This window comes from Candidatus Palauibacter sp. (assembly GCF_965222475.1).
Classification (GTDB): Bacteria; Gemmatimonadota; Gemmatimonadetes; order Palauibacterales; family Palauibacteraceae; genus Palauibacter.
In genome coordinates this window covers 1-114169 of the sequence record NZ_CBDCUB010000007.1, presented here as the reverse complement: position 1 = coordinate 114169, position 114169 = coordinate 1, and the positions used below count along the sequence as shown (strand labels likewise).

Genomic DNA, 114169 nt, shown 5'->3' with positions numbered 1-114169 from the left:
ACGCCGCTATCAGGACAGCAAGCACTACGTGACAGCACTCTCCATTCTGCGCGAGGCACAGCGCGACGAAGCCCAGCTTGCCGATTGCTCGGTGTTCGCTGGCCTCCACACGTATCAGAAGCTGCTCGACGAAAAAAGCTATTTCGATTACTCGTCGATTCTGGATGAGGCGGTCGCGCTGCTGACCAAAGAGGATTCACTGCGTGAGCGTCTCGCAGATCGCATCAAGTATGTGATCGTCGACGAGTACCAGGATGTCAATCCCATCCAAGAAGCCATCGTTTCGTCGTTGCACGAGCTGGGCGCGCGCATCTGCGTGGTTGGCGACGATGACCAGACGATCTACCAGTGGCGCGGCAGCGACGTCGACAACATCCTGACCTTCGAGGAGCGCTATCCGGCCGTTGACCAGATCTCGATCGAGGAGAACTTCCGCTCCAGCGAAGGCGTCGTAGAGACAGCCCGACCGTTCATCGAGCAGAACACCGAACGTCTACGGAAGGCGATGAAAAACACGGGCGTGCAGCCCTACGAGACCGGCGACATCATCGCCCTCTCGTTCGCGACGCCCGCCGAGGAGGCCCAATACATTGCCGCGACCGCGCGAGCGCTGCGGGGTGTCGCGTTTCTCGAGGGTGAAGAGAAGCGAGGCCTGTCGTGGTCGGACATGGCCGTGCTGCTCCGGAGCGTTAAGGCAAACGCCGAGCCGATCACGGCGGCACTCCAAGCGGCGGGCGTCCCCTTCGTGGTCACCGGCATGACAAACCTGTTCGGGACTGCCGAGGCAGAAGCCGCACGGCAGCTATTCTACTTCATCGGCGACAACGGCGTTGACGCGGCGGGCGTCGAGCAAGCCTGGATCAGCGCGGACCTCGGCTTCGAAGCCGAGGCTCTAAGCACCGCAGTAGAAGGGGCAGCGACCGCGAAGGCGGCGCTAACGGATCCCGATCAGAAACGATGGGGGCAATACTCGATCCAGCGGGTGTTTCTGAACTTCTTGGAGCAAGCGGGACTCCGCGAGGAAGTTGTCCCTAACGGGCGAGGTGAAGTCGTCTTCTACAACCTCGGCAAGTTCAGCCAGGTCATCTCCGATTTCGAGGCGATTCACTACCAGTCGAAGCCAAGCGAGAAGTACGGTTCCTTCGCGAGCTTCCTCCAGTACCGGGCCGAGGACGCCTACGCGGAGGGTTGGCAGGACAACCAGTACGCAAACCCGGACGCCGTGCGGATCATGACCATCCACCAGGCAAAGGGGATGCAGTGGCCCGTCGTCTTGGTGCCAGCCCTACTCAGGAATCGGTTCCCGGCCAAGAAGCCGGGTGGCCGAACTGCTTGGCACCTGATCCCGCGTGAAGGAATCAAGGGACAAGCGCGCTACGAAGGTACGATCGAGGATGAACGTCGTCTCTTCTACGTCGCAATGACACGAAGCCAGAAGTTCCTACACCTCACGTGGGCACCCGTGTCGAGCAATCAGCTGTATAGGAGGCGTTCGCAGTTCTGGGACGACATTCTCGTTTCGAAACACGTGAAGCGGCGGCCGCCCGACTACTCCACGCGAGAGCGACTCAGTCCACGGGCCAGAGCGGGCGTGGCGAACGTTGTGTTCTCGTTTTCCGACCTCAAGTACTTCTTCGAGTGCCCGTACCAGTTCAAGCTGCGGATTCTCTACGGTTTCAACGCCCCTCTGCACGAGGCCTTGGGCTACGGCAAATCGCTGCACGATGCGCTAGCCGAGGTACATGCCCGCGCCATCCGCGGCGACGTTGCCGAGGCCGCGGAAGTCCCGCGCCTTGTCGATACACACCTACACGCGCCCTATGCCTATCCGGCGCTCCGACGGGAGCTCGAGGCATCGGCCGAGCGTGTGCTGCGCGACTACCTAGCCGACAACGCAGCGCTCTTCGACAAGATCGAGTTCTCCGAGAAGCAGGTCGAGGTCAATCTTGGCGACGGCGTGAGCATCAATGGCCGCATCGACCTCGTGCGGCGGATCGACACCGACGAGATCACCGTCGTCGATCACAAGTCGAGCGACCGTGCCCAAGCCGAGGACGTGACGGAAGCGCAGCTCCATGTCTACGCACTTGGTTATCAGAACCTCACGGGCCGCAGGCCCGACTATGTCGAGACTTACGAACTGGATGAGCGTAAGCGCAAGCGGCGGTCGGTGGACGACGAGTTTATCGACGACGTGAAGCATGAGACTCGAGCGGCAGCCCGCGCGCTCCGAGCGAGTGCCCTGCTGCCTACACCCGCCGCAGAGAAATGCCGTTCGTGCGACTACCTGCGTATGTGCACGGCGGGCCGTGAAGCCGTGCGAGTCAAATGACGAGATCCGGTAGTCGCTCGGGAAGCGCCAGCCTGCTAAGACCTCACATCCGGCGGCTTGCCGACGTGAAGCAAATGAGATTCGCTGACAGGTCACGCCCCGTCCGAGAAGCTGACCCACACTACCGAGATGCTACGAGGAGATTCCCATGACCGCATATTCGAGTTACGTGACGGACTTCCCCTCCCGATGTGGTGAGATCCTTGAAGAGTTTCGGTCGCCGGCCTTGGAACAGGGAAGGGACGTGACGCTTCTTCTGTCGATCAGTACGGCGGCTCTCACCGTTCCGCACGAGAGACTCAAACCAAGGGCTCGTCCCCGGCATCCGTTGCGCGATCGGGAACGTTATCCGAAGACGGCTGAGAAGTACGAGGAACTCCTACGCGAACCGTTCCTGTCGTCTCCGCTCTGGAGGAGCCGAGGGGTGTCGACATGGAAAACAGGCAGGATCCAAGACGTCCAGTCGGGCGGACCCGACACGTGGCGAGAACTCCGGGATGCTCGGTCGATGCCACCGGAGGAGCGGGTAGGCACGGTCCTCAGAATTCTCCGAAACGCGTTGGCCCATGGCAACGTATTCACCGAGGGCAAGGTGATTCACAACATCGTGCTTCTCGCTAAGGAGTGGGATTCCCAAGCCTTCAGTCTCATTTCTGTTTCCCCACGCGACTTCCGGAAGTTCACGATGAATTACATCTGTTTCGTAAGAGGTCTGGACTTGGATGAGGTACCGGTCGGAGGAGCGCCTGCGAATACGGGGTTGGCAAGATAGCGAGCCCAGCGCTCCACTACGTCCCCGTCCCACGCGTGAAGCGAGTGCCCCCGGCGCCATGACCGAGCGCTCGACGTGCTGGACGGCGGCCTCCACCTTCGCCTTGTCGATTGTCCGGGAATGCGGGCCGTTATGAGTCGTCGGGCGATGTTCGACGGTTCCGCATCACACATCCTTTCCACCCGCTCCGCGGCCACGAACTCGAGATCCACAACCTGGTGACCGTGGGGGGTGTTCCGCTTGTCTGCTACATCACGGACGCCTCAACGCTCGTCAGCATACCGGTTTCCTGGACATCGCCGCGGAGCGTTGACGACTTCGAGCGCGTCTCCGGTGGCCGCAGCCCGTGGCGGATCGACGATCTGGTGGCGCTCCGCGGCATCATCGATGCCCACTTGGAGTCGTCCGCGACTCATGATCGGGAATAAGGGCGCGTTGTGATCGGGAACTCGGGCGCTGCCAGGGCGGGCGGCAGTGCCCTCACTCTCAGATATTCCGTTGTAGAGAAAGATGTTCAGGATGCCGATCGGGAGGGCATGCACTTGACATTGGTAAGATTCAGCGTACTATTATCTGATTACTCCTTTATCCCGGAACCGACCCATGAGCACCGATCGGGATCACAGCGAGAAGCGGGATCGACTCAAGAAGACACGCACTCTCAATCGGTCTCCGGAGAAGGTCCGGGATCCGATGTTCACCACCGGCGACTTCTTCGATCCCGAGGATCTGCTGCAGGTCCGCTACGAGATGGTCCGGCTGGTCCGGCTTGGGGGCGCCACCCTGGCACAGGCGGCCGAGCGGTTCGGGGTGTCGCGTCCGACCTGCTTCCGGATGGCGAAGGCGTTCCGCGAGGGCGGGCTGATGGGGCTGATCCCGGCGCGGCGCGGACCGCGCGGGCCTCACAAGATCACCCCGGAGATCCTGCGGTTCGTACGGATCTGCCGGGAGCGGCACGGGCGGATCGGAGCGAAGCGGCTCGTGCCGCTCATCGAGGCCGAGTTCGGGGTCCGGCTGCATCCGCGCGGTCTGGAAAAGGCGCTTGCGCGCGCCGAAAAAAAAACTCTGGAGACCGGACCGTGATGCCGGGCGACGCCTGGCGGAGCTACGAGGACTGGCGTCGGCTCTGGCTGTCGGGCGGGGACAGCCACGGGATCGGAGCGCTCCGCTTCCACGGCCTGCGCGACGCTCTTGCGCTGGCCGGATGCGGGGACGCCTCCGTGAAGCCCCGACCGCCGACACGCGCATCGCGTGGGGTTGCGGAGCCTGTGATCGGGGATGCCGCGCTCGACGAGGCCGCCCGCCAGGTCCGGCATCTGCTCGGGCCGCGTTGACATTCGGGAGGAGGCGGGCCGCATGCTCATCTCCGAGGTGATCACGCGCAAGATCGAGGCGCATCATCTGGCGCGCGAGGCGTGCCTGTATGTCCGCCAGTCCTCCCTGCGCCAGGTGATGGAGAACACCGAGAGCGCGAGGCGCCAGTACGGACTGCGTCACAGGGCCATGGCCCTGGGCTGGCCGGCCGAGAGCGTTCGCGTGATCGACGAGGATCAGGGGAAGTCGGCTGCCTCGAGCGCGAACCGGAGCGGTTTCCGCGATCTCATGGCCCGGATCGCCGCCGGTGAGGTGGGGATCGTGCTTGGGCTCGAGGTCTCGCGTCCGGCCCGCGACAACGCCGACTGGCATCAGCTGCTGCGGATCGCGGGGATCGCCCGTACGCCGATCCTCGACGAGAGCGGGGTCTACGATCCGAACGACGGCAACGACCGGCTCCTTTTCGGCTTCAAGGGCACGATGTCGGAGTTCGAGTTGCAGGGAATCGGGGCACGGCTTGTCGGTGGCCGGAAGAGCGCGGCGGCACGCGGTGTCCTGAAGATGGCCTTGCCGATCGGCCTCGCCTACAACGACGGCGATGAGGTCGTCTTCGATCCCGACCAGTCCGTTGCCGATGCGATCCGCGGGGTGTTCGACCGTTTCCGCCGCATGGGATCGGCGATGGCGGTCGTCAAGTGGATGCACCGGGAGAACATCGTGCTCCCGTCACGTCCGAGGAGAGGACCGAACCGTGGCCGGCTCCGCTGGGCGCTTCCGAGCTTCTCGCAAGTCCGCCAAATCCTGCGCAACCCACGCTACGCGGCGCGTTCGTCTACGGCCGCACACGCCGCGAGCCGCGGGCGGACGGCACGGTGAGATATCGCAACGTCCCGCGTGAGGAGTGGGAGGTCCTGATCCGCAACGCCCATGCGGGGTTCATCGACTGGGACGAGCGGCGCTCCCGCAGTCCCGGGTGATCCGCGGCCACTGCGGACGCCGCATGGGTCCGCTCTACACGAGCGCTCGGTCGACCCGCAACGAGCCGGCCCGCTATTTCTACGTGTGCAAGCACCAGTTGGTCCGCTATGGGCGCAAGGTCTGCCAGACGATCCGTGCCGACCTGGTCGACGCCGCCATATCCCGCTTCGTGGTCGACGCGATGAACCGGGAGACCATCGACCTCGCCATCGCGGTCCGGGAGCAGGTTCGCACCGAGTTCGCCGAGGCCGACCGGCAACGTGCCCATCGCATCGAGGCGATCCGTTACGAGGCCGACCTCGCACGGCGCAGGTACTTCGAAGTCGATCCTGCGAACCGGCTTGTGGCGGCCACGCTCGAAGCTGACTGGAACGGGCGGCTGCGGGAACTCGACGAAGCCTGCCGGGAACGCGAAGCGCGTGCCCTCGCTCGGCACGCGGAGCTCTCCAACCCGCGGGTCGAACGCATCCGCGCGCTGACGCGCGACTTCGAGCGGGTGTGGACCGCATCGGCGACCACCCACACCGATCGCAAGAGGCTTCTCGGGCTCCTCATCGAAGACGCGATCCTCTCCCGCGACGGCCACGAGGTCAAGGTGGAACTCCGCATGCGCGGCGGCAAAGCACTCACCCTCGACACCGTGCATCTGCCGCGGCCCATGGCGCAGGTCCGCAAGACCCCCCCGGACACAGTCGCCGCTCTCGCCCGGCTGCTCGAGACCCACACCGACGAGGCCACCGCGCTGGAACTCAACCGGGCCGGACACAGAAACTGGAAGGGCGAGTCCCATACGGCCAAGCGCGTGTGTCACACCCGCCGCAGGTACGGGTTGCCGAGCTTTCTCGAACGGGAGAGGACGCGGCTTCGGGCAAAGGGATTCGCGTCGGCTCCGGAACTGGCTGTCCGGATCGGTGTCACCCCCGGAACCGTGCGCACGATCGGAAGAGCCCCCGACGACGACCGGATCGAGCGGGCCGTCATCGCGACCGATGGCCGACGCTACTGCATGTACAGGGTCCCCGACCCCGGGAGCAACCGGCACTCCGATCAGCTCGGAGAACGCAACCCGAGTCCCGCAGAACCAGCCACCGCTTCAAACGCGCAACAAGGTGCATCGTGAAACAAGAGACTTGTCCCGCGGTGCCCGGGGCCGCGCCGGCAGCACGGTGGTGCCGTGGTGGGTGGCCAGTTCCCGGTACGTCGGGTTCAGATCCGGCTCGTAGCGGCTGGCCTTGCGCACCGCGGACTTCTCGTTGTCCGGGATCACGAGCTCGGGCACGCCTCCCCAGAACTCGAACATCCGGACGTGGGACATCGTCCAGTCCGGCAGCGCGCGGCTCCGGGTCACGTCCACGAACGTGTGGTTCGAGGCGCCGGGGACGCCGACGAAGACCATGGCGTCGCATACCTCGCCGGTGCTCTGGTCCACGACCTCGAACTTCGGCCCCGCGTAGTCGACGAACGCCTTCTCGCCCGCCCGGTAGACCTGCCGCATGACCACGTCGAGTTGCTCCCGCCACGCCTTGTAGCGCTCGCAGAACCAGCTGTACTGGTAGCCGTTCGGATGAACTGTGCGGTACTCCAGCCACAACAGCTGCAGCGTCACGCCCTTGTGGCGCTGAAGCTCCCGGTGGACGTGTCCCCAGTCCGGCTCGGGCCGGGGAACCCGCGACGGCGGCGGGGCCGGGAACAGCGCCGCCTCCAGCGCGGCGTCGTCCAGTCCCTCCGGAAACGGCCACGACAAGCCCGCCGCCGCCGCCCGGCGCACGTAGTCGCTCACCGTGCTGTTGGCGATGCCGAGCGACGCGGCGATCTCGCGGTGGCTGCGCCCGAGCTCGTGCTTCAGGCGCATCAGTTCTCGAATCTTCCGCATGGACAACCTTCTCTGCGACACCCTCTCCCTCCTCGTCTCGGGGGACCTCGGCGAGGATGGAAGAAGGCGTCGCTACAGCGGGCTATCCAGCGCTCCTACTCGCTCACTCCAGGGTGATCGGCATGCTCTGGAATCCGTGATCGGCTTGCCGGAATCACCGAATCGGCATGCTCTGGAATCCGTGATCGGCATGAAATGGAATCACTGATCGGCTTACGCCGGAATCAGCAACGCTGGTGTGCGAGGCGTGGCGGGTGCCTCGATCGAGCGTGTACGCGCTGCGCTCGGCCCCCGGCAGCGACCGCAAGCCGGGCAAGCGCGGACCGAAGACGGAGTGGAGCGACGAAGCTCTCGTCGTGGAGATCCGGACGGTGCTGTCGGAGAGTCCGTTCGTGGGCGAGGGGCACCGGAAGGTGAGGGCACGCTTGGCGGCCAAGGGGATCGTCGCGGGCAAGAACCGGGTGCTGCGGCTGATGCGGGAGAACGGGCTGCTGACGCCGGTGAGGCGGGGCCGCCCGCGGGGCGACCGGAGCCACGGCGGCCGGATCCGCACCGAGCGTCCCGACGAGCTGTGGGGCACCGACGCGGCGCGGTTCTGGACGCGGAGGGAGGGCTGGTGCTGGTTCTTCGGCGTGGTGGACCACTGCGTGACCGATGTCGTGGGCTGGCACGCGGCGAAGAAGGGGGACCGCTGGGCGGCGCCGGAGCCGGTGCGGCAGGGTGTCCACGCCCAGATGGGGGGGTTCGCCAAGGCGACCGCCGCGGGCCTCGGCGTCAGGCACGACCGGGGCTCGCAGTACCGGGAGAGGGCGTTCCAGGCGGAGATCAAGTGGCTGGGCATCCGCTCCATGCCGGCGTATCTGGGAGAGCCCGAGTGCAACGGCGTCGCGGAACGGTTCATCCGCACGCTGAAGGAGGAGTGCCTTGTACCTGAACGACTTCGAGGTGCGCGATGAGGTCCGGGAGGTGATCGGGGCCTTCATCGAGCGCCACAACCGCGGCTGGCTCCTCCAGCGGCACGGATACCTGACCCCGGCCCGTGCCCGCGAGAAGCTCACCCGCCGGGCGGCCTGATGGTTAGCCGCCCCTCTGTCCAGAAAACCGAGACCACTACAGGACAGGCTTGTGACTTGTCATTCGCCACGCGCCTTCGTACGATAAGATGGCAGTCAAAGAACTTCGGGTCACGCGCAACCATGCCATGCACAATCGTCTAAGGAGCGCACATGAGACCAGTCGATGATCACATACGAGCCCGGCTAACTGAAGGCTTGGACAACATTGGTAGTGATCTGACCGCTGATGTTGTTGCAGTCGTTAGTCCAATCGTGCCTGGATTGGAGATTCGCCTTCGCGATGCGATCGGCCAACTTGCCTCATCTCGGAAATCCGTGGTAATACTCTTGGACACACTCGGCGGGGTCGTTGAAATCGTCGAGCGAATGGTTACTACCGTACGTTTTCGTTATGATGACGTGACCGTGATTGTACCCGACCGAGCTATGTCCGCTGGTACAATCTTCGCCTTGAGTGCTGACCGAATAATGATGGATCACTTATCTTGCCTGGGGCCAATTGATCCACAAATCGAACGTGATGACAAGCTGGTCCCAGCTTTGTCATATCTAAACCAATTCGAGCGCCTCAATGCGAAAGCTGCACAAGGCCAACTTACGACGGCCGAGTACGCACTGCTTGATAAACTTGATCTCGGCGAACTGTACCAGTTCGAGCAAGCCCGTGAGCTGTCGGTCGAACTTCTGATCAAATGGCTGTCTAGGTATAAGTTCAAGGATTGGACAGTCACGGAAACGCAAGAAACTGCTGTTACAGAAAACATGAAGAAGGACCGTGCGGAGAAGATCGCCGCATTGCTGAATGATCCCGAACGCTGGCATTCCCATGGTCGGGCAATTGATATGAGAACATTGCAAGAAGAAGTTGGGTTGAGGATCGATGATCTCGAGGAGAATCCAGATTTACACAACCACGTTAGAGATTACTTTGCTCTCTTGAGAGATTACATGCATAGGGAAAAACTGTTTTCGTTCGTCCATACCAAGGAGTATTTTTAACATGGTGCAACCATCGTCGACTTCCGAAGAAGAAGTACTTGCGCGAAACAATCGGATCGACCGTGAGGTTGTGATGGCCTACAGAAGGCTTGAGGGCGAGCTCAAGCGTATCGGGGTTCAGAGCAAACCACGGTATAGTCTTGGGCCTCCCTTGGGACGAAGCCCGACCGCATGTGACAACTGGAGCTGTCCCGCTTTCACGGACGGTTGATTTCTGTGGTTGATCACCTCCAGTGCTGTTCCCTTCAGTCTCTCTCAGACGCGGGAGAGAGGTTCGGGGCGCGCGCCTCCGGTGCGCCTCAGGCCGCATGGTTCCTCTCGTAGTCGGCCGGCGACTCGTAGCCGAGGGCCGAGTGCAGCCGGCGGGTGTTGTAGAAGCCCTCGATGAAGCCGAAGACCTCTCGCCGGGCCTCGGCCGCCGTGCGGAACGAGCGCCGCCAGATGAGTTCGCACTCCAGCGTGGCGAAGAACGACTCGCACATGGCGTTGTCGTAGGCGTCGCCCACCGAGCCCATGGACCTCGCGATGCCCGACTCGCGGCAGCGCTCTCCGAAGGCGAGGGAGGTGTACTGCGAGCCTTGGACGCTCTCATGTTTGTCAAGCGGACGATGGGGCGGTGAGGACGCGGTAGATCTCGCGGGCCACGTAGCGCTTCAGGCAGCGCATCACCTCGCGCTTGGAGAGGCCCTCCCCGGTGCGCCGCTCGACGTAGGTTCGGGTTCGTTGGTCGGTGCGCATCCGGCACACGACGATCATGTGGAGGGCGGAGTTGGCCTGGCGGTTCCCGCCGCGATTGAGGCGGTGGCGTCGCGTCTTACCGCTCGATGCGGGCAGCGGACAGGCACCGCACAGCATGGCGAAGCTCGCTTCGGAGCGCAGCCGGCCGGGATTCTCGCCCGCGGCGACCAGGAGCTCGCCCGCACTGGCGGTTCCCACACCTTCGAGCTTGAGCAGATCGGGTGCGAGTTCCTCGACGAGCGGAGCGATGAAGCGGTCGAGTTCGGCGATCTCGTCGTTGAGGTCCAGGATCCGGCGGGCGAGGGACTTCAGCGAGAGCTTGGTCGCGACCGCCGGATCCCGGTATCCGGCGGCGTCCGGCCTCCAGGCTGCGCAGATGCGCAAGCGCCGCATGCGGGTGAGGTTGCGGACCCGGTCACGCACCTCGTCCGGCGCGGCGACGATCGTGTTGTGGAGCTGCCGCAGGGCCGCCCGGCGGCACTTGACCGCGGTCTTGCGAGTCGTGCGCAGCACCCGCGGGGCCTCCACCGCGCCGCCGCGGTCCTTGGCCACTTGGACCCGGCATCCCGTGCGAGCCGCCTCGGCCGCCGCGACCGCATCGAGCGCGTCGTCCTTTCCCCTGGCTCTTCGCGCGGCCCGGTCGGGACCGGTCACCTCGAGCACGGGCACTCCGGACAGCGCCAAGTGCCGGGCGATGCCGGCGCCGTAGCTGCCGGTGGATTCGACCCCCACGCGCAGCAGCTCGCCGTGAGACCGGAACCAGGCAAGCATCGCCCGGTAGCCGGCTCGTGTCGTGGAGAACGATTCGGTGCCGAGCACCGAACCTTCTCGATTCACGATCGCGGCGGTATGCAGATCCTGGTGGGTGTCGACGCCCCCGATGATCCCGGTGTCCTCAGCTGGCGTACTCGCCATGTCGGCCCCCTCTGTCCATGATGGGTGAACGGGTTGGCACCGAACTCGGCCGATGTCGGACACGACAGTGAAGGGACGCCTTGGCCAGGCTCTCATCAGGTCACGATGTCGGTCGAGGCCGGAGCTTCAACCGGTCGCCCTTGGGATGGCCGACGAGTCCAGGGAATGACATCTCGGTCGGTCGGAATGCGGGTCAAGCCATCCAAGGGCGGCCGGGCCTGTAAACCTGGATGCTTCCATCGATACTTCAAATCACCGAAGGGAACCGGCCCTCACAAACTCACTATCCGAATGATGAACGACGCGCCCTTCGGGACGGCGCCGCGCGAGGGCCATCGCCAGTGCGGCCTCGACGAGTTCGGTCCGCATGCGCGTCGCCATGGCCCAGCCGACGACGCGGCGGCTCCAGACATCGAGCACGACGGCCAGATACAGCCAGCCCGCCCACGCGGGCACGTACGTGATGTCGGCCACCCACAGCCGGTCGGGCCCCGAGGCGGAGAAGTCACGCCTCACCAGGTCCGGCGCGGGCCGGGCCTCGGCGTCCCTCTTCGTCGTCGCCGTCTTCCAGCGTCTCCCGGTCGCGCCCTCGATCCTCATCGTCCTCATCAGCCGCCCCACGCGCTTCTGGCCCACCCGCTCTCCCTCGGCCCCGAGCGCCGCGTGGATCCGCGGACGACCGTACGTCTCGCCGCTCCCGGTCCAGATCGCCCCGGTCCGCGCCTCGAGATCCGCGTCCCGCCGCGCACGGGCCGAGGGCGGACGCTTGAGCCAGTCGTAGTACCCGCTGGAGGAGAGACCCGGCACCCGGCACATCGCCGCCAGAGGAAACTCGGCCCGGTGCGCCTTCATGAACGCGTACCCCCGTTGGGGATCGATCCGCTCTCCCTCGCGAACCAGGCCGCGGCTTTTTTTAGGATGTCACGCTCCATCCGGAGCCGCTTGTTCTCCCGCTTCAGGCGCGACATCTCCCCGCGCGCCTCCGTCGTCAGCCCGTCGCTCCGCTCTCCCTCGTCCAACTCCGCCCGTCCGACCCAGTTGCGGATCGTCTGCTCCGAGGGCTCGAACTCCCGAGCCAGCGACCCCGGGCTACGACCGGCCCGCGCAAGCTCGACCAGCCGCTCCCGGTACTCCCGCGGATACCGCCCCGCTCTTGCCGCCACGACACACCTCCTTGGTTGACCCAAATGGAAAGGTGTCCGTGAAAGCGGGGGCGGTCTCAATCGGTGAACGCAACAGTCCTGGCGAAGACCTCACATGGTTTCAGCCAGTCGAGGGTTTGTCGAGGGCGGCCGTTGAGCTGTCGGGCGACGGCATTGAGGTCATCCTGTGAGTGGGCGGAGAGATCGGTACCCTTGGGGAAGTATTGGCGGAGCAGGCCGTTGGTGTTCTCGCTGGTCCCGCGCTGCCAGGGGCTGCGCGGATCGCAGAAATAGACGGACACGCCGCTCTCGATGCTGAAGCGGACGTGCTCGGCCATCTCCTTGCCCTGGTCCCACGTGAGCGAGCGCTTGAGCTGGTCGGGCAGCGTGACCATCTGTTCGACCAGCGCGCGCCGCACATGCGGGGCCGTCCGCCCGCCGGGAAGGTGCAGGAGGAGCACGTAGCGGCTGCGGCGCTCGACGAGGACCCCGAGGGCGGAGCGTCCCAGCTTGCCCAGGATCAGGTCCCCTTCCCAGTGGCCCGGCACGGCCCGGTCCGCGGCCTCGGCGGGCCGCTCGGAGATGGAGACCATGCCCTTCAGCCGCCCCTCTCCGGGTCTGTGCCTTGGTGATCGTCGTCGCGTCCGGCCGGTGCGCAGGTACGCCGTGAGTTCCTTTCTGAGCGCGCCTCGCGTCTGCACGTACAGCGACTGATAGATCGTCTCGTGAGACACGCGCATCTCGGGATCCGAGGGGTGATCGAGCCGAAGGCGATGGGCAATCTGCCGCGGAGACCAGCGCTCGGCGAGCAGGCGCTCCACCTTCCGCCGCAACCGGGGGCACCGGGCGAGCTTCGCCACCTTCGGGCGCCGGGCCTTCCCGGACGCCCGTCGCTCCGCCCTCCAGGCCCGGTATCGTTCTCTCGAGCCGTTGGCCGCTACTTCGCGCGAGATCGTCGATGGCGCTCTGCCCAGGCGCCCGGCGATCAGCCGGTACGAGTCTCCCGCCTTCAAGCCGCGCGAGATCTCCTCCCGCTCGGCGACGGTAAGGTGGTGCGGTGAACGATTTCGACCCCGGGGGGCCAGTCCGCCGGTACGTATCAACAGCCGTTGGACCGACTTGGTCGAACACCCGACCGCCGCGGCGACCTCGGCGTGTGTTTGCCCGTTCTTGATCCGGTCCCCGATCTCGACCCGGTCCGCTTCGCTCAGCCTCCCGTACTTCTCCCGTTGGCGCATCGCATACCTCCCGGCAATTCAACAAACCACTGCCAAGATGTTGCGTTGACCGCTTGAGACCGCCGGGGCAACTCCATTTGCGGACATCGTGTCACGTAGGAACCCGTGTAAGCCAATCGTTGTGCTCGCCGTGAGCGTGGTTCAAAACCGCCCAGTTGATCGTGGCTCCGACAGGCAACCGACTGCCCTCACGCAAGTATTCGCCGGCGGCCGAGAGCCGATACGTTGGCCCCTGACCGTCGCCGCCCGAGCCATCCCGGCCGAGGCTGAGGTTAGGGGGCTTGACAGCGCTGTCAGGAATCCCAATTATTCAAGCGGAGCCGGAAGTGGTGCCCGGAGGGGGTCGTCAGATCCTTGGTGCCGCGACTGGCTCCCGTTTTTTTGGGGAGTGGGGGGAGCTATTCTTTGTAGAAGAAGTGTTCCTTTCCCATCGTGCGGATCCCCCAGGATTTTCCGCCGCTGTCGTCTTCCCAATCGAAGGTCTTCTGTCGGATGATCTCCGCATATCGCTTGATCGTCGTAAGGTAGGGGTCACCGCGTGGATCCTGTCGGTCAAGCCCGCGCTCGTAGTAGATCCTGAGAATATAGGCACAGAAGTCTGCTAGCTTGATGCCCGGTGTGATCTCCGAGTCTACAAAGAGTACTCCGGGCACGATCCGCGTCATCGCCCGGCCCTCTGACGAACGGAAGAGGAAGTTGGAGAAACACTTATCCAGCCTGACGTTCTCGGAGGCATCGCGTCCGTCAAAGACCAAGGTTGCCATGCGCCCGATCTCCTTCCTCTCGATCAGGGCGTCGACCCTCTCTAGGATCCATCGGTGTTGGGTCTGGAGGTAGTCATCTCCGCGGTAGATTGGCCTGTCCGGGCGCTCCATCACCATAGCGAAGATCGTAACATCAAGATTCCGGATGAGGTCCATCACGGAGTCTGCGTACACGCGTTTTGCGGGCCACTCCAACAACGCCTTCCGGCTGAGGAAGGCGACGGCCTTCCCTTCGCGCTCGTCACTTCGGAGCCTCATCGTACTGCCAATACTAGTGTAGTGTCGCTAAAGCGCGATGTACAAGCGGTGGTAGGCATGCTATTTTTCCACGCATGCCTAAGATACGAAGGATCCGGTTGCGACCCGGGGACCGCAAGGAGCTCGAGAGCTGGGTTCGGGCCCGCACGACCCCGCAGCGGCGCGTCGAGCGCGCCAGGATCGTCCTCGGCTCGGCCGATGGCCTCTCGGCCCGGGCTCTGCGCCGGGAGGTGGGCGTCTCGCTGCCGACCGTCAAGCGCTGGCTGGACCGGTACGAGGCCGAGGGTCTCGCCGGACTGGAGGACCGGCCGCGCCGGGGCCGTCCGCGAACGAGCGTCACCGCGGAGGTGGAGGCGGAGGTCGTGCGCCGGACGCTGGAGGAGGAACCTCCCCGGGGGACGCACTGGAGCACGCGGCTGATGGCGGAGGCGGCCGGGCTCCACCACAGCCAGGTGGCGCGGATCTGGCGGGCGCACGGGCTGAAGCCCCACCTCACGCGCACCTTCAAGCTCTCGACCGACCCGGAGTTCGTGGAGAAGCTCCGCGACGTGGTGGGGCTGTACGTGGACCCGCCGGAGCGGGCGGCCGTGTTCGCCTTCGACGAGAAGAGCCAAATCCAGGCGCTGGACCGCACGCAGCCGGGGCTTCCGTGGAAGAAGGGCCGGTGCGGCACGATGACGCACGACTACAAGCGCCACGGGACGAGGGCCCTGTTCGCGGCGCTGGACGTGGCGACCGGGGAGGTGATCCACAAGTGCGTGCCCCGCCACCGGCACCGGGAGTTCCTCCGCTTCATGGCCGAGGTGGAGAAGCGGACCGATCCGGAGCTGGACCTTCACGTCATCCTCGACAACTACTCGACGCACAAGCACGGGAGGGTGGAGGCGTGGCTGGAGAAGCACCCCCGGGTGAAGTTCCACTTCATCCCCACGTCGTCCTCGTGGCTCAACCTCGTCGAGCGCTTCTTCTCGGAGCTGACGCAGCGCCAGCTCAAGCGGCTCGCCGTGACCGGCGTGAAGCAGCTGACCGACACGATCGCGGCCTACATCGACGACCGGAACCGGGACCCGGCGCCGTTCAAGTGGACCGCCGCCGTGGAGGACATCCTGGCGAAAGTGAGCCGTGCGAACTCCACTTTAGCGGCACTACACTAGCCCGGAAGTCTTCACTGAAGCGATGGAGGGCTCCTGCGATGTGCCTCACATCCTCTCGTTTCAGGCATACGCCAACATCCACCGGTCGTGGGTGATTGTCGTTCGGATGTGGATGGCCGGATTCATCGATGTAGACGAACAATGGGAGCCTCTCTTCTGAAAGCAAATGGACATGTGAGTCTAGGAAAAGATTCCGGTGGCCGTCAAGATCGAGTTTCGATGCGGATCCGCGCGCCGGCACTTCCGGACCGTCGCGTGCGCCATGAACGGGTCAAAACGAGAGTTGGAAGCGCCCCAGCGTCCCATCGCCGTCCGCGCCAGCGACAGCTCGGCTCCCTTGCGTATTCCGACGAAGTCGACCACCCATTCCGAGCGAAGCCGTCCACCTGTTCCGGGCCAAGCCGTCCACCGATTCCGAGCGAAGCCGTCCGGTTTGGAGCGGTGATCCCGAGGGGGTGCTGGACACGGGTGGATCAGGTCTGGTCGTGAGGGGTGTGGACCTCCTTGGTCGAGTCGTAGAACCGCCTCATGGAACCGCCCTTGAGGGTGATCCGGTGGGCGTTGTTGAGGACCCTGTCGAGGATGGCGTCCCCGAAGGTGGGGTCGCCGACGACATCGTGCCAGTGCTCGACGGGGAGCTGGGAGGCGAGGATGGTTCCGCGGCGGGCGTAGCGGTCGTCGAGGACCTCGAGCAGATCGAGGCGGCCCTGACCTGACAGGGAAGCGAGCCCCCAGTCATCGAGGACGAGTAGCCAGGTCTTGGCGAGCCGCTGGACGAGCTTGGGGTAGGAACCGTCGGCGCGGGCAAGGGTGAGTTGGTCGAGCAGGCGGGAGACGCGGTAGTAGCGCGTCGAGATGCCGTTGCGGCAGGCTTGGTGGCCGAGGGCGCAGGCGAGATACGACTTTCCCGACCCCGTTGCGCCGGTGACGAGCACGGTCTGTCCATCCTTGATCCACTGCCCCGAGGCGAGGCGGAGGATGAGGGAACGGTCGAGACCCCGGTTGGTTTTGAAGTTGAGGTCCTCGATGGTGGCGTCGAGATGGAGCTTGGCGATTCCCTTGAGGCGCCGGTAGCGGCGTTGTTCCCGTTCGGTCTTCTCGCGCTCGAGGAGCAGGGAGAGGCGGTCGTCGAAGGCGAGTTCGCCGATGTCGGGCATGGCGAGTTGCTCCTCGAAGGCCTGGGCCATGCCGGCCAGGCGCAGTTCGTGGAGCAGGTCGAGGGTGGGTTGTCGAAGCATGATGGTCACGACTCCTTTCCGTTGTGGGAGTTGGCGTAGTAGTCCGGTCCGCGGACGTGAGCGTGATCGGCGGGCAGGGACAGCGCCTGCCGGTCGCCGTCATCGGCCTGGTCGAGGCCGGCGGACAGGATGGTCTTCACGGACTTGTAGCTGTGGGCGCCGATGTCCAGCGCGCGGCGGCAGGCGGCTTCCAGGCGTTCGGCGGGGTAGGCGCGGGCGAGCCGCATGAGGCCGAGGCAGCTTCGGTAGCCCTGCTCCGGGTGGGGCCGGGTCTCGAGGAGCTTCCTCGCGAAGGCGGCGGTCTCGGGTCCGGTCTTTCGCGCCCAGCGGACGAGGCGCGACGGGGTCCACTGGAGGTGGGCGCGGTGAGCTGCGGGCATATGGCCCGGATCGGTGGTATATCCGCCCTTCCCGCGGCCGCGGATGTGGGCCGCCACGCGCCGGTGCTTGTGAAAGATCTCGACCGTGGTCGTGCCGAGCCGGACCTCGACCTCTCGGCGTGCGAGCGCGTGGGGGACGCTGTAGAAGCGGCCATCGACCTGGATGTGATAGTCGATGTTCACGCGGGCCTTGCGCCACTCGGCGTACTCGTAGCGATCGGCCGGGAGCGGCTTGAGCGCCGGACGGTCCAGATCCTCGAAGAGGCTGCGGCGGCTGCCCTCGGTCTTCTGGAACGGCCGCTCGTTGAGCGCCGCCAGCAGGGGCGCGATCGCCTCGCGGACCTCCGAAAGCGAGAAGAACCGGTGGTTGCGCAACGGTGCCGGAACCCACCGCCCCACGTTCTGGACCGCCGCCTCCACCTTCGCCTTGTCCCGCGGCGATCTCGGGCGGGCGGGCAGCACCGCCGTCCCGTAATGGACCGCCAGGTCGTGGTATGTCCGGTTGACGTCGGGTTCGTAGCGGCTCGCCCGCCGCACCGCCGCCTTCTCGTTGTCCGGGATGACGAGCTCCGGTACTCCGCCCCAGAACTCGAACATCCGTACGTGCGACGCCGTCCAGTCCGGCAGCGACCGGGTCAGCGTCACATCGACGAACGTATGGTTCGACGCCGCCAGCACCCCGACGAACACCTTCGCGTCCCGGACCTCGCCGGTGCGCCGGTCCGTCACCTCGACCGTCGATCCCGCGTAGTCCACGAACGCCTTCTCGCCCGCCCGGTACACCTGGCGCAGCACCACGTCGAGGCGTCCGCGCCACTGCCGGTAGCGGTCGCGGAAACGGCTGTACCGATACCCGTCCGGGTGGGCCTCGCGGTACTCCAGCCACAGAAGCTGAAGCGTCACGCCCTTGTGCCGCGCCAGCTCCCGGTGCACCCACGCCCAGTCCGGCTCCGGCCGCCGAACCCGCGATGGCGGCGTCGGCGGATACAGCGCCGCTTCCAGCCTCCGGTCGTCCAACTCGTCCGGCAGCGGCCACGAGACTCCCGCCTCCCGCGCCCGCCGGACGTAGCTGCCGACCGTGCTGTGGGAGATCCGGAGAATGGCGGCGATCTCCCCGTGGCTCCGGCCGAGTCCGTACTTCAGCCGGAGAACATCTCGAATCTTGCGCATGGACAACCTCTTCCGGGGCACCGTCTTCCTCCTCGCTCAAGGATCTCTCGCGAGGTTGGAAGAACGGCTCCCCACATCAGGTCATCCAGCACCCCTTCCTACCGCTCGGCTCCTCCGCGCTCGCGTCCCGGACTCGCCGAAATGACGGCCCTTCCAGGTGGACGACATGCGTCGGAACAGGTGGACGGCATGAATCGGAATCAGTGGACAGCTTGCGTCGGAATGGGTGGACGGGATGCGTCGGAATCAGCAGTGGCGGCGTACATCGGCGGCCGAGTCTGTGCCAGGGTGGCGCACGATGCCAGGGCCGCCACGATTCTGATCGCCATCGTGATCGTACTCGGGGTGGTGAGGGCCCTGATGCCGGTGGAGATGGCGGCGGGACCGCGCCCCGATGACGTGTCGATGATGGAGGCGACCGCGGGCGCCCTCCACCCGGCATGGTTCAACTGGCTCAACCCGCTGATCGGGGCCGTGGGCGTCTGGTTCGGATCGAGAAAGTTGCGCGCGTAGCAGTCCATTCCCGGGCTGCCGGAGTCGCGCCGCGCTTTCGGCCCGAATGCGTGCATGCGCGCCGTCAAACCCTTCGGGTCAAGGACACGAGCCGCTTGGAGATCTCCTGTCGAGGGAGGAACACCGTCCGGTCGCCCATGGAACAATGCGACGGTACACGCCAAGCTCACGAGCCTGCTGTACAGCCGGACGCGCCGGCCCGCCTTGGCGGAGTGCGAGCCGAACGACGTAAGGAGGCTCAGCGCTGTGAGAGCCACACGGACGAAGCGCCCGGATGTTCGACTGTGGTTGGGGCAGAGCTGTTAGGGACTATTCGGTCTCCGGCGGAACCAGCGGCTCCAGGAGCGTAGTCAGGGCCGGAAGGTCATCGCGGACCGTAGCCCATACGAGCTGAAGGTCGATGTCGAAGTAGACATGCACGAGCCGATTGCGCATGCCGACGATCTCCGCCCAGGGGATGCCCGGTTGCGTGCGTCTCGTGTCTTCGCTCACGTGCGCGGCGGCCTCGCCGACGATCTCCACAGACTTTAGAACCGAGAGCTGGGTGCGCCGGTCCGACACGAAATCGTCGTAGGACATGCCCTCTGTAAAGGACAACGCGTCGCGCGCGGCGAGCAGCATGTCCAACAGGTACGCCGAGTCGTCACGGGGCATAAACGACCCGCGCGGATTCCAGGATCGCCTTCCGGCGAATGTAGTTTCGGCTCTCGTCGATCGCGGCGCGGTTCACCAGATCGACTCTGCGGGCGAGCAACTCGGCTAGTTCCCGCTCCATCCCGGCGATCCTGAACAGACCCGGTGTTCGCTCCGTCCTGAAGCGGACCAGTACGTCGATGTCGCTGTCCGGCCCGAAGTCATTGCGCAGCACCGACCCGAACAGCGCCAGTTCCTCCACCTGCCAACGGTCGCAGAACGCCTTGATGACGTTCATGGGGACGCCTATCCGCGCCGCCAGCCGTTCCCGGTCTTCGTCGGTTCCTGTCGCAGGTTGCACTGAAGCCTCCGCTACGCCCAATGCACGATCTTGACCGCCGAACGCCCGTGTTCGCCGAGGTCGACACCAAAGATCGGTCGTTTCGGGCGAAGCATCAAGCGGGCGGCCACGATGGCGGACGGGAGTCGCACCGGGGCGGTCGCGACGCGGGACGGGCGGCTACCGCCGGGTGTCCCTCCGCGTGAGCGGGCTCAGGTAGTCCCGGTTTCCGAGCCCCAGCTTCCTGAGCGCGATCCGTACCGGTCGATCTCGGCCATCGTGTGGTAGCGGAGGCCGTTTTCCCGCATCCACTCGAAGCCTTCCGGCCCCGGCCAACTGCCCCGCAGTCCCACCTGGATGAAGTTCCTGCCGAGGATGTGGCCGTCATCGACGAGGCGGCGCACGGGCTGGGCGTGCGAGATCAGGTGGCCGTGCCGGGCGTCCCCCGCATCGTAGTGCGCGTCGAAGTGGATGACGCCGATGTTCTCCTTGCCGTACACATCCACGAGTCCCGCCACGTTGGCGAACTCGATCGAGTGGTCTCCCCCGATGATCACGGGGATGGCGCCCGTCTCCGCGATCTCGCGCACCATGCGGCGGATCGGCGGCATGCTGCGCTCCACGCTCAGGTTGTCGATGGGCGCGTTGCCGAAATCGACCGCCGTGAGTTCGCTGCGCCACTGCACCATCGTCTCCATGCTGCCCACGCTGCGCCGCATGGCGCGGAGCGCGGTCGGTCACTCGCCCGCCCCGCGGAACCCCACCCCCATGTCGACCGGGCCCCCCAGAAAGGCGACTTCGACCTCGCCCGCGACGAGGTCCTCGGCCGTGCGCGCGATCGGCAGCCCGAAGAACGTCAGGACGGATCCGACCTGGATGGATCCGGGTTCCCGAGGAGGATCCCCGGAGATGTCGCGGTCGCGCCACACCCCGAGGTTGGGGTCGCTCGCGTCGAGCCGGATGATGGCCGAGTCGGCCGGGAGAGGCTCCCGTTCGGAGGCGGCGTCGGCTGGCGCTTCCGAAGCGGCGACCTCGGCCTGTTCCGGCGGTGGAAGCTCGCAGGCGGTCAGCAACAGGATGCACAGGAGGAGGGCGGCGGAAGACGGGCGGGATGTCATGGCTTCGATCACGTCCGGCTCAGGTGGCGATGAGCGGGTGTCGTCTGGAGGGGAAGCCTAATGGGGCGCCGTGGCAGGGGGCAAACGGGTAGGCGATGATTTTCTGCAACTCGCCAGCCGGTGGGTTTCACCGACACCTTAGCCATGAATTCAGGTTCCTCGCTGTTTCAAGTGGGTAGTTTGAAGTCGAGTTTGCCGCACACGAGATAGGCGACGGTGATGAAGTTCGGTGGTCCGGTAGCCGCGGGCCTTGGCCTTGGCGGCCTGGACGAGCGAGTTGATGCCCTCGATCATGCCGTTGCCGATCCTCGAGCGGAACCAGAGGAGGATGCCGTCCCAGTGCTTCTCGATCGTCTTCGCCGCGTCGATGACGGGCTGGAGACCGCTTTTGCCGACCCAGAAACACCATCTCTCGAGGTAGACCTCGGCCAGCCGGGGCGGGAGGGTCCAGAACGCCTCGAAGGCGAGCTTGAACCGGTAGGCGAGGGCCGTCTTCAGGCTCCGCCGCGACGGATCGAGCAGTTCGCCGATCCACTCGCGCTGGGAGGCGGTGAGCTTGCCGCGCCTCTTGAGCCACAGGTAGCGGGTGCGGTTCAGCTCGGGGCGCTCCTTGCGCTCGGCGCGCCTCACCTCATCCACCGCCCGGTTCATGAGCCGCTGGACGTGGAAGCGGTCGAAGGTGACGCCGGCCTCCGGGAACGCCTCCCGCGCCCCCTTCATGTAGGCCGCGGACATGTCCATGCAGAGGTCCCGGATCTGCCCGGCGCGCCCCCCGTGCGCCTCGAGATCCTCCCGGAACAGGCTCACGACCGAGGCGTCGCGCCCCGGCGTCGCGTACAGAAGCCGCGAACGGTCCAGGTCGGCGAACAGCGTGATGTAGTCGTGGCCCCGCCGGCACGCCGTCTCGTCCACCGCCACCGCGCGCACCGACGAGAAGTCCGCCTCCGCCCGGGCCTCTCCCACGCGGCGCTTCAGAAGCCGCCACAGCCGCGTGTCGTGCTCGCCCACCAGGCGGGCCACCGCCCTGACCGGCATCTCCCGCGCCAGCGCCACCGCCAGCGCCTCGAACCACAGCGTGAAGCCCGAGCCCGGCTCCGCCCACGGCACCCTCGCCTGCTTCACCCCGCACGCCGGACACCTCACCCTCGGCACCCGGGCGTGCAGGTAGGCGCGGTGCTGGAAGAAGTCCAGGTGCCGCCAGCGCTTCCCGCTCGCGTCGTGCGCCTTGCAGCCCCCCCGCCCGCACGAGGGGCAGTCGAACGTCCCGCCCGCCTCGAAGTCCAGGTGCAGGTCCAGGCGGCGCTCCGCCGCGTCGAACTCCGTCCGCTCCACCCGCCACGGCCACTCCAGCCCCAGCGCCCGCTCGAACAGTCCACGCTCCGCCATGCCGCCGTCCCGCCCGGCCGCTCCGAGTCCCCCCAACCGCCCCGGCCGGCCCCCGGAGACCACCGGGCACATCGCGGACCGGCAAGGGCACCGCCGGCCGACGCCGCCGGCACCGCCACTCTACCGCCCCTCATCCACCCCCAACAGCGAAGAGCCCTATTGCATCGTAACGACGGAGGTATCTGCGGTGTCAAAACGACGCGCCAACCGCAAGATCCCGGATGTTGCGGCGGAGCTCAATGTGCAGACCTGTGATCCCTTCCAGTTCATAAGGCGGCTCGATTTCAGCACCAGTTGGGTCCCGTAGGTAGCCGCTAACTCACCCGATGTCGGTACAACAGGCTCCGCTGCCTATTCGGACGAAGTCTCCACCGATTCCGAGGCTAGTGTAGTGCCGCTAAAGTGGAGTTCGCACGGTTCACTTTCGCCAGGATGTCCTCCACGGCGGCGGTCCACTTGAACGGCGCCGGGTCCCGGTTCCGGTCGTCGATGTAGGCCGTGATCGTGTCGGTCAGCTGCTTCACGCTGGTCACGGCGAGCCGCTTGAGCTGGCGCTGCGTCAGCTCCGAGAAGAAGCGCTCGACGAGGTTGAGCCACGAGGACGACGTGGGGATGAAGTGGAACTTCACCCGGGGGTGCTTCTCCAGCCACGCCTCCACCCTCCCGTGCTTGTGCGTCGAGTAGTTGTCGAGGATGACGTGAAGGTCCAGCTCCGGATCGACCCGCGTCTCCACCTCGGCCATGAAGCGGAGGAACTCCCGGTGCCGGTGGCGGGGCATGCACTTGTGGATCACCTCCCCGGTCGCCACGTCCAGCGCCGCGAACAGGGTCGTCGTCCCGTGGCGCTTGTAGTCGTGCGTCATCGTGCCGCACCGGCCCTTCTTCCACGGAAGCCCCGGCTGCGTGCGGTCCAGCGCCTGGATTTGGCTCTTCTCGTCGAAGGCGAACACGACCGCCCGCTCCGGCGGGTCCACGTACAGCCCCACCACGTCGCGGAGCTTCTCCACGAACTCCGGGTCGGTCGAGAGCTTGAAGGTGCGCGTGAGGTGGGGCTTCAGCCCGTGCGCGCGCCACACCCGCCCCACCTGGCTGTGGTGCACCCCGGCCGCCTCCGCCATCAGGCGCGTGCTCCAGTGCGTCCCCCGCGGAGGCTTCTCCTCCAGCGTCCGGCGCACGATCTCAGCCTCCACCTCCGGCGTGATGCTCGTTCGCGGACGCCCCGCGCGGGGCCGGTCCTCCAGTCCCGCCGGACCGTCCGCCTCATACCGGTCCAGCCAGCGCTTCACCGTCGGCAGCGAGACGCCCACCTCCCGGCGTAGAGCCCGGGCCGACAGGCCGTCGGCCGAGCCGAGGATGATCCGGGCGCGCTCGACGCGCCGCTGCGGGGTCGTGCGGGCCCGAACCCAGCTCTCGAGCTCCTTGCGGTCCCCGGGTCGCAATCGGATCCTTCGTATCTTGGGCATGCATGAAAGATAGCACCCCCTCAACGTTATGTACATCGCTCTTTAGCGGCACTACACTAGGCCGTCGACCGGTTCCGTGGAAAACTGGGTGATACCGGGCGATGCCGTCCGTGGGGACGGTCGATCCTGAAGCGGCAGTGGACACGGATCGATCAGTCGTCGTGGCGGTTGACCTCCTTGGGTGAGTCGTAGAGCATTTTCAGGGAACCGCCCTGAGGGTGATCCTGTGTGCGTTGTTGAGTTATGCTGAATGACACATAACTGAATATATGTTGCGGATCGGATTATGGTGCGGAGAGTCCGGATCGGCTGCTTGGACCACGACAAGTCTCTGTATCTCCGCAACATAATATTCCGATTTTCTTTCGTCGGGCTCTTATGGTCATCCCTCCAGCCACAAGGAGGCATGACCATGTTCGAGGAACTCTTCACGCGACGCGGCACCATCGCGTCCTACCGCGCCGGGCCCCTGTTGGACGAACGGCTCCGCTACCTCAGGCATTGCACACAAGCGGGCGTCGGACGGGCAACATTGCGCCAGATTGCGGCGCATCAGCTCCACCTCGTTCATTTCCTGGGCCTGCGGAAAGCCGAGCGCGTCGGCATGCCCCGGATCGAGGCGGCAGCCGCGCAGTGGTTGAGGCGCAGTCAGGGCCGACCAACCGGCCCCGTGCGACCGAAGACACGTAGGGTCTTTGTCGGTCGCGCGTTACGATGGCTGCGCTTCGTGGATCTGCTCGCAGAACCCTGCAAGATGCGACACACCCTAGCTGGAAAGGTTGCGGTCTTCGCGGCGTGGATGCGTAAGGATCGCGGGTGGTCCGAGGAGACGATCCGCTCTTGCTGCAATACGGTTGACCGCTTCTTCGAGTGGCTCGACGAATGGGACGTTGCTCTGGCTTCGGTGGGGACCGCCGACATCGACCGAGCTGTCGCGCGGTGGCACGCCCGCGGCTGCAACCGGCTCACCATCCGAAATTACGCGCAGCAGCTTCGCAACTTCTTCCGGTTCGCGGAACATCGGGGTTGGTGCGCACCGGGGCTGGCCGACGGGATCATGCCATTGCGCTTCCATCCCCGTGAGACAGTCCCGAAGGGGCTGAACCGGGACGAGGTGCTGCGGCTGCTGAAGACCTCCGAGGGCAACCGGCCGGTCGATGTTCGTGACCGTGCCATCCCGATGGTGCTGATCGCCTACGGGTTGCGCTCCGGAGAGGTCACCGGCCTACGGCTCAACGATGTGGATTGGACCGAGGAGACGCTGCGGGTACGTCGCCCCAAACCGGGGCGGACGCATCACTACCCGCTCTCGCGCGGCGTCGGCCAAGCGATCGTGCGCTACCTCACCGACGTTCGTCCCCCGCGGCCTGAGAAGGCGCCCTTCCTCACGCTCGCAGCTCCGATCCGTCCGCTGGGTCGCAATGCTGTATCGATGGTCGTCGGGAGACGGCTCGATCGTATCGGCCTCACCGGCAAGCGGCGCGGCGCTCATGCCCTGCGCCACGCTGTCGCGCAGCACCTGCTGGACCACGGCTTCTCGATGAAAGAGGTCGGCGACTACCTCGGCCATCGCAGCGTCTCGTGCACTGCGATATACGCCAAGGTGCGGCTCGGCACGCTCCGCAAGGTAGCCGACATCGACCTGGGAGGGCTGGTATGACTCTCGGGGATGCGGTCAACGACTATATCGCCTGGCGCCGGACACATGGCGCCAAGTTCCACTCCGGTGGACGCCTGCTGCACCGGTTCTGCGACCATGTCGGCAGGAACATCGGTTGCGGCGCCGTCGGCGAAGCGGACGTTCTCGGCTTTCTGGCCGGGAAAGGGCCGCTCACTTCGTATCGGGCCGTCAAGTACAGCGCCCTGGCCGGCTTCTACCGCTACGCGATCAGCCGCGGCCATGCGGTCCGGTCGCCGCTTCCGGTACGCGATAGTGAGCCGAGGCAGCCGCGGTCGCTACCTCCTTACGTATACTCCCGTAACGAGTTGCAGCACATGTTCGCCACCATCGATGTCAGCCGGCGGCGTGCGCTTCAGCTCGATGGCGATACCCTGCGGGCGCTGCTGCTTCTTCTCTACGGCGCGGGGCTGCGCTTCGGCGAGGCGCAGCGCCTGACCCTCGACGATGTCGACCCGGGAGAGGCGCTCCTCACCGTACGCGACACCAAGTTCTACAAGACCCGCCTCGTTCCGGTCTGCCCGCAACTCGCTGATGCGCTGAAAGTCCATGCTGCCAAGCGCGCGCAACGGCCTTTCCCGAAGGGTACGGCCTCGACCTTCCTCGCCAACCGCAATGGGACGCCCCTGATCGCAGTTACCGCCCGCCGCGCGTTCGCCCAGCTGCTCCGGGAGGCCGGAATCGGGCGGAGCCACGACGGACAACGAGCTCCGTGCCTTCACTCACTGCGCCACGCCGCAGCCGTTCACCGGCTGGAGGCCTGGTACCGGCGGGGTGCCGATGTCCAACGATTGCTGCCGGCGCTATCCACTTGGCTCGGACACAAGGATCTCGACGGTACCCGGACATATCTGTCCATGACCACCGAACTGCTGCATGAGGCTTCGGTCCGCTTCGATACCTATGTCAATGGAGGAGACCATGAGTAACCCCCGCACCCTCGGCCCCTGGCTCCGCCGCTTCCTGGCCGAATACATCGTCACCGAGCGCAACCTCGCCCGCAACACCCAGAAGAGCTACCGCGATACCTTCGCCCTCCTGTTGCCCTTCGCCGGCACGAAGATCCGTAAGCCGGTCGAGCGGCTCACCGTGCAGGACCTCACAGCCGGGCGCATCCGGCAGTTCCTTGACCATCTGGAGGATGAGCGCGGCTGCTCCGTGCAGACCCGCAACCAGCGCCTGTCGGCGATCCGCGCCTTCGCCCGCGTCGCCAGCCGCGACCCCGGACATCTCGAGTGGAGCGCAAGTATCCGCGCCATTGCCTCCAAGAAGGCAACGCCGCGGCCGATCGGCTGGCTCACCAAGACCGAGATGAACAAGCTGCTCGACGTTCCGAACCGCCGGACACCGAGGGGCCGCGTCGAACACGCCTTCCTCCTGTTCCTCTACAACACCGGAGCGCGCGTCTCCGAAGGCACACAACTCGTGGCGGGCGATCTCCAAGTCGGACGACGTGATGGCGGGCACGCGCTCGTCAACATCCACGGTAAGGGTGGGAAACACCGGCAGTGTCCGCTGTGGCCGCGGACCGAAAAAGCGCTCGCCGAGTTGGTGCGAGGACGGGCTACCGGCGATGCCGTCTTCCTCAGCCAACAGCGAAGACCCTATACGCGGTCCGGAGCCTATCGGCTCGTCCAGCGCTGTGCCGCCCGCGTGCCGTCGCTCGCCGGAAGGAGGATCACACCTCACACGATCCGTCACACCAGCGTCTGCCACCTGCTCCAGGCCGGAATCGATCTGAACACGATCCGTGCCTGGCTCGGTCATGCCAGCCTCGATACCACCAACGTCTACGCCGAGATCGATCTGGAGATGAAGGCAAAGGCCATGGCGCTCTGCGATGCCGCGCAGTCCGGACCGGATCGACCGTGGAAGGAGAGAAAGGGGCTGATGGCCTTCCTCGTCGCGCTCTGATGGCAGGAGATTATGTTGCGGAGATACGGACACTTTGGCGTGTCTGAGCAGCCGATCGGACTCTCCGCACCATAATCCGATCCGCAACATATGTTGAGGAGGCGGTCGAGGATGACGTCGCCGAGGCTGGGATCTCCGACGACAATGCTCGACGGGGACTTGCCGGCGAGGAGAGTGCCGCGCCGGGCGCAGCGGTCGTCGAGGACTTGCGAGCAGGTCGTGACGCCCCTGTCGCGAGAGTGAAGCGAGGCCCCAGTCGTCGAGGATGAGGAGCCGGTTCTGGCGAGCCGCCGGGCGAGCTTGAGTCAGGAGATATCTCCGCGGGCGGCGAGTTCATCCACAGCCGGGAGAGGCGGTAGTAGCGGGTGGAGATGCCGTTGCGGCAGGCTTGGTGGCCGAGCGCGCAGGCGAGGGTAGGACTTGGCGGATCCGGTGGCGCCGGTGAAGAGGACGACCTTATAGCGCACCCGGTTTTTCTGGACACTCGTTTAGCAGGGATCAACGTTACGGGGTCCGGAGAGAGGGGGTGCGAGGATGTCGGAGAAGCCGACGGAGGCCGAGGGCCCGCCGAAGCGCTGGAGTGCGCGGCGGAAGTCGGAGGTGGTGCTGCGGCTGCTTCGGGGCGAGGACATCGGCGAGTTGAGCCGGGAGATCCGGGTACCGCCGCCGGAGCTGGAGCGCTGGCGGCGGAAGTTCCTGGAGGGGGCCTGTGAGGGACTGAAGAACGCGCCGGACGGGGAGCCGATGCGAACCCGTGCGAAGCTGGGGGAGATGACGATGCGGGTGGAGCTTCAGGCGGAGCTCCTCGAAAAAAGGGGGGTACGGGGAGGAGCTGAGGAAGCTCTTGCGGCGCGCGGGCGGGTGAGTCCCTTGACGGGCCGGTCGTATCCCTTGACGCTGGTGCGCGAGGCGTGGCGGGTGCCTCAATCGAGCGTGTACGCGCTGCACGCGGTTCCCGGCGAGGAGTGCCGCCGGGCTCGGCCTCCGGCACGACTGGGGCTCGCAGTACCGTTCGAGGGCGTTCCAGGCGGAGATCAAGTGGCTCGGCATCCGCTCCACGCCGGCGTACGTGGGCGAGCCCGAGTGCAACGGCGTCGTGGAGCGGTTCATCCGCACGCTGAAGGAGGAGTGCCTGTGCTTGAACGACTTCGAGACGCTCGAGAAGGCGCGGGAGGTGATCGGGGTCGTGCATCGAGCGCTACAACTCGCGGCTGGCTCCTCCAGCGGCACGCGTATCTGACCCCGGCCCGTGCCCGCGAGAAGCTCACCCGCCGGGCGGCCTGGTGGTTAAGCCGCCCCTCTGTCCAGAAAACCGGGACCACTACACGCGTAACGAAGTCGGATTCTAGCCCCCGGCAAATCTACGGGCCTCCGAAGAGAGTGCGCGGAGCCCGCTGTCTGTGTCATACGTTCGGCAATTCCACCTCGTGCGCCTGTTCTTCGAGCCAATCCAGCAGCGTGTCGAGATGGTACGAATCGCCATCCGAGGCGGCCTTGGGGTTATCGTCCCAAAACCGTTGGAGCAAAACGTCCACTTCTGGCCAATGGCGGGGTGCCCGAAGAGCCGCGATCGCGAAGTCGATTGGCTCCGGTTCGGGTGGCCCGCCATGCGGCCCGAAGTCAACCTGGTTCCTTATGTCGATCAACTCGCCTCGTCGTTTGAGTTTAGACCAGTAATTCGATTCCAGAACCAAGGCTTCCGCCTCCGCCTTCGTGACCCGCTTCCCTCGTCTTCGAGTACGTTCCCGCTTCTGACCACCCACGAACCCCCCGGCGGCGGCAGCGCACAACCCCAAGACCCAGTACACGGTGGCCGGGATCGATCCGAACACTCCGCCGAGAAAAGACCGCACGGCAGGGGACACGAACGACACCGCGAGGAGAATGATGCCCGCCAGTACGCTTACGAGAACTGGAGCACCCAAGTTGAGCCACCAGTTCCACTTGCTCCCGTCGTCCGACATCGATTCCAACTCCTCGGATGTTGTCTGCAACCGCGAGGTTCGGACCCTCGCAACCGTCGGGTCAAGCCGAGAAGCTATCACGATGTCAAGCCCCCTCCGCCTCGGGTGCGCGGGGAGTCCTACCTCTCGTCCGGTCTCCTGGGTTCGGGGTCCGAAGACGGCGTGACCTTGAAGTGACCCCTAAAGGTTGGACACCGGATCTCCGGGTCTATCGTGCTGCTCAGCCCGCCTCGGTAGAAGTCCTCGTTGATCTCTTCTCGCTGATGTGTCTCGTGTCCGCCGGCAGCGAGGGACGGGCTCCCACAGGCCGCTCCTCAGCTCAAGTACCACGGCCCACGCGTCTTCGGACATGGTCAACACTTCGGCGACGTCACTCACCCTCGGCCCGGCCTCTTCCCCGTACCTCGCAACTTCGCCACCTGACTAAGAAGGTCGAACCAGAACGGAGCGCCAAGCGATACTGCTGCGGCTGTGAAGAGCCACCCAAGGAGATGGCTAAACCAAGTCCACATGCCCCAATTCTGCACCTCGTCATGCAAACCGAACGGATCTTCACCCTCCCACCCCAGCGGAAACGACTGGAGAATCGCGTCCGCGACCTGCACGGAGTCCGCGCTCACGGTGCCGGAAGCCACAGCAACCGCCTCCTGGGCGATCGCATACCGAAGCGCGTCATCCCGCCAGACGTCCTGCACGACGTGCACGGTGCTCGCGTTGGCCGACACGGCCACAAAGGCGCCGATCGCGAAGATGATCAGTTGCGTTTGCCGACGATACCAACCCGACACGCGGTTCATCCCCTCGTCGAACCACCCGGCGACTTGGCGACGAAGGTCGTCCACCGTCTCCGCGCCCACGTTGGCCATCGCCCGGAGAGGTGCCTTGAGCGCCGAGTCGTCTCCGAGCCGATCAAGCAGCTTTGCCGCCTCGTCCTCCATAGCGACCACGGGATTGCCGTCCTCATCCTGCGCGAGCAGGTCCACGAGCGCCGAGGCGAAGGTGTCGGCTCCGATGTACGACGGCTGCTTCTTGCCCTTCGCCAGCGTGTTAACCAGCGGGTGTCCGTAGAGCCGCTCCGCGTAGTCGCCGCCGATCAACGTTCCGATCCCCTTCCGGAGGTTCTTCGCCCGCAGCGAGAGCAGGGTGGAAACCCACTCCTTGACGACCGAGGCGACGAGGCTCAGCACGCTGTAGAGCAGCACGAGGGTGAGGGCGACATCGACTACTGGATGATCGAGCACTGCGCCTCCTTTTCCCTTCCTAGTTCCACGTCCGGTCCCCCGGCCTCCGCCGCCCCGCCTGCGATGGCGAAGCTCAGACCGGCGGGCGTGGTCTGCGTGACCCACACGTCTAATCGATCATTCGGCGCACGGATCTGTCCAAACGCCGCCGTCGGCTGCTGGACGATGGGCTGCATGTCTGAAGAGCGGCCATCGAGATCCAGAGCCAGACCGATCCGGAGTGGAGGTTGCGCACAATGGTCTTGAGTCATGGGCCAGCTAGCCGTCGGCCGGGCTACGGATCACATTGACAATCTCGGCCGCAATCTCTTCCACCGTATGCGTCGCGGTGCTACGCGCCACACGGTCTGCCAGGGACGCCGAGTAGTCCATGACTTCGCGCTTGGTGACGTTGTGCCAGACCGGCAGCAGGATCTGCTCTCCCGACACCGCCCGGGTGACTAGGCCATCGAGCTCGTATTCTGGCCAGCCGCGTCCGAAGAAAGTCTGGGAAAGCACCACCACTCCGAAGCGGCTGTTCGCCAACCCCTTGTCGATCTTGCGGCGCAGGCTGTCGCCCATACGAAGTTCGAACTCGTCGTACCAGACGCTCAACCCGGCGTCACGTAGAGCCGCGGCAAGGGGCCGCACGACCTCCGCCTTGTCGTCCGACGTGTGAGAGATGAACACGTCGAACACCTGATCATCCGCCGCATCGACTCCCGGAGCTTGCTCATGCGTGACATTGCGGACCAGTGACGGGAGATTGCGAAGCGATCCTTCGTTGATCGCAGGCAACGGCTTCAACGCCTCCGCGGGAATGACCCGGATGCCGGATCGGACCGTGCCGCGCAAGCCTTGCATGTCCACGGTGACATGCCACGTCCCGGAACGCGGTACTTGCAGCCGGACCGGAGACCGGTTGGCCAAGCCTCCGTCATATCGATGACGACGACCGGCCTTGTAGTTGTTGAAATTCGACTGGTCCATGAGCCGCACATTCGCGGCGCTCCCCTTGAGCGTCACCTCCGCGACGGTACCAGCGGCGACATGACCGAGCTTGTAGTGGGTGAACTTCACTTCATCCCTCCTTTTCCAATACGGCAAGCGGAACACGGGTGGTGCGAATCACGCCGAGAAATCTACTAAGTTCGACCGAGGCTGCCCGGTCTGCCGGGCGCGTTCGCGCTTGACGGCCGTGTCGGCGTGCTCCACGCTCGAGTCCGCGCCATCGTGGACGCGGGTGACAGCATAACGGTGCGGCGTCCAGCGATCGGAGGACCGGCAACGGGGCAAGGGCCCGACACTAGCTAGGGGAACTGCCGAGCCCGAGCTCGTGGCGTCCGGGGTTCGCCGGTCGCGGCGCCTGCTGTATACTGCCGGCGGGGCTGACCCGAAGCCCGGCGAGGCCGACACACCGCGAGGGTATCCAAGGTTATGATCACAGGCGAACTCAAGACCAAGGTAGACAACATCTGGAACACGATGTGGTCTGGGGGAATTTCGAACCCGCTCTCCGTCATCGAGCAGCTGACGTACCTCCTCTTCATCAAACGGCTTGACGAGCTGCACACGCTGAAGGAGAGCAAGGCCGCACGCACCGGGAAGCCCATCGAGGGGCCAATCTTCGCTCCCGATCAGGACGCCATTCGCTGGTCTCGCTTCAGAGAGACGGCTCCCGAGAAGATGTTCGCGACCGTGCGCGACGAGGTGTTCCCCTTCATGAAGGCCTTGGGTCAGAGCGGGGAAGCCGATGATGAAAGAGGCTCCACGTACGCACACCACATGAGGGACGCCCTCTTCATGATGCCCACGCCCCGCGTGCTGGCGAACGTGGTGGATCAGCTCGACGGCATCGACATGGCCGACAGCGACACCAAGGGCGATCTTTACGAGTACATGCTCGGTAAGATCGCGACCGCCGGACAGAACGGGCAGTTCCGTACCCCGCGTCATATCATCAAGCTGATGGTCGACATGGTCGCCCCGACGCCGAAGGACGTCATCTGCGACCCGGCCTGCGGTACGGCGGGCTTCCTTATCGCCGCCGCCGAGCATCTGGTCGAGCACCATGGCGAGACCATCTACAAGGACGCGGCCGCCCGCCGCCGCTTCAACGAAGACACGTTCCACGGCTACGACTTTGACAGCACAATGCTGCGCATCGGCAGCATGAACATGCTGCTGCACGGGACGGAGAATCCGGACATCCGCTACCGGGATTCGCTGGCGCAGGCCGACGACGACGATGCGGAGAAGTACTCCCTCATCCTCGCCAATCCACCCTTCGCCGGAAGCCTCGACTACGAGTCCACCGCCAAAGACCTGCAGCGGATCGCCAAGACCAAGAAGACCGAGTTGCTGTTCCTCGCGCTCTTCCTCCGCTTGCTCCAGCCAGGTGGACGCGCCGCGGTGATCGTGCCTGACGGTGTGCTCTTCGGATCAACCAAGGCGCATCGGGCCCTGCGTAAGATCTTGGTTGAGGAGCAGAAGCTCGACGCCGTCATCTCCATGCCCTCCGGCGTCTTCAAGCCCTACGCCGGCGTCTCGACGGCCATCCTGCTCTTCACCAAGACCAACTCCGGTGGCACGGACCACGTCTGGTTCTACGACATGCAGGCGGACGGCTACTCGCTGGATGACAAGCGTACGCCGCAGCCGGAGAAGAGCGACCTTGGCGACATTCTCGCCCGTTGGCAGAATCGCAAAGAAGAGGGCGAGCGGGCGCGGACGGATCAGAGTTTTCTTGTGCCGAAGGCCGAGATCGCGGGCAACGACTACGACCTGTCCATCAACCGCTATAAGGAGCTCGAATACGAGGCGGTGGAGTACGATTCGCCGGAGGTGATCTTGGGGCGGATGGCGACCTTGGAGAAAGACATTGCGAAGGGACGTCAGGAGTTGGAGGAACTGCTGGCATGAAGTGGCCCGTTGAGACAATCGATACGGTCGCCGAGGTTAACCCGAAGCTTGCCACGGCCGACCGACCAGACTCGGACGAAATAGTCTCCTTCGTGCCCATGTCCGCAGTGTCCGAAGAAACACTGAGCATCAGTGCTCAAGCCGAGCGGCCGTTCTCCGAAGTTGCTAGGGGGTACACGCCGTTCAAGCGTGGTGACGTCTTGGTTGCCAAGATCACCCCGAGCTTCGAGAACGGGAAGATGGCCCTTGCCGACTGAGGTGGTCCCAGTTTTTTGGACAGGTCGTTAAGGTGGATTCCAGGACGGAACAGGAGGCACCGAGATGGCTGGGAAGAGACGGCGGTTCACGCCGGAGTTCAAGGCGCGGGTGGCGCTGGAGGCGCTGCGCGAGCACGACAGCGTGCAGGCGATCGCGAGGCGGCACGAGCTTCATCCGAACCAGGTGAGCACATGGAAGCGGCAGCTGCTCGAGGGGCTGCCGGAGGTGTTCGCCGGGGGCGCGGGCCGCAAGCTCGCCAAGGAGCACGAGGCGAAGGTCCGGGAGCTGCACGCCAAGATCGGGGAGCTCACGGTCGAGCGGGATTTTTTTCGGCGCGGGCTCAAGCGCTGAGCCGGGCGGAGCGGGGGCGGATGATCGAGCGGGACGGACCGCTGAGTCTTTCGAGGCAGTGCGCGCTGGTGGGCGTGAGCCGGTCGTCGCTGTACTACCGGCCGAGGGGGGAGAGCGCGGAGAACCTGGCGCTCATGCGTCGCATTGACGAGCTGCACATGGCGTATCCGTTCTACGGAAGCCGGCAGCTGGTGCGGCATCTGCGTCGCGAGGGCGTTGCCGCGGGCCGGCACCGGATCCGGCGGCTCATGCGCCTGATGGGGGTGGAGGCAACCTACCGGCGGCCGCGCACTAGCGTGGCGGGTCCGGAGCACCGGGTCTTCCCCTATCTGCTGCGCGGCCTCACGATCTCGCGGGCGGACCACGTGTGGTGCGCGGACATCACCTATGTTCCGGTGACGCAAGGCTTTTTCTACCTCGTGGCCGTGATGGACTGGGCGACCCGGCACGTGCTCGCGTGGCGGCTGTCGAACACGATGGACGCGTCGTTCTGCGTCGAAGCCCTGGACCACGCGCTGGGCTGGAGGGCTCCGGAGATCCTGAACACGGATCAAGGCGCCCAGTTCACCAGCGAGGCGTTCGCCGACCGGGTGCTGGGCGCGGGCGTGGCATTCTCGATGGACGGCCGGGGCCGCTTCCTCGACAACATCTTCATCGAGCGGCTGTGGCGGTCGCTGAAGTACGAGGCGGTGTACCTTCACGAACTCCGCGACGGGCTGGACGCCGAACGGATCATCGGCTCGTGGTTCGACTTCTACAACGAGGTGCGCCCGCATTCGTCCCTCGGCGGACGGACGCCGGGCGAGGCCTACCGCAACGGCACGGGGGCGGTGTGAACGGCGGATCTCGGCGTGCGCCGACGGTCGCCTTCGCAAAGCAGCAGCGGGGCGCGGGAGAAGCCTGGGATCTCCCCATGCCGCGCACCTCGTTCCGCCCGCGGCCAAGCCCCCGTCGCCGACCGGGTTCCCCTCCCGCCGGCCGGGGTTCATTTTGGAACCTGTCCCTCCCCTGCCGGGGGAGGACCCATGGGTGGAGCATCCACCCCGAGAGAACACACGGAGAAGGCTCCCGAGGGCTCTCACAACCACTCGGAATCCACCTTAACTTTGCCCTCGGACTGTCCAACGAAGTAAGACCACCTCAGACGATCTCGCTCATGAGTTGGGCTTTGGAACAACGGAGTTTCACGTATTTCGGCCGTCAGAGAGAATCACGGGCCCCTATCTGTTCAACCTCCTGCGCGCACCGTACGTGCGCAAAGCAGGAGCGACGAAGATGCAGGGGGCTGCAGGTCAGCGCCGCGTTCCTGCCGATTTCTTTGCCGCGCTCCAAGTCCCTCTCCCCCCGCTCGCCGAGCAGAAGCGGATTGCGGGGATTCTGGATGCGGCGGACGCGTTGCGGGCCAAGCGCCGCGAAGCCCTCGCTGAACTCGACACTCTGCTCCAGTCCACCTTCCTCGATATGTTCGGCGACCCCGTCACCAATCCCATGGGGTGGGAGGAACGAACTCTTGGAGAGCTGGCCCGGAATAGTTTCCGCAACGGCCTCTCACCCTCAACCCAAGGGACCATCGATGGCGAGGTCCTCACTCTGTCTGCAATCACTCGTGGTCGATTCGACTTCGCCGCAAGGAAGAGAGCCCGCTTCGATAAACAGCCATCTCCTTTACAGAAGCTGAGCACCGACACTTTTCTTATCTGTCGTGGAAACGGGAACAGGCAGCTGGTCGGCATTGGGGTATACCCGGACCGCTCATCAAGTCGCATCTGTTTCCCCGACACGATGATTGGCGTAGCGGTTGGACTGGACATCATAGCGCCTGCCTATCTTCAGAGTGTGTGGTGTACGAGCCGGGTTCGCAGGCAGATCGAGCGTGGTGCACGAACGACCAACGGAATCCACAAGGTGAATCAGGGACTCCTTTCCTCCATCGTGTTCCCAGTTCCACCCGCGGATCTTCAACTTCACTTCACCGCAGTTGCCGAATCTGTTGGGCAACAAGAGGCTCGCCACCGCGCGCACTTAGCAGAGCTCGATACCCTCTTCGCCTCCCTGCAATCCCGTGCTTTCAGCGGGGACCTCTAATCGCCAGTGGAGGTCTCTGCGAACTTCGCGTTTCTGAAGCAGGAGTTTCCGCACGTGGCGGAGAGCGCGAGTTTTGCGGAGCGGCACGTCCTCGGCGATCCGCGGGCGTCGTGCTTTCATTCCCGGCACGCACTTGAGCGCCTGCTCAAGCGCATCTACAGGGTCGAGAAGGCTCTGCAGCCTCCGAACGTAACGAACCTTGACGGCTACATCAGCGACCCTGCCTTCCGCGAACTCGTGCCCAACGTCGTGTGGCAGAAGGCCGAATTCGTCCGGCGGGCGGGCAACGTGGCGGTCCACGGTAACAAGCCGCCGGCACCCGAGAAGGCCCTAGATGTCCTACGCGAGCTTTACCACGTTCTTTACTGGACGGGCCGCACCTACCTGCGCAGAGGCGCTGAGAGTCTTCAAGGCACGATCTTTGACGAATCCCTCATCCCGCGAGTGGAACTGGTAACCACCCCAGCCAGCCTCCAGGAGTTGGAGGCCGTGAAGGTCCAGCGGGACGCGGCGTCCGCGGCTCACAAGGAGATCGAGAGCGAGCTGGAAGCGTTGCGTGAACGCCTCGCTGCCATCAAGGCGGAGAACGAGGGCATCCGCGAGACCCGCGACTGGAACGAAGACAAGACCCGCAGGCTCATCATCGATCTCGATCTGGAGCGTGCGGGTTGGCCTCTCGACCAGGCAAGGGACCGTGAATACGAAGTCACCGGAATGCCGAACGAGTCGGCGATCGGCTACGCGGACTACGTCCTGTGGGGAGACGATGGCAAGCCGCTAGCCGTGGTCGAGGCAAAGAAGACTACGGTGGATCCGGAGAAGGGACAGCAACAGGCGAAGCTCTACGCAGACTGTTTGGCGGCCATGCACGGGCAACGGCCGGTCATTTACTACACCAACGGCTACAAGACTCGCCTCTGGGATGACCTCTTCTATCCACCACGGGCCGTCGCCGGATTCTACAAGAAGGACGAGCTGGCATCCCTGATCGTGCGCCGAACCCAGCGAGAGGCTTTGGACGTGGCGCAGGTAAGGGGCCCGATCGTGGACCGCTATTATCAGAAGCGGGCGATCGGCAGCATCGCGGAGCAGTTCGTAAATGCGCGGCGCAAGGCGCTCCTGGTGATGGCCACCGGCAGCGGCAAGACCCGGACAGCGATCGCGCTGGTGGATCTCCTGCAGCGGGCCGGGTGGGTGAAGCGAACGCTCTTCCTGGCCGACCGGGTGTCGCTGGTGAATCAAGCGGTAAGCGCGTTCAAAGCGCATCTGCCGGAATCGAGCCCGGTGAACCTCGTCACCGAGAAGGGCAAGGTCGGCCGGGTCTACGTCTCCACGTATCCGACGATGATGGGATTGATCGACGAGACGGAGGGCAACGAGGCCCGGTTCAGCGTCGGGCATTTCGACCTCGTGATCATCGATGAGGCGCACCGCTCGGTCTACCAGAAGTACGGAGCGATCTTCCGCTATTTCGACTCGCTGCTTGTCGGGCTGACGGCGACACCACGAGAACAGGTGGATCGGAACACCTACGCGCTCTTCGATCTGGAGCCGGGCGTTCCCACGGATGCCTATGAGTTGGAGACTGCCGTCGCGGACGGCTTCCTCGTGCCGCCGCGCGTGCAGCAGGTGGATCTGCGGTTTCCACGCGAGGGCATCGACTACGACGCCCTGAGCGAGGATGAGAAAGAGCAGTGGGAGAGCCTCGACTGGGGCGACGAGGTCGATCCCGACGCTCTTCGGGACAGGGTCAACGCGTCCGCAATCAATAACTGGCTCTTCAACGAGGACACGGTGGACAAGGCGCTCCGGCACCTCATGGAGCATGGCCACAGGGTCGACGGCGGTGACCGGCTGGCCAAGACCATCCTGTTCGCCCGCAATCACGAACACGCGGAGTTCGTCGAGAAACGGTTCAACCGGCACTACCCGCAGCACGCGGGACACTTCGCCCGCGTCATCGACCACTACGCGACGTACGCGCAGAGCCTTATCGACGACTTCTCGCAGAAGGACAAGGCTCCGCATCTCGCGATCTCGGTGGACATGCTCGACACCGGTATCGACGTGCCCGAGGTGGCGAATCTGGTCTTCTTCAAGCCGGTCTACTCGAAGATCAAGTTCTGGCAGATGATCGGACGTGGAACGCGGCTCTGCCCCGACCTCTTCGGACCGGATGAGGACAAGCCGGATTTTCGCGTCTTCGATTTCTGCTTCAACTTCGACTTCTTCAGCGAGAACCCGGATGGGATCGAGGCGGGTGCGGGAGTGCCGCTCGGCACCCGCCTCTTCGGCTCTCGCGTCCAGCTCCTATCCAATGTCCAGAAGACGCCCGCCCTCGACCCGGACATGAAGATCGTGGGTTCGCTGACCGATGAGCTTCACGGCCAGGTGGCCGCGATGAACCGCGAGAACTTCATCGTGAGGATGCACCTCGAGGCGGTGAACCGCTTCCGTAAGCGGAAGGCGTGGGAGCAACTCAGCGAGCCGGACGTTGAGACACTGCAACTGGAGATCGCTGGACTTCCAAACGAGATCGAGACGGACGACATCGAGTCACGAATGTTCGATCTCACCGCGCTTCGTATGCAGCTTGCCCTGGCCGAAGGCAGCGAGACCGTCTTCGAAAGTCATCGGCGACGGGTCATCGAGATCGCCATGCTGCTCGAAGAGAAGAGCACGATTCCCGCGGTGAGGACTCAACTCGGCTATCTGGCTGCCGTGCAGGAGACCGATTTCTGGGAAGGAATCGTGCTCGGTGGCCTCGAGGACCTGCGGCTACGGCTGCGGGGGATCGTCCCCTTCCTCGACAAGAAGAAGCGCAAAATCGTCTACACGGACTTCCAGGACGAGGTTGTGGCGGTCCGAGAAGAAGAGGCGCTCTACATGCCGAAGATGACCGGGGCTCAGTATGAGAAGAAGGTCAAGGAATACCTCCGCAATCATCTCGATCACTTGGTGATCCGCCGGCTGAGAACCAATCAACCGCTCACGGAGGCCGACCTGAAAGGACTGGAATCGACCTTGGTCGAGATCGGCGAAGAGGACGGGGAAACGCTGTTCTCCGGACTTCTTGCGCGCAGCGAGTCGCCATCGCTCGCTCACTTCGTACGGAGCTTGGTGGGGTTGGATCGAACGGCCGCGCAGGCCGCGTTCTCGGGTTTTCTGGCCGACAGGAGCCTCACACCCCCCCAGATCCGCTTTATCGAAATGGTGATTGACCAGCTCAGCGCCCGAGGGGTCATCAAAGCCTCGGCGCTCTACGAGCCACCGTTCAGCAACCTGCATGCCGAGGGCCCGGACGCGCTCTTCGACAGCAACGTGGAGGTGATCGAGGGTGTCTTCGCGGTGCTCGAGCAGGTCAATTCAGGACTGGTTGCTTAGCGGATCCAGGGGAAGGAGAGATTTACGGCAACCAAGTCGTGCAAGCCGTAGCAAGACTGCACGACCCGCCCTCCCTGCCGTCCCCCATATCTGGTCGTGCCGCACCGAAAGCACGGAGCGGCGTCAATAGCGAGAATGTCAGCTCGCCCCGTGTCATCCGCTCGTCTTCAGTTCCGAACTGCTGCGCTGCTTCGGAACTCTGTCGAGATAGGGGCAGCGACCCGACGCGCTCCGGGCTCTTGCGCCACTTAGTTCGCTGACTCTTCGGTTTCTGGAATGGGTGTCACCCCAGCTGGCATAGCTTCGCTCATCCCTTCTTGCTGTGAGGGTGCCAGGTAGGGCTTGAATACGGTAATCGCGACCGTGACCAGGATGCCAATAACGAGCATTAAGAGTGCGCGGTTCAAAAGACGCACCTGCTCGGTGGCGTGAAACTTGTTGTCGAGGTCTGACCTTAGCTCGTCGAGTTGCGCCTTTAGCTCGGCCGGTGAGGCCACATCCCCCTGAATCGCGGCAACGTGGTCTGCGGTGATGGCGGAACCGTTGCCTTCTTGCTCCGGGTATGGGTCAATGTCGGTTTCGTCGAGGTCCGCGAACCAGATCATAAAGATGCGTTGGCCCTGATCCAGGACGATATTCTTGCTCCCGGCGTTGTATACCGCAAACCGGAGCTGGCCATGATAGCCCGGGTCGACGTGGAACCCCGACACGTTGATCAGTCCTCGGAATTTTATCCCGGCACGAATAGAGATGAAGGCGACCACGTTGGCGGGGATTCGCACGGTTTCTTGCGTCACCAACAAGCCGAACTGCCCTGGAGGGATCACGACCTTGTTCCCCTTCGGCAGCTCCGTCGTTTCTCCAGTGTCTGAGGTGACGAAGGCCTCAGGACCGACTTTCATTTCGTACGCCCCGCGGACCACGCCGTCGTCCTCATACGGTATTACGAGTTGATCAGTCGGTATCCTAGTGTAGTGTCGCTAAAGTGGCGTTCGCACGGCTCACTTTCGCCAGGATGTCCTCCACGGCGGCGGTCCACTTGAACGGCGCCGGGTCCCGGTTCCGGTCGTCGATGTAGGCCGTGATCGTGTCGGTCAGCTGCTTCACGCTGGTCACGGCGAGCCGCTTGAGCTGGCGCTGCGTCAGCTCCGAGAAGAAGCGCTCGACGAGGTTGAGCCACGAGGACGACGTGGGGATGAAGTGGAACTTCACCCGGGGGTGCTTCTCCAGCCACGCCTCCACCTTCCCGTGCTTGTGCGTCGAGTAGTTGTCGAGGATGACGTGAAGGTCCAGCTCCGGATCGACCCGCGTCTCCACCTCGGCCATGAAGCGGAGGAACTCCCGGTGCCGGTGGCGGGGCATGCACTTGTGGATCACCTCCCCGGTCGCCACGTCCAGCGCCGCGAACAGGGTCGTCGTCCCGTGGCGCTTGTAGTCGTGCGTCATCGTGCCGCACCGGCCCTTCTTCCACGGAAGCCCCGGCTGCGTGCGGTCCAGCGCCTGGATTTGGCTCTTCTCGTCGAAGGCGAACACGACCGCCCGCTCCGGCGGGTCCACGTACAGCCCCACCACGTCGCGGAGCTTCTCCACGAACTCCGGGTCGGTCGAGAGCTTGAAGGTGCGCGTGAGGTGGGGCTTCAGCCCGTGCGCGCGCCACACCCGCGCCACCTGGCTGTGGTGCACCCCGGCCGCCTCCGCCATCAGGCGCGTGCTCCAGTGCGTCCCCCGCGGAGGCTTCTCCTCCAGCGTCCGGCGCACGATCTCAGCCTCCACCTCCGGCGTGATGCTCGTTCGCGGACGGCCCCGGCGGGGCCGGTCCTCCAGTCCGGCGAGACCCTCGGCCTCGTACCGGTCCAGCCACCGCTGCACGGTCGGCAGCGAGAGGCCGAACTTCCGGGCCATGGCCCGGCCCGACAGGCCGCTGGCCGAACCGAGGACGATCCTGGCGCGCTCGGCGCGCCGCTGCGGGGTCTTCCGGGCTCGAACCCGCCGTTCGAGCTCCTCGCGGTCCCCGGGCCGCAACCGGATCCTTCGTATCTTGGGCATGCGCCGAAGATAGCACGTGTTTCCCCCATTGACCATCTCATCTCTGCGACACTACACTAGCTTTGAGTGTCTGGCTGCTCCAGAACGGCATAAATCAGTCTCCCATCGCGATGACGCTCGCAGTTGTTATATCTCGACAATGGCTGATACTAATGAACCACTCGGTGACGCCGAGTCTCTCGGCAAGCTCAAGCACTTCGTCGCTCAGCCGAACAAATGGCGCGCCACTCTCCCGCCGGAGAATCTCTATGCCTCGCCAAGTAATGTCACCGGCGAACCCCGTGCCGAGAGCCTTCGCGACGGCTTCCTTGCCCGCGAACCTGCCGGCGTAGTAGCGCGCATCCAAGGGTCGTGCGTCAGCCTGCTCACGTTCGGCGCACGAACAGAACTGTTCTGCCCATTTCTTGTTCGGTGAATCCAATTCCCTCTTGATTGCTTCGATTCTTGCGACATCGACGCCGTGCCCGATGATTCGCATCGCTTTCCCCGGTTAAGTTCCCCGGAACGTAATGCACCGCTTGTTCAGGTCCACCTCCACAGTGCCGCCCTGCCGCATCTTGACCTCTCGCCAGACCTTGAATCCCTGGACGATTGCGCGCTCCCACTCACCGGACGTGCAGGCCGAGACTTCCAAGTGCTGGACCATGTTCCTGATCATTCGTAACAGCTCGGTGCTGACTGAGGATCTTCCCTCGAGGAAGCGGTAATCCCGAGCGTACGCGAAGATCATCGCCACCAGCCCTTCCTCCGTGGCGATTGCTCGGCCACCGTCTTCCACCCGATCGACCGTAGCGTCACTCTTCCTCTTCGCGCCGAGCATCTTTCGAACGAGTGGGGACCAGCCCAAGACGCCCGCGAACGAGAGATGAAGCACATCGTGATAGCTGTACCCGTCCGCTGAGTAGGCGTTGTCGTTTAGGTCGTTGCCGAGCTGCTTGCCCATGTACATCGTCCGGACAAACGGCCCGTTGTCCGCATCATGATGGGTCACGAATGTCACCGAAAGCTCCCGCGGTAGCCGTTGATGGTCGGGGAAACCTGCATCAAACGGCTCACGAGTCGGAAGGCGTCCCCAGCGTGCCTCGCACTTGGCGAGGTTCTGCTCTGCACACCGACCGAGGTTCAGGTCGAACTTGGTCGCCACGTTGGCGAGGTACCAAAGCAGGTCACCGATCTCCTCTGACAGCCGCTCCTTGAAGAGCGCGTGGGACTCGCCGTCGCGAAGGTACTTCTTGTATTCGGCGAGCAGCTCGCCGGTCTCACTCGCGAGACCCGCTAGCGGGATCATTCGCTCCTCCTCGCCAATCCCGGGATTGCGATCTGTCTTACTTGTCCGCTCTTGATATGTTCGAAGGTCCATCATCGCCTCTGGTTCGGCTGTAAACTGCTTGGATCTTCGGGATCCCCTGTCTGGTCCGCAAGCGCAGCCGTGTTGATCCCCCAATCCGGCGGATACCAGTACTGGATGGGCGCAGGGCTCGGCCTGAATTTCTGCTTGATGCGCGTCCTGCGTGAGTACCCCGAAGCGTCGGGGTGTGCGACCCGCGCATACTTGTCTACCTCGCAGAAGAGGTTCTGGCAGTCGATCAGTTGTAGCCGGCGTCCCCAAAGCGACAGGAATTCCAGACCGAGCCGCTCAAACTCAACTTCCTGCCGCTCCGCCATCACGCGGATCACGTCAGCGTTGCTCAGCCCTCCAGTACTAGCGAAGCACTTTCGAATCCCGTCCACTGCCCCCGGCCCGGCAACAACGAAATCCATCTCGGTGAAGTCCGTCACATCGCTGTAGTTCACGTCGGTGACATACTGGAGTGCCAGAAAGTTCCCGATGCTGGGGTATCGACGTACTTGCGTGAACGCGCTCTCCATCGACGGCGACTCTGCTAGCCGAGCAGGCAGTCCGTCCGCCATCATGCGGCCAAGCAGTGTTAGGTGATTACGGTGCTTCCGATCATGCCCGAAAAACCGGCCGGGCGGCATTATGTACGCCCCTGAGTAGATGCTGTCGCCGCGTGCCATCGCGGCGGAAAGGACGCGGTCGTATCGCCGGAATGAGTAATCGCTGAAGGTCAGGGTTCCGAGTTCGTGTTCGAGCAGCTCCCAAGTCTCGACTCGGTTGAACAGCTTAAACAACAGGACGCGAAAGACCACTTCGGTCGGCTCGTCCGACAAATCCGGGCGGTAGATGACGTTCTGGATGAGGTACTGGCTGACCCGGTCGGATGCACGGTAAACATTAGTGAACTTGTGAGCGCGGAGCACTTGGTCCTCCGTCCACGGCGGCAGGCCTCGCCGCAGACGCTCAAAAAACACGCGTTGCCGTTCGGCAGCGAATCGCCAGAAGGTGTTGTATATCGACGTGGGTTTAAGTCGACCGAGGTCGGGAAGCGGCTCGTTTGGGGCTCCCAGAGCCGAATCGACGGACGCCGTGAGACCGGCATCAGCCTTCGTTTTCCTCCGCACGGCTAGGTCGACCTCCCAGAATTTGCGTGAGTCCTCGCGTCCATCGAATCAAGCCCCAAAGGGGCGAGCGGCCGGCGCAAAGCTAGCCAACGAGGTCGGCGGCCCGGCGAACGAGCCTTCTCGCGTCCCTGATGCCCCATCCAGGTGCCGTGTCGAGATTGGCGTGCGTCGAGATAACGGTCAGCGACCCAAGCTCCATGCCCACTTCGCCGGCGACAAACGCCTGGAGACGACCGAGGCCGATGAGGTTTCCGAGGCACCGGGAAATGTACGTGTGATTGCGGTACATCACGGTCAGCATCAAGCCGCGCTCCGGGTGCCGTTTGAAGCTAAGGAAGCTGAGGCACTGCCCGCCGTAGAGCAATCTTCGGTCTCGCGACGGGTCGTATACGGCAAGCTCGTATGCCGAAGTATAGTTGACTCCCCGTCGCTCTTGGCGTCTCATTTTGTCGATTAAGTCAGCAAGCGGATTGTAGGTTAGGCCGTCAGCCATCTCGTGACGAGTCATCCGCTCAAAATATCTCCCCCACCGTTTCGTTGCTGACAGTCTGTCGAACTCCTTCAGGTACTCATCGTAGAAGACAGGGGAGCCGTAGGCGACGTAGAGCGATTGCGGGAAGATGGTGTTTGCCACAGTCACGATCGGGTGCTCGTCATGTTCCTTCAGGAACCGGTCGACGAGGTTGATGGCTTCGTTGTCCGTTTCGTCATGCGTGCGCGGATCTTCTACGTCGATTATGACGTTGTACCCCTCATCGCCGGTCTCAATGATCGCGGAGGCGGCTGCGACCCACGCACGTGCGCAGCTCCGTTCTGTCGGGATCGCTCGATACATGCTCAGGACCTCCCTTAGCTTATTCTGAGCGCCGCCAAGATCCGCGGAGCTGCGTACGTCTCGCTCAGCCAGGCGTGCCCGGCCAATCCCCAGCTCTCGGCCCAGCTGTTTCGCACGAGCAACAGTTTCGCTCCCGCGCGCTTGCCGGTTGCCACCGCCACGACAGCGTGTCGGATCACAGGGTTCTCAGGCTCGTTAGAATCAACGACGCCGTCGCTGCTGGGTATGTAGAAAGCAGTCGATACGGTCATGACGACTACGCTGGGCTGGTTCGACTCGACCGCGTCCCAGATTCGGTTGAACGCAGGCGTGCCCGGCGTTGACGAACGCCGATAGAGTACCCCAACGTCGGCCGGGGGCTTCCACTTCGTCTCGTCGGTCGGCAGTGCCGCCTGGTATGGCCACGCCGTCTCAAGCGGCTGCCCGTCATGCACCAGGGCCGCCCGGGTGGCGGGAATCGTAGTGCCCTCGTCAACGGGTGTCCCGTCCCGCTGCTTCGCTTGGTAAAACAAGTACTCACAACTCAGCGCATACCACGCGCCACCACGCATGGCCGCATGCGTGTCGCTCATGGCGAATGCCAGGCATGTGGCGCGCGCCCCTTGGTCGCGTGCCGGCTCGAACCGACCCCTGAGGTCTTGGCGCACCGTGATTGCACTCATGCTACACTCAGCAGGGTTTCTCGCTGTGCGGGCAACAACCCAGTCCGAACCGGCCCGGAAAGGTCAATGTCAAGCTCCAGCGAGCTCAGTGGCTCAGCTTCCGGCTGCCAGGGACGCGTCTCCCGGAACTGAACGCGACCCCTCGCGCCCTCTCCAGCCCCGGGCTCCGCCATCACTCTCCGCATCACCACGCCACCGATATGCTCTTTTCCCGCGCGCGACGCGCGGTCGTCGGCCGTGACCGTGAGACCCGCTTCCGTCAGGTCGCCGAACCGCCAAAGGTAGCCGGAGCTGGGGTGCTCCTCGACCTGCAACACCATCAGGTCGGACCGGCCGCCCTCCAAAAGCATCCCATCGTCCCGGTCGGTCACCAACCAGACGTCCCCGTACCAAGTCCCCCGTTTGTAGGGGCTGACGAGTGACTGCTTGATGGCCTTGGGTTTGACTTTGATTAGGCTCCTCCTCGTCCGGGCATCGATGCCCTTGGCCTGTTCGACCGCATAGCAAGTCGCCGTGTAGCTTGAGCCCACCCGCAGTGAGGTGGTCCCAGTTTTTTGGACAGGTCGTTAAGGTGGATTCCAGGAAGGAACGGGAGGCACCGAGATGGCCAGGAAGAGACGGCGGTTCACGCCGGAGTTCAAGGCGCGGGTAGCGCTGGAGGCGCTGCGCGAGCACGACAGCGTGCAGGCGATCGCCAGGCGGCACGAGCTTCATCCCAACCAGGTGAGCACGTGGAAGCGGCAGCTGCTCGAGGGGCTGCCGAAGGTGTTCGCCGGGGGTGCGGGGCGCAAGCTCGCCAAGGAGCACGAGGCGAAGGTCCGGGAGCTGCACGCCAAGATCGGGGAGCTCACGGTCGAGCGGGATTTTTTTCGGCGCGGGCTCAAGCGCTGAGCCGGTCGGAGCGGGGGCGGATGATCGAGCGGGACGGACCGCTGAGTCTTTCGAGGCAGTGCGCGCTGGTGGGCGTGAGCCGGTCGTCGCTGTACTACCGGCCGAGGGGGGAGAGCGCGGAGAACCTGGCGCTCATGCGGCGCATGGACGAGCTGCACATGGCGTACCCGTTCTACGGGAGCCGGCAGATGGTGCGGCATCTGCGTCGCGAGGGCGTTGCCGCGGGCCGGCACCGGATCCGGCGGCTCATGCGCCTGATGGGGGTGGAGGCGACGTACCGGCGGCCGCGCACGAGCGTGGCGGGTCCGGAGCACCGGGTCTTCCCCTATCTGCTGCGCGGCCTGGCGATCTCGCGGGCGGACCACGTGTGGTGCGCGGACATCACCTATGTCCCGGTGACGCAAGGGTTTTTCTACCTCGTGGCCGTGATGGACTGGGCGAGCCGGCACGTGCTCGCGTGGCGGCTGTCGAACACGATGGACGCGTCGTTCTGCGTTGAAGCCTTGGACCACGCTCTGGGCTGGAGGGCTCCGGAGATCCTGAACACGGATCAAGGCGCCCAGTTCACCAGCGAGGCGTTCGCCGACCGGGTGCTGGGCGCGGGCGTGGCGTTCTCGATGGACGGCCGGGGCCGCTTCCTCGACAACATCTTCATCGAGCGGCTGTGGCGGTCGCTGAAGTACGAGGCGGTGTACCTCCACGAGCTCCGGAACGGTCTGGACGCCGAACGCATCATCGGCTCGTGGATCGACTTCTACAACGAGGTGCGCCCGCATTCGTCCCTCGGCGGACGGACGCCGGGCGAGGCCTACCGCAACGGCACGGGGGCGGTGTGAACGGCGGATCTCGGCGTGCGCCGACGGTCGCCTTCGCAAAGCAGCAGCGGGGCGCGGGAGAAGCCTGGGATCTCCCCATGCCGCGCACCTCGTTCCGCCCGCGGCCAAGCCCCCGTCGCCGACCGGGTTCCCCTCCCGCCGGCCGGGGTTCATTTTGGAACCTGTCCCTCCCCTGCCGGGGGAGGACCCATGGGTGGAGCATCCACCCCGAGAGAACACACGGAGAAGGCTCCCGAGGGCTCTCACAACCACTCGGAATCCACCTTAACTTTGCCCTCGGACTGTCCAACGAAGTAAGACCACCTCACAGTGAGAGTTGGTAGACGACGACCGGATCGGTCAGGTTGTCCCGCGTCCAGCCCTGCCGCCGCATATGGTGCGCGAGGAGCCAAGATGGGGTGAGCAGTTGGGTCGCGAACGCGTTGGCCTGAATCTCTCGCCGGTCGTAGAGCCCCTCTCCTGAGAAGAGCGCACGGGTAAGAACTTCCTCCCCATCGAAGCTCGCCTCGTGACCGAGAGTGCTGTGACCAAGTTCGTGCGCCGCCGTGAATCGCTGGACGGGAAGGGGGCGTTGCGAGGTCACCATGATACCCTCGTCCGGGGTATCCACGAATGCGCCGAGTAGGTTCTTGAGTGGCTGAAACATCACAGGGATATCTCGCTCTACCAGCATGGCAAAGACGTCGATTCGGCCTTCACCCGCGTCGGCGCGTGCTCTCGAGTCGAACTCTTTGTGGAGCCGCTCCGCCTCATAGACGGCGTTCAGGATGTCTTTACGGCGCGCCATGAGTCACTCCTCCTGTTGCTCCTTGCGCACCCGCAGAAAATCAGCGAACCGCGTTAGCTCTTCACGATCCTCTGGCGACAACTGCGAGGCTTTGCGGGCCAAATGGGCGACGTCTGCACCAAACGACTCCTTGTCAGCCCCCTCACCGGTGAAGTAACCCACCGATCGCTTATAGAGTCCGGCTAGCTTCTTCAGCTCCAAAGCGTCCACCTTGCGCTGGCCCCTCTCCATGAGCGAAAGCGCAGACCGGGGGATCTCCAAGTAGCCGGCGACGTCCTCCTGCGAGAACCCAAGGTATTCCCTCGCCTCCCTTAGCCGTTCGCTCAGAACCTTCCGATCGTCATCATTTTTCATCTCAGCACCTTGGACCTGTTAAGAGCGGCTACCACGCGCTTAATTCGGCCGAGCATGTCGTTGATCGCTTCGTCCACGCTGTTGTACCCTCCTTTCCGAACTACCTTGTCGGGCGGGATCTTACACGCTGGCAGCAAATCCTCAAGCACCAGCACGGTCCCGACGACGCGCTGCGAATCGAGGAGCGGCTCCCACTCTGGACGCATGACGGCGGCGTCAGCCGCAATCTTCTCCAGTTCAATCCGAAGGTGACGTTCTATCTCTTCAGCCGGAAAGGCGGGCGGGGGCCTCCTTGTCAACGCGTGTGTTCCTGCGGGCATCGAATTCTCTCCTTATCCGATGCCAACGGTAACACATATATGTCGGAAAATCAAACAGATCCTGAGTTCGCTGTCCGATTTACAGACGGTCCAGGTCCGCCTGCATCTCGCTCACCGACTCGTGCACGATCGTCCGCCCGTTCACCCTTGAGGAGCTCGTCCAAGAGCGTTCGCTCCGGAGCACTTGGCGAAGATCAGAGCCGGCGGGGAGAGTGGGCGCGGGTGGAGTTGGCGAAGCACCGTCCCTTGCAGGGCCGCTGCCTCACCGGCTCGCACTCAGAAGGGAACTTGGTTGAACCGCTTGAGTGGCTCATCGGTCGTGAGGTCGCTGCAGGTCGGAGCGCTTGGCGAAGATCGGAGCCGGCGGGAGAGAGGGCCCGGGTAGAGTTGGTGAAGCACCGTCCCCTGGCGGGGCCGCTGCTTCACCGAGCTCGCGCCCAGCGGGGCGCTCGGTTGAACCACCTTGCGACTTGATCGTCCGTGAGGTCGGTCGAGGATCGGGGCTGGGGCGAGGCTCGGATCCGGTAGGAGATTGAGTGGGCCCGGGTGGAGTTGAACCACCGACCTCACGCTTATCAGGCGTGCGCTCTAACCAGGCTGAGCTACGGGCCCCCGAAGACGACCGGCGCGCGACCGCTTCGTTCGAGACGGAGGGTCGGGCGCCGGGAGGGCTCCATCCTAAGGACACCGCGCGGCGCGTTCAAGTTTCCTGGGCGCCGGGGATTCCGTTCTCTACTACGTAGCTCGCGCGCGTCGCGATGGGGGCGTCGGGGCGGGTGACGTAGGGCATGACCCGGAAGTCGGCGCGGAGCCGGGTGGGGGACAGGCTGCAGCGGACGTAGCCGCGTTGGGCGTTGAAGAACTTGATGTGGGGGTTGTGGCCGAGGGCGTTGTCGCCCTGGGGGCCGGTGTCGGCGCCGTCTCCGCTGGAGCTTATGGACGTTCCGGCGAATTCGGTTCCGACGGTCGGAGAGTCCGCGCGGTCGAAATCGAGTTTGAGGTCGTTGACCCAGTTGGTGTGGAGGTCGCCGGTGAGGACGATGGGGTTCGAGGGGCGGCGGTCGTGGAGGAAGGTCATGAGGCGGTCGCGGTCGGCGGGGTAGCCGTCCCACTTGTCCATGGGGAGGGTGAGTTCCTCTTCGCCCTCGAGGAGTCGGGCCATGAAGACCTGGTTGGCGAGGACGTTGTAGTGGGCGGGTGACCGGTCGAGTCCGTCGAGCAGCCAGTCGGCCTGTTGGCTTCCGAGGATGGTGGCGCCCTCGGCGTGTTGCTCGGCGCAGGGCGGCTGGCGGCGGCCTCCGCAGGGCTGGAGGGTGCGGTATTGCCGGGTGTCCAGCACGTGAAGCCGCATGAGCGAGCCGAAGTCGAGGCGGCGGTAGAGTTGCGCGTCGGGGCCGACGGGCAGGGACGTGCGCCGCAGGGGGAGGTGCTCGTACATGGCCTGGAAGGCGGCCGTCCGACGGGCGAGGAACGCTTCCCGGTTCATCTGTTCCGTGTTGTGCTCGCCGGCCCAGTCGTTGTCCACCTCGTGGTCGTCGGGGGTGAAGACCCAGGGGGCGGCCGCGTGTGCGGCCTGGAGATCGGGGTCCCGCTTGTAGAGGGCGTAGCGTGCCCGGTAGTCCTCGAGCGTGCGCGGTTCCTCCGTGTCGTGGCGGCGCACGAGGTCGTTCCTGATGCCCGGTCCGCTCTCGTAGATGTAGTCGCCGAGGTGCACGACGAGCGACGGTGACTCGGCCGCCATGTGGCGGAAGCCGGTGTACCAGCCGCGCTCGTAATGCTGGCACGACACGAAGACGAAATTGAAGCGGTCCGGCAGGGTCCCGGGGGTGGGGGCCGTGTGCGTGCGGCCGACGGGGCTCGTCGCCCCCGCCGCGTGGAAGCGGTACCAGTAGTCGCGTTCGGGCTCCAGCCCCTCGACCTCCACGTGAACGGAGTGGCCGAGTTCCGCCAGCGCGGCCGCCTCGCCGCGGCGCACCACGGTGCGGAAGGCGTCGTCCGCCGCGACCTCCCAGCGCACCGGGGTCGCGGCGCCGGGATCGCCGGGCAGGTCGAGCAGGCGCGTCCACAGGACGACCCCATCGGCCGCGGGTTCGCCCGACGCGACGCCGAGCCCGAACGGAAAGCGGTCCGCCGAAGCGGAGCGGCCGGAGCGCGTGACGATGCGGTCGCCGCCCGCGCGGGCCCCCGGGCCGAACTGCGCGAAGGGAAGCGGCGCCAGCGCGCAGAGGGCCGCCGCCCGCGACCAGGCGGCGACAAAGTCGCGCCGCGTGTTCATCCCGGAATCGAACGTTCGTTCTGCCATTGCACGAACTGCTTAGGCGGCCCGGGCACCGGGTGTCAAGACGCGCCGACTCCGTTTGCCGACCCCCGCGCCGCGGTCTAGCTTCCACCGCATGCGAATTCATCCCTTCGGCACCTGCGCGGCGCTTCTCTCGGCCACTCTCCTCGGCCTCTCCGGATGCAGCAAGCAGACGGCCTTCGGAGAGGCGAACAGCCTCATCATCTTCGGCTCCGAGTCGCTCTGGCAGCAGGTGGAGGAGGAGACGCGGGCGGTCCTCGAGCCGACGATCTTCACGACCCGTGACGAGAAGCAGTACGAGGTCAGTTCGGTCGATCCCGGGCACCCGAGCGCGGTCGATCTGATCCTCTTCCGCAACGTGCTCGTGTTCGGGACGGAGGACGACCCGCTCCTCATGGAGGCGGCGTCCGCCGCGGACCACGATCTCGCGGCGCTGGAACCGGGCCGGGTCTTCCAGACGCGGGACGTGTGGGCGCTGGGCCAGACCGTGACCGCGGTACTGCTCCGCAGCGGGCGCGAGGCCGAGTCCTGGATCGCGGCGCTGCCCTCGGTGCTCCACGCGGTGGACACGAGCTACCGCCGATACGTGCTGCGCAGGATGTTCGCGACGCCCCCGGATACCGCGCTCGCCGCCGATCTCGGACGCAGGTTCGGGTTCTCCATCCAGGTGCCCGAGGTGTACGACCGGGTCGCGCGGGACCTGGGAGGCGGGGACAGCCTCGTCATCCTCCGCAACGACAACCCCGACCCCAGCGAACTCATCCGTTCGGTCCTCGTCGCGTGGCGCCCCGGCGCCGATTCGCTGACGAAGGAACTGGCGCTCGAGTGGCGCGCCGAGTTCGATGGCACGCACTACAACGTCCCGCAGCGGATCGACGACACGAGTTCGAGCGTGGTCGGCTTCCTGTGGGAGGGCCACCCGGCTCTGGAAGTGACCGGCATCTGGCAGGATGAAGCCGGCGACTTCCCCGCGGCCGGACCGTTCACCGTCTGGCTGGTCGACTGCCCGGCGCGCACGTACTTCGTCGATGCCTGGCTCTACTCGCCGAACCGGCCGAAATACGAGTACATGCTGCAGCTGCAGCAAATCCTCGGGTCGTTCCGCTGCGTGACCGGCGGATAGCCGGAACGCGACAGACCGCATACATGCAGTTCGTTCATCTTCACACGCACAGCGAGTACTCGCTCCTCGACGGCGCGAACCGGATCGACGATCTGGTCGACCGGGCGGTCGCGCTCGGCATGCCCGCGCTCGCCCTCACCGACCACGGCAACCTGTTCGGCGCCTGGGAGTTCCAGGAGAAGGCCCGCGCGAAGGGCATCACGCCGATCATCGGTTGCGAAGCCTACGTCGCGTACGGCGACCGGCGCGCCCGCAAGATGGAACCGGGCGCCCCCGCCAACTACGCGCACCTCATCCTGCTCGCCGAGAACCGGACCGGTTACTCGAACCTCATCAAGCTCTCGTCGATCGGCTACACGGAGGGCTTCTACCACCGGCCGCGGGTCGATCACGCCGTCCTCGAGGAGCACGCCGAGGGCCTCATCTGTCTGTCCGCGTGTCTCGCCGGGGAGGTCGCCCGCTACCTCCAGCACGAGCGCTACGACGACGCGAAACGCACCGCGGAGTGGCACGCCCGCGTGTTCAGCGACCGGTACTGGCTCGAACTGCAGGACCACGGGATCCCGAAGCAGGACCAGGTGAACCGGGGCATCATCCAGCTCTCCGAGGAACTCGGGCTCCCTCTCGTGCTGACGAACGACGCCCACTACATGCGGCGCGAGGACGCGGACGTCCACGACACCCTCCTCTGCATCGGGACGGGGAAGGACAAGGACGATCCCGACCGGCTCCGCTTCCACGGCGAGGAGAGCTACTTCAAGACGGCCGAGGAGATGGCCGAACTGTTCCCCGACCTGCCGGGCCTGCTCTCCGAGACGGTCCGCATCGCGGAACGCTGCGAGGTGAGGGTCGAGAAGCAGTACCGGTTGCCGACCTTCCCCCTCCCGGACCGCTTCTCCGATCCGATGGAGCTGCTGCGCCACCAGGCGACCGAGGGGGCGAAGGCGCGCTACGGCGATCCTCTGCCCGATCCGGTCCGCGAGCGTCTCGGGTACGAACTGGAGGTGATCGAGAACACAGGGTACGCGGGATACCTGCTCATCGTGTGGGACTTCATCGTGGCGGCGCGCGAGCGGGGGATTCCGGTGGGACCCGGCCGAGGGTCCGCGGCGGGCTCGATCATCTGCTACGCGCTCGGGATCACCGACGTGGATCCGCTCGAATTCGACCTCCTGTTCGAGCGCTTCCTCAATCCCGAGCGCGTCTCGATGCCGGACATCGACATCGACTTCTGCTACGAGCGGCGCGGCGAGGTCATCGACTACGTGCGCGAGAAGTACGGCCAGGCCTCCGTCGGCCAGATCATCACGTTCGGGACCATGAAGGCGCGGGCGGTGATCAGGGACGTCGGCCGCGTGCTCGGCTTCTCTCCCTCCGACACGGACCGGCTCGCGAAGCTCGTCCCGTCGAGTCCGGGCTTCTCGCTCACCGTGTCCCAGGCGAGGAAGAAGGTGGGGGAACTCGCCGAACTCGACCGGGAGGATCCGCAGGTCGCGAAGCTGCTCGACTACGCCGAGCGGATCGAGGGACTGTCGCGTCACAGTTCGGTGCACGCGGCCGGCGTCGTGATCGCGCCCGGGCCGCTCGACGACTACGTGCCGGTCTACTCGGACACCCGCACCAGCGCGGACACCGTGATCACGCAGTTCGACATGAACGCGCTCGAGAAGGCTGGCCTGCTCAAGATGGACTTCCTGGGCCTGCGCACGCTGACCGTGATCGCCGACGCGGCGCGAAACGTCGAGGAGCGGCACGGCCGCCGGGTCGACTGGGAGGAGATCGGGCTCGAGGACCCCGCGGTGTACGGGATGCTCGCCGCCGGCCGTACGAGCGGCGTCTTCCAGTTCGAGTCCAGCCTCGCGACCGACAAGCTGCGCGCCATGCGCTGCGACCGGTTCGACGACCTCGTCGCGGTCAACGCGCTCATCCGCCCCGGTCCGCTCGATTCGGGGATGACGGACGTCTACATCGCCCGCAAACGCGGACTCGAGGAGGTCGAATACCCTCACCCGGACCTCGAGGAGATCCTCGAGCCGACGTACGGGGTCATCACCTATCAGGAGCAGGTGATGCGCGCCGCGAACCTGCTGGCCGGGTTCACGCTCGCCGAAGCCGATGTCCTCAGGAAGGCGGTGGGAAAGAAGGACGCGGAACTCACGGACCGGGTGCTGGGCGAGTTCGTCGCGCGCGCGGCCGGGCGGGGCGTGGCGAAGGCGAAGGCCCGCGAGATCGCCGAACTCATCCGGACCTTCGGCCGCTACGGCTTCAACAAGGCGCACAGCGTCGCATACGCGCTCCTCTCCTACCGGACCGCATGGCTGAAGGCGCATTACCCGGCCGAGTTCATGGCCGGCCTGCTCTCGTCCGAGATCGGAAGCACGGACGCGGTCGTGTCCTACATCGGGGCGTCCCGACTGCTCGGGATCCGCGTCCTTCCCCCATCGGTGAAGGAATCCGGCTATCGCTTCACCGTGGTCGACGACCCCGACGACGCCGGGAAATCGGCGATTCGCTTCGGGCTGGGAGCGATCAAGGGTGTGGGGCACTCCGCGATCCAGTCGATCCGGGCCGCGCGCGGGGAGGCCCCGTTCGAGAGCTTCATGGACTTTCTCGAGCGAATCGACCTCCGCCTCAACAACTCGCGCGTGATCCAGGCCCTGATCGGAGCGGGCGCGGTGGACGACCTCGGCGACCGGGCGGCGCTCGTCGAGGGGCTGGACGTCATGATGAACGAGGCGCAACTCCGGCGGCAGGAGGCCGAGAGCGGCCAGACCAGTCTGTTCGGAGAAGACGCCGACGCCGCGCGCCCGTCCGTAGAGCTTCCGGCGGTGCCGGCGTGGAGCGAGCGCAACCGGCTTCGGGAGGAGAAGGAGCGCCTCGGGTTCTACATTTCCGGACACCCGCTGGAACGCTACCGGGATCTCGTCGAGCTCTACGCCGTCGAGGCCAGGACGACGAGTCTGCCCGAGCACCGCGACCGCACCGTCGAGATCCCGTGCGTGATCACGGAAGCGTCGGTTCGCACCGCGCGCAGGGACGGACGCGAGTGGGCCCGCCTCACGATCGAGGATTTCCACGGCACGGCGACGACCCTCGCCTTCGGGGACATCTGGCAGAAGAATCGCGGCCTTCTGACCGATGACCGGCCCGTCCTCATCACGGGCACGGTGTCGGGCAACTCGCGAGATGACGAGGATCCGCCCATCTTCCTCGATTCCGTGCGACCCCTGGCGGACGTGCGGGATGAGGGACAGGTGGGGATCCTGATCGAACTCCGCGAGGATGAGCCGCCCGAGCCGGGTGCGTTCGACAGGGCCCGGGAACTGCTGGAGGCCTCTCGGGGACGGGGCCCCCTGTACCTGGAGTGGAGGGCGGTCGCCCGGCGCGACGAGAGCGGAACGGAGCCGGTCGACGGCGGGCCGGTCGAGGGGGGCGAGGAGGCGAGCCCGCCCCGATTCGAGTCCGGAACGCTGCGGGTCTCGCCGACCGCCGCGCTGGTCGAGGAACTGCGGGCGCTGCTGGGCAGCGGGGTGAAGCTGGTCCGGAGTCGCTGACCGGGGCCACCTTGTCCGCGTCCCCCGCGAGTGGCGCCGCCCCCGGACGAAGGACGGTCGCGTATGTCGACAGAACAGGAAGGGCTGGCCGAGCTCCGCGGCCACGTCGAGGAGCTTCGGAACAAGGCCAGGGAGCGCGGCATCGACGTCAGCGCCGAGCTGAAGCCGCTGGAGGCCCAGCTCGCCGCCGCGCACGATGAGGCGATGGCCCGGCTCTCCCGCTTCGATCGCGTCAAGCTCGCCCGCAACCAGGACCGGCCCTTCTCCCTCGACTACATCGACGGGACCGGAACCGATTTCTTCGAGCTGAGAGGCGACCGCGCCTTCCGCGACGACCCCGCGATCGTCGGGGGCTGGCTCAGGCTCGGCGGTGGCTCGGTGATGGTGATCGGCCATCAGAAGGGCCGGGAGATGAAGGAGAACCTGCGGCGCAACTTCGGTTCTCCGCACCCCGAGGGGTACCGGAAGGCGAAGCGCCTCATGGAACTGGCGGAGAAGTTCGGCCGCCCCGTCGTCACCTTCATCGACACGCAGGGCGCGTATCCCGGCGTCGGCGCCGAGGAGCGGGGCCAGGCCGAAGCGATCGCGAGGAACCTGGCCGTGATGGCCGGCCTCCGCGTTCCCATCGTGAGCTGTGTGATCGGCGAGGGCGGCTCGGGCGGCGCGCTGGGGATCGGCGTGGCGGACCGGGTGCTGATGATGGAGAACGCGATCTATTCGGTGATCTCGCCCGAGGGGTGCGCCGCGATCCTGTGGCGGAGCCGGGACCACGCCGACCAGGCGGCGGAAGCGCTCAGGCTCACGGCCGGCGATCTTCAGGATCTGGATGTCGTGGATCAGGTCATCCCGGAGCCCCGAGGCGGGGCGCACACCGACCCGGCCGCCGCCGTGGAAGCGATGGGCGCCGCGATCCGGCGCCACCTGCGGGAACTCTCGAAGATGGACGGGCGCGAACTCGTCGAGGCGCGGCGTGAGAAGTACTACGGCATGGGCGTGTGGGAAGAGAACTGAGGGGGGAGACATGAGGGAGGACAGACGACCGCGCCCCGCGCGGCCCCGCCCCCCGCACTCCGCGCGACCGCCGGCCGCCCCCGCCTCCGCGCCGCGCCCGGCGCCGGGGTCCGTCCCCGCGCCGGGTCCGCCGGCGGGAGCGCCGGGCCAGATCCTGGAAGTGCAGTTCAAGGGCCTGCGCTCGGACTTTTTCTCCTTCACCGGGGTTCGACCGCTGGCGGAGCGGGAATACGTCGTCGTGGCGGCCGATCGAGGACAGGACATCGGTTTGGTGAAGCGGGCCGCGGCCTCCGAGGACCTCGCGTGCGAGGGCGGCTGCGACCATGTGGGCGTCCGGCACGTGCCGCCGCCCTCCCGCCGGGTCATTCGCCGCGCGGCGCCCGCCGATGTGCTGCGGCTCCTGCAGCTTCGCGACCAGGAACTCGAGGTGCGGAGGCGCACGCGGGAACTCGTGGGGAAGCACCGGCTCCGCATGAAGGTGAGCGAGGCCGAGTGGCAGTGGGACCGCAACAAGCTCACCGTGTACTTCACGGCCGAGAAGAGGGTCGACTTTCGCGCGCTCGTGCGGGACATGGCGCGCTCCTTCCGAACCAGGATCGAACTCCGGCAGATCGGGGTTCGGGATGAGGCGCGCCGCCTCGGCGGACTCGGCCGGTGTCGCCGCGAGCTGTGCTGCCGGTCGTGGCTCACCTCGATCGAGCCGGTGACGCTCCAACTCGCCAAGGACCAGGGGCTCTCGCTCAATCCGAGCCAGATTTCGGGCGCCTGCGGGCGCCTCATGAACTGTCTGCGCTACGAACACGCGGTGTACGCGCAGGCGAAGAAGCGTTTCCCGCCCGTCGGCAGGACGATCCGTACGGCGAAGGGGCGGGAGAGTGTGAAGTCCTGGGACATCTTCCGTGAGACCATCTCGCTTCAGGGTGGCGACGGCGAGGTGCGCACCATTCCTCTCGACCAGCTCCGGGAGGAGAGGCGGGCCACCCGCCGCGCCGAACTGGACCGCTGACCTTGCCCCGGTTCTACCTCACCACAGCCATCGACTACTCGAACGGCGACCCGCATCTGGGGCACGCGATCGAGAAGATCGGCGCCGACGTCATCGCCCGGTATCGCCGCGCCCGCGGGGACGACGTGCACTTCCTCATCGGGATGGACGAGCACGGCCAGAAGGTTCAGCGGGAGGCCGAGAAGAACGGATCGAGCCCGCAGGCGTGGGTCGACCGCATCGCGGAGTCCTTTCTCGAGGTCTGGGATCGCCTTGGACTCTCGAACGACGACTTCATCCGTACGTCCGAGCCGCGCCACCACCGCGGGCTCACGACGCTCATGGAGCGTATCGCCGCGAACGGCGATTTCCGGCGCGCGAAGTACGAGGGGTACTACTGCGCCGGGTGCGAGGCGTTCAAGAAGGAAGAAGAACTCGCGGACGGCGCGTGTCCGCTCCACCCCGGTCGCGAAGTGGAATGGACGGAAGAGGACAACTGGTTCTTCCGGCTCTCCGCCTACCGGGACGCGCTGCTCGCCGGCCTGCGGGACGACCCCGGCCGGGTGCGCCCCCGGACGCGGCGTAACGAGATCACGCGGCTGCTCGAGGCCGGCCTCGACGATATCTCCGCCTCCCGCTCCCGGATCCGCTGGGGCATCCCCTTCCCGGCGGACGAGGACCATACGGTCTACGTATGGTTCGACGCGCTCTCGAACTACATCACGGCGATCGGCTATCCGGACGACGAGGCGTTCGAGAAGTTGTGGCCCGCGGACCTCCACATCATCGGCAAGGACATCACCCGCTTTCACTGCGTCTACTGGCCCGCCATGCTGATGGCGGCGGGCGTCGAACCGGCGAGATGCGTGTGGGGTCACGGCTTCGTGAAGATCGGCGGGGCCAAGCTCTCCAAGTCGGCGGGAACCGAACTGGGTCTCATCGAACTCATCGAACGTCACGGTCCGGACGCGTTGCGCTACTTCCTGTTGCGGGAGGTGCCCTGGGACGGCGACCGCGACTTCCCGTCCGCCGAGGCCTTCATCGAACAGTTCGACCGGCGCTACACGACGGACCTGGCGAACGACCTCGGGAACCTCCTCAACCGCGTCGTTTCAATGGTCTCCCGGTATCGGACCGGCGGCGTGCCTCCGCTGCGGGGGGGAGACCTCGCGGAGAAGGCGTCGCTCGCCCTCTCGGAGTACCACGCCGCAATGGACGGCTACCTGCTGCACCGGGGTCTGGGGGCCGCCTTCGACGTCGTGCGCGCGGCGAACGGGTTCGTGGACGAGACGAAGCCGTGGGCGCTGGCCAAGGCCGAGCGGGCCGGGGCGAGCCCGGATGTGCTCGACGGCGTATTGGCGCAACTCATGGCGGCGCTGGGCGCCATCGCCTCGATGCTGGCCCCGTTCACCCCGCGCAAGGCCGCGGAACTCTGGCATGCGCTGGGAGGAGCCGGGCCGCCACCTCCATTCGCGGACCTCGAACACGCGGTGGGGCTTCTGGAGCCGGTTCGGCCCGGGGCGGTGCTGTTCCCCCGTCCATAGTGTCGCGTCCCGGAAATATCTCGGCTATTCGAGCACCGTTGAATCCGGTAACACGGTGCAACGAGTTTGCCCTTGGCGTCGCCCGCAAGTAACTTTAATGGTCTGTACTGCGGCTGCATAACCGCAGTTACGTTTCGCGGCGAATTTCCGGCGACCCGACCACGCCGCCGTGTCCCTGTGGGACCGGAGGCACCGGGTCGCCGTCTACTTGACTTGTGACTCATGGCTGGAAGATTGAAGAAACCGTATTACTGGACGATTCAGATACTGCCCGCGGGCAGCAGGCGCACCCGGACCTTCAGGTTCAGGAAGCGCACGGCCAAGGCCATCCTGTGGGGTGGGGCGACGCTCGTCTTCCTCGCCTCGGCCCTCTTCATCGGCGTGCTGGGACGAAGGGATGCCGTCGAGAACCTCGCCCGCTATCGGGCCGAGAACCAGCAACTCATCGGCAGCCTCAGGGCCATGGAGCGCCGGAGCGACCAGTTGGGCCAGGCGCTCGACGATCTCTCCGCCCGAGAGCAGAGGTTCCGGCTCCTCGCCGGCCTTCCGCTGCTCGATCCGGACGTCTACTCGGTGGGCGTTGGAGGGCCCGGAGGCGGCGCCCCGGCGGAAGATGAGTTCTTCGAGGTCGCGCCCGCCCTCGCGCGCGCCGCGGGGGATATCGCGGTCGACCTCGAGCAGCTGCTGCGGAGAGCCGACCTTCTCGGAGCCAGTCTGGCCGAGGCGGCGGACTCGGTCGGAGCGATGCGCGAGCGATATCAGCGCATCCCGTCCATCTGGCCGGTGATCGCGGAGGACTCCTGGATTTCCTCGGGGTTCAGCCACAGCCGCCTGCACCCCCTGCTCGGCCTTCGCCGGCCGCACACCGCCGTCGACATCTCGGCCGATTTCGGCAGCCTCGTCGTGGCGACGGGGGCCGGCCGGGTCACCTTCGCCGGCTCGCGGAGCGGCTACGGGCGCGTGGTGGATATCGATCACGGCGACGGATATCAGAGTCGCTACGCGCACCTGGGGCGTGTCGGTGTCCGGGTGGGCGCCGAGGTCCGCCGAGGGGACGTGATCGGCGAGGTGAGCGACACCGGTGAGGCCACCGGGCCGAATCTTCACTACGAGGTTCGGCGCCACGACCGTGCCCTGAATCCCGTCCGCTTTTTCCTCGACGACAGCTACCGCCGCTAGCGGAAGCTCCTTACATTCGTCTGCCCGCGGTCCCCATCCGTTCGCGGGTGGGGAACCGCGGTCGTCACCATTCTGGAAGACTCGAACCGGGAGCCTGATCGAATGTCGAAGTTGCGTTTCGCGATCCCTCTGCTGGCGACTCTCCCTCTGCTGACCGCATGTGGCGGCAGAATCACCGTGCAGGTGTTGGCGGAAGGCGCCGATGCCGCGCCGGTCGATGACCTCGAAGTCCAGTTCCTCCCCTTTGATCGCGACTCCCTGTTCGCGGTCATCTCCTCGCAGGCCGCGACGCCCGAGCCCCCGATCCCGGCGGATCTCGAGGAGGCGTCGATGGCGGAGCGCGAACTGCGGGACATGTGGAGTCAGGCGGAGATGAACTGGAACAACGTCCGCGATGAAATGCGGACGATCACGGAGCGCCTCGAGGACCTCGATGATCGCAGTCGGGAATACCTGGAACTGTTCGACCAGTTCGGGGACCTGGAAGATGAGGAGCGGGCCCTGAACCGCCGGCGCCAGGCGGCGTTCGACGACTTCGACGAGATGCAGCAGGCCAACCAGCAACGGATCGATTCCGTCTGCATCGTCATCGACTCCTGGGAAGAGGTGGCCTTCGCCGAGTACGGCGACGTGGAGGCCGACCTCCTCGCGGCACTCGGCCGCGAGGCGATGGCGGATACGACGGACGCGGATGGCGTGGCCTTCGCCGCGGCGTCGGGTGGTCCGTGGTGGGTCCACGCCCGCCTGAACACCGCCGCGGGCGAACTCTACTGGAACGTCGTGGTGGAAGAGGCTTCGCCCGACACGCTGCGTCTGCAGTCCGGGAACGCCGAACTCCGCCAGGGCGTCCGTCAGCGCTGCTAGCCGGAGACATGGCCAAAGACTTGGCGGGGAAGCTCGCGCTGCCCCGCTGCGAGTGGCCGGCGGGGTTCGTCACGACCCGCCGGTCCCGTCGCGACCGGGCGCCGCGCGTCTCGTGCGCTCGCAGCCCCGCCCGCTAGATCGCCGGGTTACGCATGGTCGAGACGCCTGTCCCGCTCAGGCTTGAGATCGACTCGAACAAGATCGCCTGGCTGATCTTCGACACACCCGGCTCGCGGGTGAATCTGCTCGGCTCCGGCCTCATGCGCTCCCTCAACCGACGTCTGGCGGAACTCGAGTCGCGCATCGCGACCGGCTATCCGATTGCCGTGGTCCTGTGGAGCGGAAAACCCGGCACCTTCATCGCCGGCGCCAACGTGGAAGAGATCGCGGAGATCGAGGATGCGGAGGACGGCCGCGCGAAGAGCGCCGAGGGTCAGCGGATATTCCGGCGGCTGGAACGGCTCGGGGTGCCGAAGATCGCGGCGATCGACGGCGTGTGTCTCGGGGGAGGCACGGAACTCGCGCTGGCCTGCGATTGGCGCGTCGCCTCGGACTCGCCGAACACCCGGATCGGACTGCCGGAAGTTCGACTCGGGTTGATTCCCGGTTTCGGAGGGTCGGTCCGGCTTCCGCGGCTCATCGGTATTCAACGCGCCCTCTCCATGATCCTCACCGGGAGGAGCCTGTCCGCCACGACCGCGCACCGGTACGGCCTCGTGGATCAGGTCGTCCCGCGGGAGGGATTCCGTGCCGCCATCGCCACGGTGGCGCTGGACGCGGTGCTCGGCCAGGTCGAGCGGCTGCGACCCGGTCTGTCCATGCGGGATCGGCTGCTGGAAGGCACCGGGCTGGGGCGGCGCTTCCTGTTCCGTGGCGCCCGAAAGCGGGTTCTGGGCGCCACGGGGGGGCGATATCCGGCCCCGCTGGCGGCGATCGATGTGATCCGGGAGACGATGGACCTGCGGATCGACGAGGCGCTCGCGATCGAGGCGAAGGCTCTCGGACAGGTGGCGACGACCCACGTGGGCCGGAATCTCGTGCGGCTCTTCAGACTGGGTCGGGCGGCTCGGAAGGCCCTGGCCCCCGAGATCGCCGCGCAGGCGGGGGCGATCGAAAGGGTCGCCGTACTCGGCGCGGGCGTCATGGGCGGAGGGATCGCGGAACTCGTGGCCGCGAACGACATCTCCGTCATCCTCAAGGATATCGACCAGGAAGCGCTCGACGTGGGCCTTCGGCACGCGAGCGAACTGCTGCGGAAGGCGGGGAAGCGCGGCATCATCGCTCCCGCGGAAGTCGGTCTGAAGTTCGCCCTCGTCCACGGGACGCTCACGTACGAGAAGTTCGACGAGGTCGATGTGGTCGTCGAGGCGGTCGTCGAACGACTGCCCGTGAAGCAGCAGGTCCTGCGGGAAACAGAGAAGGTGCTCCCGCCGCGAGCCGTCTTCGCAACGAACACCTCCTCCTTGTCGGTGACCGAGCTGGCTCGTGCAGCCGCCCGGCCGGAGAACGTCGTGGGCCTGCACTTCTTCAATCCGGTCCACCGCATGCCGCTCGTGGAGATCATCCGCACCGAGTCCTCCTCGGAGGCGGCGCTCGCCACCGCGTTCGGACTGGCGGAGAGACTCGGCAAGACCGCAGTGCTCGTGGCCGACCGACCCGGCTTTCTCGTCAACCGACTGCTGGCGGCCTACCTGAACGAGGCCGGGCACCTCCTCGCCGACGGAGCCGACGTGGCCGGAATCGACCGGGCGCTGAAGAAGTTCGGGATGCCGATGGGTCCATGCCGACTGCTGGACGAGATCGGGTTCGATATCGCGGGACACGTCGCGAAGGAGATGACTCGCGCGTTCGGAGACCGCATGAGACCGTCGCCGGCGCTGGATATGCTCACGCATCTTGGCCGGCTGGGGAAGAAGAACGGTCGCGGCTTCTACACGTACTCCGATCGGGAGGAAAGGGTCGACCGCGAGGTTTCCCGCGCCTTCGCCTCCGGGCGCCGCGGCGTGAAGACGGCGGAGATCGTCGACCGCTGTTTGCTGATCCTCGTGAACGAGGCCATGTACGCGCTCTCGGAGGGCGTTGTCGCCCGCGCGGGAGATGTGGATCTCGCGATGGTTCTGGGTACGGGTTTCCCGCCGTACCGGGGCGGTCCGCTGGCCTGGGCCGAAGCGCTGGGCGTCCGCTCGGTTCGCGACCGCCTGCGGGAGTTGAGCGACCTCCGCGGCGAGCGGTTCTCTCCGGCGCCGGCGCTGGACAGGGTGGCGGACGCGGGTGGTTCGCTCACCGTCGCCTAGCCCCGAGTGGGCTTCGACCTCTTCGGCGCACGCCGGCGGGCGCTGCGGGCTGCCCGGCGGATCCCCGACACGGCGCCCTTCGTGGATGTGCGGGTCCATCGAGGCGCCGACGTACAACGGTTCCGTCAGGAACTGCTGGTAGACGGCCCCGAGCTGAGAATCACGCTTCAACTTCTCGACGCCGGGTTCCCGCCCGTGAGGATCGACGATTCCACGACCCTCCGCCCGGGTTCACTGCTCATGTGGTATCTGTGGCCCGGGAAGCCGTTCGAGATCGGCGCCTTCCACCACGCGCGAGGGACGTTCCAGGGCCATTACATCAACCTCATACGGCCCCCGCGCATGGAGCTGCGGCCCTGGATCATCGAGGATCTCTATCTCGACGTGTGGGTGCCCGCGAACGGCCGGGGCGTGTTGCTCGATGAGGAGAAACTGCGCGCGGCGGTCGAGCGCGGGGAGCTCTCCGCGCGCGAGGCCGGAGAAGTACGCGCGCTCGGAGGGCGGTTGCTCGCGGCGACGCGACGCTCCCGCTGGCTTCCCGCGGGCGTCCGATGCCGGCCGGTGGAAATGGTCCCGGCGCTGCGACTGCGGCGGGATGCCCCGGGGACGTTTCACGCCGCGCGCATCTCGGGGCGCATCATCGCCTACGGCCTCTATGTCATGGGAGCCGCGTCCGCGACATCGATGGGTTTCGCGGCCTTCAGCGACGCGTTCCTGGTCGCGGGGCCGGCCCAGCAGATCTGGAAAGTGGCGATTCTGTGCGAGGCCCTCCTGCTGGCGCCGTTCGCGCTCTCGGGCCGGCTGCCCGCCACACGCTGGCCGCAGCCGCCGCTGCTGGACGAGCGCTCGCTCTTCGTCGCCACCCTGGCCTCGGGACTCGCGGTACTCGGCCTCAATTCGCGGGCGGAATGGTCGGAGGTATTGCTTCCCGTGTACGGGACCCTGGGGCTCTTCTCGCTTATCTTTGCCGTCAGCCGCTGCTGGTTCGACCGAGAGGTGCCGGTCTTCGCCCTGGCGGGGGTGGGGATGACGGTGCTCGCGCTCGTCTTCCTGCTCTAGCGAACCGCCGGGCTCCGCGGCGACCGACACACGCGGCGGCCACGGGCCGTACGGGAGATCCATGGACGACCGATCGAAACGACGACTCCGCTTCCTGGCCGCCTCCGGCGTGCTCTTCACCGCGGTCTGGTTCCTCTGGAACACGCCGTTCGTGTACCCGGTCAAGCTGTTCGTCGTCCTGCTCCACGAGATCAGTCACGGGCTGGCGTCGCTGGCGACCGGAGGCGAGATCCTCGCCATCGAGGTCACCCCGCTCGAGGGCGGATCGTGCCGGTGCCCCGGGGGCAACGCGTTCGTGGCGCTGTCCGCGGGCTACCTGGGGAGCCTCCTCTGGGGCGGACTCATGATCTGGGGCGCGGAGCGCTTTCCGGCCTTCAGCGCCTGGCTCGCCGCGGCGCTCGCGGCGATCGTGGCGAGCGTCACGCTGATCTTCGTGCGGGAACCGTTCGCGGCGGCGTTCGGACTGGCGTTCGCCGCCGCGCTCCTCGTCGTCGCCTGGCGCGGCGGCTGGAGAGTCAGTCGGTGGGTATTGACCGCGCTCGGTCTCGTCAGTTGCCTGTACGCGGTGCTCGACATCAAGAGCGACATCCTGGACCGCCCGGAGTTGCGCTCGGACGCGCGCATGCTCGCCGAACTCACGGGCGTGCCGACGATGGTCTGGGGCGGCGTGTGGATCGCGGTCGCCCTCCTGTTCTGCTTCTTCCTCTTCCGTTGGGCCTGGCGCCGCGCGTAGTTCCCGGCGCCGGGGCGGTTCAGTGCTCCTCCGGCCCCGGGTCGCGACCCAGCCACCGCAGCGGCTCATAGGCGCCGATCGGCCACGGAAAGACGACGGGACTCTCGTACCCGTCCGCCGATACACTGGCCACGCCGAACCACCCGCTCGGCCGAGACCGAGGCGACGATGTCGTGGAGCGCCGCCAGTTCCGAGGGCGGACCCTTCGGTTCCTGCGCGCTGAGCGACCGGTCCGCCGAGGGTGCCGCCGGCAGGGTTACGAGGACGAGGGTCGCCGGCCCCCTCGCGGCTGAGGTCGCGGCTTCGTTCGCACGAGAACGGGGCGGATATCTTATGGCGAAACTGGCCTGCGGACAGAGGTTCCGTTAGCGTCGCGTGTCCCTCCGCCCATCCGGCGGCGCCGCGTCACCCCTGAACGACCGACCCGTGAATCGAACCGAACGCGTTGGACAGCGAGTCTCGAATCTGTTCGGCATGACCCTCCGGCAGGCCCCGGGGGAAGCCGAGATCGAATCTCACAGACTCCTCCTGAGGGCCGGCTACGTGCGCCAGCTGGCGGCCGGCATCTTCTCCTACCTTCCCCTCGCCTGGAGATCGCTCCGGAAGATCGAGCAGATCCTGCGCGAGGAGATGGATCGGATCGACGGACAGGAACTCTCGATGCCGGTCGTGCATCCGGCGGAGCTGTGGCAGGCGACGGGTCGCTGGTACGACATCGACGCGACCATGGCTCGCTTCGTGGACCGGCGCGAGCGCGACATGCTGCTGGCGATGACGCACGAGGAGGTGGTGGCCTTTCACACGGCTTCCGAGATCCAGTCCTACCGCCAGCTCCCCGTCATGGTCTATCACATGCAGACCAAGTTCCGGGACGAACTCCGCTCGCGCGGCGGGCTGATCCGTGTACGCGAGTTCACCATGAAGGACTCCTACTCGCTCGATCGGGATCGGGAGGGACTCGAGGCACAGTACGACCGGCACTACGAGGCCTACGAGCGCATCGGGCGCCGCTGCGGCCTGCCGCTGACGGCCGTGAAGAGCGATACCGGGATGATGGGCGGCAAGATTGCGCACGAATTCATGTACATCACGCCCATCGGCGAGGACAGCCTCGCGCTGTGCGATGGCTGCGGATATGCGGCGAACCGCGAAGTAGCCGAGTTCACGCTCGAGCCCGCGGACGGGAAGATGTCGCGGCTGGAGCGCGTACACACGCCGGAGACCGCCACGATCGCCGACCTCACCGCGCTACTCGGGATCTCCGCGCGAGAGACCGCCAAGATGGTGTTCTACGTCGGCAGCTTCGGAGGAGAGGCCGGCGCCCGCGAGGACAAGCTGATCGCGGCCATCGTGCGCGGGGACCTCGAGGCAAACTCCATTCAGGTCCAGAACCTGAGCGGGGCGCTCGAACTCCGCCCGGCCCACGAGGAGGAGATCGCAGCGACCGGCATGGTGCCGGGCTTCGCTTCGCCTGTCGGAATCGCGCCGGACGCGGCCGTCTTCGTGGTCGATCGCTGGGTGACCGAGGCCCCGGGCCTCGTGCTCGGGGCGAACGAGGTCGACCATCACCTGCGCAACGTCTGCTGCGGCCGCGACTACGAGCCCGCACACGTGGGCTCGGTCGCCACGGCCTTCGAGGGCGCGCCGTGCGGGCGCTGCGGCAACGCTCTGCGCATGGCGCGCGGCGTGGAAGTGGGGAACATCTTCCAGCTCGGCACCCGTTACTCGGAGGCACTCGAGGCCAGGTTCACGGACGAGGAAGGCGTCGAGCGCCCCATCTGGATGGGGTCCTACGGGATCGGCCTCGGGCGCCTGCTCGCCTGTGTCGCCGAGGAGCACCGGGACAAGTACGGCCTCAGGCTGCCGATCTCCGTCGCGCCCTATCACGTGTCGCTGGTCTCACTGGCGCGCGAGGAGGAGACGTGGTCGGTCGCCGACCGCGTCTTCGACGAACTCTGCGGCGCCGGCGTGGAAGTGCTCTACGACGACCGGCGCGACCTCCGCGCGGGCGTGAAGTTCAACGACGCGGATCTCCGCGGCTTCCCGCTCCGCGTCGTGATCGGAGAACGCTCTCTGAAGGCGGGCGGCGCCGAACTCGGCCACCGGGGCGTCCGCGAGAGCCGCATCGTCGCGCTCGACGACCTCGCAGCCGAACTGCGAAGCGAGATCGCCGCGCTCGACGCGCGCCTCGCGCTCGACGGCTGAGGCGCGGCCGGACGCTCAGCCGCCGAACCGCACCCGCATGCCGCCGACGAACGCGCGGGGGGCCCCCACGCGGACGAAGTCGTTCGCGTCGTGCGACATCTCCGCGATCGTGTCGAAGATGTTCTGGACACTCGCGAACGCACTCAGCCGGCTCGTGAGCTGACGACGAAGGCGAATGTCGACCAGGAATGAGCCGTCGATCTCGCCCGTATTGAGGTCGTTATCGAACCGGGCGCCCAGATACCGGGCCGTAGCGACCACTTCGAGCGTCGTCGGATCGATGTGTCCGACCCGCAGCATGGCGCGCTGCGTGGGGCTCCCCTGCACTTCGTTGCCGATCAGATCCGGTCTCCCCGGCGCGTCGGTGACCTCCGTCGGATTGAACTGGTGGTTCACCGCCAGCAGCCAGGCCGGCGCCGGGCGTACCTCGACTTCGGTCTCCAGTCCCAGGCTCCGCAGCGTGCCCACGTTGTCGCGGCGACGGCATACCCCTCCGGCGGCGACGAACCCGCACGGCCGGATGACTCCGGAGGTCTCCGCCTCCTGGATGGTCACATCGGTGATCGCGTCGCTCACGCGGGCCCAGAAGCCCGTGAGCCGGATCAGCACGGCCGGAGCCGGCTGAAGGTCGACACCCAGTTCGGCGCCGCGCACCCGCTCCGGATTCAGCGCCTCATTGGATTCGTTGACGACATTCCCGGCCGCTCTGAACGGCTTGTACAACTCGTTCAGGGTCGGGACGCGGAGGCCGCTGTAGAGGCTCCCCCGCAGCACGATCCCCTCGGCGGCGTCGAACAGAAAGCCGATGTTGTCGCTCAACCGCGTGCCGCTGCGGTCCTCGAACGTGTTGTCCGCCAGCACGTTCCCGTCGGCAATCTCGAAGATGTGCCGGCCCCCGGCGGAGTTCCGCCACACATCGAGCCGTATGCCGGCGTAGAGCTGCCATCGCTCGCCCAGCTCGCCCCGAACCTGGCCGAAGAAACCGAACAGGCTCTGATCGCCTCCGGTCTCGCGCTGTCTCGCGAAGGCGCCGTCCCGGAACAGGTACTGCTCCGTCGCGTCCCCCGTGGCCCGCAGGACATCGGCCCCGAGGTTCAGGTGACCTCTCCCGGATAGCGGCTTTTCCCAGACCAGGTTGGCGCCGACTCCGGACGACGGAACGTCCTGGCCGATCGACGGCTGCTCACTGCCCCTCGTTCCGTCGACGCTCGAGAATGAGTTCACGTAGGACTGTGACTGGATGAATGCGTTCAGGGTGAGCGCGGATCCGTCCCGTCCCGCGTACGTGGCTCCGAGTTGTCCGAAGCCGGCCTCCGTGGTGTTGTTCCGGAGCGGCGTCGCGTTGTCCTTGTCCTGATCGAAGTAGTTCCCCTGGGCGTGGATGCGGAGCCGGTCCCCTGCCTGGAGTTCCAGCTTCGCGCGAAGCGCGGCGTGGTTCGACGCGGAGGGGATATCCACCGCGCCCCGCAGACTGGGCTCCGTCAGCACGTATCCTTCGCTGTCGAAGAACTCTCCGGCCACGTATCCGCCGATGCGGTCATCCCCGAAGGACGCCATCGCATCACCTCGGAAGGTGGACTGGCTCCCTCCCTGCGCGCCGGCGGAGAACCCGCCACCGCCGCCCGAGCGGGTGATTACGTGGACGACGCCCGCGAGGCTCTGGCTCCCCCAGCTGACGGTGGCTCCGCCGCGGACGATCTCGATCCGTTCGATCACCTCCACCGGGACCTGGCTCCAGCGCACCCAGCCGAAGTAGGGGTCGTTCAGAGGTACGCCATCGACGAGCACGAGCGTGCGGCTGGCTGCCGTCCCTCCCAACCCCCGCAGGGTGACGGCTTGCCAGGAGGGGTGCGCGACTCCGGCCTGGAACGGGAATCGGAAGTTCAGCCCGGGGACTTCCTGGAGGACGTCCTGCAGCGTCTGGGCCGCCGAGAGACGAAGTTCCTCGCGCGTCACCGCGGTCACGTTGACGGGCACCTCACCGACTGAAGTCGGCGACCGGAGCGCCGAGACGATCAACTCGCCCAGCGAGACCACGCTGTCGGCCGGCGCCGGTTCCTGCGCCGCGAGCGGGAGGGCGAGCCGGGGTGTCGACAAGCCGAGCACGAACAGTGCCGCTCGGGGTGCCTTCCGCCATCCGGACCGCGGGTCTCGTAGCGTCATTTCAGGCTCTCCTCGAGGAGTTTCTTGACCATTGTCGGGTCCGCGCGCCCGTCCGTCGCGCGCATCGCCTGGCCGACGAAGAATCCGATCAGTCCCATCTGGCCGGCCGCATAGCGCTCCACCTCGGCCGGGTGCGACGCCAGGACCCGATCGACGATGTGGCGAATCCGCCCCGCGTCACCGATGCGGCCGAGCCCTTCCCGCTCGACGATCTCGCGCGGGTCGCCCCCGCTCTCGACGAGTCGCGCGAGGAGGGACTTCGCCACGGAGCGGGAGATCTCCTCATTCTGCACCAGCTCGACGAGCGCAGCCAGCGCCTCCGGATCGAGTGCGCCTGCATCGCCGCCGCCGGCCCCCCGGACTTCGTGCACGAGCCAGTTCGCTACGGCGACCGGGTCGGTCCCGTCGCGGATGGCCCGATCGTAATAGCGGACGGATGCCCCGGAACCGCTGATCAGATCGGCGAGGTCGTCGGGCAACCCCAGTTGCTCCCGAAAGCGGTGGAAGGCGGCCTGAAGCGCAGGATCGGCCCCCCGAACGGCGTCACGGGCTTCGCGGCCCGTGTCGACGCCCGGCGTCGCCGGCCCGGGCGTGGCGTCGGTCGTCGGGGACGCGTCCGCGCCGCCGGCGTCCGCCACCGCCCGCCTGGCCCACGCATCGCGCAGCGTGACCGTTCGGTTGAACACGAGCGGCGCGCCGGGACGAAGCGCGCCGTCCGCGCCCACGACGGTCGCCACGGCCCGCGTCGCGCGGTCCCGGATGAAGTAGCCGAGCCGCTCGAACTGATACGTCGCCTCGCGCGGGTCCGCCGCCAGGCTGGGCTCGGCCCGTGCTTCCGATAGTATCTGAAGCGAGCCCGGGTTCAGTTGCTCCCGCATCGTGTCCGCGCGAGCGGTCGGGTCCGGGGTCCGGAACAACCGGTCGTACAGGCGAACCTCGATCGGCAACGAACGGGGCGCCGAAACCCAGTGGATCGTCGCCGCCGGCCGGCGCCCGTCAGGGGCCCTGCCGCTTCTCGTCTCCGGGTCGTAGGTGCAGTGCAGCCGGACCACGCGACCGGCCTCGTCCTTTTCCACGCTTCGGCAGGTGATGAAGTAGCCGTGCCGCAGGCGGACTTCCCGTCCCGGGGCGAGCCGCCTGAACCCGGGCTCCGGTACCTCGGCGAAGTCGCCGCGTTCGATGTAGAGGCTTCTCGTGAACGGAACCTCGCGGGTCTCCGGCCAGCCCTCGGGGCGCGCCTCGACCCCGGACGGGAAATACGGCGCCTCCAGCCATTCGACCCCGACGTCCGGATAGTTGTCGATCACGACCTCGAGCGGACGCAGCACGGCCATCACGCGCGGCGCGCGCGCGTTGAGCGCATCGCGAACCGCCCATTCAAGCGTCGCGATCTCGACCCGGTTCTCGGCCTTTCCGATCCCGATCTGCCCGCAGAAGGCGCGAACCGCGTCCGGGGGGATTCCACGCCGGCGGAAACCGGCGAGCGTGGGCATGCGCGGGTCATCCCAGCCCGATACCTGTCCTTCCTCCACGAGGAGGAGGAGCTTCCGCTTGCTGACGACGGTGTAGTCGAGGTTACGGCGCGCGAACTCGTACTGGCGGGGGCGCGGATCCCACGACCCCAGTTCCTCCCCACCGCCGCCCTCGGTCCCCGGGATGCGCTCGAACCCGGCGGCGGCGGGCCGCGTATGCTCGATGAACCAGTCGTACAGGGCGCGATTGTCCTGAAATTCGAGCGTGCAGAAGGAGTGCGTGATCCCCTCGATCGCGTCCGATTGGCCGTGCGCCCAGTCGTAGAAGGGATAGATCGGCCACGCATCGCCCGTCCGGTAGTGGTGCGCGTGCCGGATCCGGTACATGAGCGGATCGCGCAGCTTCATGTTCGAGGCGGCGAGGTCGATCCGGGCGCGGAGGACGTGCTCGCCGTCGGCGAACTCGCCCGCCCGCATGCGCCGGAACAGGTCCAGGTTTTCCTCCGTCGAACGGTCCCGGTAGGGACTGGGCCGGCTCGGCTCGAGCACCGAACCCCGATGGGCGCGGATCTCCTCCTCCGAGAGGCTGTCCACGTAGGCGAAGCCGTCCTCGATCATCCGGAGCGCCATCCGGTAGAGCGCCTCGAAGTAATCCGAGGCGTAGCGGATCTCGCCCTCCCACTCGAACCCCAGCCAGCGGATGTCGCGCGCGATCGCCTCGACGTAGGCTGGGTCCTCGGTCGTCGGGTTCGTGTCGTCCATGCGCAGGGTCGCCCGGCCGCCGTACTCCGCTGCGACCCCGAAATCGAGGCAGATGGCGGACGCGTGGCCCACATGGAGGAACCCGTTCGGCTCGGGCGGGAAACGCGTGAGGACGCGCCCTCCGTGCCGGCCGCTTTGGACATCGCGGGCAACGATCTGTCGAATGAAGTCCAGCCGCTCTCGTTCCGACATGCGGGGAAACTACGCGACGGCGGCCGAACGGGAACCGGCGCGGTGCCACGGGAAGGGATGCGCAAAAAAAGCCGGGCCCTTTCGGACCCGGCCTGGCCTCTGACGCAGCGCCCCGTTGGGGGGGCGCCGTCAGGAACGTGTGTCCCGGTCGATCGCGAATGTCCCATCGCTGGCCGCGACCGGAGTCTCCGGACACTCCCCGACCGCAGGTGGCGCCGCCGCCCCGGTCGCCGACGTGCCATGCAGAGACCCGCCGTGCGTGCCCAGCGTCAGCCCCACCGCGACCACCAACCAGGCCAGAGAACTGCCCGACGCCCATTTCGCCAGTCTGTCCATGAGATTCATCCTTCCTCGGTACGGCGGTTGCGATCCTGTTCCTGTTCATACGGCGAGAGGCGGCAAAAGTTTCTGCCCGTCTCGTGACCCTTCGACCCGGCGAGCGGCCAAAGGGTTGGCAGCCGCTGCCCGTCGCAAGGCGACGCGCCCGGTGCGTCAGCCGGATTTCGTCAGACGCGCGAGATACGCGGCTTCCTCCGCCTCGAAGGCGACCTCGCACCGCCAGCCGGCCGCGGCGGCATGACGGGCGAGGGTCTCCAGATCGACGTACAGCTCGCGAAAGGGTCGGCCGACGCGTCCGGCGTGCGACAGTTCGATCCACGCCTGGCCGGGGTATCCTCCCGCCGGCGGCCATGGCCCCGAACGCCGACCTTCGCCGGGCATCGCCTCCGCGCCGTCGATCAGGAGCTGTCCGCCGGGAGCCGGAAACCGCCGGGCGTGCCGGAGGAAGCGGTCGAGACCCGCCAGGGTCCCCACCGGACCGAGACCGTTCATGAGCATGAGCACGGTGTCGAATCCCGCCTGCCACCAGTAGCGGAAATCGGCGCACACGACGGACGCGGCGCCGCGCGCCTTCAGCAGGCGGGCGAGCGTCGGGGAGCCCTCGAGGGCGACGACCGACCGTTTCTTCGCCTGAAGCGCGACGGTGTGCGGCCCCGCCCCGGCCCCGAGGTCGAGCACGCGCCCCCGGCACAGGTCGAGCGCGTAACGCTCGAAATCGAGCATCCGGTTCTCGCTCCGGAAGAAGAACTCGACCGGAAACGCCTCGTCTTCGCCCAGGCTGCTGCGGAGCCGGAGTCCCCCGGCGGTGTCCCCGGCGGCGTGGGCGAGCAGCGCGCTCACGTAGGGGGCCAGCGCCGATACCCGATCGCGATACACACCGGGTTTCCGCGATGGCACGGCCGCGGGTGTCAACGGTCGGGCGCCAGCAGCCCCGCGGCGGTGCGTTCGTCCAGACCCAGGACCCAGACCGATTTCACGCGCCCCCGGTGGCCGGAGCGGAGTTCGACCGCCGAGCGAGGGAGGCGGAGTCGCCGGGCGAGGAACCTCACCAGGGCCCGGTTCGCGGCGCCATCCACGGGTGGGGCGGCGACGCGGACCCGCAGCGCGTCGCCGTGCGCACCCGCGACTTCCGTGCGACCCGCGCGGGGTTGCACGCGGACCCTCAGGAGGCCTCCGTCAGGGGCTTCGGAGTACCAGTTCAGCGCCACCTCAGGGTCTCGAACACCGTTCGGCAGGCGTTGCAGTAGTACTGGGCGGTCGAGGCCTGGCCGCCGAAGGTGGCGAAGGGGCTGGAATCATCCGAACCGCAGAACGGGCACGGGATCGACGAAGGGAGGGCGGAACTCTCCACCGGGTCGTCGAGCTCCGGCCGTCTCCGCGGAGCTGCGCGTCGCGCCTCGTCGTCCACGGTTCAGTCCATCAGGAGCGTGCGATTGCGGTCGCCCCGGACGCGCGCGAGGGAATCCTCGTCCGGACCGCCTTCCAGGGCGCGCCGGCGCTCCGGGCAGCGCCCGTCCCAGGCCGGCTCGCGGGTGCTGATCCACGTCTCGCCCGCCGCACGCGTCAGCCCGACTTTCGAGGCGAGCGGCCCCACCCGCTCGAGCCAGCGCCGCCGCGTCCCGGCCGGGTCCAGGCCCACGATCCCGTGCTCGGCGAGCGTCGAGCCGAGCGGATCGCCCTCCGGCCCGAACCAGCAGAGGCAGGCGTTCCAGGCCGCTCCGAAGGCCTCGGCCAGCGCCTTGCGCCCGCCCTCCGCCGTGAGGAGGCGCGATGTCCACCCCTGCCCGTGGTCGAAATGGAAGCGCTCTTCCTCCAGCAGCTTGCGCACCTTGTAGTGGATCGGTTCGAAGCGGCTCTCCACGAGCATCTCGAACTGTACCGAGAGCGCCGTATCCCAGAGGAAGTTGAGGGCGAGGAACTCGGTCCACGACGAGACATCGCGGTCCAGCAGCTCCGAACTGCGGTACGCCCCGGAGGGCCGCTCGTGCTCGAGCGCGGACGGGTCGTGGCCGAAGTCGCGCAGCATGGCGTAAAGGATGCGCGCGTGCCCCCACTCGTCCTGCGCCATCGCGGAGCAGGCGATGCCCGCTTCAACCGATGGGGCCCCGAGAATCCAGTCCGAGTAGCGGATGCCGAGCAGCCGTTTGTTGTCCGCGAGGCTGAGCAGGAGGTTGCCGAGGTGAACGGCTGCCCCTTCAGGCAGGTCGGCCGCCGACTTGAAGCCGATCCTGGTCGACTCGCTCACGTCGATGTCCCCCCGAGGGTGAACGGCGCCTGCCGGCGATTGACCGCGGCGAAGGCCTCGCGCGGGGCGACCGTCATCTCGAACCACTTCGCCTCGTCGTAGGTCTGCCACGCGTACACGCGGGCCAACTGCTCGCTGGGCGCGGCCACCGCGCCGATGTGCTCGAACCGGTCCGCCCTCTTCTTGCGCGCGAACACCTCGTAGATGCGGCCATCGCCGCTCACGTCGCGACCCCGAACGATTTCAGGTACGCCCGCCCCCGATCGGAGATCGCGGCCGTCGTCCAGGGAGGGTCCCACACGGTCGCGAGTTCGACCTCGCGGATCCCCTCCTCCTCCAGGAGGCGCTCCCGCACGTCCCACGCGATGAAGTCCATGCACGGACAGGCCGTCGCCGTGAACGTGAGATGTACGGTGACCGAACCCGCCGTCTCGTCCCCGGTGACCTTCCGAACGAGCCCCAGATCCACGATCGAGATCGGGAACTCCGGATCCGCCACTTCATACAGCGCCCTCCGCGCGCGCTCCGCCAGGTCCGCAGCGGGTTCGGCGAAGACCGGAGGGGCCGGCAGTTCGCGGCCGCCGCGCGTCTCCCGCAGGACGGCGGCGAAGTTCATCCCCTCTTCGTACCGTGGCAGCCCCCGCCGTCGCGCGATGCCCTCGGTCATGCGGCGAGCAGCCCCTCGACCGCGAAGCGACTGCGGCGCAGCGACTCCACATACCGCTCGTTCATCGGCCCGCGCGCCTTCCAGCGCTCGAACACCTGCTTCCAGGTGAGCGTCTCGTCAAAGAGCCAGCGCCGCGCATCGGGGTCGTACTGGCAGGGCAACTCGTACGTGAGTTCGACCTCATCCGTGTCCGGGTCGTAGCGCGCGGGCACGTCGTAACCCAACTCCTCGCACAGCGGCACGACCGCCATCAGCCACGTCTGTCGCAACTGGTCGTTCGTCATCCCCTTGAGGCGGAAGTCGAGTTGCGCGTTGTGGTGCTTCCTGTCGTCGGGCATGCCGAACCACTCGACGCCCATCGGGAACATCCAGTCGAGCGTCCGCTGGACCGCCTCCCTGGCCGCGCCCCCGGCCTCGGCGAAACGCCGGATCCAGACTTCGCCATGGCGGAGATGGAAGTTCTCCTCCAGCCCCACCTTCACGAGCCCGCGCTTGAGTGGGCCGTAGCTGGTGTTCCGGTGCACGTCGCCGAGGAGCGTGATCCCGGCCCGGTCGTAGAGGGCGTTCGCCGATACGAGTTCCGCCCAGCTCAGGAGCGGCTGGTCGAAGCCGTAGGGGTGCTTGAATTGCGCGGGATCCCGGTCGTAGAGCAGCCAGTGTCGGTCGACGCCGAGATCCTCGAGCAGGCGGTAGGCGATGTTCGCATGCCCAAGTTCATCCTGGATGATCGCCGTGGCCGACACCATCGTGTTCGTTGAGGGCGCGTCGCGGGCCGCCATGAAGTAGGCCGGCGCGCTGATGAGTTCCGTGTCGCCCTGCACGGTCAACTGTGTGATGAGCGCCCGCTTGTAGGTCTCCGTCATGTCCTCTTCGGACTCGACGATGAACCCTTCCTGGACCTTCCGCTGCAGCTCTTCGTCCGTGAAGCGTCCCATGCGTTATCCGTCTCCCGTTTCCTCCGAATCCGACGATTCGGGTGTGATCGGGACCAGCCGCCCCCCGGCGCGGAACCGGATCGCGCCGTCGATGAGGGCCAGTACGAGCCGGTCGCCCGAGAGCTGGTACGCGCGCACGGAACCCAGAGCCGCGCGGAGACGCTGCTCGACCTCCGCGCCCCGCCCGCGGCAGCTCCTCCGCGTGGTCGCGAGCCCGTAGAAGCGGAGCGCCGCGGACGCCGCGGTGCGGAAACTCCCGAACACCTGATTGCAGCCCGTGAAACCCGACACCTGCCCCGAAACGTCCGCCTCATCGAAGGCCTCGGCCAGGAATCGGAGCGTTACGGGCTCCACGCCGCGGAGGTCCGCGGTCCACTCCCCCACGTCGAACGACTCGAGTTCCCATTCGTGCGTGTGCAGCGCGCGTGCTCCCGCCGCCGCGCCGTATCCCGCTCCGTCCGCCCCCGCGGTCCCCCGGGTCCCCTCCTCGACGACATCGGTGAGCCGGATGGGGATGACCCCCCGGTTCGTGAGCACGAAGTGCCGCACGATGTCGACGGACGGGGCCACCGTGACCGGGTCGCCGGGCCGCCGGATCCGGACGTCCAGCCGGATCAATCCCTCTTCGATCGCCATGCGCCGGACTTCGATCCGATCCCCTATCAGCCGGGCCGACACGTCCACGGCCTCCTCGCCATCGCGGAGAAGGGCGTGCAGCGTCAGGAATCGTTCCCGCCCCTGTTCCGCGACGAGGACGGCGGCCGCGTCCGTCCCCGAGTTGAAATCGAGATCTCCCTCCGTCGTCATCAAGAGTTCGTGCCGAACGTTGCCGTCACCGACCCCCGACCCTCCGTTGAGGGTGACGCTGCCCCCCTCCAGCGTGAGGAAGACGCCCTCTTCCAGAAGTTCACGGTACGCCGGCTCGGGTCCGCGCTCGCACGCGCCGATGCCGACCGCGGCGGCCAGCAGCCCCGCGAATACGGTTTCCCGTCTCACTCCGCCTCCATGAACGGATACCGGTAGTCGGTGGGCGGGTCGAAGGTCTCCTTGATCGTTCGCGGAGAGACCCAGCGCACCAGATTGAGGACCGAGCCCGCCTTGTCGTTCGTGCCGCTCGCCCGCCCGCCGCCGAAGGGCTGCTGGCCGACGACCGCGCCCGAGGGCTTGTCGTTGATGTAGTAGTTGCCGGCCGCGTTGCGCAGCACGGCGCCCGCGTTTCGCACCGCCGCGCGGTCGCGCGCGAAGACCGCGCCGGTGAGGGCGTAGGGCGACGTGCCATCGACGAGTTCGAGCGTCTCTCCCCAGTCCGAAGCCCGATAGGGGTGGAGTGTGACGACAGGACCGAAGATCTCCTCGCACATCAGTTTGTGTGCGGGGTCGTCGGCTTCGACCAGCGTGGGTTCGATGAAATACCCGCGGCTGTCGTCAAACCCGCCCCCGGCGAGGACCCGCGTCCCCGGCGACGTCTTCGCGTGGTCGATGTACGACCTGATGTTGTCGAACGCGGACCGGTCGATGACGGCCCCGACAAAGTTCCGGAAGTCTGCGGGGTCGCCCATCCGCAACTCCTCGGTCATTGCGACGGCGCGGTCGCGCACCTCTTCCCACATCGTGTCGGGGATGTAGACGCGGGATGCCGCCGAGCACTTCTGTCCCTGGTACTCGAAGCCGCCGCGCACGATGGCCACCGCGACCGCCCGGGGGTCCGCGCTCTCGTGGGCGAGGATGAAGTCCTTGCCGCCGGTCTCGCCCACCAGCCGCGGGTAGGCGCGATAGTTCTCGACGTTCCGGGCGACCGACTTCCACAGGTGCTGGAAGGTGCCGGTCGATCCCGTGAAGTGGATGCCGCCCAGTTCGCGGCTCGAGAGCAGAACGTCGCTGATCTCCGAGGCGACCCCCGGGATGAAGTTGATCACGCCCGGGGGCAGACCGGCTGCCTCGAGGAGTTCCATGACGTAGTAGGAGGCGAGCACGCCGGTGGTGGACGGCTTCCACACGGCGACGTTCCCCATGAGCGCGGGGGACGTGGTCAGATTGGCCCCGATCGCCGTGAAGTTGAAGGGGCTGATCGCGTAGATGAACCCTTCCAGGGGGCGGTGATCCATGCGGTTCCACACCCCGGGGCCGGAGACGGGCTGCTCCGCGTACACGCGCGCGGCGAACGACGCATTGAAGCGCCAGAAGTCGACGGTCTCGCACGCCGCGTCGATTTCGGCCTGGAGCGCCGTCTTGCTCTGCCCGAGCATCGTCGCCGCGTTGAGTTTCATCCTCCATGGGCCCGCCAGGAGTTCCGCGGCGCGGAGCAGGATCGCGGCCCGATCCTCCCAGGCCCAGTTCGACCACTCCGTCCAGGCTTTGCGGGACGCGCCGATGGCGGCCTCTGCCTCGGCCGCGCCGGCGACATGGCAGCGGGCCAGCGCGTGGCCGTGGTCATGCGGCATCGTGACATCGAAGGTGCGCGAAGTCCGGACCTCGCGGCCTCCGATGATGAGCGGAATCTCGACTACCTCGCCACTCTGGCGCCGAAGTTCGGCCTTGAGCGCAGTCCGTTCGGGGCTGCCCGGGGCGTAGTCGTGGACCGGTTCGTTCGAGGGAGAAGGAATCGTGAATCGGCCCTGGCTCCCGGTCGCCGGTCGTTCGTCGCCGGCGGGCGAGCCGTCAGCGGCCGCTTCCAATACCTCGGCGGTAAATGGGCTCATCGAGAATCCCCCTGGTGATTTCGTTCGCGAAGGGAAGGCCAATCTGGCGCGCCGGGAGTGAGAGTGAAAGGTGTTCGCGACCCCGTCGACGCGGCTCTCGAGACGGACTTTCGGGCCGCCGGGAGCGTACCCGCCGGTTGATCGCGGACCACACCGACGAGTAATCTACCCCGATACGTGGCGTGGTGTCCCGGCAATGGTCGTCCGCGGCGGCGGCCCGGATCGAGCGAGGTATCTCAGTACCAAGATGGAGCTTGCGAAGCACCTGATCGGCCCCCGCGCGGTGTGGCTCGCGTTGTCCCTCCTGCTCTGTCCCGCCTCGGGACTTGCGCAGGAGGGGGCGGCGTTGCTGCGGGCGATGGAAGCCCGCGTTGACGCGGGTCGCGAGAACGCGGTTCACCTGCTGGCGCCACAGACCTTCCGGGCGGCCGTGGAACGCTTCGACGATGCGGTACGCCGCTGGGAGGACGGTCGCGAGGACGCCCGCTTCCGGGAGTTGCTGACCGAAGCGGAGCAGAGGCTGGAAGACGCGGAGGGGATCGCGGCCGCCGGCCGCTCACAGTTCGGGGAGCCGCTCGCGGCGCGGGTGGAGGCGCGGTCGGCGGAGGCCGGGACCCGGGCCCGCCAGGCCTGGGAGAGCGCGGAAGGCGAACTGCTGGAAGCGGGCCGTCGATTCGAGCGCGACGATTTGGACGAGGCGGGCGTGCGAGCGGCGAGGGCCGCGGATCTCTATCGCCGCGCGGCGCGCGCGGCGTGGCGCGACCGGTTTCTCGGCGCCGCCATCCAGGCCCGCGCCGCGGCCATGACGGCGGGGGCGAGCGAGTTGGCGCCGGCCACCTTTGCCGAAGGCGAGGCGCTGCTGGCGAGCGGCGAGGCGGACATCGAGATGAACCGGCTCGAGGACGGCCCCGGCCAGGCGGGAGAGGCGGCTCTCGTGGCTTTCGGCCGAGCTCACCGGATCGCCGCCCTCTCCGACAGTGTGCGGCGGCGGGAGGTACTGCTCGAGCGTCTCGTCGACGAGCACGAAGACGATCTTGCGCGCCTGGCCGAAGTCGCCGGCGTGACGCCTCAGCGCAACGATACCGGCGAAACGACGAGTCGGCTCGCCGCGGAGATCGAGCGGATTCGGGCCGACAACGCCCGGCTGGAGGCGGAGCTCGGGAACGAACGCGCCCGGACTTCCGATCTCGAGTCGCGGCTGGGGTCCGCCGAGGGTCGCCTGATCGAGTTCGAGCAGCGGTTCACCGGAGCAAGGGATGAACTGCTGGCGATCCGCGAGCGCGAGGCCCGGCTTCGCGAGGTGCAGGGGCTTTTCACCGCGTCCGAGGGCGAGGTGCTCCTGACCGGGGACCGGATCGTCCTCCGTCTGCATGGGCTCACCTTCGAGTCCAGCGAAGCGGAGATCTCCGAGAGCCTCCATCCTCTGCTCGCCAAGGTGCAGCGCGTGGTCACGACGTTCCCGGGGGCGGCGGTCCGCATCGAGGGACACACGGACGCCCAGGGCGGAGCGCGCGGGAATCAGGCGTTGAGCCAGCGGCGGGCGATCGCGGTCCGCGAGCACATCCTGTCCCGCGTACCCATCCCGTCGTCGCGCGTGGAGGCGGTCGGGTTGGGTGAGGATCGCCCCATCGCGAGCAACGAGACCGAGGAAGGGCGGGCGAGGAACCGGCGCATCGAGGTCGTCGTGACGCTGCCGGGCGGATGAAGGGGCCCGCGGGGGTCCTACTCCCCCACGGGTTCGGCCGGGTCGCGCGGCTTCCTGCGCTCAGTCTCCCGGAGGTTTTGAGCCGACGAAGTCCTCGCCACCGTCCACGCGGATCGTGTTCCCCGTCATCCACGCCGTCTCGGCGTCCGCGAGCGCCACCATGCAGCGCGCGACGTCCCCGGTCGTGCCCAGCCGGCCGTGCGGGTTCTGGGCCGCCGCTGACGCGATCATGTGCTCGGCTCCCGGGATCTTTCGGAGCGCGGGCGTGTCGGTGACGCCGGCCCGGATGGCGTTCACCGTGATCCCCCGGCGCGCAAGTTCGAGCGCGAGTTGCCGGCAATGCGATTCCAGCGCGGCCTTGGCGGCCGAGACCGCACCGTAGGAGGGAATGACCCGATCGCCCCCGGAGGAGGTCATGGCGAAGATCCGGCCGCCCTCGCGCATGAGCCCGCGGTCGAGCAGACCCTGCGTCCAGTAGACCAGAGTGTGGGCCATGACATCCAGCGTCATGTTCATCTGCTCCGGGCTCATCGCCGTGTCGCCATCGCCGACGAAGGGCCGAAGGGTGCCGAACGCCAGCGAGTGCATGAGTACGCGAATCGATCCGGCTCCCGCGGTGTCGGCGATTTCGTCCAGCACCCGGTCGCGCTTCTTCGCCGCGGCCGCATTCGCATTGAAGAACATCGACCGGCGACCGCTCGCCGCGATGCACGCTTCGATCTCCGCGACGCGGACGAGGCCGGCCCGCCGGTCCAGATGCACGCCGTAGATGTCGTAGCCCGCCCCGGCGAAGGCGATCGCCGCCGCCTCGCCGAAGCCGCTCGAAGCACCCAGAATCAACGCCCCCGGTGCCGAATCCGTCACGCCGCTCCCTCCCGTTCCGTGAAGTGCACCCTCATCCCGCCACGGTCTGCCGCGTCCCCGGCGGTAGAAGCGCTCAGCATAGCCGCCCGCTCTCCGGGTCGCACGGCCGGACGGCCCGGAGGAGGCCCCCGGACCGCCGGGCCGCGCCTCGGTTCGTCGCGTTCCGCGGCGATCGGCGACGGATCCCCACCGTCGGCGGCGCTTCGGCCGCGACTTTGTTTTTTTTGAAAAAACGCTTCCGAACGCAAGAAGTTCGCGATGCCCCTTACAGATGCTCTATCGCCCGTTGCCGCAGCGTGAACGCAGAGAACGATACAACGATCATGCAACGCGCATGAAGCAGAATCCACATCTGATCCAGAGTTTTGGACGATCATTCAACACTCACATAAATACTTATGGGATATCCTGTTACATGTCATGGACGGTGTCGCCCTTTTCCCGGCGCCGCGGAAAGGACCGCTTGCCGGAGGCAAAGGCGGTTCCCTATCCTCAAACGGCGACAGGGGAGGCATCGGCAGGATCTTCGCGGACCGCCGAGGGTCCGTATCGATGCGGGGAAAGAACTTCAGTTTTGATGAGCGTATCCCACGATATGATGGCACCATCCGACCGTAGTTTCGTCAACGTCGTAGTGGATCTCCCGAAGGAACTCGCGGCGGACGTTGAAGATGTGCGCCAGCGGGATCCCGAGTTCCTGGGCCGGGCGATCCAGTATGTGCTCGCCCGGCGCATCATCTTCGAGGAGTTGGCGGCCCGCGCTTCCGAGCGCCGCTAGTGTCGCGTCCCGGAAATTCGCTCGAATAGCCGAGATATTTCCGGGACGGGACACCAGGCGATCCTGTTCACACCTCCCCGGGAGACCCGGGCCCGCACCCCGGGGGTCGCGATTCTCCCTCCGCCCGCCCCGGAGCGCAGGTGCGTGGCGTTGACGCCCGCCCGACCCGGGGCTAAATCGCGCTGGGAACACGGGTGGAGTGAGGGTGGCCAGCGATCTCGAGCCGAGGATGGCAGTGTCCTCCGAGACGGAGCACCGAGGGGCCGGTCGGGGTACCGACAGAGGGTCGGAATCCGATGAGGGAGTGCTGCGGGCCAAATACGCGGATTACTGCTCTGCACAACTCACCGAGGTCTTTCTCTCCCTGGCTGATGAGCGCATCTACGAAATCGTTGAAGAAGAGGCCCGCGAGCAGGAAATCGGACCCGGCGAGCTCGGCTTCAAGGCCATGGTTCGGTTGGCCACCAAGCGCCTGAGGGAGAGCGTTCCGCTCCCGGACTTCGAGACGTGGCGCAGCGATTACGAGACCGCCCCGGAGCAGTACGAGAAGTACCTCATGGGCCTGTGGCGACAGCGTTCCGAGGAGGACGCCCGCGAAGCCGATTGAATCGGAGGGCGGATGGCTGGACATCGGGCGGGCGGGAACGACGGGACCGGGGAAGGGCGCCCCCAGTTGCGCATGTGGGACGACGCGGGGCAGGAGACGGTCGTCGGTGTCCTCGACGAGTCGGGCGACCGCTGGCAGGTTCTGGTCATCGTCGAACCGGTCGCCGCCGACCTCGCCCGGGGGAGACTCTCGTTTCGGCTCGGCGACGAGCGGTACGACACTGCTCAGGTTCTTCTGGAAGAGACGGCGGCCTCGGTGGTCCGGCGGGCGTGCGAACTACCCGACGTCATGCTGAAACAGCTGCTCACCGCTGTTCGCGGCTGACGGTTCCGGCCCCAACCGGGTCTCGGCGCGCCACCTCCACGACCAGCGTGCGCAACATGACCCAGCCCGCGCGGATCGAGCCGGGAAGGCTTCCGGACACCTTGGACCGGCCCATCGTCCGTCGCTCGAACCGGACCGGCGCGCCGCGCACGCGCGTTCGGGCCCGGAGTGCGCGTACCTGCATTTGCACATACCAGCCGTAATTCGTGTCGTCGAGTTTCAGCAACTCCAGCGTGCTCCAGCGGATGGCGCGAAAGGGTCCCATGTCGCGGATGTCGGCACCGTAGAGTCGGCGCATCGCGGCGAGCACGAGCCTGTTTCCGAGCCGCGCGTGCCAGCGAACCCCTCCCCCTGCGCCAGCCTCGCGCTCGCCGATCACAAGGTCCGCCTCGCCTTCTGCGATGGGGCGCAGCAGGACGTCGAACTGCCCGGCCGCCGCGAAATCGTCCGCGTCGAGGAATACGAGAACGTCCGGAGGGGCCGGGCGGAGCGACTCGATACCGGCGAGACAGGCCCGGCCGTACCCGGCGTGTGGCTCGTACACGACCCGCGACCCCGCCGCCCGGGCGATGTCGGCCGTAGCATCGCGCGAACCGTTGTCCACCAGCACGACCTGACGGACGCGTTCCGCCCCCAGCGCCTCGAACAGGTGCGGGAGCGCCTCCGCCTCGTCGCGGGCGGGGATCAGGATCGCGGTCCGCACGGCTTCGCATGACCGGTGCGCGGTTGCTCTGGGTACTGGTGGCCGTGGAGGCGGCCGCCCTGTGGACGATGGCCTGGGGCGGTTCGGGCACCCCCGGCCCCCCGCTCGCGCTGTGGGGGGTGGCGTTCGCCGCCTATCTGCTTGCGGCGCGGTACGGCACGACGCAATTGGGGACGGCGACGGACCGGCGACGGATCTGGATCGCCGGAATCGCGCTCCGGGCCGGGATGTTCCCGGCCGCCCCGCTCCTTTCCGAGGACATCTATCGGTTCATGTGGGATGGCTGGGTGCAGCGAAACGGCGTGAATCCCTATCTCCTCCCCCCCTCCGCCCCGGCGCTCGAAGAACTGCGTACGGACTGGTGGCCCCTCATCAATCACCCCGACATTCCCACCATCTATCCCCCAGGCGCCCAGCTCGTGTTCGCGCTTCTGGCCTGGATCGGCCCGGCCTGGTGGATCTTCAAGCTGGCGTGGCTCGCGGCCGATCTCGCGGTCGCGTGGCTCGTCCACCGGCTCTCGCGGGGCCGCGGCCCGCTGCCGCTCCTCCTCTATCTCTGGTCGCCGCTGGTGATCGTGGAAGTCGCGTGGAACGGGCACCTCGACCCGCTCGGGCTGGCGCCGATGCTCGGGGCCGTGGCGCTGGCCGGCGCGGCGGGGCCCGCGTGGCGCGCGGGTGCGCTGCTGGGGATCGGGGGATCGGTGAAGTTCGCGCCGCTCGTGGCCGTGCCCGCCCTCGGCCGTCTCCGCGGTCGGCGGACCCGGGCGGCCGCGCTCGCCGTGGCGGTCGCACTCGCGGTGCCGGCCGTGCTTTACCTCCCGTACGCCGGCGCGGGCGCCTCGCTCTTCAGCGGTCTCCGCACGTATGCCGACATCTGGGAGTTCAACGCCGGCCTCTACCGCGGCCTGGAGCTCCTTCCGGGCCACCCCGATCTTCCCAGGTGGATCGGGGCGGCCGTCGTCGGGGGCCTCGCCATCCACGCGGCGCTCCGCCGCTGGGCGCTCGATCGCGCCCTCTTCTGGACGATCGGGTCCGCGCTCCTGCTGTCGCCGACGCTCCACCCGTGGTATGTGCTCTGGGTGCTCCCGTTCGCCTGTCTGTCGCTGAACCGGGGCTGGCTCCTCCTCAGCGGCACGGTCTTCCTCGCCTACGCGGGGCGCGACGCCTACCTGTCCACAGGCGCGTGGCCGGAACCGGCGTGGCTGGCCTGGCTCATCCACGGTCCGCCCCTGGCCCTGCTAGCCCGGGACGGCTGGAGAGGGCGGCGTCCTCAGGCACTCGCGCGACGTGAGCGCGTACCCCGCCGCGAACAGGGCGGTGAACGGGATCGCCGCGGGGGAGCCGAGTAGCGCCGCGTTCACGACCGCGCCCGCCAGAGCGACCGCCAGCCCGAAGCGGATCAGCGCGGTCCCCCCCGCAAGCCGGGCCCGATACCCCACCGTGGGCGAAAAACCCCGCTTCGGCGTGCGGGCGAACGGGGTCCGCCGGCCGCCGGCGCCCCGCAGCACCGCGAAGGTGAGCGGAACGCCCAGCCCCAGCCCCAGGAGCAGCGCCTCGACGATCCTCCGAGCGATCCCCCGGCGTTTCCGGATCAACCCCGCCGCCCCGTAGAAGAGCACGAACGGAACGGTGGCGAGGAGAAGGGCGAACGCGTGCACGATCGAGGGCAAACCGAACCCCGTCCCCGCCACCCAGCCCGCGCCCGCCAGCGCCAGCGCCATCGTGAGCGTCAGGGGGTGGACGACGTGTCCCGCGAGATGGGCCGTGGCCTCGAGTTTGTGCGCGGCGGGCAAATGCGCGCGCCAGATGCGCGGCAGCAGCTTCCGCGCGCTCTGAATGCCGCCCTGCGTCCAGCGGCTCTGCTGAATCTCGACCGCTCGCAGGCTCGACGGCAGTTCCGCCGGGACCCGCACGTCGTCGCGATAAACGAAGCGCCACCCCGCCAGCTGGGCGCGGTAGCTGAGGTCGACATCCTCGGTCAGCGTATCGCTCTGCCAGCCTCCCGCCGCTTCGATGCAGCCCCTGCGCCACATGCCGGCGGAGCCGTTGAAGTTGAAGAAGAGACCCGCCCGGTAGCGCGCCTCGTGCTCGATGGCGAAGTGCGCGTCCAGGAAGAGCGCCTGAGCGCGCGTGAGCCAGCTCGCGTCCGGCGACAGGTGGTCCCACGCCGCCTGCACCGCCCCCACGGAGGGGTCTTGGAAGGGCGGCAGGAGGTCCCGGATCAGACCGGGGGGCGGGACGAAATCGGCGTCCAGCACGACGAGGAATTCGCCGCGGGCGATCGATGTGCCGTGCGCCAGCGCCCCGGCCTTGAAACCCTCGCGCGACCGGCGGCGGATGTGCCGGATGTCGATGCCCCGGGCTCGCCAGGCGCGGACCCGCCGTCCCGCGAGGGCAACGGTCTCATCGTCTGAATCGTCGAGGACCTGTATCTCGAGGCGGTCGGTCGGATAATCGAGCCGGCAGGCCGCATCGATGAGCCGCTCGATCACGTTCGCTTCGTTGTACACCGGAAGCTGGACCGTGACGGTCGGAAGCGACCCGCGCCACGCGCGATGCTCGGCCCGGGCCGGCCGACGCGCCCGTAGCCACAGAAGTCGCAGGCGGTGCGCCCCGAACGGGGCCAGGAAGGCGAGCAGCGCCAGATACGCAACTTGTCCGATCTCGCTCATCGCCCTTCCATGGCCGGCTTCCTCAGCGTGCGCCTCCCGCGCGTGCCCCCAGGAATCATTCTACCCCGCGGCTGCCGCCAGTTGCCCGCGGCCCCGCCTGGAACCGCTCAGGGGACGCGCCGGCCACCGACCTCGTCCGCGCGGAAGTCGAGCCGGTCGAGAGCCACGATCCCGTCGCTCATCACGAACAGTACGTCCTGGTACCGTCCGATGTCTTCGAGAGGATTCCGGTCGAGCACGAGGAGATCCGCCTCGAAGCCCGGGGCCACGCGACCCGTCCGGTCCCCGACGCCGAGCAACTCCGCCGCCACCGTGGTCGCGGCCCGGATCGCATCGAGTTCGCTCATCCCGATCCCGACGAGTTCGATGAGTTCGTGGCTCAGGCGGAGCACGCTTTCCGCTCCGTACCCCGTATCCGTAGCGGCGACGAGCGGCACCCCCAGCGCATGGGCGGCGGCCGCGGTCTCCCGTACCCGGGGCAGCATATGCCGACCCCGCACCTGAAGGACCGGATCGTCGTAGTCCCCTCCCGGAAGCGTGAGATCCGAGACGACGGCGATCGTCGGCACGAGAAAGGTCCCGCGTTCGCGCATCAGGTGCAGCGTCTCCTCCCGCAGGTAGGTGCCGTGCTCGATGCTGCGAACGCCCGCCGCGACGGCCGCGCGACCCCCCCGGTCGCCGTGCGCATGCGCCGCCACCGGCACGCCGCCACCGGACGCCGCCGCTACGAGCGCCGAGAGTTCCGCCTCCGTGAAGAACGGCTTGCGCGGGTCCGTCTCCGGCAGTCCCGCGCGCTCCGTCGCGTTGACCTTGATGAAGTCCACGCCCCGGTCGAGCATGGCGCCCGCCACGCGTCCCAGCGCCTCGGGCCCGCGGACATCGCGGCCATGCAGGTCGCTCAACGCCGGTTCGTCGAGGAAGAGCCCCTCCGCCGGACGCGGCCGTACGTGGTAACCGGCCGCGAGGATCTCGGGACCCGCGAAGACGCCGCGCCGAAACAGCTCGCGAAGACCCACATCCGCGAAGAACCCGCTCCCCATGCTGCGGGCCGTGGTGACCCCCGACATGAGCGCCCGGCGGCCAGCCGCCAGGTCCCCGATGTGCACGTGCGCGTCGATGAGGCCGGGCACGAGGTATCGACCCGCCAGATCCATGACGCGAGCTCCGGCCGGCGCCTCGCCTCCGGGCTCGACCGAAACGATGCGCCCGTCGCGAACGACGACGGTCGCATTCGTGACGATGCCGGACGCGCCGGGGTCGAGCACCGACGCGCCCGTGAAGGCGAGTTCTCCCTGGCCCGCCAGCAACGCCGGACACGCCAGCAACGCCGGACACGCCAGCAACGCCGGACAGGCCAGCGCCGCCGGGCCCGTCAGACACGCGAGCAGAGCGATGGCCCTTGGAGCGATCGCGACGGGACGGGACGGGGCGACCCCTCGAAGAAAGTGCATCATCGGAGCCTCCGGGTGGTGGTCGTCAGATCCCCAACATGACCCGTTCCGGCGCCGCAGGGTAGAAGTCCGGGCGACGGGTGACGGCGGGGTCGTGTTTTACCGGTGCCGCGTCTACGTTGAAGCTCCCGGGGCGAGTCTCGTGCCGGCGGCGCCCGGCACCGCGCTCGAGACCACTGGAACGCGGAGTTGCGCACACCCCACATGCACCACGCGAGACAGTCGGTCGGAGGCGCGGCACTCGACAGCCCAACGCGCCTGGGGTTTCCCCTGCGCGTCGCCGCCATCGACGTGGGATCGAACGCATTCCGGTTCATCGCGGCTGAATTTCACGCCCCGGACCGGTACGCCGAGTTGTCCGGCGAGCGCGTCCCCGTCCGGCTGGGACACTCCGCCTTCCTCACCGGCGAACTCTCCGCCGCGGCGATCGAGAAGACGGTCGAGGGTTTCTGTCGCTTCCGGCGGGAGATCGATCGTCTGGGCATCGACCACGTCCGGGCCGTCGCCACGAGCGCGGTTCGCGAGAGCCGCAACGGCGCCGATCTCGTGCGCCGCGTCGAGGATGAAGCCGGCATCACGATCCGCCTCATCTCCGGGACGGAGGAAGCGCGTCTCGTCTGGACCGCCGCGAGGTCGCGAATCGACTTCGGCGACGCGAAGTGGATGCTCGTCGACCTCGGCGGGGGCAGCGTCGAAGTCTCCCTCGCGGACCGGTCGGGGATCATGTGGAGCGAGTCGCACCGGATGGGATCGGTCCGACTCCTCAATGAACTGACCGGGGCCGACGACGCGCCCGCGCACTTCGCGAACCTCCTCGCGGAGTACGCGGCCTCTCTCCGCATCCCGCACGCGAGCAAGCACTGGACGCCGGTCGAACTGATCGCCACCGGCGGGAACATCGAGGCACTCGCCCGTCTGGCCGGCCGGAGCCGGAGCGACGGCGTGCCGGAGATCACGCGTGCCCAACTCGGTGCGGCGATCGAGGAGTTCTCGCGTCTCTCCTACAGCCAGCGCATAGGTCGCCTGGGCCTGCGCGAAGACCGCGCCGACGTCATCCTTCCCGCCGCCATCGTGTACGATCGCGTCGCCGAGCTGGCGGGTGCCGACCGGATTCTCGTTCCCGGGGTCGGGGTGAAGGAAGGGGCGCTCCTCGACCTCGTCGACGAACTGACGAGCGGCGCCGGCCTGGGGCGGCTCGAGCGGATCGTACACGAGGGCGCACTGACGCTGGGGCGGCGATACCTGTTCGACGAAGACCATGGGCGTCACGTGGCCTCCCTCGCCGTCTCCCTCTTCGACCAGCTCGCCGACCTGCATCGCCTCGATCCGCCCGACCGGCGGATCCTGCTCGCCGGGGCGCTGCTCCACGACATAGGACAGCACATCTCCTACGCTAGGCACCACAAGCATTCGCTCTACCTCATCCTGCACAGCGAGATCCCCGGCATCGCGCCGGATGAACTGCCGCTCGTCGCCCTCGTGGCCCGCTATCACCGTCGCGCCGAGCCGCGCGAGGGTCACTACCTGTACCGGGACATGACGGCGGCGGACCGCGCGCGCGTCGAGAAGCTCGCCGCCCTCCTCCGCATCGCCGACTCGCTCGACCGCGAGCACCTGCAACGTGTGCAAAGCGTCGAAGCCCGCCTTCACGAAGACCGTCTGGAACTGCGCCTGGAGCGGAACGGAAGCGTGCTCCTGGAGCAGTGGGCGCTCCGCAAGAAAGGGAAGCTGTTCGCCCGCCTCTTCGGCCTCGAACCCTACGTCACCTTCGACCTCGAGCGCAGTCTCCAGCCCAGCCCCCACTTCGCTCCGGGCAGCGATTCGGGCGATGAACCGCCGCAGGCCGTATAATTCAGGCCCCATTCACTGAACGGCGGCGGAGAGCCACATGGCATCGGAGTCGAACGGGGCGACGCGGCGCACGCGCGCGCTCCGCGTGGGACGGGGATCCGACGACGACGGCGTGCGTTCTCCCTCGTCGTCGTCCGAAGAGGCCCGGCCCGAAATCCCGTCCATCGGGCCGCGGTTCGGCCATCGCGTCCGGGGAGAACCGGTGCTCCCGCGCGCGACCGCCCAGGTCTCGGTCCCCGCCGATGCCACGCCGCGACATCCATCGCTCTATTTCAACCCCGAGTTGAGCTGGCTCGACTTCAACTGGCGGGTGCTCTATCAGGCCATGGACGATCGGACGCCGCTCCTGGAGCGCCTCCGGTTCCTCGCCATCGCCGAGAACAATCTCGACGAATTCGTCATGAAGCGGGTCGGCGGACTCAAGCGTGTGCTCGGCGCCGGTGTCGTCAAGCCGTCGCTCGACGGCCTGGACCCGGCCGAGCAACTGGATCTCGTGCGCGAGGGCGTCCGCACGATGCGCATACGCCTGGCGGCGGCGTGGGAAGAGGACCTCCGACCGCGGCTCGCCGAGGAACTCGGGATCGTCGTGCGGGATTTCGACCACCTGAACGACGCGGAGCGCGAGCATGTACGGCGCGTCTTCATGGATCGGATCTACCCCATCCTGACGCCACTGGCGGTCGATCCGGGTCACCCGTTCCCCTTCCTGTCGAACATGAGCCTCTCGCTCGCCCTCATGCTCGAGCACCCGGAACGTCGAACGCGTCACTTCGCCCGGGTGAAGATCCCGCCGTCCGTGCGCTGGATCGAGCTGCCCGAGACCAACCATCTCGTTCCCGTCAACGAGGTCATCCGCAGTTTCGCGGGAGATCTCTTCCGGGGAATGAAGATCGAGAGCGCGTCGCTCTTCCGCGTGACACGCAACGCGGATGTGGCGCGCGATGAGGAGGTGGCGGACGACCTGCTGAAGATGATCTCGGAAGAACTGCGCGAGAGGAGGTTCGCCCGCGTCGTCCGTCTCGAGGTCGAGCCGGAGATGCCCGACGACGTCCGGGCCTTCCTCGTGCGCCAGCTCGAACTGGACGAAGAAGACCTGTACGAGATTCCGGGCCTGCTCGAGATGTCGGGTTTCTGGCGGATCGCAGCCGAGGGTCCGTGGCAGCACCGCTACGAGCCGTGGGAGCCGATGATTCCGCCACGCCTGATCCGCGAGCGCGAGACCGAGGACGGCCCCGACATCTTCACCGTGATTCGCGCGGGCGATCTCATGGTTCACCACCCGTACGAGTCGTTCACGGCCACGGTGCAGCGGTTCATCGAGGAGGCCGCCTCGGATCCGGACGTGGTGGCGATCAAGCAGACGCTGTACCGGACGGCGGAGCAGTCGCGGATCATCGAGGCGCTCGTGAAGGCGGCCGAGGCCGGCAAGGCGGTGGCCGTGCTCGTGGAGGTGACGGCCCGCTTCGACGAGGCCGACAACATGGAGTGGGCCTCCGTCCTCGAGGAGGCCGGCGTCAACGTCACGTACGGCCTCGTGGGGCTCAAGACCCACGCCAAGGTGGCGCTCGTCGTGCGGGAGGAGGGGGACGAGATCCGGACGTACTGCCACATCGGCACCGGCAACTACAACTCCGAGACCGCCCAGATCTACGCGGACATCGGCATCCTCACCGCCCAGCGCGAAATCGGGCGCGACGCGATCAACCTCTTCCACTACCTCACGGGGTACGCCCCGCAGCAGCGGTACGAGGAACTCATCGTCGCGCCCAAATATCTCCGACCGGCCATCATGGATCGGATCGAGCGGGAGATTGCCCATGTCGAGGCCGGCCGGCCGGGCCGAATGATCATGAAGATGAACGGGCTCGACGATCCGAAGCTGATCCGCGCGCTCTACGCCGCCTCGCGCGCCGGCGTGGAGATCGATCTCATCGTCCGCGGCCAGTGCCGGCTGCGCCCCGGAATCTCCGGCTTCAGCGAGAACATCCGCGTGCGGAGCATCGTCGGCCGCTTCCTGGAGCACGACCGCATCTTCTGGTGGGAGAACGACGGAACGCCGGAGGTGTGGATCGGGAGCGCCGACTGGCGCCGCCGGAATCTCGACGACCGCGTGGAAGTGTTGCTGCCCGTGCGCGACAGGCGGATCACGAAACGCCTGCGCAAGACGCTGCGGATCGCGCTCCGCGACAACCAGCGGGCCTGGGAACTGCTGCCGAGTGGGGAGTACGTGCTGCTCGAACCCGGGCCGCGGCAACGGCGCGTCGACTACCACGACCGGATGTTGCGGGCGGTCCGGAAGCGCCGCCGCAAGGTGGACGGCAAGCAGTAGCCGGCCCCCGAACCATCCGGGGCTGGTGAGGGGCGGCTGGCTATGGCCGGTCCGCCCCGCCTTCCTGATGCCGGATCGTGATGCCCTGGACCATGTAGACCACGTCCTCGCCGATGTTCGTCGCGAGGTCCCCGATTCGCTCCAGGTTCCGGCCGATGAGGATGACCTGCAGGCATGCCGAGAGATTGTAGTCCGGCATGTGCGTGATCATCACCCGGAACAGGGAGTCCTGGAGCTGGTCCAGCCGATCGTCGCGCGCGATCACGGAGCGGGCGTCGTCCGCGTTGCGGTGCGCGAACGCGTCGAGCGCGTCCCGCAGCATCTCCCGCGCCATGCGGCTCATGTCGTCGAGTTCGGGCGGAATCGGGACCTTCTTCTCGGCCGTGGCGAGCCGCGCCGCCGCCTCCGCGATGTTCACGGCGTGGTCGCCGATCCGCTCGAGGTCGTTGTTGATCTTGAGTACCGTGACGAGGACGCGGAGGTCGCGCGCGACCGGGTGATGCAGCGCGAGGATCTCGACGGTCGACTCCTCGACTTCCACCTCGGCGCGGTCGATGGCGTCGTCGGCTTCCCGGATCGGCTCCGGGTCGACGGTGGGCCGCCCGACCAGCGCCACCGCCCGCCGCACCAGCTGTTCGGTGTCGTGCGCCATCTGGTGCAGACCGCGCGTGACCTCGTCCAGCCGGTCGTCGAACTGCCTGAAGGACATTCCGCTCCCGCCCCGGCCCGCTACCCGAGCCGGCCGGTGATGTAGGCCTCGGTCCGTTCGTCTTCGGGGTTGGTGAACAAGCGCTGGGTCTCCTTGTACTCGACTAGTTCGCCGATGTAGAGAAAGGCCGTGTAGTCGCTGATGCGCGCGGCCTGCTGCATATTATGGGTCACGATGACGATCGTGTAGTCCCGCCGCAGATCCCCGATAAGGTCTTCGATGCGCCCGGTCGCGATCGGGTCGAGCGCCCTCGCCGGCTCGTCCATGAGGAGGATCTCCGGCTCCACCGCCAGAGCCCTCGCGATGCACAGCCGCTGCCGCTGTCCCCCGGAGAGCGAGAGGGCGTCCGCATCCAGACGGTGACTCACCTCGTCCCACAGCGCGGCGGCGCGCAGCGACTGCTCCACCCGGTCGGCCATGTCGTCCTGGAAGCCGTTGATGCGCAGGCCGAACGCGATGTTCTCGAAGATGGATTTGGGGAACGGGTTCGGCTCCTGGAACACCATGCCGATCGAACGCCGAACGGCGGCGGGATCGACGCCCGGGGCATAGAGGTCCCGGTCCCGGAACAGGACGCGGCCGGAAACGTGAGCCGTCGGCACGAGGTCGGTCATGCGATTGAAGCAGCGCAGCAGCGTGCTCTTCCCGCAACCTGACGGTCCGATGAAGGATACCACCCGCTTCTCGGGGATCCGGAGCGAGATGTCGCGAATCGCCTGCGTCTCCCCGTAGCGGACGCCGAGCCCGATGGTTTCGAGCACCGCCCCCGACGGTACCGCCAGCGGCTCGCGTTCGGGTGAAGGTCGCTCCATCACGGACTCAGGAATCTCTCTCGTATCGGTTTCGAATCACGATCGCGGCCGCGTTCATCAGCAGCAGGACGCTCAACAGTACCACTATGGCCGCGGCAGCGAGCGCATGGAACGCCTCGCGCGGATCCGTCGTCCAGTTGAAGATCTGGATCGGGAGGACCGTGAAGGGGTCCATGGGCGAGATTGGATCGAACGCGATGAACGTCAGGGCCCCGACCATGATGAGCGGGGCCGTCTCGCCCCCTGCCCGCGACAACCCGAGGATCGTCCCGGTAAGGATCCCCGGCATCGCGGCGGGCAGCACATGATGCCGGATCGTCTGCCAGCGCGTGGCGCCCAGCGCGTAGGAGGCCGCGCGGAACGAGTCCGGGACGGCGCGGATCGCCTCCTGCGCCGCGATGATGACCAGGGGGAGGACGAGCAGCGACAACGTGGCGGCGCCGGCCAGGATGCTCCGCTCCAGCGCGAGGAAGCGCACGAACAGCGCCAGGCCGAGGATCCCGTACACGATGGAGGGCACGCCGGCCAGGTTCGCGATGTTCAGTTGCAGAAAGCGCGTGAACCGGTTCCGCGGCGCGTATTCCTCGAGATAGAGGGCTGCGCCGACCCCGAGCGGGAAGGTCAGCACGGCGACGAGCGCGAGCATCCACGCGCTCCCGAGGATGGCGGAACGGATCCCGGCGCGCTCCGGGAAGCGCGAGGGATAGCTGGCCACGAACTCCGGCGAGAGTACCGCGAGGCCGTCGGAGACGACGTCGACGAGGACGAGGACGAGCGACGCGACCCCGAACGCCACCGCGACCCGACACAACCACCTGAACCGGGCCCCGGTCCGTCTCCGGGCTTCGAGGCGCGGCTCGAACCGTCCCCCTCGGGGTGCGATCGAACTCAACGGTAGCTCGCCGCGAAGCGGGCGGTCACCCGCTGGCTCAGCAGGTTGAGACCCAGGGTGATGAGGAAGAGCAGGAGCGCCACCGCGAACAGGGTCCGGTATTCGATCGTCCCCGAGGGCGCGTCGCCGAGGCTCACCTGGACGATGTAGGCCGTCATGGTCTGGACGCTCTGGAGCAGATCCAGCGTCATCCTCGGCGTGGCGCCCGCGGCCATCGTCACGACCATCGTTTCCGCGATCGCGCGGGAGATCGCGAGGATGAAGCTCGCGACGATGCCCGAGAGCCCGGCCGGCACCACGATCCGCGTCGAAACCTCGAACCGGGTGGCCCCGAGCCCGTATGCGGCCTCGCGCAGCGAACGGGGAACCGCGCTCAGCGCGTCCTCGGACAGCGATGACACCATGGGGAGGATCATGATCCCGACCACGATGGCGGCGCTCCCCGCGTTGAAGACCCCGATGGCGGGGAAGAGGGCGCGGAGGATGGGGGTCACGAAGACGATGGCGAAGTAGCCGTAGACCACGGTCGGAATCCCGGCGAGGATTTCGAGCGCGGGCTTGACGATGCGCCTCGTCCGCCGGGACGCGTACTCGCTCAGGTAGATGGCCGTGGCGAGCCCGACGGGAAGCGCGATGAGCGACGCACCGCCCGCGATGAGCAGCGTCCCGTTCACGAGCGGGAGGATGCCGAACGATCTCGGCACCAGGTCGGGCGACCACCGCGTCCCGAACAGGAATTCCAGCGGAGAGACTTCGGCGAAGAAGCCCAGCGACTGGGTGATGAGCACGACGACGATCCCCACGGTCGTCAGGCTGGAGAGGGCGCCGCACGCGAACAGCAGCGCGCCGACCACCCGCTCCCTGCGCGCCTGGTGCCGGCGGGGGGCGAGCTGCGCGTTCGACGCCGGGCCCGTCGCGGGGCTCATCGGGCGTCGCGCCGCGTGCCGCTAGTCGATCCGGGCTCGCACTTCGGCATAGGCCTCCGGGGCAAGCGGGATGTGTCCCGTTTCCGGTATCAGGGCGGCCGCGCTGTCGATGTAGAAGCCGACGAAGGCCCTGACCTCCGGCCGTTCGAGTGCGTCACGACGGATGTAGATGTACATGGGACGAGCCAGCGGCGTATAGGTACCGTCCACGATCGTTCGCCGGGACGGTGCGACGCAACCGGCGCCTCCATCGACGTCGAGCGCCCGCAGCTGTTCCTGGTTCTCCTCGAAATACACGTAGCCGAAGTATCCGAGTGCCCCCGGATCGCCGCTCACGCCCGAAACCAGGACGTGGTCGTCCGCGCTGGCCGTATAGTCGTTGCGGCTCGCCCCCTCCTCACCCATGACGGCTGCGGTGAAGTAGTCGAAGGTGCCCGAGTCCGTGTCGGGTCCGTAGAGCTTCAGTTCGTGGTCCGGCCAATCGGGGCGGATCTGGCTCCAGCGCGCGAGCCCGGACCCCGGGGCCCACACGCGCCGGAGTTCTTCCACCGTCATGCAGCCGACCCAGTCGTTCGTCGGATGCACGACGACCGTGAGGCCATCCCATGCGATCTGCAGTTCGAGCGGCGTGATGCCCTCCCGCGCGCAGGCCGCCGCCTCGCTCGCGTTGATTCGCCGCGACGCGTTGCTGATCTCCGTCTCGCCGTTGCAGAACCGCTGGAATCCACCGCCCGTGCCGGAGACCCCGACCGAGACCCGCACCGCGCGACCGTGCGCGATCTGGAACTCCTCGGCCATCGCCTGGCTGATGGAGAACACGGTGCTGGATCCGTCGAGTTCGATGAGGCCGGACAGGCCGTCTCCGTCCCCGCCTCCCCGACAAGCCGGGGACGAAAGCGCCACGAGCATCGCGGCTCCCACTACCGCGGCCGCGCGCTCAGGCCGGGACACCGGCCGTCTCCTCGCCGCGGAACGGCGTCGCGACCGGCAGGGTGAACCAGATCGTCGTCCCGCGGCCGAGCGCGCTCTCGATCCCCACCGCGCCGCCGTGCGCCTCCACGAAGTGCTTCACGATGGCGAGTCCGAGTCCGGTCCCGCCGCGCGCCCGCGAGCGCGCCGGGTCGATCCTGTAGAAGCGCTCGAACACGCGCTCGACGTGCACCGCGGGGATTCCCGGTCCGCGGTCCGTGACTTCGATGCGCTGGAAGCGCTCGTTCGGCTGGATCCGTACCGTGATCACCGGGTCATCATCGCTGTAGCGCACCGCGTTGTCGAGGAGATTGCGGAGGACCTGGCGGATCGCGGCCGGGTCCACCCGGGCCGGTTCGCGCGTCCCGAGCACGCGCAGTTCCGCCCCGGGCGGCCGCACCTCCGGAGACAGCGTCTCCCACACCTCGGAGGCCGCCGCCCCCACCGAGACCGGCTCGGGTTCGGGACTCCAGCTCCCCGATTCGAGGAGGGAGAGGTCGAGGAGATCCTCCACCAGGTGCCGCATGCGGGTGGCGTTGGCGAGGATGCGTTCGGCGAAATCGCGGGAAGGCTCGGGGCCGAGCCCTCCCTCCGCGAGCGCCTCCGCGAATCCGACGACGCTCGTCAGCGGGGTCTTGAGTTCGTGTGACACGTTGGCGACGAAGTCGCGTCGCACCCCCTCGAGCCGGCGCATGACCGTGCGATCGCGGAGTGCGATGAGCGCCCCCGAGCGGTGGGACCGGGCCGACATGAGCACCGTATGCTCGCCGAGTTCGACCTCGGCGGCGGTTGGCTCCCCCCGCTGCGCCGCGCTCACCGCCTCGGCGATTCGGGGGGTCCGGAAGAGCGTGCCGATGCGAAGGCCCGGCGAGACGTCACGCCCCGCCCACCTTGCGAAGGCCGGGTTACAGAGGCTGACGAGTCCATCGGCATCGATGAGGGCGAGGCCGTCCTCGAGCCCATCGAAGAGGACGCGCAGGTCGCTCGACTCGCGTTCCGACGTAGAGACGCGGTCCCGCACCCGCTCCGCCATGCGATCGATCGCCCGGTCCAGGGGGCCGACCGGGCCTGACCCGATGTGCCCGATCGGCGGATCGATGGACGGAGTCGGGCCGCGCGCGGCGATGCGGTCCACCGCCGCGCGCGCCCGTCCAAGCTCCGCTTCGATCCTCCGCGCCACGAGCCAGGAGGCCGGCCACAACAGAAGGAGCATGACCCCCAGCACGGAGAATTCGAGCGCGAAGTCGGCCACGTCGAGCCGGAGCAGCAACGTCGCCGCGACGTACGCCACCACGAGCACGGCGGCGGCGACGAGGAAGAAGCGATTTGTGAGTCTCACCTTCCGTCCACCGATCACACGAGTTCAGCGGGCGGCACCCGCGTCCGGAGACGGCGGCCGACCCCCCGCTACCTGGCTCGGGCTACTTGTCGAGGGCCCGGAACCGGTAGCCGATCCCGCGAACCGTCTCGATCAGGTCGGCGGCGCCGCGCAGCTTGGTCCGCAGGCGAGCGACGTGCATGTCGACGGTTCGCGTCTCGATCGCCGCGTTGGTGTCCCACACGGCCTGGAGCAACTGCCGGCGACTCTGCACGCGGCCCCGGCGCTCGAGCAGGACTTCGAGCAGCCGGTACTCGAGCGGCGTGAGATCGACCTCGAAACCCTCCGAGAAAGCCCGATGCGCCTCGCGGTCGAGTTCGACCGGCCCCACCGAGATCCTCCGCGACGTGGACACCGGTTCCGCCTTCGAGCGCCGTAACAGCGCCTCGACCCGCAGCGTGAGTTCGCGCGCGCTGAACGGCTTCGTGATGTAATCGTCGGCGCCGACCTCGAACCCCTTGACGCGCTCCTCCTCTTCTCTCCGGGCCGTGAGCAGGATCACCGGAATCGATTCCGTACGATCGGCCTTACGGAGACGCTGCAGGACCTCGTATCCATCCATCCCCGGGAGCATGAGATCGAGGATGATGAGGTCGGGGTGCTCCGCCTGGGCCGTCGTCAACGCGCCCTGCCCGTTCACCGCCGTGGTCACGCGGTATCCTTCGCGGCTCAGGTGGTACACGAGGACGCTGAGGATATCCGGTTCGTCGTCCACGACGAGGATCTGTGCGTCCGGCATCGTCACCATCGGCTTCAGAACTCTCGCTTTCAAAGGAATCGTCCGCTCCGCACGGACCCGGTCCCCGGGAATCCTGAGTCACGCCTGCGGGCAGTATCGTAACACACTTGTAACCATCTCGTGAATGCGACCCCTCCGCGGATCTCCCACTGTGCCGAGGGGCGTCGCCGCCATCTCGCCGTCCTCCGTGACCATCGCATCCCGGACTCGTGACGGACCCGTGACGGTACATGTCCGGAGCCGTTACGGGTCACGCCTATTCTTCCCGCCGGCAGCAGGTCCTGGCGTTATCGGTATCCTCCGGAGGATCGAATCCCATGACCCTTTCAGGACAACAGGCCTTCCCGGGGGGGCGGCGGTTCCGGCCGGGCCCGGGCCTGGTCGCGCTCCCCCCGCTCCTTCTCCTGGCGTCCGCGATGTCGGTCTCCGCCCAGGCGGCCGGGGAGGTCGGCCGCGTTTCCGGCCGGATCGTGGACGCGGATACGGCCCGGCCCCTGAGCCTGGCGCAGATCTCGATCGCGGCGCTCAACACCGGCACCCTGAGCGATGTCGACGGCCGCTGGACGATGGAGTCACTGCCGCCGGGCACGTACGACGTCGTGGCGCGGCTCATCGGCTACACCGGGAATGCCCGACTTCCGTCCGGCCGCCGGTTCACCGCTGACGGACGGCTACGCCGAGCCGCCGGCGGGCGACGGCTTCTTCGAGGCGGTCGACTACATCGGCGCCTTCGCGCCGGGCATGCCGCAGTGGATCGAAGGCTGGACCACGTCGGACCAGGGCTGTCTGCTGCCGATCCTTTCCGGATCCTGCGTGGATGCTTCGTCTGGCGGAGGACAGAGACTGCCCGGATCCGCCGCTTCCCTGGCGGAACTGGCGACCACGGTCCTCGCCGGGCTGGCCGCGGCGGACACACTCGGACTCGCGTCCGTCCGTCTCACCGAGGTCGACCACAACGAGATGGTGTGGCCCGAACTCCCGGCTTCCACCCTGGACGTGAACTACCCGGTGGACCTCGCGTGGAAGAACATCCGGACGCGCAACCGCGCCGCCCTCTCCGACCTGTTCGGCGTGTACGAGGACCGGAGGCTGAGCTTCGTCGACGCGGAGTGCCGCGGACCCGTGGAGGCGTTCGAGAGCTTCATCGTGCACACCGACTGCTGGGTCACCCTCCGGCGCGACGGCGAACTGCTTCCGCCGCAGCAACTCTTCGAGGACGTCCTCGACTGGGACGGCGAGCTGAAGGTCTTCCGCTACTACGAACCCTGAGCTGCCGCGGCCGGATCCATCCCGGCGGCACGCGAGGTCAGTAGTCCACGGGCCGCAGATACCACTCGCCGATCGCCGTCGGGGAGAGCATGGCGACCGTGGGCAGGTGGCGCTTCCAGTGCGTGCCCGCGAGTCGTCCCGCCACGATCTCCACCTTCTCCCGCTCGAATCCCGCCTCGACCAACTCCGCTGGACCGCGTCCCGAGATCAGGTGGTGCAGGATGAGGTCCGCCTCGGGGTAGGTGATCCCCAGATCCTGTTCATCCGTCTGTCCCCGGATGAGGTCGGCCGTGGCCGGCTTGTCCACGACCTCGGCGGGTACCCCCACCGCCCGCGCGAGCGCCCACACCTGGCCCTTGAACAGGTCCCCGAGCGGATTCACCGGAGGAGAATCGTCCGCATGCCACGTGTAGTAGCCGAGGAGCCGCTCCGACTTGTTCCCGGTGCCGACCGGGAGGGCGGAGAGTTTGAAGGCCTGGTCGAAGAGGACGATCATTCGCTGGCGCGCCGCGACGTTCCCCCGCCGGTGGCTCCCCGCCTCGGGCTCGAAATCCTCGAGGTATCCGTCGACCGCCTTCGTGATTTCGACCGTGTGCGTGGGGATCCCGAACTTCCGGGCCACGAGGAGCGCATCCTCGCGGCTGCGGGGGCTCGAGGTGCGGTAGGGGAGGAGGAGGGCGAGTACCGCCTCCGGGCCGAGCGCTTCCGCGCACAGCGCCGCCGTGAGGGCGGAATCCACGCCCCCCGACAACCCGATGACGACCCGGCGAAAGCCGCGGCGGCGCTCGATCTCGTGGCGCAGGAACTCGACCAGCCAGCCGCGCACGAGGTCGACGTCGATGTCGAGTGCCCGCGAGTCGGCGGGGTCCGGCGCGAGGGCCTCGGGGACGGCGGCCGATGGCCACCCCTCGCTCATTCGGCGTCGGCGGCGGGCCGGCGGACGCCCGCGCCCGGACTGTTGACGAGGAGGCGGGTCCAGGACCGTTCGAGGTCCGCGAACAACGGCTCCTCGGTGCGCGCCCGCGCCATCTCTGTGAAATCGATCCGCACCGGGATCAGCGCCTCTTCCCACAGCGGCCCCGCGACCAGCCGGTGTCCGCGAGGGTCGTAGGCCGCGGAGCCGCCCGGGAACCCTTTGCCGCCCTCGAAGCCGACGAGCTGCGACACGATGACGAACACCCCGTGCTCCGCCGCGATGCCGCTCGCCAGTGTGTCCCAGCGCACGAGGTTGGCGGGCACGCCGGCCCCGGGCGCGACTCCGCGGGCGGGCGAGGCGCTAAGGATGAGGATCATCGCGGCCCCATCGAGGGCGGCGAGCGTCCCGGAGATCGAATGAAACCCATCCTCGCAGATCAACAGGGCGGTGCGGCCCAGCGGCCCGTCGAACGCCTCGACACCGGGGCCTGCCTCCACGAACCGTTCCTCCTGGAACACTCCGTACGTCGGCAGGAACACCTTCCGGTGGACGTGCCGGATCCCGCCCCCGGGGCCGAGAGTCGCATACATGGCCGCGTTGTAGATGCACCCCGCGTCCAGTTCGAAGAAGCCGATCGCGATGTCGAGGCCGGCCGCTTCCTCGCCGACGCGAGCGTTGATTCTCGCGAGGAGGTCCGGGGCCGGCAGCGCGTGCTCGCGGACGCCGCCCTCGAGGAAGTACCCGCTGAGCGCCGTCTCGGGGAACACGACGAGGCGGGGCCGCGGGTCCAGGCTCAGGGCGCGCTCGATCATCCCGGCGCAACCATCGAGTGTCGCGTCGAGATCCCCCTTCACCGGCCTGGACTGCGCGATCGCGATGTCGAGTGCCATCCGTCCCCGCGGTGGTTCATCGAGTTCGAGTGCGGGTGGAGGCGCCGACCGCCCCCGCCGCCGTCGCGGGGAACGTCCCCGAACCTCGGGGCGGTGTCAACGGCGCCGGGGCGGGGGCGCGTGTTGCCTCCCGCGGCTCCTGCCCGTATCCCTCGGCATGCCCGAGACCCTGAGTCCGATCGCGGCGGCGTACGCCCTCCTGCTCCTGATCGGCATGCCCGCCCTGGCCGCGCTCGACGCCCGGCGGGGCGCCAACCTCGCCGAAGCGGCGAAGCATCGCCGTCTGCTCTACGTGTCGGTGGGCGCTTCGCTCGTCATCCTGGCCCTGCTGACCCTCGGCGTCGCGGCGTGGCAGGACGTCCCGGCGTCGGCGCTCGGCTGGACGGTCGACGACCCGGGCGCGGCCGCGCTCCGGGGACTCGCGGTCGCGGTCCTCGGTCTGGCGCTCGTGTGGTTGATCACGGCGGTCGCGCGCCTGGCCGGCCTGCGGGAGACGGCGGCGGTGACCCTGCTCATGCCGCGGACCGCCGCCGAGAAGCGGGGCTTCCTCATGCTCTCGGGGATCGCCGCGGCGTGTGAGGAGTACGCCTATCGGGGATTCGGCCTGTGGGCGATCACGGCGTGGACGGGGAACGCCTGGCTGGCGGCCGCGGTCGTGTCCGTGTCCTTCGGTCTCGGCCACGGATACCAGCGGCTGGCCGGCGTCCTCCGGGCGACGACCCTCGGCATGGTGCTCGCCGCGACCGTCATCTGGACGGGGAGCCTGTTTCCGGCCATCGTCGGGCATTTCTGGATCAATGCGGCGCTCGGGCTGGGCGGCTGGCAGTATCTCCACGCGGAGTTCGATCCCGTCGATATCGACGACAACCCGGGAAATGACGAGGAGCGGCGATGATAGGGAGACTTTGGACAGGAACGCTGGTGGCGTTGGGTTGCGCACTTCCGGTGGGCGCGGCGGCACAGGAGGCGCCCCCGGTCGACATCGGCGGCCTGCTGCGCGTCGGCGTGCTCACGCACGCGGACTCGACGGATGGACCGGACGGTTTCCGTCTCTGGGAGGCCCGGCTCAAGGTCAGCGGGAAGATCGGGATCGTCTTCGACTACTATTTTCAGACTCGCTACGACCCGGAAGACGACGCGTTCGAGATCCACGACGCGATCGCGACGCTGCCCCTGATGCCCGAATTCGAACTGAGCCTCGGCCTGCTCCGTCCCTCGTTCGGCTTCGAGGCGACCCAGCACCGCGCCGAACTCACCTTCCTCGACCGTTCGCAGGCTTCGACGGCGATCGGCCCCGGCCGGCAGGTCGGCCTGCAGGGCGCCGGGAGCGCGTTCGACGGCCGCCTGACCTACGGGGCGGGCATCTTCAACGGGAACGGCCGCGCCGTCGTGAACGACGACGACGACTACATGTTCACGAGCCGGGTCCAGTTCAACTCGATCGGCACGATCTCCTTCTACGATGATTTCGTCGTGCAGGCGGGTGCCTCGCTCGGCTACTCCTCCGATACCGCGGCGCCCCTCGGGCGGGGCATCGTTACCGGAGACCCGTCCGACGCGCCCCGGATCACCTCTGACTTCGCGGGGGAGCGCGTGTTCTGGAGCGCGGACTTCCAGGCCACCTATCGGGGGTGGGGGCTGACGGGGGAATACCTTCGGGCCGACTACGAACTCGCGCCCGGTCTGGGAGAGGGCGCGGCGGACACCGAGGCGTACGGCGGCTACGTGCAACTCGGCTATCGGGCCTGGGGAGCCCTCGAAGGCGTCGTGCGCTACGACGCCTTCCAGCCTGCCCTCGGTGCCGACCGGGAGTTCATGGTGTTCGGAATGAACGTGTATCCGGGATACTACGCGAGGTTCGGGCTCCAGTACGCGACCGCGCTCGGGGGCTCGCCCGACGCGGCCACGCTGGCGGACGGGCGGTTCAGCTTCCTCGCACAGGTCGCTTTCTGACCGGCGCACGCGCGCCGGAACACGGACGGCCGCCCGCCGGAGTGGGCCGAAGGCGGGTAGACGCCTTGCGGCGCCGCTTCGGCCGGTCGAAGGTGGGAAGCACGGTGCGGGAGTCGCCGGAGCCAAGGAAACAGAAAGGCTGTTCTTCAGCGATGACGCGTTCGACGCAGGCACGGAGCAGACGCGCCTTCGACCCGGTTCGGCTCGGCCCATGGGGGCTGCTCGGCCTGCTGGGGCTGGGAGGCGTGTCGTGTGCCGCGCCGTCCATTGACGAGTCCTGGGCCGACCACGACCCGAGCAATGCCGAGCGGCTCGACCACAGCGACTGGCAGGCGCTGCTCGACGCCTACCTGATCACCGACGACCCGTCCGGCGTCAATCTCGTCGACTACTCCAGGCTCAAGGCGAACCCCGCCGACCAGCAACGTCTCGCCGGCTACATCGACTACCTGCGGGGGCTGGACCCGCGACAGTACGCGAGGGACGTGCAGATGGCGTACTGGATCAATCTCTACAACGCCGTGACCCTGCGCGTGGTCCTGGACGAGTATCCCGTCGAATCCATCAAGGACATCCACGAAGGTCTGATTCCCAACACGGGGCCGTGGGGTGACGTCCACGCGATGGTGGCCGGGCAGCCGCTTACGCTGGACAACATCGAGCACGACATTCTGCGCCGCATCTGGCAGGACAACCGGATCCACTACGGCGTGAACTGCGCCAGCATCAGCTGTCCGAATCTGGCCCCGGAGGCCTACACCGCCGAGAACCTGGAGCGGCTGCTGGATCAGGGGGCGCGAGACTACGTGAATCATCCCCGGGGCGCGGAACTCCTGGACGAAGCGTTCGGCGTCGTCTCCAGCATCTACTACTGGTACCACGAGGACTTCGGGAACTCCGATGCCGGCGTGCTGGAGCATCTGCGGAAGTACGCCGAGGGCGACCTGGCGGAGCAGCTACGGGACTTCGACGGCGCGCTCGACCACGAGTACGACTGGAATCTGAACGCGCCGCGCACTCCGTGACCTGCGAAGACGCTCCGTTGAGGATGTCGGATTCGTAGGCATGGGGTCCGATCCGGACCCGCTGCGGCGCTTCATACCCCCTACTTCATACCCCCTAGGGGAATCGAACCCCTGTCTCCTGGCTGAGAACCAGGTATCCTTGGCCACTAGACGAAGGGGGCGGAGTTGGGAAGCGGTATTCTAGTCGCCGTGGAGGGCGTGTCAAGATGATCAGGTGTCGAACGGCGGGCGGGACCTCGGGTCGGGCGCCATGAGCTGGGAACACTTCCATCTCGTCTCCCACTCCTTCCCCATCGTCCTCACGGCGAGTGGGGCGCTGGTCGGGCTGTATGGGTGGGTGCGCGACCGCGAGCCGCTCGAATTCTGGGGCCTCGTGGCGCTCGTCATCGCCGGCGCGTTCGTGGCCCCGGCCTACCTGACCGGCCTCGCCGCGGCGGATGTCGTGACCGAGCGCACCTTCGTGAGCCCCGGGATCGTGCAGACGCACCGTTTCTGGGCCACCTGGGCCGCCGTGCCGGCCTTTACGGCCGGCGCCCTCGCCGCCTTCGCCCTCCACGAGCGCGACGACCGCCGGCTGCGGCATTTCGTGCTGCTCGTGGGGGTATTCGCTACGTGCATGATCGGCGTCGCCGCCTGGCAGGGCTCGAAGATCGTCCACGGCCCCGAGGACTCAGACCCGACGGCAGCCAGGCTTGTGGATCCAGCCTTCGCTGAAGGAGCAAGCTAATGAGTGGACGCACGGAAATCGTCCTGACTGCGCTCGTTGCGCTGACGCTGGTCGCCCTGTCCGCTGTTGCGGCTTGGGAGGAGGGCGGCGAGGGTCTCGTGTGGACCCTGCTGGCGGCCGTGTTTGCCTGTGCAGCCCTCGGGATTGGGGCGTTGGCGTGGGCGGGCTGGGGCCGTTGGCTGCTCGGGCGAACGGGGGCGCCTGAACCGTCCCGCGCGTGGTGGCGCCTGTGGTTTGTCCCCTGGGCGTTCTGGGCCGCCAGCTTCGTCACCCGCAACGTCATCGATGTGTTTGACGAGGTGCTTCACGGGTCCGGGGGTGCGCTCGCCCTCCTGCCGTTGGTGCCCTCCGTGGCGGTCGGCTTCCTCGCCGCGCTAGCCGCCTTCGTCCTGGTTCTGGTCTTCGCGTTTCGCGAGATCGGACACCACCTCGGGAAGCGAAAGGCCGGGTAGAAGTCTAGTGGGCGGCGGACTCGACCAGCACCACGAGGCCGTAGAAGACGAACGCCGCGGCGAGCATGGCCGCGGTCTGCAGGACGCGCTCCTTGAAGGGCATCTTCGCGAGGTGGCCGAACATCAGCGCCACGACCACGGTGCAGATCAGCAGGATCCCCAGAATCATCATCTCGATTTCATCATCCCGTATGACGGTTTCATGGCAGGCGGCCGGGTGGCCTCCGCCGACGACGGACGGGCCACAAAGTCGGGTGGAAGCGCGGCTCGGGCAATCCGTCCGTCATCCACCGAAAGGGTCGCTAGCGGGCGCGGAGGGCGACTTCCGGCGCCCGTAGAGACGTGAGGCCCGGGAACGCGACCGGGAAGGCGCGTGCGACCGCCTCGCCCGCCTCCTCGAGCGTGAGGGGGGCGCCCTCCGACGCGAGGCTCGTCATCTCGACCCCGCGGATGCCGCACGCCACGATCCCGCGGAAGTTCTCGAGCGGCTCGGGCGTGACGTTGAGCGCGAACCCGTGCCAGGTGATCCAGCGGCTCGCGTGCACCCCGATCGAGGCCACCTTGCGGATCGCACCCTCGCGGAGGAGAGGGTCGGCGTGCCCCGAGACGACCGTGCCGAAGCCGTCATCCTCGACCATGACCACGGCTCCGGCGGGCGCGGTGCCCGTCCACACCCCCGTGTAGGACTCGACCCGGAAGCCGGGCAGCCCGCACTCCGCGAGCACGCGCAGCAGCACCTCCTCGATGCGCCGCAGATACCAGTGCAGGTCCATTCGGTGTGCGCGGAGGTCGAGGATCGGGTAGCCCACCAACTGGCCGGGGCCGTGATAGGTCACGTCGCCGCCCCGCTCGATCTCGACCACGTCGAGGCCGCGGTTCTTCAGCCACGCCGCGTCCGCCGGGAGGTGGCCGGGCTCCGACCCCCGCCCGAGCGTGATCACGGGGAAATGCTCGACGAGGAGCAGGAGGTCGTGGTCCGGCGGAGTGGCGCGCCGCCAGCGCGCGACGGCGCGCTGCAACTCGAGGACTTCCCGGTATTCGCGGCGGCCGAGGTCGACCACCCGCAGTTCGCGCCCCCCGCTCACAGGACTTTCCACCGGATTCTCCGGCTGCCTACATGTGGATCGCGCGGCCCAGGGCGGCGAAGGCGGCCTCCATCACGGCCTCCGCCATGCTGGGGTGCGCGTGCGCGTGCGAGACGATCTCGTCCAGGGTGGCCTCGAGTTCGCGCGCCATGCCCACCTCCGCCACGAGTTCGCTCACGTTGTGCCCGATCATGTGGACGCCCAGCACCTCGCCGTACTTCGCGTCCGCCACGATCTTCACGAAGCCGTCGGCGGATTCGGCGGTGAGCGCGCGCCCGTGCGCCCCGAGCGGATATTTGCCCGTCACCACCTCGTGCCCCGCCTCCTCCGCCTGCGCCCGGGACATGCCGATCGAGGCCACTTCGGGGTGGCAGTACCCGACGGAGGGGATGTTGCCGTACGTCACGGGGTGTTTGGCCACGCCCGCGATGTGCTCGGCGGCGATGATGCCCTCGTGCGATCCGACGTGCGCGAGCATGGGCTGCCCCGCGACGTCACCGATCGCGTAGACCCCCTCCGCGCTCGTCCGGCACCATTCGTCGATCCCGATGAAGCCGTCCTCGAGCGCGACCCCGTTCTCCTCGAGACCGAGGTGGTCCGTCACGGGCCGCCGTCCCACGGCCATCAGGACGAGGTCGGTCTCCCCGGCGGTCTCGCTGCCGTCCGGGTTCACGACCGTAAGCACCATCGGGCTCGCGTCGCGGTCCAGTTGCTTCACCCGCGTGTTCACGAGGTTGCGGATGCCCCGCTTCCGGAACGAGCGCTCGAGCGTCTTGCCGATCTCCGGGTCCTCGAGCGGGACCAGCGTGTCGAGCGCCTCGATGAGCGTGACTTCGACCCCGAAGGCGTTGAACACGTCGGCGAATTCGACCCCCACGAAGCCGGCCCCGACGATGGCCATCCGCCCCGGCAACTCCTTGAGTCCGAGCGCTTCGCGGCTCCCGATCACCCTCTCGCCGTCGAGTTCGAAGCCGGGGAAAGTCTTCATCACGGAACCCGTCGCGAGGATGACGTTCCGGGTCGCGAGTTCCCGGTCGCCGCTGTCCGAATCCACGGCGACCCGGCCGGGCCCCGCCAGCCGCCCGCGGCCCTCCACGATGTCGACCTTGTTCTTTCCGAGCAGGTACTTCACGCCGGCGGTGAGCTTCCGCGTGATGATGCGGCTCCGCTTCACGGCCGCCGGGAAGTCGTATTCCACCTGGATGGGCTTCACGCCCATGCGGGCGCCGCGGTGCTGGAGGTTGTGCGCGAGCGCCGCGCTCTCGAGCAAGGCCTTGGCGGGGATGCAGCCCCAGTTGAGGCAGGTGCCGCCGAGCCCGCCCTCGTACGAGCCGCTCTCGACGCAGGCGGTCCTGAGTCCGAGCTGGGCGGCCCGGATCGCGGACACGTAGCCCGCCGGACCGGCCCCGATCACGACAACGTCGTAGGTCTCCGACATTCTATTCCCTGACTGGAGCCGCTAGAGCAGCATTTCGAGGGGGTTTTCGAGCATCGCCTTGAAGGTGCCGAGGAACGCCGCGCCCGTGGCCCCGTCGATGACGCGATGATCGCACGACATCGTGACGCGCATGCGCTTGCGCACGACGACCTCGCCATCCGCGACGACCGGCTTCTCGATCGTTTGCCCGATGGCGAGGATGGCGGCTTCCGGCGGGTTGATGATCGCCGTGAACTGGTCGATCTCGAACATGCCGAGGTTGCTGACCGAGAACGTGCCGCCCTGGTATTCCTCAGGGGCGAGCTTCCGCCCGCCCGCCCTCGCGATGAGGTCCCGCGCCTCGGTCGAGATCCGCCGCAGCCCCTTGCGGCCCGCATCCCGCAGGACCGGGGTGATGAGGCCGCCGTCGATGGCGACCGCGATCCCGAGGTGCACGGCTCCGTGATGACGGATCGCGTTCTCCTCCCAGGAGGCGTTCACCGCCGGATGACGGTTGAGCGCCTCCGCGGTCGCCTTCAGGAGGAGGTCGTTGACCCCGATCCTGCCCTCGGCGAAGCGGGCGTTGAGGTCCGCGCGCAGTTCCAGCGCCCGTCCCATGTCGACCTCGGTCGTGAGGAAGAAGTGGGGCACGGGGCCGATCGACCGGGCGAGGCGGCGCGCGATCGCCTTGCGCATCTGGCTCGGCTCCTCGACCCGATCCTCGAGGTGCGGGAGGGGCGGCGGCGGTGGGGTGAGCGGCGGGAGGACCGGCGTCGGCCCGCGGGGCGGTGCGGCGGCGGTGCGGGAGGCCAGCGCGGCCTCGACGTCGGCCTTGACGATGCGGCCGCCCGGGCCGGAGCCGGTCAGGCCGGCCAGGGCGATCCCGCCCTCCGCGGCCATGCGACGCGCCACGGGCGAGGCCTTGATGCGGCCCCCGGCCGCGCGCGTTGCCGCGCCCGCGCCCGCCCCGTCGGGCTCGTAGGCCGTCCGGGCTTCCGTCGCCCCGACCGGCTCCTCGGCTACGGCTGGCTCGGGCGGCGCGGCTTCGGCCGTCCGCGCGGCCGCCGCCTCGGCCAGCAGCGCGTCGATCGACTCGTCCGGCGCCGCGATCACGCCGATCAGCGCGCCGACGGGCACCGTGGCGCCCGCCCGCACGACGATCTTCCGCAGCACGCCGCCCCCGAGCGCCTCGACGTCCATGTTCGCCTTGTCGGTCTCGATCTCCGCGACGATGTCGCCCTGCGAGACGGTGTCGCCCTCGGCGACCTTCCACTCGATGAGCTTGCCCTCCTCCATCGTCGGGCTCAGCTGCGCCATCACGACCTTCGTCGCCATCGGGGCCCCTGGGCTGCTAGCTCGCGTAACACACGTGGCGCACCGCTTCCGCCACATGCTCCGCGTTGGGAATCACCAGCTTCTCGAGGTTCTTCGCGTACGGCATCGGGACGTCCAGCCCGTTCACGCGCGCGATCGGAGCGTCGAGCGAATCGAACGCCTCGCGCTGAATGTCGTCCACGACCTGCGCGCCGATGTTGCACATCGGCCACCCCTCCTCCGCCACCACGGCCCGGTTCGTCTTCTTCACCGAGGCCACGATCGCGTCCACATCGAGCGGGCGGACCGTGCGCAGATCGAGCACCTCGGCGTCGATGTCCTCCTTCTCCAGCGCCAGCGCCGCCGCCAGCGACTGATGCACCATCTTCGAATGGCACACGATGGTCACGTCGGACCCCTCTCGCTTCACCTCCGCCTTCCCGATCGGGGTCAGGTATTCCTCTTCCGGCACCTCGTCCCGCACGAGGTTGTACATCATCTCGCTCTCGATGAAGACGACCGGATCGTTATCGCGGATCGCGCTCTTGAGGAGCCCCTTCGCGTCCCGCGCCGTGGCGGGTGCGACCACCTTCAGCCCCGGCACGTAGCTGTACCAGGGTTCGGGCGACTGTGAATGCTGCGCCCCGAGCTGCAGCGCGGCGCCGCCCGGCCCCCGGAAGACGATGGGCACGTTGTACTGCCCACCCGACATCTGGTACGTCTTCGCCGCCGAGTTCACGACCTCGTCCACCGCCAGGAGGGCGAAGTTCCATGTCATGAACTCGACCACCGGGCGAAGGCCGGCCATCGCCGCGCCCACGCCGAGTCCCGCGAACCCCAGCTCCGCGATCGGCGCGTCGCGCACGCGCCATTCCCCGAACTCGTCGAGCAGGCCCCTGGTGACCTTGTAGGCGCCGTCGTACTCGCCCACCTCCTCGCCGATGATGAAGATCGAGTCGTCGCGCGCCATCTCCTCGCGGAGGGCTTCGTTCAGCGCTTCGCGGTAGGTGCGGATGGCCATCAGCGGAGCTCCTTCCGCCACGCGTCGCGCCGCCGCACGTCGTCCGGATACCCGTCCGAGTACACGTAGCGATAGGTCGCCTCGGGATCGGGGAAGGGGCTCCGGTCCGCGAACCCCGCGGCCTCCTCCGCGACCTCGATCGCCTCGCGGTCCAGCGTCTCGTACTCCTCCTCCGTGAGCCTGTCCGCCTCGATCAGCCGGCGCGAAAAGGAGAGGATGGGATCGTCCGACCGCCACTTCTCCACTTCCTCGCGCGTCCGGTACGTGCCGTGGGTCGGGTCCGCCATCGAGTGGCCCATGTACCGGAAGCAGCGGGCCTCGATGAAGCTCGGCGTCTTCTCCTCCCGTGCTCGTTCGATCGCTTCCTCCACCGCCCGTCGCATCGCGAGCAAGTCCATGCCGTCCACGGCGAGGGTGGTGAGTCCGGCGTATCCCCGCCCGCGGTCCTTGAGTTCCTTCACCGCCGTCACGCGCCGGAAGTCGGTGCCCATCCCGTACTGGTTGTTCTCGAGGAGGAAGATGACGGGGAGCTTCCAGCGCGCGGCCATGTTCACCGACTCGTGAAAGGCCCCGATGTTGACGACGGAATCGCCGAAGAAACAGAGACACACCTGGTCTCCTCCGCGGTAGCGGATGGCGTAGCCGGCCCCGATCGCGAGCGGCAAATGGCTGCCGACGATGCCGTGTCCGCCCATGAAGTTGAGCGAGGCGTCGAACATGTGCATCGAGCCGCCCAGGCCCCTGGAGCACCCGTCCGCGCGCCCGTAGAGCTCGGCCATGACCGCGTTCGGCGTAATTCCGCGGACGATCGCCTGGGCGTGTTCGCGATAGGCCGTGATCATGTAGTCGTCCGGGCGCAGTGGCGAGATCGCCCCCACGGCGACGGCTTCCTGTCCCGTGTAGAGATGACAGAAGCCGCCGATCTTCCCGGTCTGGTAGACCTCCGCCGCCTTCTCCTCGAAGCGCCGCGCAACGATCATCTGCCGCAGGAGTTCGACGCACTCTTCCCGCGAGAGCCCGAGAAAGGCTTCGAGGTCCTGTCGCGGCCCGGCGCCTGTCCCGTCCGATACCGCGGCCACGGACGGGCCGGAACTCGACGCGGGGCTCATCCGGCCGCCGCCAGCGCCGCGACCCGCTGCCGCAGTTCGAGCACCTGTTCGCGGGCGTGGTAGCTGGAGCGGACGAGCGGTCCGCTCTCGACGTGAAGGAAGCCGCGCGACTCGCCGATCTCCTTCCAGCGCACGAATTCCTCCGGCGTCACGTAGCGGTCGAATCGGGAGATGGTCCGGCGACGGCCGAAGGTACTGACCCAGCGTCAGGATCTGTACGCCCGCCTCCAGCGCATCTCCCATGAACTCGTCGATATCCGCGCCGGTCTCGCCCAGCCCCAGCATGATGCCGGTCTTGATGAGCACCTGGTCGTCCAGCTCGCCGACCCGTCCGCAGCACCGTTCGAGCAGAACGGTCATAGCGGCCGCCCTGGCCTGCGCGACGCGGTGCAGTCGGCGCACCGTCTCCATGTTGTGGTTGAAGATCTCCGGCCCGGCATCGATCACCGTACGGATCGCCTCCGGGTTGCCCCGGAAATCCGGCGTCAGCACCTCGATCGAGCACTCGCGGCCGCCGAAGACGGATCTCCCGGATCATTTCCCCAAAAATCCAGGCGCCCCCGTCCGGCAGATCGTCCCGGTCGACGGATGTGATGACGCAGTGGTTGAGCTGCAGCCGCTCGATGGCCTCCGCGACCCGCCGTGGCTCATCCTCGTCCAGCCCTTCCGGACGGCCGTGGGCGATCGCGCAGTAGGGGCAGTTGCGGGTGCATACGTCGCCCATGATGAGGAACGTGGCGGTGCCCGCTTCCCAACATTCCCCGATGTTGGGGCAGTGTGCTTCCTCGCAGACGGAGCTGAGTTCCAGACCGCGCATCAGCTCCTTGAGGCGCATGATAGTTGGGCCCTCCGGGCGCCCGCACCTTGAGCCATCGCGGCTTCCGCGAAGGCCAGGCGATCCGGCCGTCCTCGCTCCCTCCCTGTATGACCTCGAGTGGCTTCAAGCTGCCGCCCTCTCGCTCTTCGATTCCCACGCCCGCACAGACGGGCGCTTCAGGCCGATTACACGTCGCTCACACGTCCGCGGAGCGTCTCACGCACGGAACCTCAAAAGATACCGGCTCTCGCGCGGTGGACCAACCCGCCGAAGGCCCATCCGCCCCCCCTGTCGCGGCCGGATTGCTCACCCCACACCCCCCGGGTATCTTCCCGCGCATGACCTACATCATTACTGAACCGTGCATCACCACGAAGGACGCGTCGTGCGTCGATGTGTGCCCCGTCGACTGCATCTACGAGGGTGAGGACCAGTATCTACATCCACCCCGAAGAGTGCATCGACTGCGGAGCCTGCGTCCCCGAATGTCCGGTCGAAGCGATCTTCCCGGACGACGAGGTGCCGGAGCAGTACGACGCATTCACCGAGAAGAACTTCGCCCACTTCGACGTTCCCTTCCCCGGATGAGGCCGGTGTGCAGCACCGATCCCGGGGCCGGACTCTGACGGAGCCGCATGAAGGGATCCAAAACCGGGTTCGCCGCGGCCGCGCTCCCGGCCCTGGTCTCATGCCTGCTCTCTCCCCGGCCGCAGCTGGCTCAGGTCCACGGGCACGGAGCCCAGGCGCAACGAGCATGATGCCGCCACGCCGGAGACGGGGGAGGTGAGACCCCCGAGGCCGGACCTCCCCGGCTTCCGCGGGAGAACCCTCTCATCGATGTGCGACTGCGGGAGGGGGGACGCGAGGCGGAGATCGTGATCGGTCCGGTCGCGCTCCCTGCCGCCGGTCCGCACCTGCGGCCTCAGGTCCAGCTCGCGGAGCTGCCGCTGGCCGGCTGGCTGCACGGCTTCTCGTGGGACATGCGGGACCGCAACGGCAACCCGCTCCCGGACCGCCTGCTCCATCACGTGAACGTCATCGACCCCGACAATCGCGAGCTCTTCTCGTCCGTCCCGCGGCGCGTGCTCGCGGCCGGGCGCGAGACGAAGAGCGTGCGCCTGCCGAGCGTGCTCGGGATCCCCGTCGCCTCGGGCGCCCGGGTGCTGGTGAGCGCGATGTCGCCCCGCTGCCGGACCGGTCGTTCGAGGAAGCGTACCTGCACGTCGTGCTCCGCTATCGACCGGCCGATGAACCCGGCCTGCTCGGTCCCTGGGCGGTGTACCCGTTCTACCTCGACGTGATGGGACCGGTGGGCGAGAAGGAGTTTCCGCTCCCGCCCGGCCACCCACGGGATGAGTTGGGAAGGCAGCCCTGCCG

At 67.2% G+C, this 114169-nt stretch carries 106 protein-coding genes, 2 tRNA genes and 8 pseudogenes (1 of these 116 cut by a window edge); 51 read left to right on the top strand and 65 right to left on the bottom strand.

Annotation, left to right across the window (positions count from 1 at the left end; all coding sequences use genetic code 11):
• The 7 genes from ACOQPP_RS12440 to ACOQPP_RS12410 form a co-directional block, all read left to right on the top strand.
• Positions 1 to 2332 carry the 3' portion of an ATP-dependent helicase gene (locus ACOQPP_RS12440; protein ID WP_420636645.1) on the top strand. Its footprint begins 425 nt before the window's first position, so only the last 2332 of its 2757 coding nucleotides appear in the window; its start codon lies off the left edge, out of view; the stop codon is at positions 2330 to 2332.
• A 148-nt stretch (positions 2333 to 2480) separates the two neighbouring features.
• On the top strand, positions 2481 to 3104 hold the full coding sequence (locus tag ACOQPP_RS12435; protein ID WP_420636644.1) for a hypothetical protein: 624 nt from the start codon (positions 2481 to 2483) through the stop codon (positions 3102 to 3104).
• 110 nt (positions 3105 to 3214) lie between these two features.
• Positions 3215 to 3532 carry a DUF5372 family protein gene (locus ACOQPP_RS12430; protein WP_420636643.1) on the top strand — a complete coding sequence of 106 codons (318 nt, stop codon included), beginning with the start codon at positions 3215 to 3217 and terminating at the stop codon, positions 3530 to 3532.
• Between the two features lie 175 nt (positions 3533 to 3707).
• Entirely contained in the window at positions 3708 to 4187 is a 480-nt protein-coding gene (locus ACOQPP_RS12425) for a helix-turn-helix domain-containing protein (RefSeq protein WP_420636642.1), read from the top strand.
• Positions 4184 to 4438, top strand: coding sequence for a hypothetical protein (locus tag ACOQPP_RS12420; protein WP_420636641.1), 255 nt, complete (start codon positions 4184 to 4186; stop codon positions 4436 to 4438). Before ACOQPP_RS12425 ends, ACOQPP_RS12420 begins: the two co-directional genes overlap by 4 nt.
• Positions 4439 to 4460: 22 nt before the next feature.
• Positions 4461 to 5294, top strand: a complete 834-nt coding sequence (locus ACOQPP_RS12415) for a recombinase family protein (RefSeq protein ID WP_420636640.1) — start codon at positions 4461 to 4463, stop codon at positions 5292 to 5294.
• A 124-nt stretch (positions 5295 to 5418) separates the two neighbouring features.
• On the top strand, positions 5419 to 6516 hold the full coding sequence (locus ACOQPP_RS12410; protein WP_420636639.1) for a hypothetical protein: 1098 nt from the start codon (positions 5419 to 5421) through the stop codon (positions 6514 to 6516).
• A gap of 6 nt (positions 6517 to 6522) precedes the next feature.
• Here ACOQPP_RS12410 and istA (ACOQPP_RS12405) read toward each other — a convergent pair.
• Positions 6523 to 7269 (bottom strand): annotated as a pseudogene (gene istA / locus ACOQPP_RS12405) (IS21 family transposase); the annotation flags it as partial.
• 254 nt (positions 7270 to 7523) lie between these two features.
• Here istA (ACOQPP_RS12405) and ACOQPP_RS12400 point away from each other — a divergent pair.
• The 3 genes from ACOQPP_RS12400 to ACOQPP_RS12390 all read left to right on the top strand — a co-directional run bounded on the left by ACOQPP_RS12400 (position 7524) and on the right by ACOQPP_RS12390 (position 9344).
• Positions 7524 to 8225: a transposase gene (locus tag ACOQPP_RS12400; RefSeq protein WP_420636638.1), complete on the top strand. Its 702-nt coding sequence runs from the start codon at positions 7524 to 7526 to the stop codon at positions 8223 to 8225.
• Positions 8194 to 8343 (top strand): hypothetical protein, encoded by a 150-nt coding sequence (locus ACOQPP_RS12395; RefSeq protein WP_420636637.1) that lies wholly within the window; start codon positions 8194 to 8196, stop codon positions 8341 to 8343. Before ACOQPP_RS12400 ends, ACOQPP_RS12395 begins: the two co-directional genes overlap by 32 nt.
• Positions 8344 to 8495: 152 nt before the next feature.
• A complete protein-coding gene (locus ACOQPP_RS12390; protein WP_420636636.1) occupies positions 8496 to 9344 on the top strand; it encodes an SDH family Clp fold serine proteinase in 849 nt (282 codons plus the stop codon).
• 299 nt (positions 9345 to 9643) lie between these two features.
• Here ACOQPP_RS12390 and ACOQPP_RS12385 read toward each other — a convergent pair.
• The 6 genes and pseudogenes from ACOQPP_RS12385 to ACOQPP_RS12360 form a co-directional block, all read right to left on the bottom strand.
• Positions 9644 to 9937: pseudogene (locus tag ACOQPP_RS12385) on the bottom strand (transposase); the annotation flags it as partial.
• 4 nt (positions 9938 to 9941) lie between these two features.
• The gene (locus tag ACOQPP_RS12380; RefSeq protein ID WP_420636635.1) at positions 9942 to 10997 is read right to left on the bottom strand and encodes an IS110 family transposase; all 1056 of its coding nucleotides are present in this window, start codon (positions 10995 to 10997) and stop codon (positions 9942 to 9944) included.
• A gap of 252 nt (positions 10998 to 11249) precedes the next feature.
• Entirely contained in the window at positions 11250 to 11876 is a 627-nt protein-coding gene (locus ACOQPP_RS12375; RefSeq protein ID WP_420636852.1) for an IS3 family transposase, read from the bottom strand.
• Positions 11846 to 12160, bottom strand: coding sequence for a transposase (locus tag ACOQPP_RS12370; RefSeq protein ID WP_420636634.1), 315 nt, complete (start codon positions 12158 to 12160; stop codon positions 11846 to 11848). Before ACOQPP_RS12370 ends, ACOQPP_RS12375 begins: the two co-directional genes overlap by 31 nt.
• Before the next feature lie 56 nt (positions 12161 to 12216).
• Positions 12217 to 13377 carry an IS30 family transposase gene (locus ACOQPP_RS12365; RefSeq protein WP_420636633.1) on the bottom strand — a complete coding sequence of 387 codons (1161 nt, stop codon included), beginning with the start codon at positions 13375 to 13377 and terminating at the stop codon, positions 12217 to 12219.
• 398 nt (positions 13378 to 13775) lie between these two features.
• Positions 13776 to 14399, bottom strand: a complete 624-nt coding sequence (locus tag ACOQPP_RS12360) for a DUF3800 domain-containing protein (RefSeq protein ID WP_420636632.1) — start codon at positions 14397 to 14399, stop codon at positions 13776 to 13778.
• Between the two features lie 74 nt (positions 14400 to 14473).
• Here ACOQPP_RS12360 and ACOQPP_RS12355 point away from each other — a divergent pair, with 74 nt between their 5' ends.
• Positions 14474 to 15553, top strand: a complete 1080-nt coding sequence (locus ACOQPP_RS12355; RefSeq protein WP_420636033.1) for an IS630 family transposase — start codon at positions 14474 to 14476, stop codon at positions 15551 to 15553.
• Between the two features lie 473 nt (positions 15554 to 16026).
• Here ACOQPP_RS12355 and istB read toward each other — a convergent pair whose 3' ends face one another.
• On the bottom strand, positions 16027 to 16791 hold the full coding sequence (gene istB / locus ACOQPP_RS12350; protein ID WP_420632596.1) for an IS21-like element helper ATPase IstB: 765 nt from the start codon (positions 16789 to 16791) through the stop codon (positions 16027 to 16029).
• 5 nt (positions 16792 to 16796) lie between these two features.
• Positions 16797 to 18341: an IS21 family transposase gene (istA, locus tag ACOQPP_RS12345; RefSeq protein ID WP_420636631.1), complete on the bottom strand. Its 1545-nt coding sequence runs from the start codon at positions 18339 to 18341 to the stop codon at positions 16797 to 16799.
• Positions 18342 to 18530: 189 nt separating this feature from the next.
• Here istA (ACOQPP_RS12345) and ACOQPP_RS12340 point away from each other — a divergent pair, with 189 nt between their 5' ends.
• A complete protein-coding gene (locus ACOQPP_RS12340; RefSeq protein WP_420636630.1) occupies positions 18531 to 18854 on the top strand; it encodes a hypothetical protein in 324 nt (107 codons plus the stop codon).
• 309 nt (positions 18855 to 19163) lie between these two features.
• Here ACOQPP_RS12340 and ACOQPP_RS12335 read toward each other — a convergent pair whose 3' ends face one another.
• The 5 genes and pseudogenes from ACOQPP_RS12335 to ACOQPP_RS12315 form a co-directional block, all read right to left on the bottom strand.
• On the bottom strand, positions 19164 to 19508 hold the full coding sequence (locus ACOQPP_RS12335) for a DUF86 domain-containing protein (RefSeq protein WP_420636629.1): 345 nt from the start codon (positions 19506 to 19508) through the stop codon (positions 19164 to 19166).
• Complete coding sequence (locus tag ACOQPP_RS12330; protein WP_420636628.1) at positions 19498 to 19848, bottom strand: nucleotidyltransferase family protein; 351 nt, start codon at positions 19846 to 19848, stop codon at positions 19498 to 19500. The genes ACOQPP_RS12335 and ACOQPP_RS12330 overlap by 11 nt, the downstream gene beginning before the upstream one ends.
• Before the next feature lie 191 nt (positions 19849 to 20039).
• Positions 20040 to 20552, bottom strand: a pseudogene (locus tag ACOQPP_RS12325) (arginase family protein); the annotation flags it as partial.
• Between the two features lie 12 nt (positions 20553 to 20564).
• Positions 20565 to 20957, bottom strand: a complete 393-nt coding sequence (locus tag ACOQPP_RS12320; RefSeq protein WP_420636627.1) for a hypothetical protein — start codon at positions 20955 to 20957, stop codon at positions 20565 to 20567.
• A gap of 155 nt (positions 20958 to 21112) precedes the next feature.
• Positions 21113 to 22331: pseudogene (locus tag ACOQPP_RS12315) on the bottom strand (ISL3 family transposase).
• On the opposite strand from ACOQPP_RS12315, the gene ACOQPP_RS12310 reads away from it, so the two are divergent.
• The gene (locus tag ACOQPP_RS12310) at positions 22330 to 22638 is read left to right on the top strand and encodes a DUF4411 family protein (RefSeq protein ID WP_420636626.1); all 309 of its coding nucleotides are present in this window, start codon (positions 22330 to 22332) and stop codon (positions 22636 to 22638) included. The pseudogene ACOQPP_RS12315 and the gene ACOQPP_RS12310 overlap by 2 nt on opposite strands.
• 76 nt (positions 22639 to 22714) lie before the next feature.
• Here ACOQPP_RS12310 and ACOQPP_RS12305 read toward each other — a convergent pair whose 3' ends face one another.
• Positions 22715 to 23794, bottom strand: coding sequence for an IS630 family transposase (locus tag ACOQPP_RS12305; protein WP_420636157.1), 1080 nt, complete (start codon positions 23792 to 23794; stop codon positions 22715 to 22717).
• Positions 23795 to 24107: 313 nt separating this feature from the next.
• On the opposite strand from ACOQPP_RS12305, the gene ACOQPP_RS12300 reads away from it, so the two are divergent.
• From ACOQPP_RS12300 to ACOQPP_RS12280, 5 genes and pseudogenes are all read left to right on the top strand, one after another.
• The gene (locus ACOQPP_RS12300) at positions 24108 to 25454 is read left to right on the top strand and encodes a tyrosine-type recombinase/integrase (RefSeq protein ID WP_420636625.1); all 1347 of its coding nucleotides are present in this window, start codon (positions 24108 to 24110) and stop codon (positions 25452 to 25454) included.
• Positions 25451 to 26401 (top strand): tyrosine-type recombinase/integrase, encoded by a 951-nt coding sequence (locus ACOQPP_RS12295; RefSeq protein ID WP_420636624.1) that lies wholly within the window; start codon positions 25451 to 25453, stop codon positions 26399 to 26401. The genes ACOQPP_RS12300 and ACOQPP_RS12295 overlap by 4 nt, the downstream gene beginning before the upstream one ends.
• Positions 26394 to 27386 carry a tyrosine-type recombinase/integrase gene (locus ACOQPP_RS12290; protein ID WP_420636623.1) on the top strand — a complete coding sequence of 331 codons (993 nt, stop codon included), beginning with the start codon at positions 26394 to 26396 and terminating at the stop codon, positions 27384 to 27386. Before ACOQPP_RS12295 ends, ACOQPP_RS12290 begins: the two co-directional genes overlap by 8 nt.
• Before the next feature lie 534 nt (positions 27387 to 27920).
• Positions 27921 to 28106 (top strand): annotated as a pseudogene (locus tag ACOQPP_RS12285) (helix-turn-helix domain-containing protein); the annotation flags it as partial.
• A 313-nt stretch (positions 28107 to 28419) separates the two neighbouring features.
• Positions 28420 to 28626, top strand: coding sequence for an integrase core domain-containing protein (locus ACOQPP_RS12280; RefSeq protein ID WP_420636851.1), 207 nt, complete (start codon positions 28420 to 28422; stop codon positions 28624 to 28626).
• Between the two features lie 163 nt (positions 28627 to 28789).
• Here the strand turns inward: ACOQPP_RS12280 and ACOQPP_RS12275 are convergent, their stop codons facing one another.
• The 4 genes from ACOQPP_RS12275 to ACOQPP_RS12260 form a co-directional block, all read right to left on the bottom strand.
• Positions 28790 to 29350, bottom strand: a complete 561-nt coding sequence (locus ACOQPP_RS12275) for a hypothetical protein (protein ID WP_420636858.1) — start codon at positions 29348 to 29350, stop codon at positions 28790 to 28792.
• Between the two features lie 374 nt (positions 29351 to 29724).
• Positions 29725 to 30591 carry a hypothetical protein gene (locus ACOQPP_RS12270; protein WP_420636622.1) on the bottom strand — a complete coding sequence of 289 codons (867 nt, stop codon included), beginning with the start codon at positions 30589 to 30591 and terminating at the stop codon, positions 29725 to 29727.
• The gene (locus ACOQPP_RS12265) at positions 30573 to 30767 is read right to left on the bottom strand and encodes a hypothetical protein (RefSeq protein WP_420636621.1); all 195 of its coding nucleotides are present in this window, start codon (positions 30765 to 30767) and stop codon (positions 30573 to 30575) included. The genes ACOQPP_RS12270 and ACOQPP_RS12265 overlap by 19 nt, the downstream gene beginning before the upstream one ends.
• A gap of 82 nt (positions 30768 to 30849) precedes the next feature.
• Positions 30850 to 31650: a DUF1883 domain-containing protein gene (locus ACOQPP_RS12260; RefSeq protein ID WP_420636620.1), complete on the bottom strand. Its 801-nt coding sequence runs from the start codon at positions 31648 to 31650 to the stop codon at positions 30850 to 30852.
• 357 nt (positions 31651 to 32007) lie between these two features.
• On the opposite strand from ACOQPP_RS12260, the gene ACOQPP_RS12255 reads away from it, so the two are divergent.
• From ACOQPP_RS12255 to ACOQPP_RS12235, 5 genes are all read left to right on the top strand, one after another.
• On the top strand, positions 32008 to 33492 hold the full coding sequence (locus tag ACOQPP_RS12255) for a type I restriction-modification system subunit M (RefSeq protein WP_420636619.1): 1485 nt from the start codon (positions 32008 to 32010) through the stop codon (positions 33490 to 33492).
• Positions 33489 to 33749, top strand: coding sequence for a hypothetical protein (locus ACOQPP_RS12250; RefSeq protein WP_420636618.1), 261 nt, complete (start codon positions 33489 to 33491; stop codon positions 33747 to 33749). Before ACOQPP_RS12255 ends, ACOQPP_RS12250 begins: the two co-directional genes overlap by 4 nt.
• Before the next feature lie 64 nt (positions 33750 to 33813).
• A protein-coding gene (locus ACOQPP_RS12245) for an IS3 family transposase (RefSeq protein ID WP_420635870.1) occupies positions 33814 to 34937 on the top strand; the annotation gives its coding sequence in 2 pieces (ribosomal slippage) (positions 33814 to 34090 and positions 34090 to 34937; 1125 coding nt in all).
• 325 nt (positions 34938 to 35262) lie between these two features.
• The gene (locus ACOQPP_RS12240; RefSeq protein WP_420636617.1) at positions 35263 to 36186 is read left to right on the top strand and encodes a restriction endonuclease subunit S; all 924 of its coding nucleotides are present in this window, start codon (positions 35263 to 35265) and stop codon (positions 36184 to 36186) included.
• 54 nt (positions 36187 to 36240) lie between these two features.
• Positions 36241 to 39570: a DEAD/DEAH box helicase family protein gene (locus ACOQPP_RS12235; protein WP_420636616.1), complete on the top strand. Its 3330-nt coding sequence runs from the start codon at positions 36241 to 36243 to the stop codon at positions 39568 to 39570.
• A 248-nt stretch (positions 39571 to 39818) separates the two neighbouring features.
• Here the strand turns inward: ACOQPP_RS12235 and ACOQPP_RS12230 are convergent, their stop codons facing one another.
• From ACOQPP_RS12230 to ACOQPP_RS12195, 8 genes are all read right to left on the bottom strand, one after another.
• A complete protein-coding gene (locus ACOQPP_RS12230) occupies positions 39819 to 40472 on the bottom strand; it encodes a dCTP deaminase domain-containing protein (protein WP_420636615.1) in 654 nt (217 codons plus the stop codon).
• Between the two features lie 64 nt (positions 40473 to 40536).
• A complete protein-coding gene (locus ACOQPP_RS12225) occupies positions 40537 to 41616 on the bottom strand; it encodes an IS630 family transposase (protein WP_420636235.1) in 1080 nt (359 codons plus the stop codon).
• 94 nt (positions 41617 to 41710) lie between these two features.
• Positions 41711 to 42094 (bottom strand): holo-ACP synthase, encoded by a 384-nt coding sequence (gene acpS, locus ACOQPP_RS12220; protein WP_420636614.1) that lies wholly within the window; start codon positions 42092 to 42094, stop codon positions 41711 to 41713.
• Positions 42095 to 42106: 12 nt separating this feature from the next.
• Positions 42107 to 42904, bottom strand: coding sequence for a nucleoside triphosphate pyrophosphohydrolase family protein (locus ACOQPP_RS12215; RefSeq protein WP_420636613.1), 798 nt, complete (start codon positions 42902 to 42904; stop codon positions 42107 to 42109).
• Between the two features lie 71 nt (positions 42905 to 42975).
• Positions 42976 to 44079, bottom strand: coding sequence for a nucleotide kinase domain-containing protein (locus ACOQPP_RS12210; RefSeq protein ID WP_420636612.1), 1104 nt, complete (start codon positions 44077 to 44079; stop codon positions 42976 to 42978).
• A gap of 82 nt (positions 44080 to 44161) precedes the next feature.
• Positions 44162 to 44914 carry a hypothetical protein gene (locus tag ACOQPP_RS12205; protein ID WP_420636611.1) on the bottom strand — a complete coding sequence of 251 codons (753 nt, stop codon included), beginning with the start codon at positions 44912 to 44914 and terminating at the stop codon, positions 44162 to 44164.
• A 14-nt stretch (positions 44915 to 44928) separates the two neighbouring features.
• Positions 44929 to 45576 carry a C1 family peptidase gene (locus ACOQPP_RS12200; RefSeq protein ID WP_420636610.1) on the bottom strand — a complete coding sequence of 216 codons (648 nt, stop codon included), beginning with the start codon at positions 45574 to 45576 and terminating at the stop codon, positions 44929 to 44931.
• A complete protein-coding gene (locus ACOQPP_RS12195; protein ID WP_420636609.1) occupies positions 45573 to 46106 on the bottom strand; it encodes a protease inhibitor I42 family protein in 534 nt (177 codons plus the stop codon). The genes ACOQPP_RS12200 and ACOQPP_RS12195 overlap by 4 nt, the downstream gene beginning before the upstream one ends.
• A 73-nt stretch (positions 46107 to 46179) precedes the next feature.
• On the opposite strand from ACOQPP_RS12195, the gene ACOQPP_RS12190 reads away from it, so the two are divergent.
• Positions 46180 to 47303 (top strand): IS3 family transposase gene (locus tag ACOQPP_RS12190; protein ID WP_420636397.1). Its coding sequence is split into 2 segments (ribosomal slippage): positions 46180 to 46456 and positions 46456 to 47303, totalling 1125 coding nucleotides; the frame shifts between segments, so codons are not numbered across the junction.
• Positions 47304 to 47607: 304 nt separating this feature from the next.
• On the opposite strand, the gene ACOQPP_RS12185 is transcribed toward ACOQPP_RS12190, so the two are convergent.
• From ACOQPP_RS12185 to ACOQPP_RS12165, 5 genes are all read right to left on the bottom strand, one after another.
• Positions 47608 to 48090, bottom strand: a complete 483-nt coding sequence (locus ACOQPP_RS12185) for an ImmA/IrrE family metallo-endopeptidase (protein ID WP_420636608.1) — start codon at positions 48088 to 48090, stop codon at positions 47608 to 47610.
• 3 nt (positions 48091 to 48093) lie between these two features.
• The gene (locus tag ACOQPP_RS12180; RefSeq protein ID WP_420636607.1) at positions 48094 to 48444 is read right to left on the bottom strand and encodes a helix-turn-helix domain-containing protein; all 351 of its coding nucleotides are present in this window, start codon (positions 48442 to 48444) and stop codon (positions 48094 to 48096) included.
• Entirely contained in the window at positions 48441 to 48764 is a 324-nt protein-coding gene (locus tag ACOQPP_RS12175) for a hypothetical protein (RefSeq protein ID WP_420636606.1), read from the bottom strand. Before ACOQPP_RS12175 ends, ACOQPP_RS12180 begins: the two co-directional genes overlap by 4 nt.
• A 537-nt stretch (positions 48765 to 49301) precedes the next feature.
• Positions 49302 to 49376 (bottom strand) — tRNA-Ile (locus tag ACOQPP_RS12170).
• Between the two features lie 88 nt (positions 49377 to 49464).
• Positions 49465 to 51039 (bottom strand): alkaline phosphatase D family protein, encoded by a 1575-nt coding sequence (locus ACOQPP_RS12165; protein ID WP_420636605.1) that lies wholly within the window; start codon positions 51037 to 51039, stop codon positions 49465 to 49467.
• 118 nt (positions 51040 to 51157) lie between these two features.
• Between ACOQPP_RS12165 and ACOQPP_RS12160 the strand changes: the two genes are divergently transcribed.
• The 11 genes from ACOQPP_RS12160 (at position 51158) to ACOQPP_RS12110 (ending at position 67614) form a co-directional block, all read left to right on the top strand.
• Positions 51158 to 52186, top strand: a complete 1029-nt coding sequence (locus tag ACOQPP_RS12160) for a hypothetical protein (protein WP_420636604.1) — start codon at positions 51158 to 51160, stop codon at positions 52184 to 52186.
• A 23-nt stretch (positions 52187 to 52209) separates the two neighbouring features.
• Positions 52210 to 55740: a DNA polymerase III subunit alpha gene (gene dnaE, locus ACOQPP_RS12155; protein ID WP_420636603.1), complete on the top strand. Its 3531-nt coding sequence runs from the start codon at positions 52210 to 52212 to the stop codon at positions 55738 to 55740.
• A gap of 63 nt (positions 55741 to 55803) precedes the next feature.
• Positions 55804 to 56751: an acetyl-CoA carboxylase carboxyltransferase subunit alpha gene (locus tag ACOQPP_RS12150; RefSeq protein ID WP_420636602.1), complete on the top strand. Its 948-nt coding sequence runs from the start codon at positions 55804 to 55806 to the stop codon at positions 56749 to 56751.
• 10 nt (positions 56752 to 56761) lie between these two features.
• Positions 56762 to 57757 (top strand): PSP1 domain-containing protein, encoded by a 996-nt coding sequence (locus ACOQPP_RS12145; RefSeq protein WP_420636601.1) that lies wholly within the window; start codon positions 56762 to 56764, stop codon positions 57755 to 57757.
• A gap of 2 nt (positions 57758 to 57759) precedes the next feature.
• Positions 57760 to 59280 (top strand): methionine--tRNA ligase, encoded by a 1521-nt coding sequence (gene metG, locus ACOQPP_RS12140; RefSeq protein WP_420636600.1) that lies wholly within the window; start codon positions 57760 to 57762, stop codon positions 59278 to 59280.
• Positions 59281 to 59514: 234 nt separating this feature from the next.
• Entirely contained in the window at positions 59515 to 60459 is a 945-nt protein-coding gene (locus ACOQPP_RS12135; protein WP_420636599.1) for a M23 family metallopeptidase, read from the top strand.
• A gap of 102 nt (positions 60460 to 60561) precedes the next feature.
• Positions 60562 to 61323 (top strand): hypothetical protein, encoded by a 762-nt coding sequence (locus tag ACOQPP_RS12130; RefSeq protein WP_420636598.1) that lies wholly within the window; start codon positions 60562 to 60564, stop codon positions 61321 to 61323.
• A 152-nt stretch (positions 61324 to 61475) separates the two neighbouring features.
• Complete coding sequence (locus ACOQPP_RS12125) at positions 61476 to 63617, top strand: 3-hydroxyacyl-CoA dehydrogenase NAD-binding domain-containing protein (RefSeq protein ID WP_420636597.1); 2142 nt, start codon at positions 61476 to 61478, stop codon at positions 63615 to 63617.
• A gap of 6 nt (positions 63618 to 63623) precedes the next feature.
• Positions 63624 to 64676: a DUF402 domain-containing protein gene (locus ACOQPP_RS12120; protein ID WP_420636596.1), complete on the top strand. Its 1053-nt coding sequence runs from the start codon at positions 63624 to 63626 to the stop codon at positions 64674 to 64676.
• Positions 64677 to 64737: 61 nt separating this feature from the next.
• Positions 64738 to 65409 (top strand): M50 family metallopeptidase, encoded by a 672-nt coding sequence (locus ACOQPP_RS12115; RefSeq protein ID WP_420636595.1) that lies wholly within the window; start codon positions 64738 to 64740, stop codon positions 65407 to 65409.
• A gap of 474 nt (positions 65410 to 65883) precedes the next feature.
• Positions 65884 to 67614, top strand: coding sequence for a proline--tRNA ligase (locus ACOQPP_RS12110; protein ID WP_419164051.1), 1731 nt, complete (start codon positions 65884 to 65886; stop codon positions 67612 to 67614).
• 15 nt (positions 67615 to 67629) lie between these two features.
• Here the strand turns inward: ACOQPP_RS12110 and ACOQPP_RS12105 are convergent, their stop codons facing one another.
• The 12 genes from ACOQPP_RS12105 to pruA all read right to left on the bottom strand — a co-directional run bounded on the left by ACOQPP_RS12105 (position 67630) and on the right by pruA (position 79088).
• Positions 67630 to 69777, bottom strand: coding sequence for a TonB-dependent receptor (locus tag ACOQPP_RS12105; protein WP_419164048.1), 2148 nt, complete (start codon positions 69775 to 69777; stop codon positions 67630 to 67632).
• Positions 69774 to 72203: a glutamine--tRNA ligase/YqeY domain fusion protein gene (locus ACOQPP_RS12100; protein WP_420636594.1), complete on the bottom strand. Its 2430-nt coding sequence runs from the start codon at positions 72201 to 72203 to the stop codon at positions 69774 to 69776. The genes ACOQPP_RS12105 and ACOQPP_RS12100 overlap by 4 nt, the downstream gene beginning before the upstream one ends.
• 129 nt (positions 72204 to 72332) lie before the next feature.
• Positions 72333 to 72539, bottom strand: a complete 207-nt coding sequence (locus tag ACOQPP_RS12095) for a hypothetical protein (RefSeq protein ID WP_419164046.1) — start codon at positions 72537 to 72539, stop codon at positions 72333 to 72335.
• Between the two features lie 156 nt (positions 72540 to 72695).
• Positions 72696 to 73418: a class I SAM-dependent methyltransferase gene (locus ACOQPP_RS12090; RefSeq protein ID WP_420636593.1), complete on the bottom strand. Its 723-nt coding sequence runs from the start codon at positions 73416 to 73418 to the stop codon at positions 72696 to 72698.
• 32 nt (positions 73419 to 73450) lie between these two features.
• Entirely contained in the window at positions 73451 to 73744 is a 294-nt protein-coding gene (locus ACOQPP_RS12085) for a DUF167 domain-containing protein (protein WP_419164050.1), read from the bottom strand.
• The gene (locus ACOQPP_RS12080) at positions 73741 to 73893 is read right to left on the bottom strand and encodes a hypothetical protein (RefSeq protein WP_419164044.1); all 153 of its coding nucleotides are present in this window, start codon (positions 73891 to 73893) and stop codon (positions 73741 to 73743) included. Before ACOQPP_RS12080 ends, ACOQPP_RS12085 begins: the two co-directional genes overlap by 4 nt.
• 60 nt (positions 73894 to 73953) lie before the next feature.
• Entirely contained in the window at positions 73954 to 74787 is an 834-nt protein-coding gene (locus ACOQPP_RS12075; protein ID WP_419164857.1) for a Phenylacetic acid catabolic protein, read from the bottom strand.
• Complete coding sequence (locus tag ACOQPP_RS12070) at positions 74784 to 75011, bottom strand: hypothetical protein (protein WP_419164042.1); 228 nt, start codon at positions 75009 to 75011, stop codon at positions 74784 to 74786. The genes ACOQPP_RS12075 and ACOQPP_RS12070 overlap by 4 nt, the downstream gene beginning before the upstream one ends.
• Complete coding sequence (locus tag ACOQPP_RS12065; RefSeq protein WP_419164041.1) at positions 75008 to 75454, bottom strand: metal-sulfur cluster assembly factor; 447 nt, start codon at positions 75452 to 75454, stop codon at positions 75008 to 75010. Before ACOQPP_RS12065 ends, ACOQPP_RS12070 begins: the two co-directional genes overlap by 4 nt.
• Positions 75451 to 76389, bottom strand: a complete 939-nt coding sequence (locus tag ACOQPP_RS12060; RefSeq protein ID WP_419164040.1) for a Phenylacetic acid catabolic protein — start codon at positions 76387 to 76389, stop codon at positions 75451 to 75453. Before ACOQPP_RS12060 ends, ACOQPP_RS12065 begins: the two co-directional genes overlap by 4 nt.
• Before the next feature lie 3 nt (positions 76390 to 76392).
• On the bottom strand, positions 76393 to 77385 hold the full coding sequence (locus ACOQPP_RS12055) for an META domain-containing protein (RefSeq protein WP_420636592.1): 993 nt from the start codon (positions 77383 to 77385) through the stop codon (positions 76393 to 76395).
• Positions 77382 to 79088, bottom strand: coding sequence for an L-glutamate gamma-semialdehyde dehydrogenase (gene pruA / locus ACOQPP_RS12050; RefSeq protein WP_419164038.1), 1707 nt, complete (start codon positions 79086 to 79088; stop codon positions 77382 to 77384). Before pruA ends, ACOQPP_RS12055 begins: the two co-directional genes overlap by 4 nt.
• 247 nt (positions 79089 to 79335) lie before the next feature.
• Here pruA and ACOQPP_RS12045 point away from each other — a divergent pair, with 247 nt between their 5' ends.
• Positions 79336 to 80793, top strand: a complete 1458-nt coding sequence (locus ACOQPP_RS12045) for an OmpA family protein (protein ID WP_419164858.1) — start codon at positions 79336 to 79338, stop codon at positions 80791 to 80793.
• Positions 80794 to 80853: 60 nt separating this feature from the next.
• On the opposite strand, the gene ACOQPP_RS12040 is transcribed toward ACOQPP_RS12045, so the two are convergent.
• Positions 80854 to 81657, bottom strand: coding sequence for an SDR family oxidoreductase (locus ACOQPP_RS12040; RefSeq protein WP_419164859.1), 804 nt, complete (start codon positions 81655 to 81657; stop codon positions 80854 to 80856).
• A gap of 598 nt (positions 81658 to 82255) precedes the next feature.
• On the opposite strand from ACOQPP_RS12040, the gene ACOQPP_RS12035 reads away from it, so the two are divergent.
• The 3 genes from ACOQPP_RS12035 (at position 82256) to ACOQPP_RS12025 (ending at position 83366) form a co-directional block, all read left to right on the top strand.
• Positions 82256 to 82435, top strand: coding sequence for a hypothetical protein (locus ACOQPP_RS12035; RefSeq protein ID WP_419164860.1), 180 nt, complete (start codon positions 82256 to 82258; stop codon positions 82433 to 82435).
• A 304-nt stretch (positions 82436 to 82739) separates the two neighbouring features.
• Positions 82740 to 83042: a hypothetical protein gene (locus ACOQPP_RS12030; RefSeq protein ID WP_420636591.1), complete on the top strand. Its 303-nt coding sequence runs from the start codon at positions 82740 to 82742 to the stop codon at positions 83040 to 83042.
• A 12-nt stretch (positions 83043 to 83054) separates the two neighbouring features.
• Positions 83055 to 83366, top strand: coding sequence for a hypothetical protein (locus tag ACOQPP_RS12025; RefSeq protein ID WP_420636590.1), 312 nt, complete (start codon positions 83055 to 83057; stop codon positions 83364 to 83366).
• Here the strand turns inward: ACOQPP_RS12025 and ACOQPP_RS12020 are convergent.
• Complete coding sequence (locus tag ACOQPP_RS12020) at positions 83347 to 84069, bottom strand: glycosyltransferase family 2 protein (protein WP_419164863.1); 723 nt, start codon at positions 84067 to 84069, stop codon at positions 83347 to 83349. The genes ACOQPP_RS12025 and ACOQPP_RS12020 overlap by 20 nt on opposite strands.
• Before the next feature lie 8 nt (positions 84070 to 84077).
• On the opposite strand from ACOQPP_RS12020, the gene ACOQPP_RS12015 reads away from it, so the two are divergent.
• A complete protein-coding gene (locus ACOQPP_RS12015) occupies positions 84078 to 85418 on the top strand; it encodes a glycosyltransferase 87 family protein (protein WP_419164864.1) in 1341 nt (446 codons plus the stop codon).
• Here the strand turns inward: ACOQPP_RS12015 and ACOQPP_RS12010 are convergent.
• Both ACOQPP_RS12010 and ACOQPP_RS12005 read right to left on the bottom strand, forming a co-directional pair.
• On the bottom strand, positions 85308 to 86741 hold the full coding sequence (locus ACOQPP_RS12010; protein ID WP_419164865.1) for a glycosyltransferase: 1434 nt from the start codon (positions 86739 to 86741) through the stop codon (positions 85308 to 85310). The genes ACOQPP_RS12015 and ACOQPP_RS12010 overlap by 111 nt on opposite strands.
• Positions 86742 to 86848: 107 nt before the next feature.
• Positions 86849 to 88195, bottom strand: coding sequence for an amidohydrolase family protein (locus ACOQPP_RS12005; protein ID WP_419164866.1), 1347 nt, complete (start codon positions 88193 to 88195; stop codon positions 86849 to 86851).
• 201 nt (positions 88196 to 88396) lie between these two features.
• Here ACOQPP_RS12005 and ACOQPP_RS12000 point away from each other — a divergent pair, with 201 nt between their 5' ends.
• Together ACOQPP_RS12000 and ppk1 are read left to right on the top strand one after the other, a co-directional pair.
• Positions 88397 to 90043, top strand: a complete 1647-nt coding sequence (locus ACOQPP_RS12000) for an HD domain-containing protein (protein WP_419164867.1) — start codon at positions 88397 to 88399, stop codon at positions 90041 to 90043.
• Between the two features lie 37 nt (positions 90044 to 90080).
• A complete protein-coding gene (gene ppk1, locus ACOQPP_RS11995; protein ID WP_419164868.1) occupies positions 90081 to 92372 on the top strand; it encodes a polyphosphate kinase 1 in 2292 nt (763 codons plus the stop codon).
• 40 nt (positions 92373 to 92412) lie between these two features.
• On the opposite strand, the gene phoU is transcribed toward ppk1, so the two are convergent.
• The 7 genes from phoU to ACOQPP_RS11960 form a co-directional block, all read right to left on the bottom strand.
• A complete protein-coding gene (phoU, locus tag ACOQPP_RS11990; protein WP_419164869.1) occupies positions 92413 to 93081 on the bottom strand; it encodes a phosphate signaling complex protein PhoU in 669 nt (222 codons plus the stop codon).
• A gap of 20 nt (positions 93082 to 93101) precedes the next feature.
• Entirely contained in the window at positions 93102 to 93893 is a 792-nt protein-coding gene (gene pstB, locus ACOQPP_RS11985) for a phosphate ABC transporter ATP-binding protein PstB (protein WP_419164870.1), read from the bottom strand.
• A 7-nt stretch (positions 93894 to 93900) separates the two neighbouring features.
• Positions 93901 to 94785, bottom strand: coding sequence for a phosphate ABC transporter permease PstA (gene pstA / locus ACOQPP_RS11980; protein ID WP_419164871.1), 885 nt, complete (start codon positions 94783 to 94785; stop codon positions 93901 to 93903).
• Complete coding sequence (gene pstC, locus ACOQPP_RS11975) at positions 94782 to 95711, bottom strand: phosphate ABC transporter permease subunit PstC (protein ID WP_419164872.1); 930 nt, start codon at positions 95709 to 95711, stop codon at positions 94782 to 94784. Before pstC ends, pstA begins: the two co-directional genes overlap by 4 nt.
• Before the next feature lie 21 nt (positions 95712 to 95732).
• Positions 95733 to 96662 (bottom strand): PstS family phosphate ABC transporter substrate-binding protein, encoded by a 930-nt coding sequence (locus tag ACOQPP_RS11970; protein ID WP_419164873.1) that lies wholly within the window; start codon positions 96660 to 96662, stop codon positions 95733 to 95735.
• Positions 96649 to 98019, bottom strand: a complete 1371-nt coding sequence (locus ACOQPP_RS11965) for a sensor histidine kinase (RefSeq protein ID WP_419164874.1) — start codon at positions 98017 to 98019, stop codon at positions 96649 to 96651. The genes ACOQPP_RS11970 and ACOQPP_RS11965 overlap by 14 nt, the downstream gene beginning before the upstream one ends.
• 82 nt (positions 98020 to 98101) lie before the next feature.
• Positions 98102 to 98830 carry a response regulator gene (locus ACOQPP_RS11960; protein ID WP_419164875.1) on the bottom strand — a complete coding sequence of 243 codons (729 nt, stop codon included), beginning with the start codon at positions 98828 to 98830 and terminating at the stop codon, positions 98102 to 98104.
• A gap of 197 nt (positions 98831 to 99027) precedes the next feature.
• Here ACOQPP_RS11960 and ACOQPP_RS11955 point away from each other — a divergent pair.
• Positions 99028 to 99408, top strand: a pseudogene (locus tag ACOQPP_RS11955) (carboxypeptidase regulatory-like domain-containing protein); the annotation flags it as partial.
• Between the two features lie 16 nt (positions 99409 to 99424).
• Complete coding sequence (locus ACOQPP_RS11950; protein WP_420636589.1) at positions 99425 to 100066, top strand: hypothetical protein; 642 nt, start codon at positions 99425 to 99427, stop codon at positions 100064 to 100066.
• Between the two features lie 37 nt (positions 100067 to 100103).
• Here ACOQPP_RS11950 and ACOQPP_RS11945 read toward each other — a convergent pair whose 3' ends face one another.
• Complete coding sequence (locus ACOQPP_RS11945; RefSeq protein WP_419164877.1) at positions 100104 to 100982, bottom strand: NAD+ synthase; 879 nt, start codon at positions 100980 to 100982, stop codon at positions 100104 to 100106.
• Positions 100979 to 101872, bottom strand: coding sequence for a nitrilase-related carbon-nitrogen hydrolase (locus ACOQPP_RS11940; protein ID WP_419164878.1), 894 nt, complete (start codon positions 101870 to 101872; stop codon positions 100979 to 100981). The genes ACOQPP_RS11945 and ACOQPP_RS11940 overlap by 4 nt, the downstream gene beginning before the upstream one ends.
• 157 nt (positions 101873 to 102029) lie before the next feature.
• Between ACOQPP_RS11940 and ACOQPP_RS11935 the strand changes: the two genes are divergently transcribed.
• From ACOQPP_RS11935 to ACOQPP_RS11925, 3 genes are all read left to right on the top strand, one after another.
• Positions 102030 to 102767, top strand: a complete 738-nt coding sequence (locus tag ACOQPP_RS11935) for a CPBP family intramembrane glutamic endopeptidase (protein ID WP_420636588.1) — start codon at positions 102030 to 102032, stop codon at positions 102765 to 102767.
• Positions 102764 to 103825 carry a porin gene (locus ACOQPP_RS11930; protein ID WP_419164013.1) on the top strand — a complete coding sequence of 354 codons (1062 nt, stop codon included), beginning with the start codon at positions 102764 to 102766 and terminating at the stop codon, positions 103823 to 103825. Before ACOQPP_RS11935 ends, ACOQPP_RS11930 begins: the two co-directional genes overlap by 4 nt.
• Positions 103826 to 103977: 152 nt before the next feature.
• A complete protein-coding gene (locus tag ACOQPP_RS11925) occupies positions 103978 to 104850 on the top strand; it encodes a DUF547 domain-containing protein (protein ID WP_420636587.1) in 873 nt (290 codons plus the stop codon).
• A gap of 88 nt (positions 104851 to 104938) precedes the next feature.
• Here ACOQPP_RS11925 and ACOQPP_RS11920 read toward each other — a convergent pair.
• Positions 104939 to 105011 (bottom strand) — tRNA-Glu (locus tag ACOQPP_RS11920).
• A 53-nt stretch (positions 105012 to 105064) separates the two neighbouring features.
• Between ACOQPP_RS11920 and ACOQPP_RS11915 the strand changes: the two genes are divergently transcribed.
• A complete protein-coding gene (locus tag ACOQPP_RS11915) occupies positions 105065 to 105577 on the top strand; it encodes a hypothetical protein (RefSeq protein WP_419164881.1) in 513 nt (170 codons plus the stop codon).
• Complete coding sequence (locus tag ACOQPP_RS11910; protein ID WP_420636586.1) at positions 105577 to 106029, top strand: hypothetical protein; 453 nt, start codon at positions 105577 to 105579, stop codon at positions 106027 to 106029. The genes ACOQPP_RS11915 and ACOQPP_RS11910 overlap by 1 nt, the downstream gene beginning before the upstream one ends.
• Before the next feature lie 4 nt (positions 106030 to 106033).
• Here the strand turns inward: ACOQPP_RS11910 and ACOQPP_RS11905 are convergent, their stop codons facing one another.
• The 7 genes and pseudogenes from ACOQPP_RS11905 to ACOQPP_RS11875 all read right to left on the bottom strand — a co-directional run.
• Positions 106034 to 106201, bottom strand: a complete 168-nt coding sequence (locus ACOQPP_RS11905; RefSeq protein WP_419164009.1) for a hypothetical protein — start codon at positions 106199 to 106201, stop codon at positions 106034 to 106036.
• 130 nt (positions 106202 to 106331) lie between these two features.
• Complete coding sequence (gene lipB / locus ACOQPP_RS11900) at positions 106332 to 107126, bottom strand: lipoyl(octanoyl) transferase LipB (RefSeq protein ID WP_419164882.1); 795 nt, start codon at positions 107124 to 107126, stop codon at positions 106332 to 106334.
• Between the two features lie 16 nt (positions 107127 to 107142).
• Positions 107143 to 108552 carry a dihydrolipoyl dehydrogenase gene (lpdA, locus tag ACOQPP_RS11895; RefSeq protein WP_419164007.1) on the bottom strand — a complete coding sequence of 470 codons (1410 nt, stop codon included), beginning with the start codon at positions 108550 to 108552 and terminating at the stop codon, positions 107143 to 107145.
• 21 nt (positions 108553 to 108573) lie between these two features.
• Positions 108574 to 109866, bottom strand: a complete 1293-nt coding sequence (locus ACOQPP_RS11890) for a dihydrolipoamide acetyltransferase family protein (protein WP_420636585.1) — start codon at positions 109864 to 109866, stop codon at positions 108574 to 108576.
• 16 nt (positions 109867 to 109882) lie between these two features.
• Positions 109883 to 110866 carry a pyruvate dehydrogenase complex E1 component subunit beta gene (locus ACOQPP_RS11885; RefSeq protein WP_419164005.1) on the bottom strand — a complete coding sequence of 328 codons (984 nt, stop codon included), beginning with the start codon at positions 110864 to 110866 and terminating at the stop codon, positions 109883 to 109885.
• Positions 110866 to 112467, bottom strand: a complete 1602-nt coding sequence (gene pdhA, locus ACOQPP_RS11880) for a pyruvate dehydrogenase (acetyl-transferring) E1 component subunit alpha (RefSeq protein WP_420636584.1) — start codon at positions 112465 to 112467, stop codon at positions 110866 to 110868. The genes ACOQPP_RS11885 and pdhA overlap by 1 nt, the downstream gene beginning before the upstream one ends.
• 94 nt (positions 112468 to 112561) lie before the next feature.
• Positions 112562 to 112699 (bottom strand): annotated as a pseudogene (locus tag ACOQPP_RS11875) (lipoyl synthase); the annotation flags it as partial.
• A 431-nt stretch (positions 112700 to 113130) separates the two neighbouring features.
• On the opposite strand from ACOQPP_RS11875, the pseudogene ACOQPP_RS11870 reads away from it, so the two are divergent.
• Positions 113131 to 113380: pseudogene (locus ACOQPP_RS11870) on the top strand (indolepyruvate ferredoxin oxidoreductase subunit alpha).
• Between the two features lie 251 nt (positions 113381 to 113631).
• Positions 113632 to 114093: a hypothetical protein gene (locus tag ACOQPP_RS11865; protein WP_420636583.1), complete on the top strand. Its 462-nt coding sequence runs from the start codon at positions 113632 to 113634 to the stop codon at positions 114091 to 114093.
• Positions 114094 to 114169: the final 76 nt, after the last annotated feature.

Coding starts and splice junctions, on each gene's coding strand:
- ACOQPP_RS12295 (WP_420636624.1), top strand. CDS start 25,451: ATGACTCTCGGGGATGCGGTCAACGACTATATCGCCTGGCGCCGGACA.
- ppk1 (WP_419164868.1), top strand. CDS start 90,081: ATGGCATCGGAGTCGAACGGGGCGACGCGGCGCACGCGCGCGCTCCGC.
- ACOQPP_RS12360 (WP_420636632.1), bottom strand. CDS start 14,399: ATGAGGCTCCGAAGTGACGAGCGCGAAGGGAAGGCCGTCGCCTTCCTC.
- ACOQPP_RS12425 (WP_420636642.1), top strand. CDS start 3,708: ATGAGCACCGATCGGGATCACAGCGAGAAGCGGGATCGACTCAAGAAG.
- ACOQPP_RS11910 (WP_420636586.1), top strand. CDS start 105,577: ATGAGTGGACGCACGGAAATCGTCCTGACTGCGCTCGTTGCGCTGACG.
- ACOQPP_RS12410 (WP_420636639.1), top strand. CDS start 5,419: ATGGGTCCGCTCTACACGAGCGCTCGGTCGACCCGCAACGAGCCGGCC.
- ACOQPP_RS12175 (WP_420636606.1), bottom strand. CDS start 48,764: ATGCCCGCAGGAACACACGCGTTGACAAGGAGGCCCCCGCCCGCCTTT.
- ACOQPP_RS12100 (WP_420636594.1), bottom strand. CDS start 72,203: ATGTCGGAACGAGAGCGGCTGGACTTCATTCGACAGATCGTTGCCCGC.
- ACOQPP_RS12130 (WP_420636598.1), top strand. CDS start 60,562: ATGTCGAAGTTGCGTTTCGCGATCCCTCTGCTGGCGACTCTCCCTCTG.
- ACOQPP_RS12110 (WP_419164051.1), top strand. CDS start 65,884: ATGACCCTCCGGCAGGCCCCGGGGGAAGCCGAGATCGAATCTCACAGA.
- ACOQPP_RS12215 (WP_420636613.1), bottom strand. CDS start 42,904: ATGATCCCGCTAGCGGGTCTCGCGAGTGAGACCGGCGAGCTGCTCGCC.
- ACOQPP_RS12015 (WP_419164864.1), top strand. CDS start 84,078: ATGACCGGTGCGCGGTTGCTCTGGGTACTGGTGGCCGTGGAGGCGGCC.
- ACOQPP_RS11925 (WP_420636587.1), top strand. CDS start 103,978: ATGACGCGTTCGACGCAGGCACGGAGCAGACGCGCCTTCGACCCGGTT.
- ACOQPP_RS12060 (WP_419164040.1), bottom strand. CDS start 76,389: ATGGGACGCTTCACGGACGAAGAGCTGCAGCGGAAGGTCCAGGAAGGG.
- ACOQPP_RS12025 (WP_420636590.1), top strand. CDS start 83,055: ATGGCTGGACATCGGGCGGGCGGGAACGACGGGACCGGGGAAGGGCGC.
- ACOQPP_RS12225 (WP_420636235.1), bottom strand. CDS start 41,616: ATGCCCAAGATACGAAGGATCCGGTTGCGGCCCGGGGACCGCGAGGAG.
- ACOQPP_RS12380 (WP_420636635.1), bottom strand. CDS start 10,997: ATGGCGAGTACGCCAGCTGAGGACACCGGGATCATCGGGGGCGTCGAC.
- ACOQPP_RS12000 (WP_419164867.1), top strand. CDS start 88,397: ATGCACCACGCGAGACAGTCGGTCGGAGGCGCGGCACTCGACAGCCCA.
- ACOQPP_RS12045 (WP_419164858.1), top strand. CDS start 79,336: ATGGAGCTTGCGAAGCACCTGATCGGCCCCCGCGCGGTGTGGCTCGCG.
- ACOQPP_RS12265 (WP_420636621.1), bottom strand. CDS start 30,767: ATGCAGCCCATCGTCCAGCAGCCGACGGCGGCGTTTGGACAGATCCGT.
- ACOQPP_RS11940 (WP_419164878.1), bottom strand. CDS start 101,872: ATGGCACTCGACATCGCGATCGCGCAGTCCAGGCCGGTGAAGGGGGAT.
- ACOQPP_RS12255 (WP_420636619.1), top strand. CDS start 32,008: ATGATCACAGGCGAACTCAAGACCAAGGTAGACAACATCTGGAACACG.
- ACOQPP_RS12165 (WP_420636605.1), bottom strand. CDS start 51,039: ATGAACACGCGGCGCGACTTTGTCGCCGCCTGGTCGCGGGCGGCGGCC.
- ACOQPP_RS12390 (WP_420636636.1), top strand. CDS start 8,496: ATGAGACCAGTCGATGATCACATACGAGCCCGGCTAACTGAAGGCTTG.
- ACOQPP_RS12340 (WP_420636630.1), top strand. CDS start 18,531: ATGAATCGGAATCAGTGGACAGCTTGCGTCGGAATGGGTGGACGGGAT.
- dnaE (WP_420636603.1), top strand. CDS start 52,210: ATGCAGTTCGTTCATCTTCACACGCACAGCGAGTACTCGCTCCTCGAC.
- ACOQPP_RS12250 (WP_420636618.1), top strand. CDS start 33,489: ATGAAGTGGCCCGTTGAGACAATCGATACGGTCGCCGAGGTTAACCCG.
- pruA (WP_419164038.1), bottom strand. CDS start 79,088: ATGAGCCCATTTACCGCCGAGGTATTGGAAGCGGCCGCTGACGGCTCG.
- ACOQPP_RS12005 (WP_419164866.1), bottom strand. CDS start 88,195: ATGATGCACTTTCTTCGAGGGGTCGCCCCGTCCCGTCCCGTCGCGATC.
- istB (WP_420632596.1), bottom strand. CDS start 16,791: ATGCTTCGACAACCCACCCTCGACCTGCTCCACGAACTGCGCCTGGCC.
- pstC (WP_419164872.1), bottom strand. CDS start 95,711: ATGAGCCCCGCGACGGGCCCGGCGTCGAACGCGCAGCTCGCCCCCCGC.
- ACOQPP_RS11945 (WP_419164877.1), bottom strand. CDS start 100,982: ATGAGCGAGGGGTGGCCATCGGCCGCCGTCCCCGAGGCCCTCGCGCCG.
- pstB (WP_419164870.1), bottom strand. CDS start 93,893: ATGGAGCGACCTTCACCCGAACGCGAGCCGCTGGCGGTACCGTCGGGG.
- ACOQPP_RS12435 (WP_420636644.1), top strand. CDS start 2,481: ATGACCGCATATTCGAGTTACGTGACGGACTTCCCCTCCCGATGTGGT.
- ACOQPP_RS11885 (WP_419164005.1), bottom strand. CDS start 110,866: ATGGCCATCCGCACCTACCGCGAAGCGCTGAACGAAGCCCTCCGCGAG.
- ACOQPP_RS12035 (WP_419164860.1), top strand. CDS start 82,256: ATGGCACCATCCGACCGTAGTTTCGTCAACGTCGTAGTGGATCTCCCG.
- ACOQPP_RS12065 (WP_419164041.1), bottom strand. CDS start 75,454: ATGACCGAGGGCATCGCGCGACGGCGGGGGCTGCCACGGTACGAAGAG.
- ACOQPP_RS12125 (WP_420636597.1), top strand. CDS start 61,476: ATGGTCGAGACGCCTGTCCCGCTCAGGCTTGAGATCGACTCGAACAAG.
- phoU (WP_419164869.1), bottom strand. CDS start 93,081: ATGTCCTTCAGGCAGTTCGACGACCGGCTGGACGAGGTCACGCGCGGT.
- ACOQPP_RS12150 (WP_420636602.1), top strand. CDS start 55,804: ATGTCGACAGAACAGGAAGGGCTGGCCGAGCTCCGCGGCCACGTCGAG.
- ACOQPP_RS12160 (WP_420636604.1), top strand. CDS start 51,158: ATGCGAATTCATCCCTTCGGCACCTGCGCGGCGCTTCTCTCGGCCACT.
- ACOQPP_RS12365 (WP_420636633.1), bottom strand. CDS start 13,377: ATGCGCCAACGGGAGAAGTACGGGAGGCTGAGCGAAGCGGACCGGGTC.
- ACOQPP_RS11905 (WP_419164009.1), bottom strand. CDS start 106,201: ATGATGATTCTGGGGATCCTGCTGATCTGCACCGTGGTCGTGGCGCTG.
- acpS (WP_420636614.1), bottom strand. CDS start 42,094: ATGCGAATCATCGGGCACGGCGTCGATGTCGCAAGAATCGAAGCAATC.
- ACOQPP_RS12415 (WP_420636640.1), top strand. CDS start 4,461: ATGCTCATCTCCGAGGTGATCACGCGCAAGATCGAGGCGCATCATCTG.
- ACOQPP_RS12230 (WP_420636615.1), bottom strand. CDS start 40,472: ATGAAAGTCGGTCCTGAGGCCTTCGTCACCTCAGACACTGGAGAAACG.
- ACOQPP_RS11930 (WP_419164013.1), top strand. CDS start 102,764: ATGATAGGGAGACTTTGGACAGGAACGCTGGTGGCGTTGGGTTGCGCA.
- ACOQPP_RS12305 (WP_420636157.1), bottom strand. CDS start 23,794: ATGCCCAAGATACGAAGGATCCGATTGCGACCCGGGGACCGCAAGGAG.
- ACOQPP_RS11890 (WP_420636585.1), bottom strand. CDS start 109,866: ATGGCGACGAAGGTCGTGATGGCGCAGCTGAGCCCGACGATGGAGGAG.
- ACOQPP_RS12115 (WP_420636595.1), top strand. CDS start 64,738: ATGGACGACCGATCGAAACGACGACTCCGCTTCCTGGCCGCCTCCGGC.
- ACOQPP_RS11935 (WP_420636588.1), top strand. CDS start 102,030: ATGCCCGAGACCCTGAGTCCGATCGCGGCGGCGTACGCCCTCCTGCTC.
- ACOQPP_RS12310 (WP_420636626.1), top strand. CDS start 22,330: ATGCCGCCGTCCCGCCCGGCCGCTCCGAGTCCCCCCAACCGCCCCGGC.
- ACOQPP_RS12180 (WP_420636607.1), bottom strand. CDS start 48,444: ATGAAAAATGATGACGATCGGAAGGTTCTGAGCGAACGGCTAAGGGAG.
- ACOQPP_RS12200 (WP_420636610.1), bottom strand. CDS start 45,576: ATGAGTGCAATCACGGTGCGCCAAGACCTCAGGGGTCGGTTCGAGCCG.
- ACOQPP_RS12145 (WP_420636601.1), top strand. CDS start 56,762: ATGAGGGAGGACAGACGACCGCGCCCCGCGCGGCCCCGCCCCCCGCAC.
- ACOQPP_RS12290 (WP_420636623.1), top strand. CDS start 26,394: ATGAGTAACCCCCGCACCCTCGGCCCCTGGCTCCGCCGCTTCCTGGCC.
- ACOQPP_RS12185 (WP_420636608.1), bottom strand. CDS start 48,090: ATGGCGCGCCGTAAAGACATCCTGAACGCCGTCTATGAGGCGGAGCGG.
- lpdA (WP_419164007.1), bottom strand. CDS start 108,552: ATGTCGGAGACCTACGACGTTGTCGTGATCGGGGCCGGTCCGGCGGGC.
- ACOQPP_RS11950 (WP_420636589.1), top strand. CDS start 99,425: ATGCCCGACTTCCGTCCGGCCGCCGGTTCACCGCTGACGGACGGCTAC.
- ACOQPP_RS12105 (WP_419164048.1), bottom strand. CDS start 69,777: ATGACGCTACGAGACCCGCGGTCCGGATGGCGGAAGGCACCCCGAGCG.
- ACOQPP_RS12010 (WP_419164865.1), bottom strand. CDS start 86,741: ATGAGCGAGATCGGACAAGTTGCGTATCTGGCGCTGCTCGCCTTCCTG.
- ACOQPP_RS12335 (WP_420636629.1), bottom strand. CDS start 19,508: ATGCCCCGTGACGACTCGGCGTACCTGTTGGACATGCTGCTCGCCGCG.
- ACOQPP_RS12275 (WP_420636858.1), bottom strand. CDS start 29,350: ATGTCGGACGACGGGAGCAAGTGGAACTGGTGGCTCAACTTGGGTGCT.
- ACOQPP_RS12205 (WP_420636611.1), bottom strand. CDS start 44,914: ATGTATCGAGCGATCCCGACAGAACGGAGCTGCGCACGTGCGTGGGTC.
- istA (WP_420636631.1), bottom strand. CDS start 18,341: ATGCGCAAGATTCGAGATGTTCTCCGGCTGAAGTACGGACTCGGCCGG.
- ACOQPP_RS12355 (WP_420636033.1), top strand. CDS start 14,474: ATGCCTAAGATACGAAGGATCCGGTTGCGACCCGGGGACCGCAAGGAG.
- ACOQPP_RS12095 (WP_419164046.1), bottom strand. CDS start 72,539: ATGGACAGACTGGCGAAATGGGCGTCGGGCAGTTCTCTGGCCTGGTTG.